Source organism: Ruegeria sp. YTSC199 (assembly GCF_059609725.1).
Genome location: NZ_JBXWMF010000003.1, coordinates 57,672 through 173,014 on the forward strand (window position 1 = coordinate 57,672; position 115,343 = coordinate 173,014).

Genomic DNA, 115,343 nt, shown 5'->3' on the forward strand with positions numbered 1-115,343 from the left:
AATGCGCGGGAACGGCAGCCTGTGTGCCAGGTTTCGGTGCCTTACAGAAAAACAGCAGCGGTATCGTCGCCAAGGCCAGCAAACCAAGATTGTTGAACACGGTCAAATAGGAAATCAGCTCAGCCTGCTGGCTGATCACCTGCCCCAGAATGGCAGCACCTTCGGCGCTTTCGGGCGTTAGGCCGAGCGGCTGCAGATAAGCCTGCGCCGCCGGGTTGTAGGGCGTCACGTTCTGGCTCAGCACAGCCGTGTTAGTCTGCAACCCACGCACCACCCAAGTGCCGACCAGAGAAATCCCGACTGATGAACCCAACTGACGCGTCACATTGAACAAGCCCGAAGCTTCGTCTTGCCGGGACTTCGAGATGCTTTCAAAGGCCAGAATCGACATCGGAACAAAAACCAGCCCCATGCCCAACCCACTGACGGCCCCCGGCCAGGCCAGTTCCCAGAACCCCGCATTCATGTTCAGCGCGCCCATCATGAAATTGCTTACGGCCGTCAACAGCATCCCCAACCCGGCCAGAATGCGCGGATCAAACCGCGACACCAGCACCGCGCCCGTCACAACCATCGATAATCCCGCAGTAATGCCGCGCGGGATGAACAAATGCCCCGAGGCAATGACGGGAAAGTCCAGCAAGTTCTGCACAAAGGTCGGAAGGATCGCAATGCCGCCAAACAGCGAGATGGCAAAACCCGCGATGACCAGATTGCACAGGGCAAAGTTGCGATCTGCGAAAAACCGCAGATCGACAACTGGTCGCTGAGTCGTCAATACGTGGACGATGAAACCCAGCGCGCCCAGAACCGACGCGATCAGCGCCACCTGAATGACCCTTGATGACAGCCAATCCTTGGTCTCTCCCTGATCGAGGATGAACTGCAAACACCCGATGCCAATTGCCAGAAGGGCGAGGCCTGCCCAATCAATCCGAACCTCTTCGGTTTCGTCCTCGGGCAACTCACCCGCCAGCAGCAGCAGCGCCATCGCCGCCACCGGGAGGTTGACGAAAAAGACCATCCGCCACGAGAAATATTCGGTCAGAAGCGCCCCGACTGTCGGCCCCAGCACGGGTGCCACCACGACGCCTAACCCAAAAACAGCCATCGCCTGCCCGCGTTTTTCACGCGGGAAAGCATCAAACAGGATAGACTGAGAAAGCGGAATCAGAAACGCGCCGAACATGCCCTGCGCGAGACGAAAGAAGACGATGGTCTCAAGGCTCCAGGACAAGCCGCACATGATAGACATCGTGGTGAAGCCTGAGATGGCTGTCAGGATCAGCCTACGACGTCCAACCCTGCGCGCGACAAAGCCGGTCAGGGGCATGACAACAACAGCCGAGACGATATAGCTGGTCAGAATCCAGGTCGCCTGATCGGTCGTGGCCCCGAAAGCGGCCTGAATATGGGGCAGCGCGACGTTGACAATAGTGCTGTCCAACACCTCGAGTATGGCGCTGAGCACAACGGCGATAACAATCACCGGATTGACGCGGCTGGCCGCCGGACCGGTCATTTCCCGGGCTGATCCGCTGTGGTGTCCACGGTCACTTTACTGCTGCCGCCCACGCGCAGCGGCACATCGGTCGGATCAAGTTCCACGCGCACCGGGAACCGGCGGGTCACCTTAACCCAGTTGCCGCTGGAGTTTTCGGACGGCAATAGCGAGAACGTGTCCCCCGACCCGCGCCCGATCGAGGCCACTTTGCCCGTCAGGGTGACCCCCGGCAGCATGTCGACCTTGACTGTAACGGGCTGACCTGGACGAATATGGGGCAGCGCGGTTTCTTTGAAATTGGCATCCACCCACCAGTCAGACGATTCAACAATGGAAAACTGCGGCGCGTTGGCCGAAACGGCCGATCCCGGGCGAAGGGTCAGGTTGGCGATCCAGCCATCGGCTGTGGCGTAAACCTTGGTCCAGTTCAGGTCGGCTTGTGCGATTTCAAGCTGCGCTCGTGCAGACAGAACTTCGTCCTGCTTCGCGGCGAGCCCGCTTTGCAGCGCCAACAATTCGGATCGGCTGGTAGTCAGACGGGCCGAGGCCTCGGCAAACGCTGTTGTCGCCTGATCCAGTGAAACCTGCGCCAGATCACCATCCGAAAACAGCGCCTTGGCCCGTTCAAAATTGTTCTTGGCGGTATTGTAGGCCGATTGAGAAGACTGAACCGCAGCCTCAGCCGCGGTGATCTGATTGGAAAAGGATTGGGCCTGTTGAAGCGAACTGTCCAGATCGGCCTGAGCTTGATCCACAGAGGCTTTGAACTGAGTGTCGTCGATCGTAAACAGCAGATCCCCCGCCTTGATCGGCTGGTTATCCGTGATGGGCACCTCGGCGACCCGTCCGGTCACCTGAGCCGCCACGTTAATGATATTCGCGCCCACATAAGCGTCCTTGGTCGAGGGATACCGTTCCTCGTGACGCCAATACAGAAACAGACCGACGGCGATGGCGATCAGCATGGCGGCGACAGCGGCAATTTTGAAGGGTTTCATGCGTCAGGTCTCTTGCAGGTCGTTACATCGGATAGGTGTGCATCCGCACCGCCAGATTGCCCATGATCCAAACGGTTCCAAGGATGATGATCAACAGGACCAGCGTGGAAAACAGGATCAGATCGAGGTCTTCGCGGCTGCTGCGGCGGCGGTCGATATGAAGGAAATAGACCAGTTGCACAATCAGTTGCGCCAGCCCCAGCAATGCGATCGAGAGGTAAACCCCCTTGGCTTCAATGCCGTAAGTGTAGGCGATCAAAAACACCGCCGCCGTCAGCAAAAGCGAACCACCATAGCCGATCACATACCGCCGACGCTCGCGACGGTGCATCTCGCTGCGCTTATCCATAGGTCAGCCCTCCGAAATAAACGATGGTGATGATGCCGATCCAGATCAGGTCGAGAAAGTGCCAGAACAACGCCAACCGAACCACACGTGACATCAGCAGATCAGTCAGACCGAATATCCGTAACTGGATGCCCAGCACGATCAGCCACAAACAGCCTGCCGCTACGTGCAGGCCGTGCAGCGGCACCAATCCGTAGAATGCGGACAGAAACCCGCTGCGCTGGGGGATGCCGCCCTGTTCGGCCATTGCCATGAAGTCGCGGATCTCCAGCACCAGAAAGCTGAGGCCCAACACCAGCGTCACGCAGAACCAGAACACGATCCGCCACCGCGGCAAATTGTATTTCAGCGCCAGCATCGCCAGACCCACCGTCAGACTGCTGGTCAGCAGGATCAGGGTTTGAGCGAAGATGCTGTACAAATCGAATAGTTCGTGCGGGCCCGGCCCACCCGCCTGTGCATCGATCATGGTTATGTATATGGCGAACATCAGGCCGAAATAGACCAGATCGCTCATCAGAAAGACCCAAAACCCAAAGGTAACGACTTCGGTGGCCCTATGGGCGCTTTCATGACGACGCCCAAGGTTCAAACCCGGATAGCTGTGAGTGGGTGCGCGCTTCATGTCACGGCCTCCAGATCGGGGCGGGCAAGGCCACGATTTTCTGGGGCCGTTTCATGGTCGCGATCAACGGCGGTAGCATTGCGCACCAGATCGAGCCAGGCTTCATGCTGTTTGCGCACCTCTTCAGCAGGGATAACCTCTTCAAAGTCGGTATTGAAGGTCCAGGCAATCAAGGCCGCAAGCATCAGCACCGCCATCAAGGCGGCCAGCCACCAGATCCACCAGACCAGCGCGAACATCCAGACACCGCTGAGCACACATAAGGTAAACCCAATCGCGGTATTACGTGGCATCAAGATGTCCTCATAAGCGTCGGGGGTCGGGTAGGCCGCGCCCCGTTCCTTGGCGACGGCAAAGCTGTCGCGGTCGGTGACCTGAGGGATGATGGCAAAGTTATACGATGGCGGCGGCGACGGGATAGACCATTCCAATGTGCGCCCGTCCCATGGATCGCCGATCGGAGCGCGGGATTTCTCGCGGTCCCGGATGCTGACCCAGAGCTGGACCAGAATGGATAGCAGCCCACAGGTGATGATCAGAGCGCCCAAGATCGCAACGATCATATAAGGATGGAAAGAAGGATCGCTATAGCTGAAGGACCGGCGCGGCATCCCCATGAGACCCACGAAATAAAGAGGCATGAAGGTCAGCAGGAATCCGACCGTCCAGCATACAACCGAAACGCGGCCCCAGAATTCGTTCAGGCGGAACCCGAAGGCTTTGGGGAACCAGTAATTGTAGGCCGCCAGCAAGCCAAACAGTACCCCCGGCAGCAGCGCGTTGTGAAAATGCGCAACCAGGAACAAGGTGTTGTGAACCTGATAGTCGACCGTGGGATTGGCGAGGATCACGCCCGACAACCCGCCGATGACAAACAGCATCAGGAAGGCCAGGCCATAAAGCATCGGGACGGAAAACCGGATGCGGCCCCGATACAGAGTAGCCATCCAGTCATAAACCTTCACCCCGGTCGGAATAGCAATCAACATCGTCGCCACGCCAAACACCGCATTGATCAACGCGCTCTGGCCCATGGTGAAGAAATGGTGCAGCCAAACGGTAAAGGACAAAACCGCGATGCACATTGTTGCAATGACCAGCGAGTTATAACCGTAGAGCCTCTTGGCCGAGAACGTAGCAAAAACCTCGGAATAGATACCGTAGGCGGGCAGAACCAGCAGATAGACCTCGGGGTGACCGAACAGCCAGAACAGGTTGGCGTAGTTCATCATGTTGCCGCCAAGGTCATTGGTGAAAAAGTGAAAGTCCAGATATCTGTCCGCCGCCAACATCAGCGCCGCCACCCCAAGCGGCGGCATGGCAAAAATGATCAGGATCGAACTGCTGATGATCGTCCAGCAATACATCGGCAGCCGCATGAACTTCATTCCCGGCGCCCGCAGCTTATAGATCGTGACGGCAAAGTTGATCCCCGTCAGCGTGGTGCCGATGCCCGAGACAACTATTGCCCAGATCCAGTAATCCGGCCCCACCCCAGGATTGAACGCCGCGCCGGTATAGGGCGGATAGGCCGTCCAGCCACCGGTCGAGAACTCTCCCACCAGCAGCGACACCATTAGCATCATGCCCGCCGAGACCGTCAGACCGAGGCTGATCTGATTCATCACCGGAAAGGCCACGTCTCGCGCGCCGATCATTAGCGGCACCAGATAATTCGCTACCCCAAACACAAAGGGCACCGCCACAAAGAACACCATGATCGTGCCATGGGTGCTGAACAATTCGGCGAAATGTTCGGCCTCGAGAAACCCAGGGCCCGGACCGGCCGCTTGCTGGGCCCGCATCACAACGCCTTCCAGCACGCCCCGCGCCAGCATGACAATGGCAAAGACAATGTACATGATCCCGATCTTCTTGTGGTCAGCGCTGGTCAGCCAGTCGCGCCACAGCGGCCCCCACAGGCGGAACCATGTCAGTAATCCGACCACCACAACGACACCGACGACCACGATGCCTGCAGCCGCATTTGCCACGATCTCATTCGTGTTGGGCGTCTGGATCAGACCGGCGATTGGAAACGCGTCCCAGTTCAGGCGGCCAAAGAACCCGGTGTCGGTCATTGCGCGGCCTCCTGTCCGAATTCTACCGTTCCCGGCTGTTGCTCCACCGGCAGAGGTTGCCCGCCGTGATAGCGGTGCAGGATCGAGTGAAACAGATCGCCCTCCTCCAACGTGAAATACAATGCGTTGAGCGGCATGAGGGCAGTTCCCAATGTCGCCTGCACCTCGTCCCGATCCGAGCGCATGGCCAGCGTCCGATACGTGTCCTCAGTCAACGGGATGCCATTGGCGCGGACGGTTTCAACCCAGGCGTTGAAATCTTCAGGTTGCATTGCCTGGGTCAGAAACTTCTGCTTGGTGAAACCACGGCCATTATATTGCGTGTTTTCACCTTGCATCGTCTTTTGCGTGTCCGCCACCAGATGCAGTTTTGTCGTCATCCCGGGCATCGCATAAATCTGACCAGCCAAAGCCGGGATCATGAACGATTGCATGACCGTGTCCGTGGTCAACGTCATCGCCACTTGCTGCTTAACCGGAATCCCCAACTCACCCACGGTGGCAATTCCGAGGTCGGGATAAATGAACAGCCATTTCCAATCGAGACCGACGACTTGCACGTTCAACGCGGGTGTTTCGCCGAAAGTGGACGAATAAGGGTCCAGTCGATGCGTCGCTTTCCACAGGTAGAAGGACAACAGCGCCACGATCACCACGGGTACGCCCCACATGACGAATTCCAGCCTGGCGGAAAAGTCCCATTTCGGCCGATAGGCGGCGGTACCTCCTTTGCGTCGCCGATACCGCAGGGCAATCAACGGCACCAGAACCAGAACCGGAAGCACGGCTACCATGATCAGAACGGTTGCCCGCAACAGATGGGTCTTCTGAATCGCAGCTATCGGGCCCTGAGGGTCCATGAAACTGCCACTCGCCCATGCCGTCTGCGCCGAAGCCACCGTTAGAGCGACCACAACCAGCACTGCACGTTTTGAAGGTCTGAGTACGGCCACGCCTGATTGTCCTCTTGTGCCTTCGTTTCGGCCAACTATCGGCAGAGTCAGGAATTTTCTCAAGGTTTTTTCTGAAACTGCCAATTGTGTCAGGCGTGACCTGGTCAACCAGACCACGACGCGAACCCAATCGACGCGGATACCACTGTTGACTAAGCTTCTGGATCAGGCCAGACCTTTCGTTGATGCGTCGAATATTAATCGCTCTCAGTCTCTGGTGCCTCTCGACGGGTGCATACGCGCAGGATCGCGCTGCGGTCGAACGGCAATTCCAAGCTTGGCTACAAAACACTGTCTGGCCGCAGGCCAAGGCCAAAGGCGTCTCACGCAACACCATGAAGCGGGCCTTTGACGGGGTGACGCTCAACTGGAAGCTGCCGGACCTTGTACCGCCGGGCCAGAAGGCGCAGACCCCGAAACAACAAAAACAGGCCGAGTTCGGATCGCCCGGGCGCTATTTCAACGCAGGATCCGTTCAAGGAGCAACTACCACCGGTCGACAGATGGCGCGCCGCCACGCTGCCGTTCTGGGGCGCGTCGAGGCAGAAACCGGCGTGCCCGGCCGCATCATCCTGGCCATCTGGGGCCGCGAGAGTGGATATGGTCAGGTTCCCATTCGCCATAATGCGTTTCAAGTTCTGAGCACCAAGGGCTTCATGAGCACCCGTGCCCCGTACTTCACCGACGAACTGATCGCCGCTTTGCAAATTGCCGAGGCCGGACGCGCCCCGCCCGGCACATTGAAAAGCAGCTGGGCCGGCGCTTTGGGGCAACCGCAATTCATGCCCTCGAACTTTCTGACCTATGCGAGGGATGGCAACGGTGACGGGCGATCCGATATCTGGGCGTCACCCGAGGATACCATCGCATCAATCGGGAATTTTCTGTCCCAACACGGCTGGATCTCCGGGCGCGACTGGGGGTTCGAAGTGACCGTCCCGCCCTTGGTGTCCTGTGCCCTGGAAGGGCCAGATCAGGGCAGACCCATTCAGGACTGGGCCGCGATGGGCATAACCCGCGTATCAGGCAAACCGTTTCCGAACCATGAACTGCCGGGCGAAGGCTTCCTTATGATGCCCGCAGGGCGCAACGGCCCTGCCTTCATCGTCACACCGAATTTCTACGTTCTGAAGGACTACAACAAAAGCGATCTCTATGCTCTGTTCGTCGGTCACGTCGGCGACCGCATTCAATATGGCGTCGGAGATTTCAGGGCTCGGTGGGGCAAGGTCGGCACTCTGTACCGGTCTGACGTGGCCGCCATACAGAGGGCTCTGGAACGCCAGGGCCATGATGTCGGAGGCGCAGACGGGTTGCCCGGCTTTAAAACCCGCCGCTCGATCGGGCGCTGGCAACAGACCACGGGCCGCCGCCCCACCTGCTTTCCCGAAGCCAGTATGAAAGCTGCCCTGAAACAGTAGCGATTCGCACTGTTCCTGACGTCACCTTGTCAGCGAAACCCCGTCCTTTGGGGCCGGCGCCATTCGCGACCTTCACAAAAGTGTTAAGAACCGCCGAAGTTTCCTTATTATATTTCCGAACCAACCCGGGTTTCATTCACAATCCACCTATGGTTGCCCATTTTTCAGGCAAAGGCTTTATCCTTTTTTGAAATAGTGCCACCTTCGGCGGCAGTGAAAGGCGACTTTCGCAAACTCGTTCCCGACTGCAAACCAAAAGACAGCGACGCGGTGTTCATTGCGAACTGACAAAGCATTCATTGAACCATCGGCAGTCTTTTCGGGTCGGACAAACATAGCGGTCAGCGGCCATCCTGAACGGATGCGGCCGCCGTGCCGCCAAAAATGGGAGTAGAACAAAATGAACAAATACATTCGGACTTCTCTGGCGGGGCTGTTGACCTCGACCATGATTACCGGCGCTGCCTTTGCCGCAGGGACCCATCCTGAAACCGGCGAGGCGCTGGCGGACGACCAGACCTTCATCTATCGCCTCGGCGACGAACACAGCTCGGTCGACCCGCAGGTAGTTGAGGATACATACGGTGCCGAAATCACCCGTGACCTGTTCGAAGGGCTGATGAACCAGGACGAAGACGGTAATCTGGTTCCCGGTGTTGCCACCGGCTATACCACAAACGACACCAAAGACGTTTATACCTTCACCCTTCGTGACAATGCCAAGTGGTCCAACGGCGATCCGGTGACCGCAGGCGATTTTGTTTATGCCTGGAAACGCGCCGTCGATCCTGCCCTGTCCTCGCCTTATGCGTGGTTCATGGAGCTGATGTCGATCGAGAACGCTGCCGAAATTATCGCCGGTGACAAGCCGATTGACGAGCTGGGCGTCAAGGCCATCGACGATCACACGCTAGAAGTCACCCTAAGCGCACCACTGCCGTATTTCCCGCAGATGACCACGCACTCAACCACTTTCCCGGCCCCACAAAAGGTGATCGAGGAACATGGCGACGCTTGGACCCGGCCTGAAAATATCGTCTCGAACGGTGCCTATATCTGGACCGAACATCTGCCTCAGGAACGCTCGGTTCGTGAGCGTAACGAACTTTACTGGGACAATGAAAACACGATCTTGGACAAAGTCGTGACGCTGGTCATCAACGACGAAAACGTCGCTTTGACCCGCTATCTGGCAGGTGAGCTGGACCGCACCGAAGTTCCTGCAGGGCAGTTTCCCCGCCTGAGCCAGGAACACCCGGATCAGGCCATCAGCTTCCCGCGCCTGTGTAACTACTATTACACATTCAACCTGACGGAAGACGGCCCAGAAGCGTTCAAGGATCCCAATGTCCGTCAGGCGCTGTCACTGGCCGTTGATCGCGAGATCATCACCGAAAAAGTCATGGCCGGTGGTCAGCCGCAGGCCTACACCTTCGCACCCGAAGCGACCGCAGGGTTTAATGTACCCGAAGTTGAAATGGCTTCGATGACCCAGCCCGAGCGGGATGAGCTGGCCAAGGAACTACTGGCCGAGGCAGGCTATGGCCCGGACAATCCACTGAGTTTTGAGATGGTCTACAACACCAACGAAGATCACAAGAAGGTTGCCGTGGCACTGAGCCAGATGTGGAAGCAGAAGCTGGGTGTGAATGTCGAGCTGGCCAACATGGAATGGAAAGTATTCCTGGAAGAGCGCGGCAACCAGAACTTTGATCTGGCTCGTGGTGCATGGTGTGGCGACTATAACGAAGCCTCGACCTTCCTGGACCTGCTGCAGTCGCAGTCCGGCTATAACGACGGCAAGTACAGCAATGCGCGCGTTGACGAGTTGCTGGCACAGGCCAAAACGTCTGATGATCCGGCACCGCTGTACACCGAGGTGGAGCGTATCATCGCGCAGGAAACCCCTGTGATCCCGATCTATCACTATGCGGGCGTCTACATGATGGACACCGACGTCGGGAACTGGCCGATCAATAACGTCGAGCAGAACTGGTACTCGAAGAATCTCTACAAGCTCGCTGAATAATCGTCTTTGAACCACGCCCTGTCCCGAGAGCGCTCGGGGCAGGGCCAATAAACATGGGGGCATGAAATGCTTGCCTATAGTCTGCGGCGACTGCTGATCGCCATTCCGACGATCCTTTTGTTGATCGTCGCCTGTTTCTTTTTGATGCACTTTGCGCCCGGCGGGCCCTTCACGTCAGAGCGGCCTTTGCCGCCGGCGGTTCTGGCCAATATCGAGGCGCGTTACGGGCTGGACCAGCCGCTGTGGAAGCAGCTGTGGGACTACCTGTACAATATCGTGGTGCATTTCGACTTCGGCCCGTCCTTCAAGTTCAAGGACCGGGACGTGAATGACATCATCGCGCAGGGTTTCCCGATCTCGCTGACCTATGGCTCGCTGTCCTTCCTTGTTGCGACCGTCATCGGCGTGGGTCTGGGGATCGCCGCCGCAATCAAGCACAACAGCTGGATCGATTATTTCGCCGTCGGTCTCGGGATCGCTGCGCAGGCACTGCCGAACTTCATCATGGGTCCGATCTTGATCCTGACCTTCACGCTTTGGCTAGGATGGCTGCCTGGTGGTGGTTGGAACGGTGGTCAGTGGCAATATCTGATCATGCCCGTGATTGCGCTGGCGACCTCCTACATGGGATCGATCGCGCGTATTACGCGGTCGTCGATGCTTGAGGTCCTGAACTCGAACTTCATCCGCACGGCGCGTGCCAAAGGTCTGCCGACCAGAACCGTAATCTGGCGACATGCGTTGAAGCCCACGCTGCTGCCCGTCGTGTCCTATCTGGGACCGGTCTTTGTGTATGTGCTGACCGGGTCGGTTTTCGTGGACATCTATTTCTCGACCGGCGGTCTGGGGCAGGCTTATGTCGGCTCTGCCCTGTCGCGGGATTACGCGGTGCTGCTGGGGGTCACGATCCTGTACGGCGCGCTGACCGTCATCGTGAACCTGCTGACCGACCTGGCCTATGCCTGGTTCGATCCGAAAATCCGGTACTGAGGGGCTGGCAATGCTTGGAAAATCACAAAAAGCCGCCCAACTGGCTGATGATGTCACCGACTTCACGGTCATTCAGGGGCGTTCTCTGTGGCAGGACGCACGGATTCGGTTCGTCCGCAACAAAGCCGCGATGGCCAGTGTGTTCATACTGGGACTGATCGTTCTGTTCACGATCTTCGGTCCGTATTTCGCCGTTTGGAGCAACGAGGAAATTGACTGGAACGTCATGGGTGACGTGGCTGGCATGGGGATGCCCTCAATTGAAACCGGGCACTTTTTTGGTGTCGACGATCTGGGGCGCGACCTTTACAGCCGCGTCATTCAGGCCACCACTACATCGCTGCTGGTCGGTCTGATCGGGGCGGCAACCGCCCTGATCGTCGGCACCTGCTATGGGATCGCCGCCGGATATATCGGCGGGCGCACCGACAGCGTCATGATGCGTTTCGTCGATATCTTGCTGGCGATTCCTGCCACGTTGATCGTCATCCTGCTGCTCGTCGTGGCGGGGCGGTCGTTCTTCATGTTGTTCATCGCGCTTGGTGCGGTGGGCTGGCTGACCATGGCACGGATCGTTCGGGGCCAGACCCTGACCTTGAAGAACCGGGAATTCATCGAAGCCGCCCGCGCGGCCGGTGTCAGCGAGTTCACCATCATGTACCGTCATATCCTGCCTAACTTGCTGGGTGTGGTGATTGTCTATGCTTCGCTGCTGGTGCCGGAAATGATCCTGATGGAAAGCTTCATCTCGTTTCTGGGGCTGGGCATCTCGGAACCCTACACGTCCCTGGGTCGTCTGATTGCCGAAGGCGCAGGAACGATGGGTTATGGCACGCTGTGGCAGTTGATGTACCCTCTGACAATTTATGTCGCCATCATCATCTCGATGTTCTTCATCGGCGATGGTTTGCGTGACGCTCTGGACCCGAAGGATCGCTGATATGAGCCTGTTCTCTGTTAAGGACCTGAGCGTCCAGTTCAACACTCCTGATGGCGTAGTCGAAGCCGTCAAAGGCATCAGTTTCGACATCACTCCGGGCGAATGCCTTGGCATCGTGGGCGAAAGCGGGTCGGGCAAAAGCCAGACCTTCATGGCTGCGATGGGACTATTGCCGCCTGCCGGGCGGGCCTTGGGGTCTGCTATGCTGAACGGTCAGGAAATCCTGAACCTGCCCATCAACAAGCTGAACAAGATTCGTGGTTCAGACGTCGGCATGATCTTTCAGGACCCGCTGACTGCACTGACCCCACACTTGCGGGTCGGTCAACAAATGCGCGAGGTTCTGCAAGTTCATGAAGGGCTGCAGGGTTCGGCCGCGCGCGCACGATGTCTCGAATGGTTGGAACGCGTTCGCATCCCCGAGGCCAAGCGACGGTTGAACCAATACCCGCACGAATTGTCGGGCGGGATGCGCCAGCGCGTCATGATCGCCATGTCGATGCTGTGCAATCCCAAGCTGTTGATCGCGGATGAACCGACCACGGCGCTGGATGTGACCGTACAAGCCGACATTCTGGACCTGATGGAGCGCCTCCAAAAGGACGAAGGCACAGCGATTGCACTGATCACCCATGACATGGGCGTTGTTGCGCGGATGTGCGACCGCATTCAGGTCATGCGCCTGGGTCAGTTTGTCGAGGCTGGGGACACGCGCGAAATCTTCCGCGCGCCGCAGCACGACTATACCCGGACATTGCTGGAAGCGATGCCGCGTATTGATGCGGGTGATGCGCCCAAGGCGTTGGACAAGATCGATGAGCCGCTGCTCAAGGTCGATGACGTCAAGGTGCACTTCCCGATCCACATCTCCGGCGGGCTATTCGGGCACAAGGTGCCGTTGAAGGCCGTCGATGGCGTCAGCTTTGACATTCGCAAGGGGGAAACGCTGGGCGTAGTGGGTGAGTCCGGCTGCGGCAAGTCCACTCTGGCGCGGGCGGTTCTGCAACTGATCGAACCCAGCGCAGGAAATGTCAGTTGGCTGGGGCATCCGATCGTCGGGCTGAAACGGGCCGAGCTGAACAAGTACCGCAAAGACCTTCAGATCGTGTTTCAGGACCCACTGGCCAGTCTCGATCCCCGGATGACGATCTCGGCCTCGATTGCCGAACCGCTGAAAACCTACCGGCCCGACCTGACGGATCGCGAACGCAAGGAAATGGTCGCGCAGATGATGGAGCGTGTCGGCCTGAAGGCCAACATGATCAACCGTTATCCGCACGAGCTTTCCGGTGGTCAGAACCAGCGGGTCGGGATTGCGCGGGCAATGATCAACAAGCCCAAGCTGATCATCTGCGACGAGGCGGTCTCGGCCTTGGATGTATCCATTCAGGCGCAGATCGTGGAACTGCTGCGTGAGTTGCAGCAAGAATTCGGGCTGTCGATGATTTTCATCAGCCACGATCTGTCGGTGGTGCGGGCAATCTCGAACCGGATCATGGTTCTGTATCTGGGCCGGATTGTCGAACTGGGTGACGGAGAGGTGATCTGTTCCGACCCGATCCACCCTTACACGAGATCCCTGATCTCGGCAGTCCCGATCCCGGACCCGGATGTCGAACGGACCCGCCAACGCCTTAAGCTGCCTGGCGAACTGCCCTCACCCATGGACCCGAAGGCTGCGCTTCGATTTCTGCCCAGCCGGTTGGCTGCAGGGGAAACCGACTATGTCCCGCAGCTTAACGAGGTAAGACCCGATCATTTCGTGGCCGAGCATGACCCGCTGGATGCCATCATGAAAACCGCCTGAGCCCCTGCCCCGAAGCGCTCAACCCAGCTTCGGGGCAAGTTGCGGTAACATGGGCGACCGAACGCTAGATAGCTGCTAAGGAAGCAACCGGCCGGATGCCTCATTTCACCGCGAAGAGCGCAGAAAACCGCGATATTTCCTCATGTGTGACCTCATCGTTTTGACTTCTGCCCCCCCGGGTGGCACCATCTCGCGAATTCAAGGCTTCGCTACCCGTTGGCGTTGAATATTCCGGCCACGGGCCATAAGAGGTCTGCGTAGTAAACACTCTGACATACATTGTTTTAGTAACTTGAGAGGTCAAATGGCACGTAAGGTCACAAAGGCGATCTTCCCCGTCGCGGGACTTGGCACCCGGTTCCTGCCAGCAACAAAGTCGGTCCCGAAAGAGATCATGACTTTGGTTGATCGCCCGCTGGTGCAGTACGCCATCGACGAGGCGCGTGCTGCCGGTATCAAAGAATTCATTTTTGTAACGTCACGAGGCAAGTCCGCTCTGGAAGACTACTTCGACCACAATCTGGTTCTCGAACAGGAATTGAAAGCCAAGGGCAAGGACAAGCTGCTGGAAACGCTGCACGCAACCAATATGGAAAGCGGCGCGATTGCCTATATCCGCCAACACAAGGCCCTTGGTCTGGGTCACGCAGTCTGGTGCGCCCGGCGCCTGATTGGCGATGAACCCTTTGCCGTTATGCTGCCCGACGACGTTATCGCCGGTGACAAGCCCTGCCTGAAGCAGATGGTCGAAGCCTATGAGGAAACAGGCGGCAACATGGTTGCAGCCATGGAAGTTCCAGCTAACAAGACAAGCGCTTACGGCGTCCTGGATGTGGGCGAGAATATCGGCTCGGTCGTCCGCGCACGCGGCATGGTCGAAAAGCCGAAACCCGAAGAAGCGCCGTCGAACCTGGCGGTCATCGGGCGCTACATTCTGGGCCCGTCGGTCCTGTACAACCTGAACCAGATGAAAAAGGGCAGCGGTGGTGAAATTCAGCTGACCGATGCAATTGCTGAAGACATCGGAAACGGTGTTCCGGTCTTTGGCTACAAGTTTGAGGGTCAGCGTTTTGATTGCGGGTCCAAATCCGGCTTCCTGCAGGCCACGGTTGCCTTTGCGCTGGCCCGCGATGACCTGCGCGAAGACCTGAGCCAGTATCTGCACGACATCGTCGCCACGGGACAAGCCGCGCAGTAACAGGCTGCTTTCAAATCAGTTTATAGATTTTGGACCGGGGCGTAAAACGCCCCGGTTTTTTTGTGCCCTCGAAGGTTAGCAAATGGTTTTTCGGGCGTCCGGACCGTTCAGACGGGATTCATGCGCCACGCGGCAATGTGGCGCGCAATACAATTGTCGGACCGACAGCCATAGGAGGACGCCCGTGTCACAGAACTCACCCCGATTGAAACTGCCCTTTCTGCAACCGTCGCAGGCGCAGAAACATGTCACCCATAACGAAGCGCTGCGGCAGCTGGACCTGATCACGCAACTGAGCGTGGCCTCGACAAATGCCACGACCCCGCCCGCCGTGCCAGATCAAGGTGAGGTTCACGCGTTGGGCGCAGCACCAACAGGGGACTGGACCGGGCAGGAGGGGATGTTGGCTGCGTGGCTGGACAATGCATGGCATTTCGTCACGCCCGGCACGGGCTGGCGCGCGTCGGACAACAGCACCGGGCACATCAAAATCTGGGACGGCGGTGCATGGATTGATCCTCCGGTCGCCACGCAAAATCTGGACGGAGTGGGGATTGCCACCGGCTATGACGGCACAAACCGTCTTTCGGTGCGCTCTCCGGCGACACTTCTCAGCCATGACGGCGGCGGGCATCAGCTTAAGATCAACAAGGCCAATGAGAGCGACACCGCCTCATTGTTGTTTCAATCCAACTGGACCGGGCATGCCGAGATGGGCCTGTCAGGCGATACCGGCTTTGCGATCAAAGTCTCGCCTGATGGTGGCACATGGACCGACGCGCTGAATTTCGATCCCGCGACAGGGACCGCCAGCGGCGCTGCGATTCAGGCCAGCGCAGTTGACACCACCTCCGGTCGTCTGATGCGGGCGGATTACGGTTATGGTCCCGGCAACCTGCTGGGTGCCGTGGCACAGAGCGGCGGCACCCCGACCGGGGCCGTCATCGAACGAGGCGCGAACGCAGACGGCGACTACGTGCGCTTTGCTGACGGTAGTCAAATCTGCACAGTCTCGCTGACGGCCACGGGCTGCACGAATACCGAAGGCTCCTTGTTCGCAAGCGATGCAGCGGTCTGGGACTTCCCGGTGGCTTTCGCTGTAGGCTCAACCGTTGCGGTCTCCGGCAGCGGAGGCGCAACCACCCGATTCATGGGGTTCGACGCGCCAACTGAAACTCAGGTGACTTTCAAGGTTCTCGCCATCTCAAGTGATGCGACAGCGCTGGCGCCAACGGCCGTAGCGATTGGCCGCTGGTTCTGATCAACCCAATTGCCCGGGTCCGCGCCCGGGCAATTACTTGGCGCGCAAGTCCGCGTCCGCCTGATCTAGGAACCAGGCATAGGTTTCGCGTATCCCGTCTTCGAGTCCGACCCGCGCTCGCCAACCCATATCGGCCAGACGAGACACGTCCATCAGCTTGCGCATGGTTCCGTCCGGTTTGCTGACATCCTGTGTAATCTTGCCACCGAATCCAGTAGTTTTTGCCACCAGCGCCGCCAGTTCCGCGATCGAAACGTCCTCACCACAGCCCACGTTGATATGGCTCAACATCGGTTGAGTGTTCGTCTCATAAACTTTGCGCGGCAGGTCGAGCACGAACAGTGACGCCTCGGCCATGTCATCCACATGCAGGAACTCGCGGCGAGGTTTGCCTGTGCCCCAGATTACGACTTCATCCAATCCATCGCGCTGCGCCTCATGAAACCGGCGGATCAGAGCGGGCAGTACGTGACTGTTTTCCGGGTGGAAATTGTCGCCCGGTCCATAAAGGTTGGTCGGCATGACCGAGCGGTAGTCGACACCGTGCTGCCGGTTATAGCTTTCACACAGCTTGATCCCGGCGATCTTGGCCACGGCGTAGGGCTCGTTGGTTGGTTCCAGCACGCCTGTCAGCAGCGCATCTTCACGCATCGGTTGCGGTACCGCACGCGGATAGATGCAGGAGCTGCCCAATTGCAGCAGGTGTTTCACCCCGGCTGCAAAAGCCTGATGGATCACGTTGCATTCGATCATCAGGTTGTCATAGATGAAATCCGCAGGGTACGTGTTGTTGGCGTGAATTCCGCCCACCTTGGCCGCGGCCAAGATCACGACGTCCGGACGTTCGGCCTGCATGAAGTCGCGCACGGCAGCCTGATCGGTCAGGTCCAGCTCAGAATGTGTGCGGGTGACCAGTTCAAGCGCTTCGCCTCCGGCCTTCCGATCCTGCAAACGGCGCAGGATTGCACCACCGACCATGCCCCGGTGGCCTGCTATGTAGATCTTGCGCATTGCGACCTCCTCAGCCGTTTTCCAGGCTTACCGGCAATTCATAGCCATGCTCTTTCAACAGCGCATGGCGTTTTGCAGTCTTGAGGTCTTCGACAACCATTTCGGCGCACATTTCCTGAACGGTCAGCTCGGGCTCCCAACCCAGCTTGTTCTTAGCATTCGACGGATCGCCCAGCAGCGTTTCCACCTCGGCCGGGCGGAAGTACTGCGGGTCAATGCGCATGATCACGTCACCGGGCTTCAGGGCCGGCGCATTGTCGCCCTCGATCGCTTTGACCGTTGCAATCTCATCCACACCTTCGCCCGAAAACTCCAGCGTGATGCCAAGCTCGGCGGCAGACCATTCGATGAACTGTCGGACCGAGTACTGCACGCCGGTCGCAATCACGAAATCTTCGGGGTTGTCCTGCTGCAGCATCAGCCACTGCATCCGCACATAGTCTTTCGCATGGCCCCAATCGCGCAGGCTGTCGATGTTGCCCATGTACAGGCAGTTTTCGAGACCTTGGGCGATATTCGCCAGACCGCGCGTGATTTTGCGCGTCACAAAGGTTTCGCCACGACGAGGGCTTTCGTGATTGAACAGGATACCGTTGCAGGCATACATACCGTAGGCTTCGCGGTAGTTTACGGTGATCCAGTAGGAATACAGTTTGGCCACTGCGTAGGGTGAGCGCGGGTGGAACGGTGTCGTCTCGCGCTGGGGGATTTCCTGCACCAAACCATACAGTTCCGAGGTCGAGGCCTGATAGAACCGGGTTTTCTTCTCCAGCCCCAGAAAGCGGATCGCTTCCAACAGGCGCAGCGTGCCGATGGCGTCCACATCAGCAGTGTATTCGGGAGATTCAAAACTGACCGCCACATGGGACTGTGCGCCGAGGTTATAAACCTCGTCCGGCTGCACTTCCTGAATGATTCGCGTCAGGTTCGATGTGTCGCTGAGATCGCCGTAATGCAGATACAGATTTGGGTTGGGAACATGCGGGTCCTGATAGATGTGGTCGATCCGCTGCGTGTTGAACGAGGACGCGCGGCGCTTAATCCCATGAACTTCATAACCTTTTTCCAGCAAAAATTCGGCCAGATAAGACCCGTCCTGTCCGGTAATACCGGTAATCAACGCCTTTTTTGTCATCATTTTTTCCCACGGAATACTGTGTGCATCTTTGACGTCTCAGAAACAGCAAGAATTCGCAGAATGCAACCCAAGGCAAGAAATGGCTTTGAAAACCGGCGGCAGGTTCCTGCCTGCACACCGGTCAAGGAAATCAAACGATAACGGAGGTTTCGCGACAGGCGGCGGTACAGATGAGGCCAGCCCCTAGCGCTGTCAGGTGTAATCAGCTTGCCCCGTACAGCGGAACCGCGTTTTCGGCCCCATCCGCCAGTGCCTTGCTCTGGTCCCGACGCACCTGATCGTAAACGGCCAACGCCTGGTCCGAGAACAGGTGGCTCGGTGGATCGACATGCACAAAATTTGACTGCCCGTCCTGTCCGCGCGCCAACATGGCATAATCACGATCCGCAACCAGCTGCTTTGCATTGGGGTTCAGGTAACGGATTGCCAGACCGATCCTACGATCCCCGGACCGGTTCGGGCCCGAGCCATGAATGGTCAGCCCGTGGTGCAAGGACATCTGCCCTGGCGCCAGTTCGATATGGGTCTTGTCGTTCTCTGCTACATCAACGGCAATCTCCTGTCCGCGCGACAGAAGATTGTTTTCGGAATAGGTATCATTATGCGGCAAGATCGGGTTCTTGTGGCTGCCTTGCACGAAATCCATACAGCCGCTTTCGACCGTCGCAGGCGACAACGCAATCCAGGCGGTGACCTGATCCGGCGTTTCGCCCATGCCCCAATAGGTCAGGTCCTGATGCATACCCACGGTGTGATCGGTATGTGCCTCTTTGATGAAAAATTCGGCCGACCAGACCATGATATCCGGGCCCAGAACGCCCTCGACCACGTCCAAAACCCTGGGATTCAACGCGATTCTGGCCGCCAGCGGGATAACCAGATGTGCGTTCACACGCTTGTAGGTGTTCAGTGGCAGCGGCAAATCCGCCGCTAGCCAGTCCTGTTCAAGCTGTTCCAACTCAGCGCGTATCGCAGCGGTTTCGCTGGGTGAGAAAACTGTCAGCGGGAAAAGAAACCCGTCCTCCCAATATTGCGCGGATTGGGCTGCGGTCAGCGCGGTTTCAGACAAAGGGGCGGTTTGCGGCATGGTGTACCTCTGGGATGTGTTTCACCGCAGGATAGGGCAAAAGCTCATCCGGTCAGCGTGCAACCTCTTGCCCGTAAGGATAAGTTCAGCTTAGCCTGCGCCCATGTCGTCCCGCATCCCCTCTCTCAACTGGTTGCGCGTGTTCGAGGCCGCAGCCCGCACCGAAAGCTTTGCCCGGGCTGCTACCCAGCTGAACATGTCGGCGGCAGCCGTCAGCCAGCAAGTAAAAGCGCTGGAGACACGGCTGGGCACGCCGCTATTTCACCGCCACGCCCATGCGGTGACCCTGACCGAAGCGGGCCGGGCCTATCTACCGTCGGTTCAGCAATCCCTCCTGATGCTCGAAACCGCGACCACCGGTCTGTTTGGCGAAACCCGCGCGCAACGGCTTTATGTGCAATCCATCCTGTTGTTCGCGCATGGGATTCTTGCCGGCGGGCTACCGGAGTTTCAGTCGGAAAACCCGCAGATCAACCTGTCGCTGACCACCGGCAACCTGGTGTCGGATTTCGCCAACCAGTTCACCGATCTGCAGATCGTGTTCGGCAACCCTGCCGTTTATGGCTCCGAAGGGGATCCGTTGCTGCACGAACGTCTGTATCCTGTGGCCCCGCCGGAGATTGCCGCGCAGATCCAACACCCTCAGGACTTGTTCCGATTCTCGCTGATCGAGGTGTCCACCCATCGCGCAAGCTGGCCGCATCTGTTCGAAACCCTGCGCCTGTCGCCCGGTCAGGCACGATACTTCTTTGCCGACAATTCGCTGATGGCGGCCGAGCTTTCGGCCAGCGGCGGCGGCATCGCGCTGGCCCGCGCACCTGCATCAGACCGTATCATGCACGTGTCGGGCCTGGTTCCCTGCCTGACGGACATTCAGGTCGCCGGGCAAGAAGCCTATCATCTGGTCTACCCGTCGCGTGCTGCGCTGCGCCCACCAGCACGGGCCTTTCGCGACTGGCTGTTGGACTACAGCGCTGCAGTCCAGACCCGGTAACGCCCCTGCCCCGTCACCTCGCGGATCAGGCCGCGCCGGGTAAAACGGTCGATATTGCGCTGCACTGCTGCGCGTGATGCCTTGGTCAATTCCTCGGCCAAAGGAGCCGAGACCATGGGCCAAGCAGTCAGAACGTCGATCAACAGGGGTGGAGTACGCCCGCTCAACCCGCTGGTGGACTCGCGCGCGCGCTGTTCCCAGGCACTGACTCTGTCCAGATGCATCAGTGCAGCCAGCGCCGCCTGCCCTGCCCCCCGGACCCAGGCCGACAGTTTTTCATCCACCTCCCCTGCCCCGCGCAACGCGCCCGGGCCGGACAAGGCCAACGGCATGAACATCGCCCCACCCCGCCCCATCGTTGCGGCATGGCGGGCCGCGATGATGGCGGCCTCGGTATCCTGACCAATGCCCTGCGACAGCGCGCGCCAGGCGTGAAACGCCATTGCAGCCTGCGTGACCGGGTGTAACCCTTCGGAATTGCGCATCACTTCGGCCAGATCGGCCACCGTTTCAGGAATGTCTTCGAAGCCTTGCGCCATCCGATCCAGAAAGGCGGTCAGGCCGGTCTCCCACCCGCCCTCAGAGGGGCCGGGTCCTGCTGTGAGCCGCCGCACGGCCCAACCGGCGCGAAACAGCGCCTGAACGTCATCTCCGGTCGCACCGATGCGCAGACCCGTCCACAGCGCCAGTCGATCCACACTGATCCGATCGCCAGTCCACCAGCCCAGATCCGACACATCCATCAGGGCCAGACGGTGGGTCCACCCATCCGGACCAGCGCGCAACCGTTCGTCCAACGCGCCGAAGGTCGCGGCCAGATCGGCCAGATCGTAAGACAGATTGGCCTGAGCCGCCCGCCAATCGCGCGGATCGAACAAAAGACGGCGATCGACCTTGGGACCGGGGATCAGGTAATCCTCGACCGCCTCTTCATCCTCGGGCGGCAGAAACCACAAATCCTCGTCTTCGGGCGGGTCCGCGTCATAGATACTTGGAGGACCAACCGCATCGGCGTCCTCATCCGGATCAGGTTTGACGGGTTTCGCTGTCATACCCGGTATATTTCGGGGAATTGCCGCAGTTCACAAGGCGTTTTTATGCCCAGCACCCTCAGCCCGGGAAACTTGTGGTCAGGACGTCCAACTGTCCGGCCAGATCGGTCTGATCCCTGCTGCCGATCAGCATGTAACCATAACCGTCCTGCGCCCAGGTGGCCGTGGCCAATCCGCTGAGAACCGCCTGTTTCAATTCTCTTTTCGGCGCGCCTTCACCCTGCCGGATCACACAGAAGGCAAAAGGCTGGCCTTGTTCATCGGCAAACACGACCTGAATCAGCGGCTTGCCTTTGAAGGACAGAACTTGCGCGCGTTTCAACTCACCGCCCGGCAGCGCCTCCAGCGCCGCGCGGTTAAGTGATCGCCCCAACTGTTCCTCGGCCTGCGCAAACTGTTCGTCCAGCGCCTGAGGTGAGCTGTCCAGCGACGCAATCGTGTCCGGCGTATAAAGCGACTGATATATCGCCGCTTGCGCAGCCCAGCCCAGAGGTTCCGGACGTGTGGCCCAGTAGGTTGCCGACACGGCCATAACTGCTACCGAGGCCGCAACGGCCAGCAACCGCAACCCACCGCCCGCAGGCCGAACGGGTGCATCAGCCACAGGTTCGGGCAGATCGACCAAAGGCGTTTCAGCGGGGACGTGCTCGAACACCGACTGCACTACGGGTGCAACCGGATCCAGCGCCATCAGGCGCTGTTCTAGCTCGGGGTCAGCTTCAATCGCGGTTTCGATCGCGCTGGCCTCGGCCTCTTCCAAATTGCCTTCCAGATACGCCAGCAGCGTCTCATCGGAAAACTTCATTTGCCACTCCGTCGAACGGCGTCTGCCGCCTCATGCTGCATCACGGTTTTCAATTTTTGCCGGGCGTTGGAAAGCCGGCTCATGATAGTTCCTATCGGCACCTCCAGCAACGCGGCGGCTTCGCGGTAGCTGTAGCCTTCTACAAACACCAGCATGACCGTTTCCCGCTGCGCCTCAGGCAGCTGCATCACTTGTGTAAACACTTCAGCAGCGAAAATATTCGTTTCGATGTCCGGTCCTGTTGCAATTAACTCTGCTTCGGGCGTGACCGACAGCGCCTGTGCCTTGCGCACCGACCGCGACCGCACCTCATTCAGCCAGATCGAGCGGCAGATCGTCATCAACCAGCTGTCCAGCCGGTCGTGCGAGGTGACCTGATGGTGACGCTCCAGCGCGCGCAGACATGTGGATTGCAGCAGATCGTCGGCCACATCCGATGCCCCGGACAGCGCCAACCCAAAACGCCAGACACGTTTCGAATGCGTCTGGATCGCGCCGCGCACGGCCTGTTCCGAGCTAGTTTCACCATCCATCGAATAAATCGCGACCTGTGTGTGTTTGTCATTCACGGACCGGGCCCGTGAGCTCAGGACTGACATAACCCGAGGAGGAATGAAATGAAACTTCTGTTGAAGGCAGTCACGATTGCGTCGGCAATTGTTGCAACCCCGGTGCTTGCCGAAAGCTGGGCATTGGCACCTGAAGGCTCGCATCTGGCCTATGGTACCATCAAGAAAAACACCGTAGGTGAGGTCAATTCCTTCACCAGCCTCAGCGGCCATGTCAGTCCGGATGGCAAGGCCGAAATCGAGATTGATCTGTCTTCTGTCGAAACCAATATCGACATTCGCAACGAACGCATGATCGAGCATGTGTTCCGCAAAGTGGGCACCGCATCCCTGATCGCCCAGTTCGACATGAGCGAGGTTTCGGAATTGGGCGTTGGTGAAACCACCACGGTGGATGCCGAGGCCGTCCTGTCGTTGGCAGGTACAGACGTTTCGTTTGACGCCGAGATGTTCGTGGCCCGTCTGTCCGAAACCTCGGTCATGGTATCGACCAATGACATGGTGTTCCTCAGTACCGAAGACGCAGGGCTGAACGCTGGCGTCGACAAGCTGATGGAGCTGGCCGACCTGCCGGGCATCACCCGGACGGTTCCCGTGACTGCGCGTCTGATTTTCAACATGGACAACAAAAAGGCCGAGGCCGCACCCGCTGCCCCGGTCGCCGTTGCGGCCGCCGCTTTTGAAGGCGACATCAAAGCTGGGAAGAAAGTGTTCCGCAAATGCAGCGCCTGCCACAAACTGGAACGGGATCGCCACGCGGTCGGTCCGTCGCTACATGGTGTCATCGGTGCCACTGCTGGTCAGGCGGACGGGTTCCGGTATTCGGCTTCGCTGCAAAACTCCGGCGTCGTTTGGACCCCGGATACCCTGACTGCCTTCCTGGCCGATCCCAAGGGCGTCGTTCCCGGCAACAAGATGCAGTTCCGCGGCCTGAAAAAGGAAGAAGATATCCTCAATGTCATCGCCTATCTGCAGGTCGAAGCACAGAGCTGATTGACCAATGGTTCAAATTCGCTCAGGCCGCCTCCTTCCCCTTTTCCTCGCAGGCACTGCTGGCTAAGAAGGTCCTCCAGACATTTTCAGGAGGCCCCCTTGGACCGCATTGCCCGCACCATCGCCACCGAGATCAACGCCCGCCCCGAACAGGTGGGCGCAGCGGTGAAACTGCTGGACGAAGGGGCCACCGTCCCCTTTGTCGCCCGCTACCGCAAAGAAGTGACTGGCGGGCTGGACGACACCCAACTGCGCACACTGTCCGACCGCCTGACCTATCTGCGAGAGCTTGAGGCACGACGCGAAACGATCCTTGGCTCGATCAAGGATCAGGGCAAGCTGACCGACGATTTGGCAAAATCCATCGCACGGGCCGACACCAAGGCGCAGTTGGAAGACATCTACCTGCCTTACAAACCCAAGCGTCGCACCAAGGCGATGATCGCTCGCGAAAACGGGCTCGAGCCATTGGCAGATGCCGTTTTGACCGACCGCTCCGCCGATCCCGAAATTCTGGCGCAGGCCTATGTGACCGAGGCGGTTCCAACCACCAAAGACGCCCTGAACGGTGCGCGCGACATCATCACAGAACGGCTGACCGAAAACGCCACCCTCTTGGGCGAGCTGCGCGATTTCATGCAGCGCGAAGCCTTGCTGACCTCGAAGGTGATCGACGGCAAGGAACAGGAAGGCATGAAGTTCAGTGACTATTTCAGCCACACGGAACTTTGGTCCAAAACCCCGTCGCATCGCGCATTGGCGATGCTGCGTGCCTCGAAAGAAGGGATCGTGTCGCTGGATATCGCGCCCGAACCCGAAGCGGGCGCGGCCCGGGCCGAGGCCATTGTCGCCGCCCATCTGAACACACGCGGTGACGGCCCCAGCGATGTCTGGCTGCGTAAGGTGGCAGGATGGACCTGGCGGGTGAAACTGTCCCTGTCGATGATGGTTGAGCTGATGGCGGATCTGCGCGGCCGGGCACAAGACGAGGCCATTCATGTTTTCTCACGAAACCTCAAGGACTTACTGTTTGCCGCCCCGGCCGGAGCCCGGGTGACGCTGGGCCTTGACCCTGGTATCCGAACCGGCGTCAAGGCGGCAGTGGTGGATGCCACGGGCAAGGTGGTTGCTACCGATACGCTATATCCGTTCCAGCCCAAAAACGATCTGCGCGGTGCGCAGGCGACCATCCTGAACCTGGTTGCCACCCACAAGATCGAACTGGTCGCTATTGGCAACGGCACCGCCAGCCGCGAAACCGAGAAGATGGTGGCCGACGCATTGAAGCTGTTGCCCAAAACCGTTAACGCCCCCACCAAGGTGGTTGTGTCCGAAGCCGGCGCGTCCGTCTATTCCGCCTCGGAACTGGCTGCACGCGAGTTTCCCGACCTCGACGTATCCTTGCGCGGTGCCGTGTCCATTGCCCGACGGTTACAGGACCCGCTGGCCGAATTGGTCAAGATCGAACCCAAGTCGATTGGCGTCGGCCAATATCAACACGACGTGGATCAGCATCGGCTGTCACAATCCTTGGCCTCGGTGATCGAGGACGTGGTAAACGCGGTAGGTGTAGATCTAAATACAGCTTCAGCCCCCCTACTCTCTCATGTTTCAGGCCTGGGGCCTGGTCTGGCCGAAGCGATTGTACTTCACCGTGACCTGAATGGCGCGTTTCAATCACGCAAGGAACTGTTGAAAGTGGCGCGTCTCGGTCCACGTGCTTATGAGCAATGTGCGGGCTTTTTGCGCATCCGCGACGGCTCGGAACCGCTGGATGCCTCCTCGGTGCACCCCGAAGCCTATGACGTAGCACGCCGGGTTGTGTCGGCCTGCGGGCGCGATATTCGTCTGATCATGGGCCATGACGGCGCTCTAAAAGGATTGCGGGCCGAGCAATTCGTCGACGACACTTTTGGTCTGCCGACCGTGCGGGACATCTTTACGGAACTTGAAAAACCCGGCCGCGACCCGCGCCCCGGTTTTGTCACCGCCTCGTTCACCGACGGCGTTGAAGACATCACTGATCTGAAGCCGGGGATGGTGTTGGAAGGTACCGTCACCAATGTCGCCGCCTTTGGCGCCTTCGTGGATATCGGCGTGCATCAGGACGGGTTGGTGCATGTCAGCCAACTGGCCGACAGGTTCGTCAAGGACCCGCATGAAGTAGTCAAAACCGGGCAGGTCGTCAAAGTCACAGTGGTCGATGTGGATGTCCCTCGCAAAAGGATCGGACTGACGATGCGGAAGGATGGCGGTGCTTCGGCGCACGAGGATCGGGCTAGCCGTGGCCCGAAAAAGAGCACTGCCCGCACAGAAGTCAAAGGATCGCAGCGCGCAAAATCTGATGGTAATGCACATAACAACGCATTTGCAGATGCACTTAAGTCGGCGATGAAAAACCGTTAATAATCTGAGGGGCTGTGCGCGGCCCCTCTTCCTGACGCTTAAATGAATGCGTCCGGCTCAAGCTCTTCCCAGAAATCGAAGATGGCGTTGGCGTTCAGTCCCGAACGCCAGCCATGGGCGCGAAAATGTTCCCTATCCAGGTCATTATCGAGCCCGGCCAGGAATAGCCGCTTATCCGCGTCCCTCTGTGTCGGGTTTCGCCGCGAAACCAACCCTTCGACAATGGACAATTTGCGCGACCGCTCTGTCCGTTCCGCGGCGCGCGCCGCATAGGCCTGATCCTCCAGCGCCTTCTCGGCCGCGCGCACACGCGCGGCTTCTGCGGCTTCGGGACTGGGTTCAACCGGGGTTTCTTTTTCCGGTGGCTGGTAATCGTCACGCAAAGCCGCAGACAAATACCCCACAGTGGATTTCACATCACCTTGTCCACTGACATAATCCAACTTCTGCTGCACGTAGTCCTCGCCATGTTCAGATATCCATTGACGTGCGAGCCTGTCCGACACACCCCGCTTTCGCAGGGTTTTGTAAACCGGCAGACTCCGGACACCATCACTGTCGTCGATTTCGAACATCGCCTTTTGCGGATTCCCTTTTATCAGAAACCGGATTTCGGTTACCGTCCGCCCCTTTTTTTGAAACTCAGGCTCGATAAGAATGTCCGAGCTTTTGTTCACTTCTGCAACTGCAGGCTTGATGATCTTCGCATTAAGGTGCTTGAAGCTGCTGTAGTAGTCGCTGCCATCCACCCCCATAAGCTTGCGGAAAACATCCAACGCCCACCACCCGGTCGACCCGGTTCTAACGAAACGAAAACAGTTTTCATATAGCGCCAGACCATGGCCCGAGCTAAAGTTCCTTTGGATCTGGACATTGATCAGCGCATAGATTTTTGGGTCGTACAGTTTTTGGGCCAAAGCCGGCGAATATGCATATTCGCATATCCCGTTTTTTAGCTTGGCAAAACTGAGCAGCGAGGACACTCCCCATTCCTGCCGACCCTGTTCGTCCAGCATATCCCACTCGGCAACGGTTTCTGCCAGCGCCCGCAAGCTGGCGCGCAGCGTATCGAAGTCGTTGGAGTTGTAGCCGACCATCATTGCAAGGGTTCGTGCGTCTATCGTGTGCGTCTGGGCGGAGGTCAGAGCGTCATAGGCGTTCAGCAAAAGGACATTGGAAAGTTTACGCTGCAACAACGTAAGTTTGCCGCTGATGTGAATCGCGGCGACGTTTTTCTTGACCGTCTCCCGGCGTAAGGCACCGGCAAGCTGATCCATATCCAATTGTGTTTCCGGCATGATTCTGCCTGGCTGCTCGTTTTGATATTTCTGGCATGAAAAGTACCTGCGGATCAATTCTATTTGGGTACCCATATACAGGAAGAGGGGAATCCTGTATTCGGGTACCTTCTACGGATTTCATCCGAGTTACCCACAAAATGGGTATGTGTAAGTTCTTCAAAAATCTCTGCCGCCGAAAACACAACAACAGAAAGACATGATTTAGGGTCTAAACAACCATTAATTTCAAGGCCCTGCGAATCGGGTCTCTTCTTCACGACAAAAGGTACCTTTTACCCTGTATATGGGTTCCTTTGACACCGGAATCGGGCGCCTTTGGTCCTGTGTTTGGGCACCCAAACCAACTTTACTATTTGTTTTATATAGTTTTTTTCTTCGCAAAGATTCTAAAGCTTCTAAAAATAATAAACTCTTTGTTGGTCTGTTTTCTCCTTTTTTGATTAGTTTCGCGACGAAACCGAGCATTAAGACCGAATTCTGTGGAAAAGCCGCTTTCAGAGGATAGCCTGAGCGATAAATGTTCGCTATGTTGGGAAATATACGCCGATAAGGCGAACATTATCTGAGGCATCGACAGTGAATAAATCTACCCAACCTCCTCTGCCGCCCTATTTGAATCTGGATCCCGAGCTTGCAGCGGAAAAGCTGCCTGATCCTATCGGGACCTCACGATTCGCAAAAGCCGCTACATTTTGTGCCAAAGGGCGCGAAGACTTGGCTCGTCGCGGATACGCCCCGGATGGTGAGAAACGACTGCGCCGGTTCTCGATTTGGGAGATCACCAAATACCTCATCCCGGTGGCGCCGGCCCATTTGCGCCGGGTTCTAAAGGCCAACCCGGATCTGCCCCAAGGGGAGGGCGAAGCCGGTTCGAAATGGTTCACGCTTGAAGAAGTGCTTGCACTCAGAAGGTACTTCGCCGCCGAAGGGGTCAGTACCAAAGAGTACTTGCCTTACCGGCCGGAAGGGTTGCCGGCAAAAGTCGTTGCGGTTGCCAACTTTAAAGGAGGTGTTGGAAAAACGTCGACAGCCGCGCATCTGGCCATGTCTGCCGCGTTGGACGGGTATAAAGTGCTGGTCGTCGATCTGGACAGCCAGGGGTCGATGACCTCCATTCTGGGTGGAAAGATTGCGGATGAATGGCAAACGGTATTTCCCCTGATTGCCAAGGATTATGCGCGGGCCGTGCAGGAAGAGAACCGAATTCGGAATGCCGCAGGCCAGCCCGAAATTCCTCTGGATGAGACCTTGCAGGAAGCGTTGAACACCCTGCCGCGGGACGTAATTCAAAAAACGCACTGGCCCAACATCGATCTTATCGGCGCCCAATTGAACCTTTATTGGGCTGAATTTCAAATTCCAGTGTGGCGTATGGGTCTGCGCAGTTGGCCGCTTTGGGACGGTTTGACCAACTTCCTGCATGACGAAGGCGTCCTGAACGATTACGACATCGTATTTCTGGATACGCCTCCTGCACTTGGGTACCTAACAATTAATGCGCTGGCCGCAGCTGATATACTTTTGGTTCCCTTAGGGGCGTCATTCCTGGAATTTGACTCGACCGGCCGGTTCTTCGACATGCTCTACACGACCTTCGCAAGCATTGAGGATGGCGAAAACGCGGCCCAGCGGGCGGCAGGCCTACCCGAGCTCAAGTTTGAATGGGACGTGGTCAGGGCAATCATCACCCGGTTTGATGCCAGCCAGCAGACAGACATGGCCAACGTTATCCAGGCGTATTTTGGTGATTTCATGAACGCGTACCGGCAGGATTACACAGCATTGGTTGGGCAAGCCGGCGAGCAAGTCAATGGCATTTATGAAGCCGACTACAGGGATTTCAACCGGGACACCTACGTACGGGGTCGAGAGACCTTTGATCGCACTTATGCCGAATTCAAACAGGTTCTGATTGGCTGCTGGTGGCGCGATGCTCAGATGGGAGGAGAAGCAGATGGCTAAACGCAGAAGATTGACCGCTCCGGACACTTCGGAACTGGAGCAGCTTGAGGCCGGTTTCGCGGCGAAACCTTCAATCAGCCCGTTTGAGCCAAAATCATCCACTCCTCCGATTGCTCAGGTTGCGGCTGAGGCCGCGACTTTGAACGGCATGACTGCCGTCACGGATCGCTTGGCACTGGCGCAAGATCAAGGAGACGCAGCCCGTTGGCGAGACGCTCAGGACGCGGGTTTGGTGGCCGAACGGTTGCCGTTGGATCACATTGACGCGGACTTCATTCGCCGAGACCGCATGGTCGAAAACGAAGAGGCCATGGACGAATTGCTGGAGTCGCTGCGCGTTCACGGTTTGCGCACTCCGATTGAGGTGACACGGGATGGGGACGGTTATGGACTGATTTCGGGGTTCCGACGTCTGAACGCCTTTCGACGCCTTTCTGAAACGGATCCGCGATTCAACGACATTCCAGCATTCATCCGTGAGGCAGGTTCTGGTCAGGGCGCCTACGTGTCCATGGTTGAAGAGAATGAGCTCAGGGCAAATCTCAGCCCCTATGAGCGCGGCCGCATCGCAGTACTGGCTTCGGGGCAGGGGGTATTTGCATCCACAGAAGCCGCTGTCGATGTTCTGTTTGCAGCGGCGTCCAAGGCAAAGCGATCCAAGGTTCGCAGTTTTGCGATGGTGCATGAAGCGTTGGGTGACCTGTTGCAACATCCGGTTGCTTTATCTGAAAAGTCTGGCTTGAAGCTGGCCTCGGCGTTGCGGGATGGGGCGCAAACTAAACTGCGTCATGCGTTGGCCGGGGCAGGGGATCTGGACCCAAAATCGGAATTGGCCTTGCTGGAAGCGGCCCTGAAGACATCACCTGCCCAGCCCAAGGACAAGGCACGTGGGGGGCGTCCACAACAGGTACAGCGGCTGTCGCCTGTCGCATTGCCTGGGGGAGGTGATATCTTGGGAGAGGTTTCCGCCGGTGAGTTGCGCATTCGCGTTCGCGGAAAGGATGTCTCAGCCGAAGATGCACAGGTCATCGTGGGGCAGCTTGCTGAATACCTCGGGGGGTTTCGCGACGAAACCTGAGTTTAGATCAAATTGACTGGAGTTTCAGAGAGGAGCCCACTGATGCGCAAAATGTAAAAATTTTGCGCATCAAGCAAACTTCATGCTATATAGGCGGTTTTGGGTTTAGTCGTTTATGAGCCGGTGTGCATACTAGGCGAGGTATATGTTGCAAGCTTTTGGCCATTGCAGTGCGCGCCGCCGACGGGTGGATGACTTTGGGTATTATCAAGTCGAAAGTCAGTTCATGATCTCTTTCGAAGGCGCGCAATATCCTAGGGAAGTGATCCTGTTCTTGGAGTTTTTCTATGTCTGATACGGTGATTCCTATCGAGATCTGGAAGAAATCATGCAAGAGCGCGGCGTATCGGTCGATCACATCACACTGACCCGACGGGTCACGCGGTATTCGGCTGCAATCGCTGAAGCAGCGCGCCGCGGAAAAGGCCATGAGACCGTTCCTGGGGAATGGACGAGACTTGCACAAAGGTGAAAGGCGCGTGGGTCTTTCTCTACCGAGCCGTCGACAAACACGGCAAGACACTTGATGTCATGCTATCCCGGCGCCGCAACAAGCCAGATGCCACGAAGTTCTTCGCCCGAATGTTGGAAGCCGATGGCCTTCCGCGAAAGACCGTCATCGACAAAAGTGGCGCCAATACAGCCGTCATCAAGACAATCAACAAGATGCTCAAGAGCTTTGGCTGCTCGATCTCGATTGAGATGATCAGGCGGAAGTACTTGATCAATACCGTCGAACAGGACCACCGTTTCATTGAGCGGCGAGTTCGACAGATGCTTGGGTTTAAGGCATTCGCGACTGTCGCGGCAGCGCTTGGCGGGATCGAGGTCGCTCACATGATCTGAAAGAGCCTCCTCAAGCCCGGAATCTGTCCTTTCAAACAACTCGCTGAACTGGCTGCCCAACTTCGATTTGATCGCAAGAACAACTTTGCGCTTTCGGAACTTTGCAACATAGCCATCCTATGCTATCGCAGTTCGTGGGCACTCAATGCAGTCAACTTCGTATATTGTAGTATTACTCGTAACCTTAGCCGCCAGCTTTGGTCTTTATTTGGTGTCATACCAATACTTCGTGTCGGAAGAGCTTTCGAAAGCTCAAGGTCGCCTGTCTCTCTACCAAAGTTCGGTGAACGGCGAACTCGAACGATTTTCCCACCTCACATACGTGCTGTCACAGGATTCCTTTGTCGTTAGAACAGCCGAAGGAGACGGCACCGGAGCTTTGAATCGACGGCTCGAGGATTTTGCGGCCCAGGCGGGACTGGATGCAATTTACCTGATGGACGAAGACGGTTTCACCATAGCCGCTTCGAATTTCCGCGATGCCGGGAGCTTCGTTGGCCAGAACTATGCTTTCCGTCCGTATTTCCAAAGTGCCATTTCTGGAAATCAAGGCCGCTTCTACGCCATCGGAGCAACGACTGGTCTGCCGGGATACTTCATTGCTAACGCGGTACTCGACGACCGGGGAGCTTCAACCGGTGTCATAGCAATCAAAATCGATTTTTCAGATCTTCAGGATAGTTGGAAAAACTCAGGCGAACAGGTCCTTTTGGCCAATGAGGACGGTGTTATTCTGCTTTCCTCGAACTCGGATTGGCAATACCGCGTGCTGACGCCATTGACAGAACAGCAGCAAGAACGGATCCGAAAGGCGAGGCAGTTTCCGGGGCAAGACTTAGATCCATTGCAATGGGCTGAGTTGCCGGGCGATCAGGCCAGAATTGCAGGGACAAAACGCCTGCATCTTGCAGCTACGGACTTGCCGCATGGGTGGTCGCTTCACTATTTTGCAAGTGACGACCAAGCCGTAGCGCGTAGTTGGCTTGTAACCGCACTTTTTGTGCTACTGGCAGGACTGGCATTCATCTTTTTCCAGATACAACGCGCAAGACGCGTGAGCGCGGCCTTGGCGCGGTCCGAACAGGAAGAAGCAATGCTCCGCGAAGCCAATGAGCGGCTCGCAATCGAAATTGAAGACCGCAAGACAGCCGAGCGGCGCCTAAAACGCACTCAAGGCGAGTTGGAGCGCGCGAGCCGACTAGCGGCTCTTGGGCAACTTTCTGCGTCTGTCACGCACGAATTGGGACAGCCTATCGCTGCCATGCGCAATCATTTGGTCGCGGCAGAAATCGGTTCTTCAGGTGAAACCAAGCTATCGCAAAAAATTGGAAGCCTGGTTGATAGGATGGAAGGGGTTACGCGCCAATTGCGGTTCTTCGCGCGTTCGGAGAGCGAGGTTTTCGACGACGTAAATCTATGCTCTTCAGTCGACGCCGCTATTGCTCTGGTCGCTCCGAACATTGAGCTGGCTAAGGTAAAAATCTCGTTTGATATGCCGGGCAATCCGGTTTTTGTCCGGGGAAATGCGCTTAGGATCGAACAAGTTATCACTAACCTCGTGCGCAACGCCATCGACGCAACTGACGGAACTAATTCGCCTGAAATTCGTATTACACTAACGGTTTCTGATGATGAGGCTACGCTGGAAATTCAGGACAATGGCCACGGGTTGGGGGGTGCAACGCTGGCTGAGCTGCAAGAACCATTTGTAACGACAAAAGAGAGCGGGCGTGGCATGGGCTTAGGGCTGGCAATTTCAGCCAGTATTGTCAAAGATCACAACGGCAAATTGACGGCACGGAATAGAGACGGAGGCGGAACGGTTTTCCGTGTCGCCTTCCCGATTTCTCTGAAACCCGAAGAAAAGAGAGAATGACCTTGGCGCAACCGTTCAATGTCTTGGTCGTCGACGATGACAAGTCGATGCGACAATCTCTCGTCGAGTTACTCGAAGCTGCCGGTTGGACCGTCAGCGCCGTGCCGCGGGCAACACAGGTAGCGGAGTATCTGACCAACGCCACGCCTGATGCCATCCTTTCGGATGTGCGAATGCCCGGCATGTCGGGTCTTGAACTACTGGCCAGCTTGGACAAACAGGTGGCGCCGCCCGTCGTACTCATCTCTGCGCATGGTGATATTCCAACGGCGGTACAAGCCATCCAGGATGGTGCGTACGGGTTCATCGAAAAGCCATATGAGCCGCGGCGGTTACTCACTGTGCTGACGCACGCGGCCGAGCAAAACCGTATGCGTAAAAGCAATGCGCGGCTGAAGGGCAGGCTGCTAAAACTATCTGGACTGGATCGCATTCTGCTTGGCGAGACTGATGCGATTATAGCTTTGCGACAAGAAATTCTCGACATTGCGGATACCTCTGTCGCGGTCCTTTTGCAGGGAGATACGGGTACCGGAAAGGAACTGGTTGCCCACGCCTTGCACGATCTGGGCGGGTCGCCGGATGCTCCCTTCCTCGCTCTGAACTGTGCCGCGTTGTCCCCCGATACGTTCGAGGCCGAAATGTTTGGGGTCACGGGCGTGTCGGATGGAAGGCTTGTAGCGGCATCGGGCGGAACCTTGTTTCTGGATGAGATCTGCTCTTGCTCACCGGCGGTGCAGGCCAAGCTACTGAGGGTTATCGAAGATCAGCAGGTGCTTCCGGTGGGGGCTGTTTCGCCGGTTCCTGTAAATTTCAGGGTCGTGTCTGCTACCAACGAAGATGTCATATTGGCGGCCGAGGAAGGTCGCCTGCGTCAGGACCTTCTGTTTCGATTGAATACGGTCGTTCTGACCTTGCCTCCGTTACGACAAAGACGGGATGACCTGGTTTTGTTGGCAACGCATTTCCTGAATGAACACGCGCAGGTTTATGAAATCGATGCGCCAGCGCTGGATCGGGACGATCTGGCCGCATTGCTTGCGCACGACTGGCCTGGCAATGTGCGCGAGCTGCGTCATGTCTGCGAGCGGCGTGTTTTGGCGGCCCGACGGGGAGGAGGGTCACTGACGCAGGCTATCCAAAGTGATCAGCATTTCGACGATGTCCCGGATACCTTGCGCGAAGCGGTTGCCGCTTTCGAACGCGAGCTAATCGGCAAAGCCATAAAAGCGCACAAGGGCCGCATGGATGCTGCCGCTGAAGCGCTTGGGATTGGCCGCCGGACACTCAACGAAAAGATCGTCAAACTCGGTCTCGATAAAGAGGCGCTGTTGTAGGCGAAAACACCCTGCGGAAATCCGCAGGGCATCTGGAATTCTGCCCGCATTTTCCTTCATAGTCAGGCCGCCGCTCATTTTGAATACTCCGCCCAAACGAAATGCGTGATCTGGGAGGAGCCACTATGCGCAAACACCTTAACCGGGCGGCCATTGCTGCCTTGTCGCTGACCGTTGCATCCGAAGCACTGGCTGTCGAATGGAACGTGTCTCTGTGGGGCAAGCGTCGCGCCTTCACCGAGCACGTCGAGAAACTTGCCGAATTGGTGAACGAAAAGACTAACGGCGAGTTCATCTTGAACATCAGCTACGGTGGCCTTTCGAAGAACAAGGAAAACCTCGACGGTATTTCGATCGGCGCGTTCGAAATGGCCCAGTTCTGCGCTGGGTATCACCGCGACAAGAACCCCTCGATCACAGTTCTGGAGCTGCCGTTTTTGGGCGTGACTTCGTTGGAGCAAGAAGTCGACCTGTCGATGGCCGTCTATCAACATCCGGCTGTTGTCGAGGATCTGGCCCGCTGGGACGCGACTTTGCTGATGCCGTCACCGTTGCCTCAATACAACCTGGTCGGCGTAGGCAACGCGCCGAAATCTCTATCGGACTTTGAAGGTCTGAGCGTACGGGCAACTGGCGGCATCGGCAAAGCGATGGAGACGGTAGGCGCGGTTCCGACCTCGATGTCCGCGTCCGAAGTGCGTCAGGCAATGGACAGCGGCATCGTCAAAGCCGTCAGCTTTGCACCACACGCGCATATGTCATTCGGCACCATTGAAAACGGCACATGGTGGACGACGAACCTGAACCCCGGCACGGTCAACTGCCCGGTCGTGGTGAACACGATGGCACTGGAAGATCTGTCCGATGAACATCGTGAAGCTCTGCTAGGGTCAGTAGACGAAGCACTGGATCACTACGTTTCCCACTACCAGACCAAAACGATGGAAGCCTGGGGCCCTGAGCTGGATCAACGCGGCATCGAACGAGTCACTTTCAGCGATGAAGAAATCGCAGCCTTCAAAGAAGCCGCTGCCGCACCCGCGGCCGAGGCCTGGATTGCAGAAAACACCAAACGCGGCCTACCGGCACAAGAGCTCTACGACCTTGTGACCGGCAAGATCGCAAACGGCAGCTAATCCACTCACCACCCGGCGTCGGCCAAGCTGGCGTCGGGTGCCCTTTCCCAGATATCGGAGCATACAGATGGCCGGGTCATCCCTGGTGCTGTCCGACGACAGCCGTCTCAGCATTCTCGATCAACGCCTTTACAAATTGGAGAGCGTTTTGGCCCTGGTCAGCGGCCTGGCAGTCTTCTCGCTCATGCTAATGGCGGTCGTCTCAGTCGGTGGTCGTAACATCGCCAACGCGCCGCTGCCCGGTTATGTGGACTGGATCGAGCAGGCTATGCCACTGATCGCCTTTATGGGGATTTCCTATGCGCAGCGTGATGGCGGCCACATTCGAATGGACATGGTCGTGGGCGCGCTAAAAGGGCGGGCACTCTATATCGTCGAATTCGTAACGACCGCCGCCATTCTCGCGCTGATCGTTTTGTTGATCTGGGGAAGCTGGTCGCACTTTTCCCGAAGTTTCGACTTCGGCGCTCCGCTTTGGAGCCGTGACAGTTCCATTGATATTGGTATCCCGCTGTGGCCCGCAAAACTGTTGGTACCTGTCGCCTTCAGTGTCCTTTGCCTAAGGCTTTCTCTGCAGCTTTGGGCCTATGGTCGCGCGATCCGTTATCCCAACAAGTCTCCTATCGCCGTCCCATTAATAGCAGATGCCGCCACGCAGGCTGCAATGGAAGCCGAGCATGTCTCGGGCCACGATAACTGAGGTTTAATCTGATGGAACCCATTGAAATTGGTCTGATTGTCTCGGGCGGTATGCTTGTTCTTGTGGTGTTGGGGATGCGCGTGGCCTTTGCCGCTGCGACCGCTGGCATGGTTGGTTTGATCTGGATCTTCTGGGCCAAGTTTGGGTACGACCCGGCGCGTTTCGGAAAGGCTGTGACCGTGGCCGTCAAAACTGCGGGGCAGGTGCCACATTCCAAGATTTCGAGTCAGGCGCTGAGCCTTATTCCGACCTTCATCCTGATTGGCTATCTCGCCTATTACGCCGGCCTGACCAAAGCACTGTTCGAGGCGGCCAAGCGATGGCTGGCTTGGGTCCCGGGCGGGCTGGCGGTCTCGACCGTTTTTGCAACCGCTGGGTTCGCCGCAGTGTCCGGAGCCTCGGTTGCCACGTCCGCCGTGTTCGCCCGTATCGCCATACCAGAGATGCTGAAGATCGGGTATGATAAGCGCTTTGCTGCGGGTGTTGTCGCTGCAGGCGGCACGCTGGCTTCACTCATCCCGCCCTCGGCCATTCTGGTTATCTACGCGATTATCGTGGAACAAGACGTGGGCAAGCTGCTGTTGGCCGGTTTCATTCCGGGCATGTTTTCTGCAGTGATCTATGGTTTGCTGATCATTGGCATGGCTGTCGTGATCAAAGGTTTCGGTCCCGCAGTTACAGGCTTTACGTGGAAAGAACGTTTCCTGTCTCTACCGCCCGCTTTGCCCATAGTGGTCGTAGTGGTGACCATCATCTTCTTTGTCTATAACCCATTCGGGGGTGATGCCTGGGGCACGCCAACCGAAGGCGGCGCAATTGGAGCCTTCGTGGTGTTCCTGATGGCGCTGTATCAGGGCATGCGCTGGTCGGAGCTTAAAGACGCGCTGTTGGAAACTGCAAAGCTGAGCGTCATGATCTTCACCATTATCTGGGGCGTGTTGGTTTACGTTCGTTTTCTCGGATTTGCCGAGCTTCCCAACGCATTTTCCGACTGGATCACTTCGCTTGAGATGTCACCGATGCTGATCCTGATCTGCATTCTTTTGGCGTATGCCGTTCTGGGCATGTTCATGGATGCGATCGGAATGCTCTTGCTGACGTTGCCGGTTGTTTACCCTGCCGTGATGGCTCTGAACGGTGGCGAGGCCGTTAGCGCAGCCGACAGTACCTTCGGGATGTCCGGCCCTATGTGCGCCATCTGGTTCGGAATTTTGGTCGTAAAAATGGCCGAGTTTTGCCTGATCACTCCGCCTATCGGGCTGAATTGCTTTGTCGTGGCTGGCGTGCGTGAAGACTTAAGCGTTCAGGATGTTTTTAAAGGAGTAACACCCTTCTTTCTGGCGGATGCCGCAACTATCGCGATGCTCGTTGCTTTCCCTGCTATCGTTCTATGGCTTCCCGGACAAGTTTGAACGACATGGGATGATCTTGGAGTGGGGTTTGCCAGTGCAGCTAAGGTCTGGATCTGTCTGTTGCGCTGCAGAAAACATGATACTTGATCAATGCCCGGTTTGGGCTGCTCGCTACCTTTGAGAGTGGGTGCTATCCTGTCACTCGCCGCGCCAGAACTGATAATCCGCTCCCGTATTTTAGCGGCAGAGGAGCATGGTTTCTTTCAGACCGGAGCACATACCCGCAAGGCATCGAGAATTGCGGCGTGCAAGTTTCGGCTTGTAACTGCGTCGCCAATGCGGCCCAGATAGAAGTGGCCGCTCAGATTAGTGTCGGCGAATGGAAACGTCCCGCCGATGATCGCCTTTTGATCAACCTGCCCATTGTTGCGCGAGCCTGGTTTGAGGTCGTGATAGAGTTCGACCATCGGGGACGAACCATGTTCAACGACCACGTAATCAACAAGACGTTCAGTGAGGTCAGCCGTTAACGCATGACGCAAGCTGGCGCGAACTCGACCGCCTTCGCGGGCGAGAGAGGTTAACTCCTGTAGACAGGTAAAGGCGACTCCGTTGTCGGCCAGATTGCGCAATGCGACAGAAGAGGTCGTTGGGCCAAGATCATGCAGAAGGGACCGGTCTGGGGTAACGAGATTGACGCTGCAACCGGTTCCTGCCAACGCATCAGCCGTGACGGCCGCAGGGTGGTCGCCGACCTCGTCAAACAACAGCACCTCGCCCGAGACACGCACCTCACCGGACAACACCTCCCAACTGGATATCGCCAGGTCACCGCCTGGGATGGCTAAAGTTTCGGGCCAGCCGCCTGTCGCTATGATGACGACATCGGGGGCTTCCGATAGAACGTCATCGGCTTCGGCATAGGTGTTCAGACGGATATCGACCCCAAGCACCTTCACTTCGGAAATCAACCAGTCAGCGACGCCCCAGACCTGTCTGCGCGTCATCCCCTTGGCGGCCAGAACCAACTGCCCGCCCAGACGATCCGATGCCTCAAACAGCACTACGTCGTGACCGCGCAGGGCGCAGACCCGCGCGGCCTCCAGCCCTCCAGGCCCGCCGCCGCCGACAACTACTTTCTTTCGGTTGTCGCTGACGGTGATGATATGAGGCAAGGTCTACTCCCTCCCCATGGCGACATTGTGCCCGCACACGGCAGGTTTGCCCTGATTGACCCGATCCACGCAGTAGCCCAAGCCGACACAGGGGCGGATGCGCTCTTCTTCCCTGCGCGCGAGTTTTTCCACCAGATGGGGATCAGCCATCTGTGCGCGGGTCATGCCCACCAGATCGACATGGCCGCCGGAGACCGCGTGGCGGGCCGTGGCAATATCCGCAATCCCTCCGGCGTGCAGTATCGGCAGATCGACGGCATCACGGATGCGCCCAGCCACGGTGATATGTGGAGCCGCCGGCAGGCCCATGGGTCGAACCCATTCAGCCAAACCCAGATCATCGTAAGGCGCGCCGGCAAGGATGTTGAGCAGGTCGACATGACCGGAGGTTTCCAGCATCCGGGCGGCGGCAATGCAATCTTCGGCGTTCAGCCCTCCTTCGGTCAGTTCGTCTCCGGTGATGCGCATCGACAGGATGAAATCGGGGCCGACTTCAGCACGCACCGCGTCAAGCACCTGTAGAGTCAGCTGCATTCGGTTCTCCAACGTCCCGCCATAGTCATCGTCGCGCTTGTTGGTAAGCGGGGACAGAAATTGCCCCAGAAGATGTGAGTGGGACAGAATCTCGATCCCGTCGAACCCGCCCTGCTGACAGCGTCGCGCAGCAGCTGCGAATTCGCCAATCACGCGGTCAATGTCCTCTTGTTCCATTGCTTTGGGAAAGGCGCAGTGAGCGCGCTCGCGGATGCCGGACGGGGCCAGGACTGGCACCAATTCCCATCATCCCAAGCTGTGCGGCGCCCCATATGGGTGATCTGACACATGATGGCGGCACCATGTTCGTGAACGCCATCCGTAAGTTTCCGAAACCATGGAATGATACTGTCATCGCCGGCATAGAGCTGGCCGAACACCGATGGGCTATCAGGGGCGATGTTGGTCGATCCGCCGGGGCGACCCCGCCCTTGGCCTTTTCTTCGTGATACAACCTGTAACGGTCCCTGGGATGGCCATCTTCGACAAAATTCGGTGCATGGGATGTGCTTACAATACGGTTGCGCAAAGCCAGGTGTTTCAGTTGAAACGGATCAAGTAGATTTGCCACTTTCGCATCCTTTCGACCAAGTCTTCTGATTGAAAACCGCCTTGGGTCAGGCCCGCTGGTCAGCATCAATACGTGATGAGGTTTGTTGTCGAATGTACGCTACTTGGGAAGCAACGCTTAAGAATTCGCTGCTTTCGACATAGCTGTATGAAAAGACGACGTGACCAGGAGACTCAAATGTGGAGAATTCGTTGCGCAAGGACGGACCCCAGACTGGTGCCAACTTATTCCACCAAGGTCAGCTAAGGGCCTTGAGCACGTGTATTCCTAAATTGGAGGTGCGTCGCGTGCTGTGAACAACTGTCCGGCCACAACCCTTTCGCGATGTATCATGTACAGCCCTGCACTGATGATGAAGGCAATTCCATACAGGCTACCGGAGGTGCAATACTGAACCTCCCGGTGCTTTGAAACTTGAGTTTACCGAACGACTTTCAACTGCCGTTACAATGCCACGCAATAGTTGCGCGCAATTCTCATTCTGAAACCCACAGTTTTGAGAACAGGTCAGCTGCCGCAGCCAGCGCAAAAAAGTTTTACGCGGCGTCAAATTGTTGAAGCCGATCTAATAACGAAACCGTGAATTCCTATGTGTGCAGTGTTCAGGGAATGGCCAATCTAAACGCTCGTTACTCAGGCCAATGTCCATAATTTGAGGGGAAGCGATAATGAAGAAACTCGTTCTCGTTGCTGTACTTGGCTTAACTGCGTGCACTCAGTACCCGCTGCAAAAACCGCTTGCAGTGGACGGCACAAGAAATGCGAGCTTTGCTTCGGACGAGGCACACTGCACCGCTCTGGCGATAAACTATCAATCCGGCAAAAGGGGAATGGACACGACATTTGGCGCAATCGACGGTGCGCTCACCGGCGCCATGATCGGAGATGGCTATGACGCTCTCGGTGGGGCAGTCGCTGGCGGGATACTTGGCTCCGTCAAGGGTCAATACAATGACGAGTTGATCCAGCGCCAGGTTCTGGTGAATTGCATGCAAGCCCGTGGGCACAGCGTTATTGGATAGGGGGGCAAAATCAGTTTATCGACGCAGACTGTCAGCATCAGGTTATTACTGTAGGCCCTGAAAGCATGTCGCGAACCTTTTGGACAGTTTCCGTGCGACATTCTAAAAATTGAAGCACCCGATCTTCCAACATGTCGTCCTTCGAAACACATTACGGAGTTTCCAAATGAAAAATACTGCTCGAAGATTATTGGCCGGGATCTGCGGCATCTGCGCTGTATCAGCAATGACAGTATCTGCCGATGCTTGCACTCGGTTACTCTACAAAACCGGAGCGGACAGTTTCATCACGGCCAGAAGTATGGACTGGTTCGAGGATGTAGGATCAGATTTCTGGGCATTTCCCAAGGGCATGGAGCGTGACGGAGGTTTGGGCGAAGGTTCGATTGTATGGGTTTCCAAATTTGGATCGATCACCTTGTCGGGCTATGACATCGGCACCGTAGACGGCATGAACGAAGCCGGGCTTGTTGCAAACCTGCTTTATTTGGCCGAAGCCGATTACGGTGAAGCAGAAGGCAGACCAACGCTGTCCGTCGGCGCCTGGGCCCAATATGCGCTCGACAACTACGCGACGGTCGCAGAAGCGGTTGAAGGCTTGTCGGCACAGCCATTCAACATGGTGGCACCGCGCCTTCCCAACGGTCACGAAGCTGGCTTACATCTTTCGCTGTCTGACAAAAGTGGGGATTCTGCGATCTTCGAATACGTCGGTGGCGAACTTATTGTGCATCACGGTGACGAATACCGGGTCATGACAAACTCGCCAACTTATGATGAGCAACTTGCTTTGACGGCCTATTGGGATCAGGTCGGGGGCTTGTCTATGTTGCCGGGCACAAATCGTGCGGCAGATCGATTTACACGTGCAGATTTTTACCTTGATACGGTGCCTGAGTTCGAGGATCCCCGAATGGCAACCGCAGCCGCGTTTTCCATTATTCGTAATGTCTCGGTTCCCCTCGGAATTACTGACCCAAATGCACCAAATCTCGCAACGACAGTTTGGCGCTCGGTCGCAGATCACGAGAGTGGAAGATACTACTTTGAGTCTGCCATTAGCCCCAATGTGTTTTGGGTGGATATCAATAAGCTTGACCTGACAGACGGTAGCGAGCCTCAAAAACTGGAGTTAAAGGGACATCCGATTCTGGCGGGTGACGTGTCCGAAGAATTCGCGCCCGCTGAACCGTTCAAATGGCTTGCACCCTAAGTGTACCCATTATGATGCCAAGGGAGTTTCGTCCGGGGTTGGCTCGATGACCAAGACTGCGAATAAGTCCTGGAAATTGAGCCGCCCGGCGGAACGGAAATGCAGCCGATTAGATGTTGGATCTGAAAGCGGCCATTCGTTCCGTTAGTTTGGACGTCGGCTTTGTCGCACAGAGCAGACGTTCTACTCCTTATTGTGATACTTGAATGTCTACTTCGAGCCCAGAATGACCGATGCCGCGCTATGTACTAAGGTCCGCTTTGTTCGCTCTCAAAGGCGCCGCGTTTCCTTGCGCGCTTGAAAAAGGTGTGCGAAGCCCCGTTGCTGCTTGTTGTCAAATCGTTGGGGCGGGTGCAGAGGTCTCCGGCGATTGCCCGTCCTCAGTGTTTTAGTTCGGCTTGATCTGACGAGCCTCAGATCTTCTTGGTAACACAGCGTTTTCAGACTGGCTGAAAAACATAGCTGCTGGATAACGACGGACACGCACGGATGTTGATTGCGAATAGAGAGCAGGCAAAAAATGGGTTATTCGCAAACGTTGGACTAACGGTTACATTAGAGTTATCATCGTGCAAAAATGTGCAGACGGTAAATTGAGGTCAGGCGGGTGGGTTCAAGCTGCTTAGGTAATAGCGGCGGTGGATTGGCCTGAACAAGGGTTATGGCAAATATCTTCGGTGCATTTCGGACGGATACGACGCTGACCACGGCTCAGGCCCAATTCGGCGGTGTTGGTACCACATTTCAGATCTCCTCATACAGTACGATCACCATCACTGATGGCGTTGACCCGAACATCATCGAAGGAGATGGAGTAACCAATGAGGTTCCCGACGACACCACGCAAACCTATCTGGGGAATGCGATTGCTTGGGACTATAATTACGAAGTCACAGATGGCACCAATACCTATACGATTGGCGTTTTCGACTATGATTCCAGCGGCAACAATGCGTTTGGCGGCGGAGCCGAACAAGGGTTCTTCATCGGCTTCTTAGGAGATGTCCCACCACTCGACACAGTACTTACGATTACGGCGTTGGGTGACGGAGCGTTTGCTAGTCCAATCGTAAATCTGCCTGTTTCCGACTTTGTTCCCTGTTTCGTCGGCGGAACGAATGTTCGCTTAAGAGACGGTCAAAAAGCGGTTGATGATTTGAAAGCCGGCGATCAGGTCGAAGTTTTCGATCCCACGGGTGAGGGACCCGGTTTTGCTACCCTGCTGCGCGTGTTTCGTCGCAGAATTTCTGCCTCGGAACTAGCTGCGAACCCCAAGTTGCGCCCGGTTCGTATCAGTGCTGGAGCCTTGGGTCACGGCTTGCCCCGGCGTGATCTTGTGGTGTCTCGACAGCACCGGATGTTGGTGTCTTCAAAGATTGTCGAGCGTATGTTTAGGATTTCCGAGGTTTTGGTGCCCGCGGTCAATTTAACGGCACTGCCCGGTATTTTCGTTGATCAGGAAGTGGAGAGCGTCGAGTATTTTCACCTTCTTTTTAATCAGCACGAGGTGATCTATGCCGAGGACGCACCGTCGGAAAGCCTGTTTACCGGACCGGAGGTGCTCAAGGCTATCAGTGCGGATGCACGTTCAGAAATCCTGAGCATCTTTCCTGAGCTTGCCGAATTAGAATGCGCCCCGAAACCCGCACTCCCAATCCCATCCGCGAAGCTGCAAAAGCAATTGATTGCACGTCACATCAAGAATGAAAAATCGCTTCTGTCCGGCCACCACGCGCACTAGAAGCAGAGGTTTTTGCAGGATAGATCTGCTTCCAAGGTTCCGCAAAGCCCTTACTCAATGCCTTTCTGAGAGCACTATCGATGCGCGATTCAAATGCAGTATGTTGTCTCGGTTTGCGCTCGCGGCGAAGTCCGGGTTGACGGGCCGCACCGCAGCATTTGCGTTGCCCGCTGAACTGCAGGTATGAGCCGCCCTCTACGTCTCTTTAGGCTGAGTTGTCCTTTGACTCAGCTATGCATCCGCTGTCCGCAAACTACGCAACAGCCGCCGTTTGTTCATAACTACTTTGTGTTCGTGCCAAAGCGGCCGATACTCTAACCTTTGGGAATCTGAAACTCGAAACACTAACTCAAAGGTTTGTGGCATTCAGCACAAAAGTAAGGACATCGGCCATGCTGTGCAAAATAGGTGACGTTGAAGTTTGGCGTATTCTGGAAATCCATGCTCCTTTTCTGGCCACAGAGCAGTTGTTTCCCAATGCCGGACCAGATGTCCGGGCCATTGTCGAAGCGCATGTGCCCGGCGGTGTTTGTACTCAGTCCGGGCGGCTGATCCTGCCGATTCAGGGTTTTCTGTTAAAAACGCCAGCGCATAACATCCTGGTCGACAGCTGCGTCGGCAATGACAAAACCCTGCCGCGGCGACCGGATTGGCACAAGCGATCAAGTCAGCGGTTTATCGCAGGCCTAACGGCGGCAGGACTGGATGTGGGGGATATCGACTATGTTCTGTGCACTCATCTGCACGCCGATCATGTTGGCTGGAACACGCGGCTTGAGGACGGGCGCTGGGTTCCGACTTTTCCGAATGCGCGTTATCTGATGCCTGCGGCGGACGAGGCGTATCAGCGCGAGGACAACAGCGACCTCTATGTTGAAAGCGTTCTGCCCGTCATTGAAGCCGGGCAGGCGGAACTGGTGGAAACAGGGCACATGCTGGGCGATCATGTCACCCTGATTCCCACGCCGGGCCATACCCCCGGCCATGTGTCGGTCGCAATTGCCAGCGGTTACCAGCGCGCCCTTATTACCGGCGATGCGATCCATACAACCGCGCAGTGCTGGCACCCCGAGTGGCATTTCAAGTTCGACTCCGATGCAGAGAAAGCCGTGGCATCCCGCCGGAGACTGTTGGAAAGCGCCTCGGAGACAGGGTGCCTTGTGCTGGGGAACCACTTCGCCTTGCCGTCATTGGGTCGGGTGAAGGCGGACAAGGGCTCGTTTTGCTGGAAAGAGTAGTCAAGGTTGTATTGAGATGCGCGCTGATTTGTTATCGGATGGTAGCTATCACGAAGCTTGAGGCGCCGCGCCGCAAGTTTAGATAAACCTCATAGGATGTTGGCAGTTAGCCCGGAATGGCCAATGCTGCGTGATGCTTCATTTGCCGCAGGCTGTACCAAACCCGCCGTTCGGCTGTACTGAATACCTAGCATATCTGGCCAACCGCTTCCTACACTATGATTGCGCGTCTCCAACGCATCGCTAACGTCCTGTGTATGAAAAAATATCACTGGCAAGTGCCTTTGCGGCGCGGTCACATACAGCGTTGATAGCCGCTCGTCGTCGTTGCTCAATGCCATTGTGAAGAGTGTCGTCGCTTGATTGGGACAGGTCATATGGTGGGTGAATGTTTGTGTTCCAGTGCGGTTGCTGTGAGCGGAAAGCTGAGTGAATACAGTTCTTCTTCCGACGCGGGTTGGGAAGTCTCAAAGGCATTCTGTGTGAATTGCGGCAGTCCAATTAATGGTAGAAACACGCGACTACCTGATCATCTAACGCTGTCGCTTGGTACATTTGACGATGCCAGTGGGCTAGACGTTGAGGTTGTCATCTTTGAGCGTGACAAACCTCATTGGGATCATCTGGGCAAAGATGTCGTCTCTTTTGCGACGCAGCCAGATTGGAAAACTGACAACTAAGTCGAGGCAGTGACAATGGTGTTTGAGCAGGCCAATTTCTTTCTAGCCGAGAAGAGTTAAAATCAGATTTTGGGGCGAACGCAGCATAGCGAACCGTGGGTGAACGGCAGCTCAGGGCCGTCCCTTACGATGATCCTTGGCCAAACATGCTGCGACCGATCCAATGGCGGTAAAGAGCCCAGAGTGGCCATTACCGTGCCAGTTGAATGCTGCGGATGCATTCGGCAGCTACGACCCCAGAGCGGACCCAACAATAATCTGAACATATTCCCGGTAAATGATCTGCACCCTAGTTTCAAAGCCACAAGACAAGTTGGTTTTCTTGATTTCAATCAGTTATATTCGAATGTGATCACTTGGATGCGGGGGGACAGGTGAACAGTTCTATTTCTGATGAGGCGATGGCGAGGCTCCCATTTTGGGTAACACCTCCGGGGGAAACAGACGGTTTTCTGATCGTTGTTGGATTGGTTCTAGTCATAGTGCTGTTGGGTTTTGGTGCACTCTACTTCACCGTGCAAGCCATTCCCGACCGCATGGCCGCCGGTGCTCATAAGGTACAAATGCAGTTGGTCGGCGTGCTTGGGTTGATCTCTCTCTTCACCCTGAACAACGCCTTTTGGATCGCGGCAATTCTGATCGCTGCCGTGCCGTTGCATGAAATCTTTCCACTCGAGTCCGAAGTAGACGTCTCGGAGAGCGACGATGCTTGAGTTAGTCTTCTCTGCGCTGATCACAATCGTACCGGACTATCTGTATCGCCGCTACAAGCAAGGCAAGCGGTGGGGCCAAGAAATAACCCTGTTCAATGTCTGGTATGAATTGCGGTGGGGTTTGACCGCCTGCGCAATACTGGCCGTGACATTGATCACGGTGATCTTCTATTTCCACCCCTCTACGAGGAATGTTTCTGCCGCGTTTCGCACGGTTACCATTCTGTCGGATCGTGCGGGGCGGGTCGCGGAAGTCTACGTTGCCAATAATGAAGACGTTATAGCTGGCGAGGCTATTTTTCGACTAGACACAACGCGGCAGGAGGCAGCAGCGGAAACGGCTCAGCGTCGTATCGAGGAGATTGAGGCGGCTTTGGGTCTAACCGCAACGGAAGTCTCGAGCGCCACCGCTCGGGTTGAGGCGACAGAAGCTGACCTTGCTCAGGCTACGAGCGATTTGGAGCGACGCCTGGAGCTAGCGGAGCGAAACAACACCGTTGTTAGTGAACAGGAACTGGAACGCTTGCAAACAGCAGTATCCGGTGCGGAAAGTCAGCGCTCAGCCGCTGTTGCCTCTCTGGATGGTGCCAAATTGCGCCAAACCACTCTTCTTCCTGCACAGCTTGAAACTGCGCGAGCGGTTCTGAGAGAGGCTGAGAACGAGGTATCGAAATCCACCGTGTTTGCCGAGGTGGATGGGACGGTTACGCAGTTCCTCCTAAAGCCGGGTGATATCGTTAATCCAATTCTACGCCCTGCAGGGATTTTGGTGCCTGAGGTCACGGGACAAGGGCGTTTTATCGCGGCTTTTGGTCAGATTTCTGCAAGTGTGCTTAAGCCGGGTATGCTGGTGGAAATTACCTGTGCGTCTAAACCGTTGACCATAATCCCAATGGTTGTGGGCGACGTGCAAGAGGCGATTGCTGCAGGGCAGTTCCGACCGGGGGATGCGCTGCTGGATCAGCAGGATCGAGCGCGACCCGGTACAATTACAGCATTCCTAGCACCTATTTTCCCACAGCATCTTGATAGCATCCCGCCCGGTAGTGCGTGCGTTGGCGTTGCTTATACGAGCCGAGCAAAGGAAATCGACGCCGGTGAAATCACGGGCCTGTCTGCTTTCATCGCAAGGATTGTGGATGGCATGGGTATAGCGAATGCAATTGTCTTGCGTGCACAGGCCATTCTGCTTCCTGTCAAGACATTGGTATTCAATTAGGCCCCCAACTGGCAGAGAGGTAGTGTTTCGCTATGGGTTGCGACGCTAGCTACATTTGCACGTTTCTATCGGTTTTCCTTTGGGACCTGATCTACCTGTCACCGATACTTGTGTTCTTGTTGGTTTTGGTGTGCATGCTGGGGGTATCAATTGGTCGGATCGAAGGCTGGTCGACCGGACCGAGCCTTTACCATGCCTTCATAAACGCAACTACCGTTGGCTACGGTGACCTTAAGCCGGAGAAACCCTCGAGCCGGGCTTTGGCGGTTATCAACGCATTTGTTGGGCTTATCTTTGCGGGCATTGTCGTAGGTATAGGTGTACATTCAGTCGAGACCTCGATGAATGCCGAATTTTGATTTGTGTAGGTTTAAAGAAACGAGAATGACCGATTTGTCCGCATAGCTGCTGTCCAAGGCTCCAAAACACTGCATCTTTGATTTAAAAGTCCGCTTCCAGTGCATTGCCGCCGTCACTAAGTCCTAGTGCTGCACTAGCAGCGAATGTCTGCTTGTGTGGCCTTAACTCTTGCCTTGCTCAACAGATTGCAGGCGCGGCGAATGTCAGCAAAGTGGCCACATTCAACAAATTTGGCTGAACGAAAGCATCGAGCCCAGAGCCGGCATTTACCAAACTGCATGAGCGAGTTCATTTGGGAAACTAATCCTCCCACGCTAGGTGCCCTGATAAGAATCGCACCAATTTTCCCAAGCGGAGGAGTACTTTTGGATGTTGAAGCACTAGAGTGGACCTAAGGCGCTTAATTAATGCGGCTGTTTTGCCCCTTAGCATCTTCTTGTGCCTCGAGCGCCGCCATAAATTTTTGAAACCGTGGGTGATCACGTAAGTTATCAAGATCCCCATCATGGCGTATCCAATCGAGCATTTGCAATTGATGGCCCGGCATGTTTTCAAGCGTATCAAGGGCTTGATCGACTCTGCCTATTGTCGCAAACATACATGCCGCGTTGTAGACTACAATCCGGTCCCCGGGGTCCAAGTCGATGGCTCTACGTATCATCTCTTCAGCATCGTCAAACCGCCCGATATGTGCCAAGGCATGAGCGCATTGGAAACAGGCTCTACTATTGCCGGGTTCTACCTCCAGTTTACATCTTGCGGTTTCCAAAGTTGCCTGGGCAGCCTTTAGAACATCTTCTTCGCGTCCCAACTTTCCGTAAACTGCCATCAGTAAGAATGGAGCCTGTGGGTCTCTGGGAGAAATCTTCCAAGCCTGTTCAAAATGCCGAGCCGCTTTCTCGAAGTCCGAATTTTCCCAACAGTGGCGAGCCCAGTAGTATTGGGCTTGATAGAGGTTGGAATCGAGCTCCGAAGCCTTGCGGAAAGCTGTGTTTGCCCCATTTTGATCTTTCGACTGAGCCAGAGCCAAACCTTTGGAAGCATAGGCCTCGGCCAAATTTGGGGCGAGTTCTAACGCTCGATCAGCAGCGACCGTTGCAGAGTTCAGGTGTTCCTCTTCTCCGTCGTATTGGCAATAGAGCATCAAATTGCAATCGGCCAAACCGCAATAAGCTTGAGCAAATTGGGGATCGCACTCAATCGCTCTTTCAAACAAGCTGCGCGCTTCAACGAACTTACGCCGTACGTGGGAATGGAAGGCTAGTCGTCCCTGTAGGTACAGGTCATAGGCCTGCAGGTCGGATGTGCGCGATCCGTTCGACCTTCCCATTCCATCTTCGGCCAATGCCAGTTGAAGAGCTTTGACAATTTTTTCGGTGATTTCGTCTTGGACGGCAAAGATATCAGTTAACTCGCGGTCGTATCGGTCGGCCCAGACATGGCCGCCAGACTGAGCATCGATCAACTGCGCAGTGACCCTTGCCCGGTTGCCTGCCTTTCTTACACTGCCTTCTACAATGAATTGCACGTCGAGCTCTCGGGCGATCTGTCGGACGTCCACGGACCTGCCTTTGTAAGAAAAGCTCGAATTTCTAGCAATTACGAATAACTCCCTTATCTTGGATAAATCCGTGATTATGTCCTCAGAGATGCCGTCTGAAAAATAAATCTGATCCGGATCATCCGACATGTTGTCAAAAGGAAGAACGGCGATCGAGTTTTTACTGGTTTGAGGAGCATTTCTAGGCAGTTCGACGTAATCAAGATCACTGGCAAGTTCGTACACGCGCACAGGTCGCGGGAGGTTCTTGAGTTGTTGTTTCCCAAGGTCCCTAAAAGTGAGATCAAGACGGCCTGAAATTTCGTCTCGCACCCGGCCTGAAATTGCGACGCATCCCGGGCCAGCTAGCTTTTCAAGCCGTGCCGCAGTATTCACCCCATCGCCAAGAATGTCTTCTCCATCGGAAACCACATCGCCCATGTGGATACCCATGCGGAAAACCAGTTTTGGTTCATTTTGTGTCTCGCGATTTCTGTCAGCGCAGTACTTTTGCAATTCATCAGCACAAGATACCGAGTTCACAACTGATTGGAATTCCGCGAGAAACCCGTCTCCCATAGTTTTTACGATCCGGCCGTTGTGTTTCTCTAAACGCGATCTGAGGGCTTCCAGCGTGTCTTTCAACGCGTGGAGTGTAGCCGTTTCATTTTGGCTTACCAGACCGCTATAGCCGACAACATCAGCAGCAAGAATGGCCGCCAGCCTGCGTTCCATTTGTGACTCCCTATGGGGAATACTACCATTCGTGACCTTTTATATCCATCTTCCAGCAAACACAGTCCCATCAAGTCGATGGCGCGTTTTTAGCCCAGTCTAATACAATGCCCTGCCTTGGAAATACTCGTGAATTGCTCAGGTTGATTTGGCGTTGAATAATCAGTTTTCTGCAAAAGTGATGTTCAGCGACTGCTGGAGTTCGGCACTGCAGCGAACGGAAATTATGTCCGCGATGCAGTCACTCACCAATGCCAGTATTTCGCGTCTGCAGCGGATGTCCGGAAAACGGGATGCGACCGCAGCACCGCAACCCGTGGGCAGCGACTTGCACAAGCATGATGCCTTAGAGAATGCAGACAACAGGCTTGGTGATGGAACGCGTGTCGTGCGGAGTATGTGAACCATGAATCACGGTTCCGAACGGCGTTCCACTGAAAACCAGGCGCTGCAACTGACAGCCTTGTTCGTGCTCATTGCCTAAGTATTTGCCCGGTAGGTCAGAAGCTTCAGACCAAAGCCGATGAAAGCCGCACCTGTTATGTAGTGAAGCCATCGACGCAAACTTGGATTCTCACTTGCCCATCTGATTTTTGCGGTGAACACTACGACCAAGCCGAACCAAATCGTCGCGATCAAAATATGCAGAAAGATGAGTACATACGCAGATTGGACTGACCCGGCAGCGACCGGAATGAACTGGGGAAAGGCTGCCAGATAGAACACGGACACTTTTGGATCCAGCGCGTTTGTCAGAAACCCTGTCCAGAAATTTTGTGAAAACCGGCGTTCTACAGGTGCCGGGGTGGCTGGCAGTGCGATCTCACGCGACCTCCGTGCTTTCAGAAGTACCTTGATTCCAATCCAGCACAGATAAATGGCACCCAGAGTTTTCACGATTGTGAACACTCATGCAGACTGAGTCAGCAGCACAGAGAGGCCCAGAACCGATAAGGTGCCATGCATCAGAAAAGCAGCCGCAAAACCGGCAATGCTGATGACGCTCGTGAAATCTCCCGGGCCAAAGATACTCGGATCCGATCATGTGTCGTCCTCCATCCGCTTCTCAATTGAAGCGCGGTTTGCCTTCCAATTTCTCGAACCGAACCGGCTTCAGTGTCTTGCTCTGCAACACTGAGGCCCGTTCCTTGATTTGACCGGATGCTATGAAGTCGACGACTTTCATCTTAACCAAGTCACAACCGCGCAGTTTGCTGTCTATTGCCATATTGAACAGCGCAGGATCGCGATGGTTCTCCGCAAGTTCAAGCCGGACGCGTATGGCCCAAACATGATTAGGCTACAAAGGTCGTTTTTGGCCGACGATGCGCCCCTTGTTCCAAGCTGGGCGCAGCGCGCGAATGGCGGGTAAGTTTGGTGTTTCCGTGATTGATCCTCCGATCCGCCATGCCCGCCCAAAACGACAACCAGACGTTGACAGCGCAAAAAATCACAGGATGCCGCGCCGTGTCCGAGGTCGGTAGTGAGCCCTGAAGTGCGGAATGTTGCGACGTGATCCGTTGTCGACATAACGCGGATTGCGGGCTTTGCAAGTTCGCCGCGGACTGTACAGCTAACTACTAAAACTGAGTCCGCAGTCTAGCTAAACGACTGCAACAGCGCGCGCGCCTCGCAGAGATCTTTTGTCTCAAATCCTTCAGTAAACTTGCTCTGGATCATCGCAAGCTTATCAGCGGCCTGGCGGCGTTCTCCCTGCAGATCGAGTAGCTGTGACAGATCCAGAACGGCTCGTAACTCAAGGGCAAGCGCTTCCTGTTGCTTTGCGATTTCGATTGCGCGGTGTAAGTCCGTTTCTGCTAAGGCTCGGGCACTTGCATCAGCGGCAAGGTTGATTTGAGCGCGGGTTCGGTGCAACTCGGCGGCGGCAGAGACGTCTTCGCTTTGTGCCATAGCCTCAAAGGCCAGTGTCATTGCGTTCGCCGCGGCAGCGTGTTCACCAACCTTCGCATATGCCTCGGCCGCCAGAGACCGGTGCATCGGGTCAAACCGGGCCGACCCGATGCGACCTGCTTCTTCGAAGCCAGCTTCGATATCCGCGAGGCCTGAACCTTTGCCTTGTCGATGCAGTGCCGCACCCAAATGGATCAGGGCCCACGCATGCCACAGAGCGAGCGACATCTCTTCCGACACCCGCAACGCTTCCCTTGCGGCTTGTTCGGCCTCGTCGTTACGACCAAGCCAGAGATTGACCAGCGTGGCCCCCATGCAGAGAGCAAGACCCGTTGTGTTGGGGTGCCGTACCTCACGTGCCCAGCTCAACGTATTCTCAAGTTCTTCCGACGCCTGATCGGCGAAGCCAAGATGCCAAAGGCACCACGCGCGGTAGTTGCCCCCAGCGACGCGCGGATCGTGCCCAAATCGGAATTTGAGTTCGTTGTGCGCGTCGGGCTCGTAAAGAGCCAGAGATTGCTCTGCCAATGTCAGACTTTCTCGAAAACGTCCGGCGTGAAACCGTTCCAACGACAAGGCGCGCAGACTGATCAAACGCGGACCCGTATCTGGCCCGGAATGTGCAACGGTTGAAAAACGCTCGGCCAATTCAGGCGAACCGCCAACAGCGATGTACCGCGCCGCCCAAAGACCGTAGATTGCCGGTAGCTGCAGAGTAGCATCGCCAGTTTCGTCCGCCAATTCCATCGCTCGGGAGAATGCAGCCACGGTCGCCAGACCCTGATAGCCATCGCTGGCCATCAATGCCTGACCGAGCTCGAGCTGGATTGCCTGTTCGCGGCGGCGCCAGCGCGGATCGCTTCCAAGTTCACCACAAAGTCGGACTGCCGCATTGAAATCGGCAATGGCTTCGCGAAAAGCTGGGCGCGTGACGGCTACGCGCCCGGCTTCCTCCCAGGCATCCAGCGCGTCTTCCCGACGGCCTGCGGCTTCCGCGTGTTGTGCGCGAACCTCAGGTTCTGCGTCTCCACGCGCAACCAAGACGTCGTAGAGCAGGTGATGCAGCGCCACACGGCGACTTCTCAGAAGGCTTTCATAGGCTGCGTCACGTACTAACGCATGTTTGAAGAGATATGTTGCGTCCTTGCCGGATCTGCGGCGAAAAACTAGCTCGGCGGCGACAAGCCTGTCGAGTGCTCCCTGCAGGGTTGCGTCGTCCTGCTCGGATATTGCTGCCAGTGTCTGATAGTCAAACGCGCGACCGATAACTGCCGCAGTCTGGGCGACTTCTTTCACGCCATGAAGTCTGTCAAGCCGTGCCATCAGCGAGTCATGCAGCGTTGCCGGGACAGCGACAGTATCCAGCGACATGCCACCTTCGCCGCTGTTCTCTGTCGTTCCAAGCATGCCCGTTTCCACGATGGCTTTGGTCAATTCCTCAACAAATAGCGGAACACCATCTGTGCGTGCCGCGATCTCGTCGACCAGGTTTTTTGGCATGCTGCGCCCCTCAATGACGCGTTCGATAATTGATCGCGTGGCCGCACGAGCCAGCCTGTTGAGTGCGAGCCGGGTCATGTTGGGGTGACTAGCAAGGGGTGCTGAAAATGTTGGTCGTGCCGTGACAACGAGCAGGACCCGCAAATCAGCGAGGCAATCAAGCGCCAGTTCGATAAGTTCGAGCGTTGTTGGGTCTATCCAGTGCACATCTTCGACCAACCAAAGCACCGGTTGCTGCTGAGCAAGACCCCGCAATTGTTCAACCATTGCCGCAAGCGTTCGATTTCGGCGTTGCTGAGGCGAAAGAGTTGATACGCCATAGCGTTTGGTCCCGTCGAGATTTATCATCTCGGCGAAGAGTTGCGCCGTGTCATCAAGGCCGGCGGCCTTGTCGTTGGCGCGTGAAAGAAGGGCTTCCAATCGGTCTAGACGCTGATCGAGACTATCTTCAGCCTCAAATCCGGCAGCCTGCGTGATCTGTTGAATAGCAGGGTGCAGCGCGCTGTCAGCGTGATAGGGCGAGCACTGATACCGCAGAAGTGTGTGCGGAACCTCTTTAATGGACGCGACCAGCGCCTCTGCGATCCGGGACTTGCCAATCCCCGCTTCTCCCGTGACCAGGATCGCCTGACCTTCTCCCGATTCAGCCTGGCGCCAACGCTCTATGAGCAAAGCAAGTTCCTGATCACGCCCGACAATCGGTGACATCTCTCCATGTTGGCGGGCCGCGAACCGACTGGCCAGCGTCCGCTCGCCCTGCACGGCAAAGACCGGAGTCGGCCCCGCAATACCTTTGAGTACCTGAGAGGGTAGGGCCTCGAGAACAAAGATGTCTCCAATCAGCCGTCGTGTGGCCTCGGCAACAACCACTTGCCCAGCCTCCGCGACGGATTGTAGTCGCGCTGCCAGATTGGGCGTGTCTCCTATCACGGCTTCCTCTTGGGCCGCACCCTCGCCTATGAGATCGCCAACGACTACGAGCCCAGTGGCCACGCCGATACGGCAGGCCAACGGTTTTTCATCGCCAGTAAGGCGCGAAACCGTTGCAATGATAGACAACGCCGCTCGTACAGCGCGTTCCGGCTCATCTTCGTGGGCGCGGGGCCAGCCAAAGTAGGCGAGTATTCCGTCTCCCATGAACTTGGCGACATGGCCCTCAACGCGGGCTATCTCACCTGCGACTGCATTCTGATAAGCGCGTATCACAGCGCTCATATCCTCGGGATCAAGTCGCGTGGAAAGCTCGGTGGAGCCTACGAGATCCACGAACACAACCGTAAGCTGTCGGCGTTCAGCGTCAGAGGTTACAGCCTTTCCCAATTCGGCGTCTGTAGGTTCAGACGCTAACTGCGTGCCCTCCTTCTTGCCGATGTCATCTATTGCATTGAGCAACTTTCGACGATGTCCAATCGAAGACACTCCAAGTTCACGCAAATCGTCAGATGTGCGTCTTGTGACAACCTCCAAATCAATGTCGTTTTCGCGAAACGCGGCCTCATAGCGCGACAGCCCAATGGCGGCGAGCCAGTTGCCAACATCCCACATGCCAACGTCTCCTCTGTCTTTCCTGACGGATCACTCGGAAGCTTACATGTTGAAGTATAGGCTGTCTCGGATAGCGTGCGGATCGCTGCAAGCTCTGGCTAAAGGTTTCAAGCGGCCACCAGAGCGTGCGATTTTAACTCCCGTCGCGAGCCCATGGTTACCCGCCATAGGCACAGTTAGATCCATCGGTAGAAAAGTCCCGCGGTGCCGTCATCGTCGAGACTAAAATGTTGCACGATGCATAGACGGCAGCTTTGGCGAACCGCGGTTCAGCATTTAACCCGCCGACAAAAGGCAGGAATGGGCCGTCCTCGAGTCAAGCGAACGTTTGTGCAAATTGCTAGAAGTTATAGCGGCTATGGGCAATCCGTGATGCGGACTAACGGCTATGCTCGATCACTCTTTTGCAAACACCTATTATATTCCTGTAACGTGATAGGAAAATGGGATCGGTAAATCTTCTATTTGTATTGTCAGTTCTGTGGATTCTTCTCGGATTTTAGTGCTTAAGGAACTCGTACAGACTAATTGCAGTCTGTGATAGGCTGACGTTTTGCTTCCGGCAAAGATAGTAAGCACTTCCTGGCCTCAGGCTTAAATCACCGATCCTGACGAGGGTTCCGGCGGCAAGTTCTTCTTCCATCATGTACGCGTTCACAAGCGCAATTCCGGCACCATCCAGCGCTTTGCCAACGGATTGCACGTAGCTGTTGCACTGGCGCTTTGGCCATTTGTCGATCTTCGACAGACCAAGTCGTTTTGACCAAGTTTGCCAGTTGATCCAATCCGGCGCCAGGTTAGTGAATTCCAGTATCGGCGGTGCATTCTCGAGATGTGGGTGGTGCGAAAACAGCTTCGAAAGCTCTGCCTGCCTCGCTATCTCCGGGGCGGCCACAGGGATCATCTCGACGTCAAGGATTTTGAAGCAATCCCAGCTCGGAATACTCCCATCACAACAGACGATGGCTAAGTGCTGTACATCAGAAAGCAGTTCGGAAATGGCTTCGGTCGTCCGAATGTTTACGTCACACGCCTGATCACTGAACGAAAAGGCCTTAAGGCGTTTGTGTAGCCAGAACATCGACAAAGCAGTATTGGCAGCAATCTGCACGGCAGGTTGTTCAGGGGCCTTAATTTTGTGAATGGCCCGGTCAAGAAACTCCAGCGCCATTTCGACATCCGAGGCCAGTTCCCGGCCGGTTTCGGTCAGCTCAAGGTTCCGGCCGTCACGCGAAAACAATGAAATACCCAACCAGTCCTCAAGTCTTTGAATCCGTTTGCTGACAGCGGCTTGCGTCACAAACAGGTCGTCAGCGGCCCGCGTAAGGCTTTTGTTGCTTGCCGCGGCTTGGAAGAAAAGAAGATTGTCCAGCGGCGGTAGTGATTTGCGGTAGTTTTTCATTCCTTGAGGTTATGAGTTTGCAGGACATTTTCCAACGTTACTTCCACGCCAATTGTTGAATAAATATTGAAGTCTCTGACCCCTGTATCCCCTGCCTTGTGATGCGCAGGACTTGCATTGAGACTCATATGGACCTTACAAGTTATATAAACGACGCGCGCCGCAGCCTGATTGAATTACCGCAGGTGGACGAGGCGAAAATGCGGATCGAGCGGCTGACCCGGCTGCAGGAGCAGCTTGTCGAGAACGATCTGGGAGGCATCCTGCTCTATGATCCGATCAACATTCGTTATGCGACTGATTGCCGGAACATGCAGGTCTGGACCATGCATAATGCTGCCAGATATTGCCTCGTTCCTGCCGAAGGCAAGGCCATCATGTTCGATTTTGTCAATTGTGGCCACCTGTCGAAAGGGCTGGACACAATCGCGGAATCGCGTCCCGGCACGCTTTGGTATCACCACACGGCGGGCGACAAACGGCCGGAATTGATCGAAGCCTGGGCCGATGAACTTGCTGATGTCATTGCAGAACGTTGCGGCAGCACCCGCATCGCCATCGACAAGCTGGAACCGGGCGGTCGCACCGCGTTGACCGAGCGGCAGATTACCACCTTCTTTGGTCAGGACATTATCGAACGGGCTCGCTGCATCAAAACGCCGGAAGAGCTTAAGGCCCAGAAGCATTCAGCGCTGGTTTGCATGACCGCGCTACAGGCCATGCGCGACATGACTGTGCCCGGCGCGACCGAGAACGACCTCTGGGCGGTTCTGGCATCGATGAACTCCAACCTGGGGGGAGACTATATTGAAACCAAGCTGGTCGTGGCCGGCGGCAATACCAACCCGTGGTATACCGAAGCCAGCGACAAGGCGCTAAAACCCGGCGAGTTCCTGGCTATCGACACCGATATGATCGGGCCGTTTGGATACAACACCGATATCTCGCGGACCTGGTTGTGCCAGCCTGCCAAGCCGACACCCGAGCAAAAGACGCTGTATCAGACCTCCTACGATCAAGTTCATACCAATATGGGGTTGATCAAGGCGGGGGTTTCTTTGCGGGAATTTGCAGAGAAGGCATGGAAGATGCCTGTGAAATATCAGGATCTCGATTGCCGCGTTCTGGTCCATGGCACGGGCATGTGTAACGAATACCCACAAGTCCCGCCGCTCGCATTCTGGGAGCGTACCGGCTACGACGGCGTGTTCGAAGAAAACATGACCCTTTCCATTGAAAGCTACATCGGCGAGGCCGGGCGATCCCACGGCGTGAAGCTTGAGCAGATGGTGCGCGTTACCGCGACAGGCTGCGAAATCATCGCCGATTTTCCTTTTGAAGATGAGCTTTTGAACTGACGTATAAGCTCAGCGAGCTGACCTGAATTCCAAGTTCCAATGTTTCTATGATCGAGGTCTCGGACGTGAAAGACCATGTTGGCAGCACTGTATTAAATGACGATGAAGCCTCCGCAAGAACCGATTACTCGGTGTCAGCCGGGTTTGCACAACGGCTTTCGCGCCTTGGGTGTTCGCTTGCGTTTTCTTCTTACCAGTCAGGGGTGCTCTATTTCGTGGGCGTCAAGCCGGGTGGTGGCATTAATATCCACCAAATGGCTTTGCCACGGCCAATGGGTATTCATCGGCATGGGGATCATGGTCTGTCAGTCGCCGCAGATGACCAGATATTGCACATGCAGAATGTGCTCGACCCGCAAGAGCGCGTGAATGATTTGTTCGACGCGGCGTTCATGCCGCGCCAAAGCGAGTTCACCGGATCGCTTGATCTGCACGATCTTGGCATTGATGCGGATGGCAGGACCATTTTTGTCAACACTCGGTTCAATTGTCTGGCGACCCCCGACACCCGCCACAGCTTTCGCGAGGTCTGGCGCCCGCCGTTTATCTCAGGTCTGGTTGATGAGGATCGCTGCCATTTGAACGGTCTGGCGATGCAGGACGGGCGTCCGAAATTCGTCACCGCCGTCAGCCGTTCAGACACGATTGACGGTTGGCGCGACCGGCGTGCTGATGGTGGGATCGTCGTCGATGTCGAGACCGGAGACATCGTCTGTGATGGCCTGTCGATGCCGCATTCGCCGCGTTTGCAGGAGGGTCGGCTGTGGCTGTTGAACTCGGGCCGGGGCGAGTTGGGCACGGTTGAGTTTGATGGGACCGGCAAGGGCCGTTTCGTGCCGCATGTCTTCTGCCCGGGCTTTGCACGAGGTCTGGCGCTCTGTGGTCGTTATGCGTTCGTTGGCCTGTCTAAGCCCCGCTACAAACGGTTCGAAGGTCTGGAGCTGGACGCTCGACTGGCCAAAACCGACAGCGCACCCTGGTGCGGCATTCAGGTCATCGACCTGGACGCAATGACCTGCGTCGATTGGCTGCGGATCGATGGGGCCGTGGCCGAGCTGTACGATCTGGAACTTCTACCCGGCCACCTTTGCCCAATGGCCGCTGCGCCGGGCACGTCTGATGCGGCATCTTTGGTCACGCTGCCAAAGCCTCTGTGAAGGCAACACATTAAAAAACAACAAAAAAAATGAAGTCTGTACGGATATCATGAACGAACGCACACAGCGCAAAACCCCACGGAGAAATCCGACCTTCCAGTTGCGGGGTGGTCGGATGACAAAGGTTAAGGGACAAGTGGCAAGCTATGCTCCGACCCTTGGCCGGGTTCTATTCGTCGCCCTTGGGACAACCATTGCAGCCGCCGGTGGCCCCGCCGCTGCAGGCAGTTGTACCTCGCCGACCCCTGGCAATCTAGTTTGCTCGGGCCCTGCTGATCCGTCCGCCGATGTGGGTGTGGACGTGATCCTGAGTGCTCCGGTCACGGTCAACACCACTCCCGGCTTTGGCCTTGACGCCAATGTTGGCGGTAACGCTTTTGATCTGTTCAGCCAAACCGGAATTGTTTTCACGGACACCTACGGCTCCTCAATTACGTCTGGCACCAATGACGCTTTGCGTACCGTTGTATATTATGGCGGCGATTTATCAATTACTACAACCGGCACCCTCAACGGTGCCAACTTTGGCATCTACGCGCGGCACTATGGTCGTTTAGGTGAGGGGGCCATTTCAATCACTGCCGCTGATGTCAGCGGAGCGGGTTCAGACGGGATATTCGCCCGCAATGACAACAGCGCAGGTCTGAATATTACAACATCCGGAACCGTTACCGGCGCACGACGCGGCATTCGCGCTTATAACACCGGACGCGGTGCGCTGACCATTTCCACGGCGGATGTCACAGGCACGACGTCACAGGGGGTGCTGGGCAGAAACTATGGTTCGGACCTGTCGATTGACACCAGAGGAGGCACGGTGACGGGCGCAGATGCGGGTATTGTCGCGCTCAACTATGGCACTGGTGTCTTGACGGTAACGGCGGCCGATGTCGGCGGCGGCGGCAATCAGGGTATTGTCGCTAACAATTTCACCGGCACCGACCTAACCGTGACTTCCAGCGGGACAGTCACCGGGCTTGTGAACGGAATATATGCACGCAACGAAGGCAGCGGAGCCCTAACCGTAAATGCCGCCGACGCGTCCGGGGCGATCGGCAACGGGGTTTATGCACGCAACGCCAGAGGAACCGATCTGTCGATCACAACCACCGGTAATACCAGCGGCGGGAGCCGAGGTATCTATGCACGGCAATACGGCTCCGGAGCGCTGATGATCTCGGCAACCGATGTCAGCGGGGGCGCGTATCAGGGGATTTACGCGCTGAACACTGGCACTGATCTGTCGATCACCACGACCGGTGTTGTTTCAGGCGATGTCTCGGGTATCGAGGCGGAAAACATGGGCAGCGGGGCATTAAATGTTTCTGTCGCCGAGGTTTCCGGCACGACCAGCCGCGGCATTTCGGTCCAAAACAGTGGCACCGATCTGACCGTCATCGCGACCGGCCCTGTTACCGGAAACCGCGACGCCATCTTTGCCAGCAATCGCGGAACGGGAAGTCTGACCATCAGTGTTGCCGATGCAATCAGTGCAAATGATGGATATGGCATCAACGCACGGAACTATGGCGCGGGCGCGCTGGTGATTTCTGCGGACAATGCCACAGGAACCAGAAACAATTCGGGCATTTTGGGAATCAATTCCGGCACAGATCTTTCGATCACAACCAGCGGGCTGGTGACCAGCGACTGGCGCGGAATATCTGCCAACAACCGCGGCTCTGGCGCGCTGAGCATTGTGGCTGCGGATGTCACAGCGACCCGGCTCAACGGGATCAATGCCACCAACCGGGGAACAGACCTGTCGATTACATCTACAGGTGCGATCAGCGGTGTGACGCAGGGGATTGATGCGCGTAACTATGGCAATGGCGCTTTGACAATTGCCGTGGCCGACGTTGCAGGGGCGACAGATGACGGCATCTATGCCCGCAACGGTTCCACGGCGACTGGCCTGTCAATATCAACCACGGGTGCAATAACCGGGGGACAGTCGGGAATTCATGTCCGAAATGACGGCAGCGGCGCGTCTGTGATTGATGTCTCGGGTCGGGTCGTCGGTGGAGGTGTCGCCGGGATCAACACCCTCACAGGGGCGACGGGGTTGAGTGTCATCACCCTACAGCAGGGCGCGACGGTCAGTGCGTCCTCGGGCGACGCAATCCTGAATGATGATGGAAACAGCCGGGTGACTCTGGCAGCGGGCTCAGCTGTCGCCGGGGCCGTGCGGCTGAATGGCGGGGAGGACGCGCTAACAATCGATGGCGCCGCGGATATTCGTACGGCATCCCTGTTTGATGGTGGCGCGGGTGTGCTGGATGCGTTGACGTTTTCAAGTTTTACTGGCGACGTCGACGGAACACTGTTCAAAAACTGGGAAAGACTGACCGCCGATAACGGCAGTGCTCTGACCCTTGATGATGCGGCGGCTGGATTTGACCTGGTCACGGTGCAAAACCGTTCAAGTGTTGGGACGGCAGGCCTGGATTTTGCCCTGGCGGGGTCGCTAAGAACCGGGCCAACCGGTCGCTTTCTGGCAGCTCATACCGGGGTAGGAAATATCACCATCGGTGGGGACGTCCGCAATGACGGAGCAATTCGTCTGACCGACGGCGAAAGCGGGGACCGCTTCAATATCGGTGGAGATCTTTCGGGCACCGGGGTCGTTGATCTGGACGTAGATTTCGCGACCGGAACAAGTGACCAGATAACTGTTCTGGGGGGCACCGCGGGCGCTCAACAGGGGCTGCGGATCGGAAAACTTGGCGCTGCCGAGGCCAATCTGCAGGACATCACACTGGCGTCGGTTTCCGGCACAAACACAACGTCAGACTTTCAGTTGGTGGGAGGGGATTTCATCACTAAAAGTGGACAGGGCGCGGTGATCTCAGGTGCCTACACGTTTTTGCTGGATCATGACTTTGCGACGGGTGCCTTCGTATTATCTCCATTCGGTGCAAACGGTGATGTAAACCGCAATCCGGACCGTGCGTTTCTGGCCGCGGGGGTTCAGCAGTTCAGCGACCACTTGTCTTTGAACGGGTCTTTGCGGCGGATTTCCTGTCGCACCAGTGCGGCGAGCGGGGAAACCGTCAGCCGCTCTCTGTTTGATTTAAGTACGGCGGATCAGCCACTGATCTGGTTCAACGCCGAGGGGGGGCGTGACAGCTATACGGTCGATGATCGCACAAATGACACCTTAAGTGGCGGCTTGCGCGTCGGGGCGAGCCTGCCGTTGGCCGAGTTCGCAAACGGGTCCGTGATCGGTGGGCTCGAATTTGGGGCGGCGACGCTTTCCACCACCAGTGAAACCGCATTGGCGGACGGCAAGGTCGACACCGACGCTTACGACATCACGCTGAGCGCTTTGTGGCTGGCAGGCAGCCAACTCTATCTTGATGGGCAACTGCGCTACGCCTATTTCGACAGCGCCACCCGGCTGGCTGGTGGGCAAGACATAGATACTTACGGCAATGGATATGCGACATCCATCGAAGTCGGCAAGATCTTTGCCCTGAACAACGGATTGAATCTGATTCCACAGGCGCAGGTTATCTACAGCGATGTCGATGCCGACGACCTCAGCGACGTGGCTGGCGGAGCCACGGGCACGGTTTCGGATGGCGACAGGCTGAGCATTCGCCTTGGGATGCGGGCCGATCACGCGTTGGACGGTATTGGCCTTCTGTACGGCCAACTCGATTACTTCCACGCCTTCGATAATGAAACCGGCGTCTCTTTTGGCAATGATACGGTTCTGACGCAGCGCAGCAGGAACAATCTGGCGCTGGCAATCGGTGGCTATGTCTCGGTTTCTGAACGCACCAGGCTGTTTGGGGAAATCTCGGCCCAGAACGGGTTTGACGGTGACACGGATGATTATGGCTATGCCGGGCAAATCGGCTTTGAGATCCATTTCTGATGATAAGAACAATGAACAGCAAGGCACGCCGGTCGGGGGCTGCCTCATGTGGGCCACCGTGCCGCCACTCAACAACCCATGCCGGTGGCCCACAGGAATTTTCTCAAACAGAAGGATCAACTCAATGAAACGAACTCAAATCGCGATCTTCGTTGCAGCTATGATGGTGTCGGCAGCGGCAAATGCCGAGGATCTGGAATTCCTGCTTTACAATGACAGCAGCGCCGATCTGGTGGAATTCAACATATCCCCCGCGTCTTCCGACGATTGGGAAGGCGATCTTCTCGACGGCGGACATCTGGCGCCGGGGTATCAAATCGGCGTGGATATCGCAGACGGCCTGACCACCTGCATCTATGACATTCGGGGGATATTCTCTGACGGTTCCAGCGCAGAAGATTTTGGTCTTAACCTGTGCGATCTGGGAGAGTACGCATTCACCGACTGACACAGTGCGAAAGCTCCGTTGCAGCGGGGCTTTTGTGTTTCTGATGGGAAAGTGGTTCGCTTTGAACCGACAACAGCAAGGTAGAGGTTTTAGCTATGAAGGTTTCCGCCAGTTCATTTTTGCTTATCAATATCCTGCTGACAGGCGCGCTCTACGTTTTCAGTTTCATCGCGCTTGGTAGCGGCGTTCCAAGTATTACTTCAACCGGGGCAGAAGTCGTCGCGTGGTTCACTGAAAATGGAGCGAACGCACGCACCTACGCCTGGGCTTCGACGTTCGTATCGCTGGGTCTGATGATATTTGCAGGTCAGATATCGGCGCTGCTTCCTACGCCTCATCGCTACGTGTTTTTTGCTGGCGTCCTTGGGTGTGCCCTGACCGCGCAGGTACAGGCGTGGATCTGGGCGGGGTTGGCGTTTCGCCCCGCCGTTTTGTCTGACGCGCTGGCGCAGGTGATCTTTGCCATCGCCGCATTCTGGGGTCCGGTTTTAAATGCTTCCACAACGGCAATGGCCGCTGCTGTCGCCGTTTTGGGGTTTGGTGACCACAAGATCATCCCCTCGTGGCTGGCGTGGCTCAGCGTCGTGTTCGCCGGTGAGCAGGCTATCGAAACGATCACTGTGTTCGGTAGCTCTGGTTTTATCGCGCCGGGCGGTCCGATGAACGTGTATCTCGGAGGTATTCTTGGCTTCTTGTGGGTCGGAGGGGTGGTGCACTGGTCGATGCAGAAACTAGCGAAAGCGTAGCGAAGAATGTCATGTTGCGCGTTGTTTTCAAACCTGCGGCAGTGCTGGCAATCGATTGCGTATTTTGACTGAAGCTGAACGACGGCTTTGGAGAGTTCCATCTTGGCGAAGAGGGGCATTTCAAATGGCCGCTAAAGGCCTTGAGCGCGTGTAGTTTTATATTGGAGGTGCAGCGCGTGTCGTGACCAACTGTCTGGCCACAACCCTTTCGCGATGTATCATGTACAGCCCTGCACTGATGATGATGGCAATACCAAGCAGGCTAAGCGTGTTGGGGAAGTCACTGAAGACAAGATAGCCGAACAGGGTCGCTACCGGCAGCTCAAAGTATTGCAGAGGGGCCAACGTGGCCGAAGGGGCAAATGAAAGTGCATAAGTCATCATCAAGTGGCTCACTGTCGCAAAAACACCAGTCCCCAGAAGCCACAACAACGCGATGTCTGTCGGCCAAACGGGATCGAAAAGCTCGGAACCAGAACCTTGCGCAATTATTAAGATTGGAATGCAAAACAGGCTGGCAATCAGGCCAGTGTGGAATTGCAGAGCCACGGGGTGCATCCGACGCGACAACCCCCGCGTCACAAGAATGTAGAAAGCGAAGGCAACGGCCGTGCCAAGCGGAATTATTGCAACCACACCAAAGGCTGCGAAACTGGGTTGGATCACGAACAATACACCAACAAACCCCACAAGAGCTGCCCCGACTCGACGAGGGCCGACGTCTTCGCCAAGATAATACTTGCCGACCAACAGGACGATGAACGGGGCCACAAACACGATTGCCAACGCATCAGCAAGTGGCATCACACGGATAGCCGCAATGAAGCAAAAAGTTGCGAACAGTAAAAGTAAAGAGCGGAAAACGAGAACCATCAATTGACCGCGCGCCACTCGCAACGACAGCCCCATTATCCAGATAAACGGGGCCATCAACGCGCATTGAACTACAAACCGAGCAGCCGTTATCTGCCCAACTGGAACACTGGCTGATGCGAGTTTCGCAGCTACATCCAGCAAAGGAGCAGTCAGGCAAAATCCAAGCATCAGCGAAACGCCTGCAAGGATGCGATCCGTAGATTGAGGTGTGGAATCAGCGGAGGTCATTCCACCATGTAAAAACGTTGCCAAATGCGTGTCTGTTCTCAATGCGACGCCAAGCAAAAGTCCCGAAATTCGCGAGTTCGGGTTGCGTTTTGACTTGCGCCCGCAGCGCAAGGCAGGTTCGTTGCGCCGCGCTGCGGCGAGAGAAACTTGGTTCAAGGTCCGCTACGGGCTGCTCAAGACGGCCGGATTTAGTGCGATCAGGGCGACGCCGCAATGCAAAGTCTTTTTCTTTAAAGATCATTTCATTGCTAGGTTTCGTCCGAGGGGAGAAGCAAGAAGGACGGTAGGGCACAATTCTTCCGAAAGTACCTTCTCACCAGCCGAGACAGCTTCAAGTTGACACGCACCGACGCTCTGGCCGAGTGGCGCGAACTTGGCGGTTCACGAAGGACAGCTCTAATGGCCTAACTGAAACTGGTTCGAATTTGTCTGACAGCACCTTTGGACCAATAATTTACCTTTGTAGCGATTTGGGGCGAATTCGAGTATACTAAGCTATTGGTATACGGAGATTCATATTTTGAAATATGCCAAGTTTATAGCGTTTTGTTCTGGCCTGGCACCAATTCTATTTGTTGCGACAATCTTGGGTGCTCAGAACGCTGCAGGCCCTTGCAGCGATCTTAGGCCTGTATCCAATGCGCTCGGTTATAAAGTTCGAGACGCCAATACGCGCTGTGAAGGGCTATATGAATCTACCGTACGTGCAATCGGCCTCGAGCTCGTAGGTGTGATGTTAAATCGGTCCTTTGATTTTTCAACCGATGCAGTACAGATCGTTGGACCGGAAGCGGCGAGCTTACCGCCCCACATGAATAGGCAGATAAGGGTTCGCGCCGTCGCGCTTCCACTCAAGACCTATTACCAGATGGATGGGGTCCTTGATGGCAGCTCGCGACTGCACTGGCCTATCGGGGACGTAGTAAAGCCGGCGGGTTTGAAACCAAAAAACCTCGGGCTTTACGGATGGATCGAAACAGGGGGGGGGAAAACCTTCGTTCCTGTTCAGGTCGTTGCCAGCGATTCGCATAACCCGACGTCCGACGTGATCACGCTCATGTTTCGTGTGTCAATGAATGCAGAGGCAATCTACTGGCGTAGGAACGAAGATGGCGTTGAGACGGAGTGGCTTAGCGTCATCGATAGTCCCGTCAGTGCTGGCAAAACAGTCTTTGTTAGCTTGCCCAACGAGCCACCGTCCGAAATTCGCATAGATGTCGCGGCAAAGAGAGAAAACAGCGACAAATGGGAAAGAATTAAGTTCAATGTTCTGCGGGTCGCCCAATGAAAGCCTCGGAACGACGCCGGATCGTCGAACAACGGGAAACCGAGTTAAGCGTAGCTACAGCCGCTGTTTTGTCAAACCCAGACGCGAATGTCGCGGCCGAGCTGAGACGAATACGCGAATATGATCGATTGTTGGCTGCTGACACAGAAGGACCCGGACGCGAGCGTTTATTAGCCGTCGCGATTGGCATTGTTTGCGTTACTATCGTCGGTCTTGGGCAAGTTATTCGAATGCCTGTTAGTAGCCTCAAACTGTTTGTGGAAAGTGAAAGCACCAAATTCGAGGTCTCAAGTGACTGGGCATGGAACGCCTCGATCGATGAAATCGAGCGTCTGCACTTGGTTGGGTTCGAAAGCGTCGAGCTTCCGACCGCAATTCCTGCAGAGGACTTGGAAGAGCAACCAGAGAACATTGGACTGAAAGGTGGGCAGCTAACGTTTGAGACGCTCGTGGTTGGTGAGGGCGGTCGCGTTACAATCGACACTGACACTGTCTCAACCGATCTATTCGCAGAGGCTGCTGCTGTGAGCGGGCAACTGACTATAAACAGCGCGACAATTGTGGACGTTGGTTCAAACTATGTTGAGGCAGACCCTCAGTCGGACGGGCCAATTTCCAGCATTCCTGACATCCCTGAGATTGTTACGTTTGCCGCTGAACCAAGTTTGGCGGTGCCTGTTCACATTCGCATTGAAGGTGGAAACAAAAGCGGAATTGATAACGTTCATATTTCGGAACTGTCTTTTGCGCGGAGAATTTCGTCTAGCCCTGGAAATTTCGAGTTTGAGTCCACGATAGTCTCTGGTCATCTATCGTTTCCACAAGCGCGAAAGGAAGTCGTCCTCCACCGAGGTGATCACATTGAAATACGCGAGGCCACCGAAGCACGACTGGTCAGCATCTCGTTGGACGAGCGATTGATGATCACCTTCGAGGGCAAGGCAAAAGTCATCAGGATGGTTCAGGCTGGAGAGCCTATCGACCTCCGGCCGACCGTATTGGAGTATATCTTTTACAATAACAGAATGACGTTTTTGTGGAGCGCCCTTGGGATCGTTTGGGGCTTTGCCTGGAGTATCCGCAGAACCGTTTTCGGATGAGGAGGGGAAGATGATGCTTAGACCTGTTCTGTCATTGTTGGTCAGTGCTTTTTGCGCGTTTGTTTTTGTCTTTGGTGAGAACGAGGCGAAAGCGCAGCAATTCTCTGGTGAATCTTTCGCGCGTGACTTCAGAAGTCTCGTGGTGAAAGTCAAAACCACATGGGAGTCCGGTCTGCAACAAGACGGGTTTGGCTTTGTCGTGGGTCACAATTCAACAGGCGCGTACATCGTCACGGCCAACCACGTTGTTAGAGGTAGGGGACCAGGCGAAGTCGCGAAATCGGTCGAGATCACCTGGTTTCACCGTCGGGGTGAGCAATTCCCCGCAACGCTGATCGGGACGGCTGACGCAAAACGCGACATTGCGGTGCTGCGGACAGAACTACCAGTAGGTGTGACCATTTCGCCGGACTTACTGATCAGCCCGGCCGCGCCGATTCAGCGAGGAGCAAAGGTCTGGTTCATTGGCAGGGCGGGAGAATGGTACGTTCCGTTCCAGTCAGGGATTGTAAACAGTGTCGATCTGGACGATCAGATCCTGATCGACGGGCTAAATGTTCAGGTAGGTACATCTGGTGCGCCGCTCACGACGGCTGAGGGTGTGGCGGGCATCATAATTGAGGATGCCGGTGGTGTTACTAGGGCAACGTCAATCGGGTTCATCGCCCGCGCATTTCGGGCCTGGGCCCATCCCTGGGATATCAAAACAGTCACCCGCACTGACGATACCCCTCCGACGCCAGAGCCTGAACCTGAGCCTGCACCTGTAGGCGCGCGCTCGGAATGGTTTGTTTTTCTCGGCTCGTTCCCTCACAGCAGTCTGACCGATGCGCGACAGCTCAAAAGCCGGGCAGAGCAGTATTTTCCCGGCGAGGCTATCATCATTGATACGGATTTGTACTCGAACCTGACCAACGGTCTTTATTCGGTCGTAATCGGCGCAGGCAGCCGTGGTGAAGCTCAAGAGATTAGAAAGCAAGCTCAACGTCTGGTGAGTGATGCGTATTTTAAGCAGGCTGGAGCCTATAGCGGTCAGTAAAGCTGGGACCGAAAGAGATCGCCTGATGAACTAAGGGAATGGAGGAAACAACATTGCATTCTCCGCGTCGTAATTTCTGCGTAACGGTTTTGCTCTCTTGTGTTGCTTTCCTGTCTGCGCAAGTTGCCAAAGCTCTTGAGATCGTGTCCAGGTCTGACTGGCGTGCGAAGGACCCCGCTGGTCAGATGAAGCGCCACGATCCAAAGCGAATTACCATTCATCATAGTGCGACAAAGCGGCGGCCAAGTGTCCCGCTCGATCAGAAACTGAGGTCTTTGCAGGCGTTCTCGCAAAGCGATGGTTTGTTGGCAGATGGAAGGCGAAAAAAACTTTGGGCCGATGTGCCTTACCATTTTTACATCGATGCGAATGGCGTCGTCGCTGAGGGTCGGCCGGTTGCCTTTGCCGGGGATACAAACACCAACTACGACCCAACGGGCCATATCGGAATTGCCGTGGAAGGAAACTTCGAGAACGAAGTGCCATCGACATCTCAGTTAAACGCTCTTGTCGAACTAATTCAACTACTTCTCGATGAATACGAATTGGAACCCGACACCATTGATCATCACGGTTCATTTGCAGCTACTGCATGTCCTGGCCGCAATCTTGCGACCTATTTACCAGAATTAGTATCGCGTGTGTCGGGTTATAGTGGAAAATCCAGACGCGGATCAAAACTTCCGAGACCCGAGAAAAGACCGACCTCACAAGATAGTCGGTAGCCGTGATGGTTTTGTCAGGGTGCTGTCAATGGAATGATATCCAGCCGTCCATCTTAGCTCTCCCATCGGACGAGCGCGGGCAGTAAACTGATCTGTGAAGAAAAAGGGTATTGCCAACTTATTTGCGCTCTGAACCGGTAACCGCTCACGCATGTTCGTCAATTGGGCCTCATAGTTTGCGACATATCCTATATAATCGTGTCTACCCTGATATCAGAATCTGGATGGCCAAGCCGCCAAGGATTGCGGATGTATCCAGCGTCAGCTTGCTGCCGTAGGCGTTCAACAAGTCAACTGATATGGCCAAACCCAAACCGGTACCACTGACAGAAGTGTCTAACCGACCTCCCGAACGAAGTACCCCTTCACGTGCACTTTCAGGAATTCCAGGCCAGTCATCATCAATGCAAATCTGAATGCCGCCCTCAACACGTTTTGCGGCGATGTGTGTTGTTGTTCGACACCACTTGAGGGCGTTGTCGACGCCGACGAAGAGGAAGTTAAGTCGCTGCTGGGCTTGTAACGAAAGACCACAGCACCTTCGCGTCAATCAACCATCAGTGCTGACCACTCACCGAAGCACTGAAAGCTGAGCCAGCCAAATGCGTCAAAGGATGGGTAGCGGCTGGCCCACATTTTTGTACATCAAAGGCTACGCACTTTTTCCCGAGGGCGAACAAAAAAGAATCCCTGACCCAAAAATAGGGCCGGGATTCAGTTTTTAATTCCAATATCTAGGACGAATACCGGGAATTGCTTGGGTCTTCTAAACTACCTTCAGAAGTTGTTATGTGCCTCAAAAAGCCGCTTGTTATTAACGATCTCTGTCAGTGCGTTTTCAAGAGGAGGGAAGCGAGCACTGCTCGATTTGGTCGTGGTTGACAAACGTTCCACGGCCAGTTTGCCGGACGTTTGCATCACAGATGTTGTGCTGGATTCTTCAGTCACAAAGGCAGACTTGATCAAGCTTTACCCTTTGTCAGCGATCAAATGGCCCACCAACCCGATTGATCCAACATCACCACTATGCCTCAGCTTGTTTGAACACTCAGAGAATACTTTGTTCACGTTCGGTCAATGTTGTTCGCGAAATAAAGGCAAAAGAATTTGTGGACGAAGAACATCCTGTCTTGGTGCTTAATTTGGGTTAAGCGATGACAACCGCATCTCATGGTTCCAGATCGTGGGTTACCTACGCCTCGGCACGGATTGATATTAATCAAGCCGACACTGGATTGAGCGTTTAGGTTGCTTGCGACACGGCACTTATTCTAATTCCTGAGGGTAACATTGAAGTCTTCCTTTCCACCCTGGGTTCGCTCAATAGCGATAGCGGCTGCACTGTTCGGTCTCCTGACCATTTATTCGGGAGGAATGGCTCTATTCGGGGGTGCCGCAGCCAAAGCAGCTGTGGGAGATGCGGTACCTTTTGTGCTTTGGTTCAATTTTCTGGCAGGATTCGTCTATTTGCTTGGTGCCTTCGCAATCTATAAATCCACAGCCTCGGCAAAACGAATTGCCTGGTTGATAGGCGTATGTACACTATTGGTGTTTGCAGTTTTGATAATAGTAGTTCTTGGTGGAACGCCGTTCGAATGGCGAACCATCGGTGCAATGACCATACGCAGTGGATTTTGGCTAGCCACAGCTTTTGTGCTTTCCAGAACAGTATGAGTCGGCCAAATCGACGTCACGCCTTTACCCACATTGCTTCGCGAGGCCGGCACCTTTGATTGAAATCAAAGGCCGTGGCGAAGAGTTTCGGCATAGTAAGTTCGCTTTTTATCCGGTATGCGGGAGTGTCATAATGGCAGTACTTATTGCCTACGGAACAATTGAAGGTCAGACCGCCAAGATCGCGCGCTTCATTAGCAAAGTCACAGAAGAAGCCGGATACGAAACAAGGCTGATTGATATCGGTCAAATGGCATCCCCAATGCCTTTAGAAGACGTGGATCACGTCATCCTGGCGGCTCCCGTCCATGAACGCCGGCACCCCAAGCCATTCGAGACGTTTTTGGAACACCACAATGACGCATTATCCGCGCGAAGGTCGCTTGTGCTTTCCGTCAGTCTAAAAGCAGCTTTTCAGAAAGGTCAGGAGGACGCGCGGGACTATCTCACCGAAATGCTGATGCGAACGAATTTCGAACCAGACGCGACCGCCTTGGTCGCTGGTGCCGTGCGGCCTGATAACTACGGGTATTTTGAAAGAGAGATCGTTCAACACGTTGTCTTGCTAGGCCGGAAGTTTAATCCTCGAGATTGTGCAAGAGAATTCACTGATTGGGACGCTTTGAAAACAACCGTAACAGCATTTCTGGACGAGTAATGCGGCCGATATTCTGAAGCAAATTAAGCAGAAAACAGCAAGTTCTGACTGCGGGCATTAGTGATCTTTGCGCGCGTGGTCACAAGTTTAGAGCTATTATTCCGGCTACCAGTCTACGGTTTTCTTTGGGGTATAATGTTCTTCATCCTCTCCCATGTGCCACTTGCCACAGAATCCAGTGTAATTGCCCGCCTTTGAAAGGAAAGATTCCGGGCGTGAGCTGGCCCTTTCAAACAACTCGTTGAACGGGCTGCCCAACTTCGATGCGATCGCATGAACAACTTTGCGCGATCAGAACTTTGCAACTAAGCCCGATGCCTCCGCGTTTCCAAGGATGATCTCTAGGTGATCTGTGAACCCTTGAAAAAACGCAGCCAAGATTTCCAGCCAACTTTGGGTTCCTGTCTGACTTCAAACTAGTCTGATAGATGCATGCGCGTCATCGCGGTCGAACCCGAGCGAAATCTCAATTTCAGACTATAGCTGCATCAAAAATGTTGCATTTGAGCAATATTGGTTACGAAAACGTTAACGGGAGAACTTTTAGAACTGATCTCCTTAAGCTTGCGAATACCCTGTGCGAAATTGTGATGGGTTTTATCGGGCAGATTGCTGTTCTTCGGGATTGCGCGATTGCCATGTGTTCTGGGTGGAACCGGTACGAGGTTCGAGGGTGACAATGAGATCAATTCTGCTGTTCGCGATTTCACTTTTCATGGTGATTTCAACACCGTTGCTTGCCGCGCCTACATCTGACTCGAAAGTCGGTGATACAGTTACCAACCCAGTGACCGGCTTGGATACCACCGTAAGTGCGTTGATCGTGGACCCGGCATCGACGCCAACAGCGGGGACAACCGCCTTTGTCGAAACGGCGGACGGTTACGTGTTTCTGGTTAAGGGTGCGGGCGATACGATCTACAATACCGACAATCCCCCGCTGGCTTTTAATATTGTTTCCATTGCAGGGACAACGGCGCAAATCAGCAATTCTGGCGCGTCCGGCACCGCCAGTTTGTCGACGCAACTGACCCTTTCGCAGTACAACAGCAACTTCAACAGTTCCGGTACCCCGGGCACAGTGACCCCGCCCGAGGATGTCTCGGGGCCCAACGGTGTGAACCAGGTTGTTTACGGGCAGAATGGCAGTAATGGACGTGATGGCGCATTGGTTGTGCCGCCAAGCTCGGGCGGTAATGGATCCAATGGTCCAACTCAGACTAAGACACTGACAAGCGACGTCAATGCCACCAGCAACATCGGCTGGCAAGTTGGCAGTGTCGGTGGGAACGGGGGTAGTGGCGGAGATTCGTACCTGAGTTTCTGGAGCGGTCGCGATGGTGGTGATGGCGGCAAGGGCGGAACGGTCAACGCAACTCAGGCCACCAGTAGTACGATTCAAACATCTGGCGATGGCAATGACGGCATCTTCGCATTCAGCCGCAGCGGTAAGGCAGGTAACGGCGGCAGCGGATTTGCGGCGCCGGGCGGGGGCACCGGCGGGCATTCGGCCGACGGCGGCAATGTGACGGTCACCCAGCGGGGTACGATTTCGACAAGCGGAGATTCTGCAGACGGAATCTATGCGCTGAGTGTTTCCAACAATGGCGGCAATGGCGGATCGCAATGGGGATTAGTCGGGTCTTCCGGTGATGGTGGCTATGGTGGAAGTGGTGGCAGGGTGACGGTCAACACGGCGTCAACTGGCAGCATCCTGACGACCGGAGACTTCGCAAATGGTATCTACGCCCAGTCCATTGGCGGTTCGGGTGGATCTGCGGGGACCAGCGGCAACCTTCTGGTCTCATTGATCGGCGGCGCGGACAATGGCGGCAATGGCGGTCAGGTTTCGGTTTCGCATCGCGGTGCAATTGAAACGCAGGGAGACTTTGCACGCGGGATCGTCGCGCAGTCCATCGGCGGTGGCGGCGGTTCGGGCGGAACAGCGGGCGGTCTGGTGTCTCTGTCTTTGGGCGGTGTAGGCTCGAATGGTGGTAGCGGCAATACTGTCAGCGTTACGGTACAGGGCAGCGGCAGCGTTTTGACCTCAGGTACAGGTGCCGACGGTGTCATGGCGCAATCCATTGGCGGTAGTGGCGGTACGGGGGCGAACTCTTTCGGTCTGGTCGCCATCGGCGGCACCGGGTCCAGAGGCGGCACGGGTGCGGCGGTCAGCGTCAGCAACTACGGGCGTATCGTGACTGGCGGAGACGGCGCCCGCGGCGTTATCGCGCAGTCCATCGGCGGCGGCGGTGGTGATGGCGGCTCGTCCGGAGGCATGGTGTCTGTCGGCGGCAACGGCAGCGGCGGCGGCAGCGGTTCGACTGTGACCATTGTAAATGACGGCATAATCACCACGTCCGGTGACGATGCGATGGGCATTCTGGCCCAGTCCATCGGTGGTGGCGGTGGTAATGGCGGCTCGTCCGGTTCGGTTGGGGCATTTGTCGGCGTGGCCATTGGCGGTAAGGGTGGTGCTGGCGGAACCGGCGGAAATGTCAACGTCACCTTGTCCAACACCGACGGCAGCCAGCCTTCGGCGATTCAAACCTCGGGCGATCGTTCGGCAGGTGTGTTCGCGCAATCTGTTGGTGGCGGCGGCGGCAATGGCGGCGGTGCCGTGTCAGTCGCTGTAGGGGCCTTTGGTGCGGCTTCGGTTTCGGTTGGCGGTTCGGCAGGTAACGGCGGAGATGGCGGAACGGTCACGCTTAGTGGCAGCGGCGCGGCTTCGGTGCAGACCGGGGGGGACGATTCCATCGGTGTCATGCTGCAATCGGTCGGCGGTGGCGGCGGCAACGGCGGCTACGCCGTGTCGGTTGCCGTGTCCGGTGGGCCGGTGTCCGGCTCATTGGCCGTTGGTGTAGGCGGCGACGGCAGTTCAGGTGGCAAGGGCGGGTCGGTTACGGTCGGCCAGTTCAACAGCAGTGGTATTGCGACGGCGGCTGGGTTTGAGGGCACAGTGGTCACCACTGGCAACCGCTCGACCGGTATGTTGTTCCAGTCCGTTGGCGGCGGGGGCGGTAATGGCGGTCTGGCCGTTGCTGCGACCGGAGGAGCCTCGGCTCTGTTCTCGGGCAATGTCTCGGTCGGGATCGGTGGTCAGGCGGGTAGTGCCGGGAATGGTGGTCTTGTGCAGGTTTATACCAAGGCGGATGTCACCACGACGGGTACGAATTCCAGTGGGATAATCGCGCAATCGGTCGGCGGCGGCGGCGGCAACGGCGGCGGCAGCATCGCGGCCGGGATCAGCGCAAGCGGCGGTGCGGCCGTTGGAATCAACGTTGGTGTTGGCGGTGACGGTGGCGGTGCCGGAACCGGGGGCAACGTTACTCTGATCGCGGGCGGCAATTCGATCGAGACCAGTGGTGCGTTTTCCAGCGGAGTTGTAGCGCAGTCTGTCGGCGGCGGCGGCGGCAATGGCGGCTATGCCGTCGGAGCCAGCGCCGACATCGGCGGCGCGGCGGCCGGATCGGTGAGCGTCGGTCTTGGCGGCAAAGCTGGCGGCGGCGGGGCCGGGGGAACCGTTACCGCGCAGGTCGATGCGGATGTCACCACGCGCGGAGATGATTCCGGAGCGGTCGTCGTGCAGTCCATTGGCGGCGGCGGCGGCAACGGTGGCTTTAGTGTCGCGGCAGGTCTCGCGGCAGGTGGCGCGGGTGCGGGGACTGTGGATGTGGGCCTTGGTGGCGACGGCGGCAGCGGCGGCATTGGTGGAACCGTCACGGGCGTGCGCGTCAACGGCGATGTCCGGACCGAGGGCGCGCGTTCGACCGGTGTTGTGATCCAATCCATTGGCGGTGGCGGCGGCAATGGCGGCTTCAACGTCACCGCAGGTGTCGCGGCAGCGGGGGCCGGAGCGGGGTCCATCGGTGTCGGACTTGGCGGTAACGGGGCTACAGGCGGCGATGGCGGCGTGGTCGAAGGTCAGGTCGCGGGCAATGTCACAACGCTGTCCGACAGTTCAAGCGGCGTGGTGTTCCAGTCCATCGGTGGTGGCGGCGGCAACGGAGGCTTCAACGTCACGGCCGGGATCGCAGGGGCCGGTGCGGGTGGCGGAGCTGTCACAGTGGGCCTTGGCGGTGACGCTTCAGGCGGCGGCATCGGGAAATCCGTTACCGGTCGCGTGACCGGAACCGTCAGCACGGGTGGAGCGGATTCCACCGCCGTTCTTGCGCAATCCGTTGGCGGCGGCGGTGGTAATGGCGGTTTCAACGTCAGCGCGTCATTGGCTGGCGCAGGCGTCGCCAGTGGTGCAGTATCTGTCGGCCTTGGTGGCGACGGCGGTACCGGCGCGACGGGCGGATCTGTCAATCTGACCACAACGAATTCCATTGTTACGGCCGGAGACCGTTCCTCGGGCGTGGTTGCTCAATCCATTGGTGGTGGCGGCGGCAATGGCGGCTTTAACGTTTCGGGCACCGGGGCAGGTGCGGGAACGGCCAGCGGTGCGGTAAGCGTCGGGCTAGGCGGCACTGGTGCGGGTGGCGGGAATGGTGGCGCGGTCAATTTGACCTCGGGCGGAACCATCCTGACTCAAGGCGACTCGGCCACGGCCTTCTTGGCGCAATCCATCGGGGGCGGTGGCGGCAACGGCGGTTTCAACGTCAGCGCGTCAGTGCAGGGATCGGGCACAGCCGGGGGCGGCGTGTCGGTTGGTCTGGGTGGCGCGGGCGCGGGTGGAGGTGACGGCAGCACCGTCATCGCCACGTCGAATAACGCTGTTGAAACCCGGGGCGACCAATCGTCGGGTGTCGTGGCGCAGTCCATTGGCGGCGGCGGCGGCAACGGTGGCTTCAACGTGGCCCCGGTTCTGTCGGGCGCAGGCACGGCCAGCGGTGCCGTCAGCGTCGGGTTGGGCGGATCGGGCGGCACGGGCGGCAATGGCGGTAATGTCACGCTGACTTCGAACGGAACCATCCTGACCGATGGTTTCGCGTCTAGTGGTTTTGTCGCGCAGTCCCTCGGTGGTGGCGGTGGCAACGGCGGGTTCAACGTCTCGCCGACTGTATCTGGCGCGGGAACCGGCGCGGGGTCGGTGTCTGTCGGGCTGGGAGGTTCGGGTGATGGCGGTGGTAACGGCGGTCTGGTCACGGCTAGCACCACGGCGAATGTCGTGACCAAGGGCGATGCTTCGGTGGGCATTTTGGCGCAGTCCGTTGGCGGCGGTGGTGGTAACGGCGGCTTTAACGTCTCGCCTGCACTTGCCGGGGCTGGCACGGGATCGGGCGCAATCAGTGTTGGTTTGGGTGGATCCGGCGGCGGTGGCGGCACGGGCGGTGTTGTCGATCTGACCGTTGCCAACAGCGTGCAAACCGAAGGCGCACAATCCAATGCAGTCGTCGCTCAATCCATCGGTGGCGGCGGCGGCAACGGTGGTTTCAATGTATCGGCCTCAGTCGGCGGCGCGGGTACGGGATCCGGAGCGGCTGCCGTGGGTCTGGGGGGTCGCGGAACCGGTGGTGGCGATGCTTCGGCAGTCACCGCAGATGTCACCGGCAACCTTGTGACGCTGGGCGAAACCTCGACCGGCTTGCTGGCGCAGTCTGTCGGAGGTGGCGGTGGTAACGGTGGTATGAATATCTCGGTCGCAGTCGCTGCAGCGGGCACTGGCTCTGGCGGTGCGTCGGTGGGTCTGGGTGGTGCATCCGGCACTGGCGGCAACGGCGGCGCGGCTGAAGCCACCCTGAACGGCAATGTCTCGACGCAGGGCGACGAGTCCGGTGGCGTCATCGTGCAGAGCCTTGGTGGCGGTGGCGGCAATGGTGGCATGAACGTCTCGGCCACGGTAACGGTTGCCGGTAAAGGCAGTGGCGGAGCATCCGTCGGGCTTGGCGGCAGCGGCGGCAACGGAGGTAACGCGAATACAGCGACCGGTACGGTTGTGGGCAATGTCGTCACTGCAGGCGACAACTCTGGCGGCGTTCTGGTGCAATCCGCTGCGGGCGGTGGCGGCAACGGAGGATTGAATGTCTCGGCCGCCGTGAACATCTCGGGTACGGGCGGCGGCGCAATTGGCGTTGGTATCGGCGGGTCCGGTGGCGACGGTGGCAACGCGAGCGCGGCAACGGGCTCGGTCACCGGAGACGTCACCACGAGCGGCGACAACGCAACCGGTGTTCTAGTGCAGTCCGTCGGTGGCGGTGGCGGCAATGGTGGCGTCAATATTTCGGGCGCGCTGAGCATTGCGCGCACCGGGTCGGGCGCGGCGGGCATCGGTGTGGGCGGCTTTGGTGGCGATGGCGGTACCAGTGGCGTGATCGACAGTACTTTCGACGGCAACGTCAGCACCACTGGCACACGTTCGGCCGGGATCGTCGCGCAGAGCCTCGGCGGCGGTGGCGGCAATGGTGCTACGAATATCTCCGGTGCGATTTCGGTGGCCAGCAACTATTCGGGTGGTCTGGGGATCGGTGTTGGCGGTTTCGGCGGTGATGGCGGCGCGGCCGAAAACGTCACGCAGCAGGTCACGGGCAATGTCACGACGACCGGCGACGACTCGGTCGGCATTCTGACCCAGAGTCTTGGGGGCGGAGGTGGCAATGGTGGCACCAACATTTCGGCGGCCTTGTCCCTGTCCCGGTCGGCCAACGCGGCTGTGGCTATCGGGGTTGGTGGATTCGGCGGCGGCGGTGCAGATGCCGGGGCGCTGGTGCAATCGACCGTCACGGGCGGTGTCTCCACCGGCGGCGATCGAAGCACGGCCATTCTGACGCAGAGCCTTGGTGGCGGTGGCGGCAATGGCGGCACGAATATCTCGGCCTCGTTGGGCATCAGCCAGGAAAATGGTGGCTCGGTCAGCCTGGGCGTTGGTGGTTTCGGCGGCGGCGCGGGCAATGCGGGTGATGTGATCAGCACTTTGCGGTCTGCCACAGATAGCAGCGGCACAACCTCGGTGGTTACGACAGGCGCGGACAGTATCGGTGTCATGGCGCAATCCGTTGGCGGTGGCGGCGGCAATGGCGGCCTGAACGTTTCGGGTGCGGTGAATCTGACGGGCAAATCCGGCGCGGCGGTTGCTTTGGGTCTTGGCGGCTTTGGCGGCGGCGGCGGCAATGCCGGGGCGGTGACACTGGATGTTCAAAGCGACGTTGTGACCGCGGGTGACGGGTCGCATGGCTTGCTGGCACAGAGCCTTGGTGGCGGCGGTGGCACCGGTGGCGTGAACATCTCGGGTTCGTTGGCGCTGACCAAGCCATCCGGTTCGGACACGATCTTCTCGGTAGCGGCGGGTGTTGGTGGCTTTGGCGGGTCGGGCGGTAATGCCAGCGACGTTGACCTGGACTACACCGGCAATCTGCAGGCGGTGCCAATGGTGAAGCAACCCGACGGCTCGTTTGCCGTGGATGAAAGCAAAGGCGCCAGCGGGATTATCGCGCAGTCGCTGGGTGGCGGCGGCGGCAATGGGGGCACAAACGTGTCCGGCGGCATCGCGATCAGCGGCAAACCCGGGGCAGGTCAGACAGACAGCAGCAAGTCTTATGCCGTTGTCGTGGGTGTCGGTGGCTTTGGTGGCGGTGGCGGTGATGCCGGGAATGTCGATGTGAATATCGGCGCAGGCAGCACGATCATGGCGCATGGCACCGGGCAATCCGGCCTGCTGGCGCAATCGCTTGGCGGCGGCGGCGGCAATGGCGGCCTGAACGTTTCCGGCGGGATCGTGTCCGACAGCTCTCTGATCGTCGGTGTTGGAGGGTTCGCGGGCGATGGCGGCAAGGCGGGCAACGTCACCGTGACATCGCAGGCGGATATCACCGTGACGACGAACCCGGATGATATCTCGATCCCCAATACCACCACCTTTGAAGACAAGCTGCGCGACTTCCTGGGCGACACGATTGTGGATGAGACCGAAGAACTTGCCTCAAGCTTCGGGTTGGAGCGACTGTTCATCGACATGGGTGTCTTCAACGAAGACAAACCCGATACTGATGGCTCGGCTGGTCTGATGGCGCAGTCCATCGGCGGCGGTGGCGGCAATGGCGGCTTGAACGTGTCGGGCGGTATCGCGTTGAGCAAGGACGGCAAGATCCCCTCGGTCACCTTCGGTGTCGGCGGTTTCGGTGGTGACGGTAACGTCTCGGGCGATGTAACCGTTAACCATGCCGGCACTGTTTCGGTCGCCGGTAACTGGAAGCACGGCGTTCTGGCCCAATCCATCGCGGGCGGCGGCGGCAACGGCGCGCTGAACGTAACCGGGCAGTTGAACTACGGGGACTCCAATAATTCTGACGGCAAGACCGACCTGAGCATTGTCGGTGGTCTTGGTGGTCATGGTGGCACCGGGGCGCATGCAGGGAACGTATCGGTCACGCAAACCGGTAGTATTGCGACCAACGGTTACCACGCCCGCGGTATCTTTGCCCAAAGCATCGGCGGCGGTGGTGGCACCGGCGGGATCAATGCGACGTTTGTCGGCACCAAGGACAGCTCGCCCATTGCCATGGGCATCGGCGGCTTTGGCGGCGGCGGCGGAGATGCGGGCGATGTGACCGTCGCGCGCGGTACTGCCGCTATTGCGGCGGGCACCATCGTGACCGATGGCGTCGGCTCGCACGGGATCGAGGCGTCCAGCATCGGCGGCGGCGGCGGCGACGCCGGCATTAACGCGGTTGTGGGCATCAGCAAGACCACCGGCGGCCAAAGTAATGGCGGCACCGGTGATTCAACCGATCGCAAGACACCGACCAATTCCGGCGTCGATGACTCGGTTATCGCCAATTACAACAAGGTGCTGGACGAGTTGGAAGGCAAAACCAACCCGGCAGATTCTTCTGGCAACAAAACCGGCGTTTCGGCTGTGGTTGCCATCGGTGGCGATGCCGGAACCGCCGGCGATGGCGGCACGGTGGATATCGACCACTACGGCGATATCCTCACCAAGCAGGACGGCAGCCACGGCGTCTTTGGTCAGTCTATCGGCGGTGGTGGCGGCAACGCGGCCCTGAATCTCGGCATGACCTATGAGCTGGCTTCGGATGCGACCAACAAGGGTTTTGGTCTGGCTATTGGTGGCGGTACGGGTGAGGGCGGAATCGGCGGTTCGGTCGACGTTCGAAATACCGGCGATATTTCCACACTCGGAGCGGATTCCCATGGCCTGTTCGCCCAATCCGTTGGCGGTGGCGGCGGTAATGCGGGTTACAATTCGGCCTCGACCTCGGTGGATGGCGGAAACGTCAACATTCAGATCGGCCGGACCGGCGGCACTGGCGGCAGCGGTGGTGATGTATATGCCAGCTCGAACGGGATCATCAGCACCGCGGGCAACCGGTCCTATGGGTTCTTCGCGCAGTCCATTGGCAATGGCGGAGGCAACTCGTCTTCGACCTCGGTCAGCATCGGCACGCCAAAAACCGGAGATAGCAAGGGCAACAAAGCCAGCCTGTCGGTGGGTCTTGAAGGCGGCACCGGCGGCGCAGCCGGCGATGTGACCTCGGTGGTTGCGGGTACAGTGGTCACGCAAGGTACGGATGCACATGGTGTGTTTGCGCAATCCGTTGGTGGCGGTGGCGGAACGGGTGGCAAGGCCAGCAACTCGGCCGGTAAGGGCATCTCGGTTGCGCTTTCAATCGGTGGCACTGGTGGCAGCGGCGGCGTGGGTGGCAAGGTCGATGTGACCAACACGGCGCGAATAGCCACGTTCGGAGAACGCTCGGTCGGCTTGATGGCGCAATCCATCGGCGGTGCAGGTGGCACCGGTGGTATGGTGCAGGCCGGTCAGTCGAACCTCGACACGATCAAGGCCGTGGTCAATCCGTCAACGGTGGGCACAACCGCGTCGATCAATATTGGCGGCACCGGAGGTGACGGCATGACCTCGGACACCGTGACCGTGGTCAGTGACGGGATCATCACCACCGAAGGCACCATGTCGCACGGAATCTACGCCCAGTCCGTTGGTGGCGGCGGCGGCATGGGTGGTGTGGTAGAAAACCGCATCATCAGCCTGCGCAAGGAGATCGGCAACACGGCGACCCTGTCCATCGGCGGCAATGGTGGTACGGGCGCGACGTCGGCGGCAGTTTCCGTAACCAACCGTGACCTGATCCAGACCACGGGCGACAAATCGATTGGTATCTATGCGCAGTCGGTTGGCGGCGGCGGTGGTGACGCGCAACAGGTGCGCAACATCATTCTGGGTCGGTCTTCGGACGGGGCAACAACGAATGCCATTTTGATCGGTGGCACTGGTGGAACCGGCGGGGCTGGCAGCACTGTGACCGTTGTCAACGAAACCGATGGCACGATCCTGACCACCGGTACCGAAAGCCACGGCATCTTTGCACAATCGATCGGTGGCGGGGGCGGCAATGGCGGCTCGACGATTTCGGTGGATGGCCGCTATGGCGGGGCCGAGGCCAGCACACGGCGGGCATTGCAATTCGGTCTGGGCGGTTCGGGCGGTACCGGCGGAATTGGTGGCGCCGTGTCGGTGACCAATGCCGGGACAATCGTGACCACAGGAGCCGGAGCTCACGGCATCTTTGCGCAATCCATTGGTGGTGGCGGCGGTAACGGCGGCAGCTCGATCACGGGCACGGTGCGGCTCAAGACCGGGGACAGCAGCTCTCCGACCGCGCAGCTGAACATCGGCGGTTCGGGCGGCAGTGGCAATGTTGCGGGCAACGTGGTGGTCACGAACAGCGGCGATATCCGGGTGGATGGCGCCGGAGCCTATGGCATCATGGCGCAATCCGTTGGTGGCGGCGGTGGCAATGGCGGTCTGGCCGTTGCCATGGATGTGAATGACCTCAAGAACACCATGACCGGCAAGTCCTATTCCAAGATCGCCATTGGCGGGTCCGGAGGAGATGGTGCAGATGGCGGAGACGTCACGGTCAACCACACAGGCGCCATAGTCGTCAATGCCACAAACGGGTTCGGTATCTATGCGCAATCCGTTGGCGGCGGCGGTGGCAATGCCGGGTATTCGGTATCTTCCCCGCTGGTCTCGGCGCTGGACTACACGATTTCGCAGGCCCTTGGCGCGCGCGAAGGGTCCACCGGTTCGGTGGGCACCGTGACGGTCAATTCGACTGGCGACATCCTTGTAAACGGTGAAGGCAGCCAAGCGGTGTTTGCCCAGTCCGTGAACGGCGGCGGTGGTAATGTCGATACAACTGTCGATTTCACCACCACGACGAGTGGCGCGACCGGCTCTGTCGTCAACAGCGATATCGCCCTGGGTGGTGATGACGTTTCGGGTATGGCGGGCAGTCAGGTTGCGCAGTCGCATACCGGCAACATCGCCACGACCAGCGACAGATCAACAGCCCTGATGCTGCAGAGTGTTGGCGGCGGCGGCGGCACCGCGGCGACCAATGTCGATGTGCAGGATGGCGACGGCATCGACATCACTGCGCGTCTGGGTGCGATTGACACCGATGACGCCGGCGGCGGAGATGTGAATGGCAGCCGCACGGGCGATGTGGGTACCGATGGTGCGTTCTCGTCTGCAGGCTCGGCGCAATCCATTGGCGGGGGCGGCGGCAAGCTGGTGCTGAACAGTACCGGAGCGGTCGATACGAACAAGGCCGCGTCGGTGATCCTGGGATCTGACCCCAGCTTTAGCAATGATGGCGGCGGTATCACCCTGACGCTGGACGGCAACGTGTTCACCAGCGGAAATCGCTCCTTTGGCCAGAGCATCCAGAGCATCGGAGCGGGTGGCGGAGAGGTCGTCATCTCGGGCCTGGGGCAGGCTGACGTGACGCTGGGTGCGCAGGACGGTTCGACCGGCGACGGCGGCGATGTTGATTTCGCCAATACCGGTGACGTGACCACCAGCGGCAACGGATCGCACGGGTTTGTCATTCAGAGCATCGGCGGCGGTGGTGGCCTTGTCTCGACCGACATGGAGGCTAGCCGGGTTACCGTGGACCTTTCGGCCAACAATGGCGGTGACGGCGGCGATATCGGGTTTACCCAGGCCGGAAACATCGTGACGACCGGAGAGAACGCGATTGGCGTTGTCGCGCAGTCGCTGGGCGGCGGTGGCGGCATGGTGGACTCGGTCTTCCGCGGGTCCGCGGGCGGTGCTGGGATCGGCGGTGCCATCGACATGGCACTGACTGGCAACATCCTGTCGGTCGGCGAAGGCGGCATCGGCGTTCTGGCGCAATCCGAAGGGCGCAACGGGGCGGGTGCCATTACGCTGGGGCTCGATGGTGTCGTCATGGGCGGCACAGGGCAGGCGGACGCCGTTGCCTCGATCATTGTGGACGGTGGTGCAAACAATGCGCTGACTCTGTCGGAGAACACGGTTCTGCTCGCTGGTAACAACCAGTTGATGAATGGCGGTGACGGAAACGAACAGGTCTCGCTTGCGGGCGCAGCGCTTGGCAACCTAAACCTTGGCGCGGGCATCAACAGCCTGACTGTCGAGGACGGAGGCGCTTTCTATGCGCTGGATACGATCAACCTGGGCGCCGCCGGGGTGATGCAGGTGAACGGCGACTTTGTTCTGGGCGCGAACTGGGGCTTGAACACGGACTTTACGTCGAGTGTTCAGGCGGGCGACTTTGTCTTTGCCGGTAACGTCAGTCAAACCACGAACCTGACCGGGAGCCTCGCCTTCGGCGCAACGGCAAGCTCGGTCTTTGACGTATATTTCCTAACCTCGGGGGCTTCGGGGGGCGACAGCGATCTGGTCAATGTCACCGGCGATGCCACAATGGGCGGCACTCTGTTGCCACAGTTGAACACGCTGGAACGGGCCTTGCCGCTGGTCATCGTCAACCCGGATGGCACGGCGGCGGATGCGGGCACGACAATTCAGGACACCGTGGTGCTGGATTACTCGATTGGCCTGAACGGTTCGACTTCGGACGGAAGCTCGATTGATCTGGTGATCACGCCGGACTACTCGACCACCAACATGAACGCGAACCAAACGGCTGTTGGGAATTACATCAATCAGGTCCTGAACGGGCAGGGGTCGGCCGCGCAAGGCGAGTTGTTTGCGCTGATTGGCAACATGATGTCCGAGGCTGATGTCATCGCCGCGATCGACGGACTGACCGTGGGGGATTACGCCTCGGATGCGGTGGACGCCTATTACGGTACCCGGGTGTTTGCGGATACCCTGCACAATTGCGAGCGATTTACCGACTATCAGGCCGGTGACGATCCGCGCAATTGTGTCTGGTTCTCCGGAGGAAGGTCTTTCTACGACCGGGATCAAACGGGCATTTACGATGAGCTGGACATTAATAACACCAACCTATCCGCCGGTGTCCGTCTGCCAGTCGGGGATGAACTCTATGCCGGGTTTGCAGTGGGCTATGACCGGATCAGCCTGCGCAACGGATCGCAGTACAATGCAACCGGTGACCGGTTCAATCTGGGTGCGTCGCTGACCAAATACACCGGTGCATGGGAGTTTGCCGCCATGCTGTCCGCCGGTTGGTCGGACTATGATACGCTCAGGGCCGGTGGGATCAGTGGCGTGCTGCCGAACGGGAACGTTGTAGACACCGTTGGCGTTAGCTCGACCAAGCACAAGATGAACCACCAGAATCTGCGGCTGAGCTTTGCTTATGACCACAGGTTTGCCGGTGGCAGCTCTTACTTGCGACCCGAGATCGCAGTAGATGCTACGCGCCTGGCAACCGAAAGCAACGGCGACGCAACCCTGTCGGGGATTGTCCTGCAAGACAACAGCGAGATGATCTATTCGCTGACGCCATCGCTGGAGATCGGCACCGAACAGGTCCTGAGCGCCTCGCAGAAACTGCGCGCAAGTTTGCGGGCCGGTGCCATCATTTCATCGGACGACACCGTTTCGGTCAGTGCCGGGTTCGCGGGCGCCAGCGCCGCCGATGGCGGGTTCTCGAATACCAGCTATATCGGCGATACACACGGGCTGGTTTCAGCCCGGCTGGGACTGTTCGCACTGGACGACAGCAGCTTTATCAACCTGAGCCTCGACCATATGTTCGGAGACTCGACCGAGGCCTTGCAGGTCGGCCTTGGTCTTGGGGTACAATTCTAATCAATGAGGGACAGCAGTATGAGAACTTGGATTTGCGCTTTGGGGGCCTCATTGGGATTGGCGGTTCCGCTTGCCGCACAGGAGAACGACGCGCCATTGTGGTCGGTCAATTGCAGCAATCTGGTCAACGGCACCGAGCTGATCTGCGAAATGACCCAAAGCATCGTTTTGACGGAGAACAACCAGAGGCTTACCTCTATTGCGTTTGTGAAACCCGCAGGCAAGGACGAGACCGAGACCGTGCTGACCCTGCCGTTTGGCCTGCTGTTTTCCGAAGGGCTGGTCGCCAAGGTCGATGGCGCCGAAGTTGCGCGTCTGGACTTCCTGACCTGCGAAGCGCAGGGCTGTTTTGCCCGTTCCCCCGTCTCACCGGACTGGATGTCAGCGATGCGGGCTGGCGATCAGTTGACGGTCGAAGGCAAAAACAGGGTCGGAGACCCGATCTCATTTGGGTTCGACCTGGCAGGTTTCAGCAAAGTGTCCGATCTCTTGCCATGACAGGCTGGGCATTTGAGAAAACGCTAGCGCCTCGGCTATCACGTTTTTCTGTCTGGATATTGTCGATGTAACGATAGCGGGTACCCAACTTGCTAAACTCGTGGTTGGTTTCCGACGGAAGGATGTTGGGTTAAGAAACCTTGATTATCTCGCGCTATTGCCGCGCTTTGATAGAACTGGGGCAGGGGATCGAGGCGTTTCGCGTCACAGCGCATTCCGGCTAACGACTACACATGATCCCATACAGGTGTGGTCGTTATCGTTCTGACAGCATCCGGCGTTTCTCAGCCATCGCTTCGCGGCGATTGCGTTCGATCCCCAGTCTGAACGACTCTTCGACGAAGTCGATATGATCGACTGCGGCTTTTGCCGCGCGCGCCTCATCGCCGTCGATTACTGCTTTGCCCAATTCCAGATGCTGGGCCAGCAATTGCTCGCCGGTGCCGTCGATCGTCTTCAGGAAATCGCGATTGTAGAACACACCCTTGCGTGTGAGTTCATAGATCGAGGCCATCATGTGGATCAGGGTTGCATTCTGACTGGCATCCACGATTGCCGTATGCAGCGCAAAATCGGCTTCTTGCGCGGCTTTGGTGTCATTCTCCTGCCAGGCCCGTTCATTTTCGGCCAGAATTTCTGCGATCCGCTCTTTATCCGCCTTGGTCGCCCGCTGCGCAGCAAGGCGGGCGGCAAAGCTCTCTTGCTCGCGCCGATATTCCAGATAATCGAAAAAGGCGGGTTCGTGCCGTTCGTACAGCGCCAGCAGAGCGGGCATCATCGCCTGACCGGTCAGGGCGGCGACAAAAGTACCCTCGCCATGTTGTGTGGTGACCAGTCCGCGTTCTTCCAAAGCCGCCAAAGCCTCGCGCAGTTTGGGGCGTGACACGCGCAGCATTTCGGCAAGATCACGTTCCGAGGGCAGTTTGCGACCCTGCTTCAGGATGCCGGATGCGATCAGATCCTCGATCTGGGCGACGACGGCCTCGGCCAGCGATTCGTGTCCGACCGGTTCAAAAATCGCTGTGGGGCTCATGGTTCCGCGCCTCCGCTTGGTGACAGAATTAGGGGTGTTGGTAAATAAATATAACCATATTCGGCAAAAAAAACAAGCAAACCACGTCTGTTCTGACAGCGAACGTAGTAGGATGAAAAAGAACAAAAATACAGACGGTTTCGACCCTTAGTAGCTGAAGAATGGTAATTGCTAACATCGATCCTGATGCACGATCTCTCCTGCTGGAAAAAGCCAGTGGTAAACAAAATTGTTGACTGGTTGAGACTGGTAAAGTTAGTTTACCACCGGAGAGGCGCTGGAAGAGCCTGCGCCGCTGATTGGGGTGGAAGCCCTGACCAAACTGGAGGAGAATTCATGAAGAAGACCCTGACGAGCCTCGCCGTGGCCGCCAGCCTGCTGGCCGCACCCGCGGTCGCCGCTGACAAGCTACTGCTGAAAACCCCGATCGCATTCTCGACGGAACTGCCGGGCCTTGGCTCGCCGATCCCGCGCGTGGCCGAGCAGCTGGACCTGATGTCGGGCGGGACGCTGAAGATGAAAGTGTACGAGCCAGGCAAACTTGTTCCGCCGTTCGAAATCCTTGACGCCGTTTCCACCGGCAAGATCAATTCGGGCTACACCACTGCTGGTTACTGGGCAGGTAAAATTCCGTCCGCGCCGCTGTTCTCGGCCGTTCCGTTCGGCCCCGAGGCTGGCGAATACATGGCGTGGATGTACTATGGTAACGGTCTGAAACTGTACCAAGAGATGTACGATCAGGCAGGTTACAACGTTCACGTTCTGCCTTGCGCCATCATTGCCCCGGAAACCTCGGGTTGGTTCGCAACCGAGATCAACTCACCCGAAGACCTGAATGGTCTGAAGATGCGTTTCTTTGGTCTTGGCGGTAAAGTGATGCAGAAACTGGGCGTTGCAACCTCGCTGCTGCCGGGTGGTGAAATCTTCCCCGCGCTGGAAAAAGGCGCCATCGACGCGACCGAGTTCTCGATGCCTGCCATCGACGCGCGTCTGGGCTTCCACAAGCTGGTGAAATTCAACTACTTCCCCGGCTGGCACCAGCAAGCGACCGTGTTTGAACTGCTGATCAACAAGGACGTCTGGAATGAATCCAGCGATCAGCACAAAGCGATCATCGAAAACGCTTGTAAGGCATCAATGGCGGATAGCTTTGCCGAAGGCGAAGCCATTCAGCACGCGGCTCTGATCGACAACGTTGAAAACAACGGCGTCACCATCAAGCAATGGTCGCCCGAGATGCTGGATACGTTCCGTGCAACCTGGGAAGAGGTTGCTGCTGAAGAAGCTGCCAATGACGCCTTCTTTGCACAGGTTCTGGCCGATATGGACGAGTTCCGTGACGGCTATGACCTCTGGAAAACGAACGCTTTCCTCCCTCGTCAGTAACCTCCCTCACTGACGATGCCGGGGCGGTCGAAACCGCCGCTCCGGCCCATTTCCTTCTTATTCGGAATTTCTAACCAATCACTGCCCGCACGTCGGGCTGCTGAGCGAGGAATGACCATGGACAGCCAAAAGAACCTCAACGATCCGGTCGAAGCCTATGAAGGCATCCTGGAGCACCCCGAGACAGACCGCCAGAAGATTGCTGTCGCCATCGACACTGGCGTCAAGGCGGTAGGCCATGTGGTCATGTGGGCAAATGTGCTCCTGATAGGAGCGATTTTCTCTCAGGTCTCGCTGCGCTACCTGTTCAGCCAGAACTATCCCAAGCTGGATGAGATCCAGTGGCATTTCTACGGCATCGTCACGATGATCGGTATTTCCTATGCCTTGATCACGGACAGCCATGTGCGCGTTGACGTGCTGCATATGCAACTGTCGCGCCGCGCGCAGCGGGTGATAGAGGTGATCGGCATCCTGACCCTGTTGACCCCGTTCATCTATCTGATGATCGATCAGGGGTATGATTATTTCTACGAGAGCTTACGTGTCAACGAACGGTCGGACAGCCCCACGGGTCTGCCGGCACGCTGGGCATTCAAGGCGGTAATTCCCATCAGTTTTGTTCTTCTGGCTCTGGCCGCGTTGGCACGGCTGATCCATGACGGGCACGCGTTGCTGTATGGACCGGAGACCGAGCGCGAAGGTGCATCGCTGCGCCGTATCCTGCTGGTGCTGGCGGTCTTTGCCGCTGTCTGCGTCGGCCTGACTTTCCTGGTCGAAACGACCGAGGAAAAACTGGTCATCGCGATGTTCCTGACCTTTATCGCGCTGTTGTTCACCGGCTACCCGGTGGCTTGGGTTCTGGCCGGTGTGGGTGTCGCCTATTGCGGTCTGGCCTATCTGTTCGACAACGATCTGATGCTGTGGACAGGTCTGGAAGGAACCCTTACCGGGCTGGATTACCTGACCCTCGGCGCGGTCGTGAACCGGGTCTATGCGACCATGTCCAACGCGGTTCTGGTCGCGCTGCCAATGTTCATCTTCATGGGCCTTATGCTGGACGAATCCGGTGTGGCCGAGCGTCTGATGTCTTCAATGCAGCGTCTCTTCGGCACTGTTCGCGGTGGTCTGGCGATCACGGTGACCCTGATCGGTATCATTCTGGCGGCCTCCACGGGCATCATCGGTGCATCCGTGGTGCTGCTGGGCGTGCTGTCGCTGCCCTCGATGATGCAGCAGAAATATCAACCGACACTGGCGGCTGGCGTGGTTTCGGCATCCGGTACGCTGGGCATTCTGATCCCACCGTCGATCATGTTGGTGATCATGGCCGACCAGATGGCCTTGTCGGTTGGTGACCTGTTCATGGCCGCTGTTTTCCCCGGTGTGATCATCGGCGGCCTGTACCTGACCTATATCTTCATCCTTGCGCTGGTAAAGCGTGATGCGGCGCCCGTGCCGGAGGGTGCGAAAGCCCCCGACTGGGCTGCCGTCAAGGACGTGATGATCGCCGTCATCCCGACCCTGATGTTGATCCTGGCCGTGTTGGGTTCGATCTTTGCCGGTTTGACCACGCCGACCGAAGCCTCGGGCATTGGTGCCTTGGGTGCGACGCTGCTGGCACTGGGTTATCGCAAGCTGACCTTCACCAAGCTGTGGAATGTGTTGGTGTCGACCTTCAATACCACCGCGTACATCTTTGCGATTTTCCTGGGTGCGACCGTGTTTTCGTATGTCCTGCGTGAACTGGGTGGCGACGAACTGATCGAACACGTGGTTCAGTCTACCGGCTTTGGGGCCAATGGTACTGTCCTCTTCATCCTGTTCATCGTCTTCCTGCTGGGGTTCGTGCTGGACTGGATCGAGATCACGCTGATCGTGCTGCCCCTGATGCGCCCCATCGTGAACGGGCTGGGCATCGACATCCCCGGCTTTGGCGTACTGGATGAACCGGCGCTGGTCTGGTTCGTGATCCTGGTCGCGGTGACGCTGCAAACCAGCTTCCTGACACCTCCGGTCGGCTTCGCTCTGTTCTATCTGAAAGGCGTCTGCCCGCCCGAGATCAAGCTGACGCATATCTACAAGGGTATCATCCCCTTCGTGCTGCTGCAGCTGACCGGTCTGGCGCTGGTCTTCCTATGGCCGACCCTTGCCACCTGGCTGCCTTCGGTCGCCTATTAAGGAGCTGTTCCGATGCGTCTGAACCAATGCCATAACTTCCACGACTTCCGGCGGCTGGCCAAGCAACGGCTGCCGGGGCCGATCTTCAACTACATCGACGGGGGTGCTGATGATGAGGTGACGTATCGGGAAAACACCAATGCGTTTGACCGCTGCGACCTGCTGCCCTCGGTTCTGCGTGGTGTGTCTTACGTGGATATGTCCGTCACGGTAATGGGGCAGAAACTGGACATGCCGGTCTACTGCTCGCCCACCGCTTTGCAACGTCTGTTTCACCATCAGGGTGAACGCGCCGTCGCGGCAGCGGCCGAAAAATTTGGCACCATGTTCGGCGTGTCCTCGTTGGGCACCGTGTCTTTGGAAGAGCTGCGTAAAAAACACAAAAACCCGCAGGTCTATCAGTTCTATTTCCACAAGGATCGCGGTCTGAACACGGCAATGATGCAGCGCGCCAAAGAGGCGGGTGTCGAGGTGATGATGTTGACCGTCGACAGCATCACCGGCGGCAATCGGGAACGTGATTTGCGCACCGGTTTTTCGATCCCGTTCCGGTTGACGCTGGGCGGAATGATCCAATTCGCGATCAAGCCGATGTGGGGCATCAACTATGTCACCCACGAGAAGTTCCGCCTGCCGCAGCTGGAGGAACATGTGGATATGGGCGGCGGTGCCAGCTCGATCGGAGGCTACTTCACCGACATGCTGGACCCGTCGATGAACTGGGACGACGTGGCGCAGATGGTGCGCGACTGGAACGGTCAGTTTTGCCTCAAGGGCATAATGACCGTCGATGATGCCAAGCGGGCCGCCGAGATCGGCTGCACTGGCATCATCCTGTCGAACCACGGTGGCCGCCAACTGGACGGCTCGCGCACGCCTTTCGACCAATTGTCCGAAATTGTGGACGCGGTTGGCGACAAGCTTGACGTTATGATGGACAGCGGTATTCAGCGTGGCACGCATGTTCTGAAAGCGCTGTCGCTGGGCGCCAAGGCGGTCGGTGTCGGTCGGCATTACCTGTATCCGCTGGCCGCAGCAGGGCAGGCGGGTGTTGAACGTGCTCTGGGCCTGATGCGGGCCGAGATTGAGCGCGACATGAAACTGATGGGCGTCACTAGCATCGACCAACTGAACCGCGAGAATATACGTTTCCGCACCACCTAAACCGGAAAGAAGGCTGCCATGATTAATGATGAACTGATCCGGCATTTTCGTTCCATCGTTGGGTCGCGCCACGTCCTGACCGGAGAACGCGCTACTGAACGGTTCCGTCGCGGTTTCCGCTCGGGCGAGGGCGAGGCGTTGTGCGTCATTCAGCCCGGCAGCCTGCTGGAACAATGGAAAGTGCTGCAGGCCTGCGTGGCCGCTGACAAGATCGTCATCATGCAGGCCGCCAATACTGGCCTGACCGAGGGCTCGACTCCTTCGGGTAGCTATGACCGCGAAGTGGTGCTGATCAACACCCGCCGCATGGATGCTCTGGTGCCGCTGAACAATGGCGAGCAGATCGTCAGCTTTCCCGGTGCCACGCTTTTTGCATTGGAGAAAATGCTTGCCCCGCTGGGGCGAGAGCCGCATTCGGTGATCGGGTCGTCTTGTATCGGCGCGTCGATTGTTGGTGGCGTGTGCAACAACTCGGGCGGATCGTTGGTTGAGCGCGGGCCGGTCTATACCGAGCTTTCGGTTTACGCGCAGATCACTGAAGCAGGCGAGTTGGAGCTGGTGAACCATCTGGGCATCGAGCTCGGCAACACACCCGAAGAAATTTTGACCAGCCTGGATGCCGGTAAGTTCGACCGCAACCCGGGGGCAACGAACAAACGCGCCTCGGCCAGTGATTATGCGCAGATCGTACGGGACGTGGATGCCGAAACTCCGGCGCGGTTCAATGCGGACAAGGCCAAGCTGTTCGAATCCGCCGGATCGGCTGGCAAGATGGCAGTCTTTGCCGTGCGCCTCGACACCTTCCCCAAGAACGAAGCCGAAAAGGTCTTTTACATCGGCAGTAACAGTCCGGACGATCTGGCCGCGTTACGTCGGCATATCCTGTCCGAGTTCAACTCGCTGCCGGTTTCCGCCGAATACATGCAGCGCGAGGTATTCGACATCACCGCGGGTTATGGCAAGGACACGGTTGTCATGATCGACAAGCTGGGCACTGACCGGCTGCCAATGTTTTTTGCCTTGAAGGGTGCGGTCGATGCGCGGCTGCGCCGCATCCCGTTCTTACGCAACTTCACGGACCGGTTCATGCAGGCGGCTGTCTCAATCTGGCCGCGGGTTCTGCCGAAACGGATGGTCGAGTTCCGCGAACGCTATGAGCATCACCTGATCCTGAAAATGAAGGATGACGGCATCGCCGAGGCCAGAGATTGGCTGCCCGTACTCCTAAAGGGCCGGGATGCAAATTTCTTCGAATGCACCGCGCTTGAGGCCAAGATCGCAGGTCTGCACCGCTTTGCCGCGGCTGGTGCCGCCGTGCGCTATATGGCGATCCACGCGAATGAGGTCGAAGACATTATCGCTCTGGACGTCGCGCTGCGCCGCAACGATCAGGATTGGCTGGAGAAATTACCGCCCGAGATTGAAAGCCAACTGGTTCACAAGCTGTATTACGGCCATTTCATGTGCCATGTGATGCATCAGGACTACGTGGTCAAAAAGGGTGCCGATCCAAAGGCGCTGAAGGCAGCGATGCTGGAACTCTTCGATCAGCGCGGCGCGGAATACCCGGCTGAGCACAATGTTGGGCACCTCTACAAAGCCAAGCCTGATCTGGCGGCGCACTACAAGTGCTGCGATCCGAGCAACTCGTTCAACCCAGGCATCGGCAAGATGTCCAAGGCCCGGAACTACGGCGAAGACAGTGCCTCCTAGCTGGTTTTGCGAGAAATGGCCGATTGCCGTTCGATCAATCGCGCCTCAAGCTGTTCCGACCCCGGCCTTTTCTGTTCCGATATCCAGTTTGCCAGAGCGACTGCCGCGCGTTCGCCCATTTGGGTCACGGGCAGATGCACCGTTGTGATGGAGGGTACTGCTGCGGCGGAGCTAGGCAAATCGTCAATCCCGACCAGTGAAACATCGCCGGGCACGGAAAGGCCTTCGGACTGAAGCCCAAACAGGACACCAAGCGCGACGACGTCCGACAGGCTTAGAATGGCGTCCGGCTTCTGAGGCAGGGCGCAAATCTGTCTGGCGATCTCAGCCCCTCCCCGGTGGCTGATACCTGTCTCGAATGTTGTCAACTCACCGGCCATGGGCAAGGCGCGCAAACCGGATAGGCGTGCCCGGGTCCGGTCATTGTCATGTGTGGGGCCATGCACAACCGCGATGTGTTGGTGACCCAGATTGATCAGATGCTGCAAGGCAAGTTGCGCTGCGCCCGCGTTGTCATATCCGATGGTCGGCAGCGGGTTTTCTGCATCGTAGAAAGAGGTGATGATGGTCGGCAGCATTGTCCGCTCGATCAGATCATGAAACGCAGCGCTGTGGGTGGCACCGGTGATGATCAGACCTTCGGCCCCGATATCCACCAGGCTTTTCGCTTTTTCGGCCTCGATATCCGGGTCCGAGTCGGTTGTGGCCACAACAAGGGACAGCTGGTGTTCAGACAAGGTGCGTTCGAGTGCTGCAAGGAAGCGGGCAAAGATCGCATTGTCCAGAGTGGGCACCAACGCTCCGACAAACCGGGTCCGTCCGGAATTGATCGCCCGCGCGGCGGCGCTGGGAACGAATTTAAGCTGGGCAATCGCGGCCTGAACCTTTTCCAGCGTGTCTTTCTTTACCACGCCGGGCTCATTCATGACCCGAGACACCGTGGCGACCGATACGCCCGCGACTTTTGCTACATCTCTGAGATTTGCTCGTTTTTTAGGCTCAGGGGCTTTTTGCGTCACCGGTTTTCGCATCCGTGTTGCTGATCTTTCAGGAAAGAGTTGACATATGTAACTAGTTTCAGCAAGTTCTGTAACTAGTTACATAGCAAGAATCTGAAACCACCATGCAGGAATCTTCGGTCTTACATGCGTTCACGAATACCGGGCTGGACAGTCCCGGCCGCCGGTTTCCGGGGTTCCCAAAGGCCTCGGGCACGCGGACGCACAAGCTGGCCCCGCGAGAGACGGTTCGGCTGACAATGATGCCTGGGGACTTGCTGTCGCTTGAAGGCCTCGGCTCGGGTCAACCGCTGGAACTGGCAGTGTTCACCGAGGACGGGCAAGCCATGCATGAAGCTTTGGGTTTGGCGGCAAACACACAGATCAATTGCGCTGATTTCGACAGCGCCGGTTTTACCGGCTGGATCGAGGCGCAGAGCGGGGGGCTACCCGTTACCGGTCACCAACTGCGTCAGACCGCCGAACCGTTGATCCTGCGAGCGGATCAGAAGGTAACCGTCTGGGCCATCCGGCCCGTGGCGGTTGCGGCTTTGATCAAGGGCGCAAATTCCGATTGCGTCACCGTCCGACATAAACCTACAGCTTCGGGCGGTCCGCATTTGCCCCCTCTGCTGGGAGACACGCGGGATGAATTCACCGTGCCGCGGGGCAGTGCGATCGCCTATGAGCTTAAGGCAGGGGAATTCGTCCAGATCATCGATGTCGAGGGGCAGCAATGCTCTGACTTCATGGCGCTGCGGTCCGATGGTTTGGACCGGGGAGACGAGTGGATGATCGACTCGACCGCTACCCGGTCGATGGTGCGACGCGCCTACCCCGGCCCCGGTTTGCTGGATAAGTTTTTCGACCGTGAGATGCGGCCCTTGCTGAACGTCTTACAGGATACTTGCGGGCGGCATGACACATTTGGTCTGGCCTGCACCGCGCGCGGTTACGAGGAGCGGGGCTTCCCCGGTCATCTGAATTGTTCTGACAACATGTCGAACGCATTGGCGCCTTATGGCGTAGCGCGGCGCTCGGCGTGGCCTGCGATCAACTTCTTCTGGAACACATGGATCGACCCGGCAACGCATCACATTCTGACCGAGGAATCCTACTCGCGGCCCGGAGACTATGTGACCATGCGCGCGCTTGAGGATCTGGTCTGCGTCTCAACCGCCTGTCCCGATGATATCGATCCGATCAACGGTTGGAACCCGACCGATGTGCATGTGCGCATCTACCGCGCCAAAACACCGATCCGCCGCGCGGTTGCCTATCGTGAAAAGGAAGATGCCCCCATGTCGATCAGTCAGGAGTCCGCCTTTCACGACCGTCTTGCCCCGCTGACTCAGCATTTCGCCCCAGCGCGCGATCTGTGGGCACCCGTCAGCTACCCTGCTCATGGTACTTTGGGCGAATACTGGGCCTGCCGTGAAGCTGTGACGGTGCAGGATATGAGCGGTCTGCGCAAGTTCGACATTGTCGGCCCGGATGCCGAGGCGCTGATGCAACTGGCCACGACTCGCAACGTGGCGAAACTGCCGGTCTGGCGCGGGTCTTATACTTTGATGTGCGATGATAGTGGCTCGGTCATCGATGATGGCACCCTGTTCCGCCTTGCGCCAGAGATTTTCCGCTGGTGTTGCGGGACCGAAGAAAGTGGGCGGGCGCTGCAGGAACTGGCCGATGCGCACGGCCTGCAAGTGCGTGTCCATGCGTTGCGTGGCGCGATGCCAAACTTGGCTATCCAAGGGCCGAAATCGCGCGAATTGCTGCGCAAAATCGCCTTTACGCAGCCGCACGTGCCATCGCTGGACCATCTGAAATGGTTTGGTGTCACCGTCGCGCGACTGAACGACCGCGAGGGCGCGCCTTTCATGTTGTCGCGCTCGGGCTATACCGGGGAATTGGGGTACGAGATATTCTGCTCCAAATCCGACGCGGTTGCGATCTGGGACGCGGTGATGGCCGCCGGTGAGGAATTCGGGATCACCCCGATGGGCTTGGCCGCGCTGGACATCATCCGGATCGAGGCCGGTTTGGCCGCGGCAAACGCTGAATTCGCACCGGGCGTGGATGCGTTTGAGGCCGGGTTGGGCTTTGCCGTTGACCTGACTAAATCCGACTTCACCGGAAAGGCCGCCTTGGAACGCAATGCGCGCGAGCCGCGCCGGGTGCTCAAAGGGCTGTTGATTGGCTGCGATGATCTGCCCCGACATGGTGCCCCGGTCTTTGCGGGTGAGCGGCAGGTGGGTGTGGTCACCTCGGCCACTCGCTCACCGATGCTCGAACACGCGATTGCAATGGCAAGGCTGTCGGTCGAACACGCGGATAACGGCACCCAACTGGAGATCGGCCAGCTCGACGGACGGATGAAACGCCTGAAAGCCACCGTCTCTGACATTCCATTCATAGACCCGCAACGCAAGCGGGCGCGCGCCTGATGCGCATGTAACTCAACGCTATGGGAGAAGACCTATGAAGAAACTCACATTGACCGCAACCTTGGCCCTGACTTTGGGCGCAACAACGGCGATGGCACAAGAAAAGGTCATGGTGGGTGAGCCCAGCTGGCCCGGCGCCAAGATCATGAGCCGGGTGATCGGTCAGGTTATCGAAACCCGTCTGGGCGGTGAGGTCGGTTATGCCCCCGGCGCCAATGCGGTGATCTTTGCCGCCATGGACGGCGGGCGCGGGGACATTGACGTGCACCCGGATGTCTGGCTGCCGAACCAGTCCTCGTTCACGGATGAATATGTCGATCAGAAAGCTACCGTGGCACTGTCCTCTGGCAGTTATGAGGGCCGTGCCGGGATTTGCGTGCCGAACTACATGGTCGATGATCACAACATCAAATCCATCTACGATCTGGCCACGCCAATGGCGCAAGAGCTGTTCGACTCGGATGGTGACGGCCTGGGAGAAGTGTGGGTTGGTGCATCCGGCTGGGCATCGACCAACACGTTCAAGGTACGGGTGCGGGACTACGGGATAGAGACCTTTCTGACGCCGACCACCGAAGATGAAACCGTGTTCTACTCTCGGCTGAAGGATCAGATCGACCAGCAGAAAGGCGCGGCCTTCTACTGCTATGCGCCGCATTACGTCCATGCGTTATATGACGTGACTATTCTGGAAGAGCCCGAGCATGACGCGGCTACCTACAAAATGGTGCAGCCGGATCAGGACGCGGACTGGTACAATAAATCTCATGTCAGCACTGGCGAGCCGGTCAAAACCGTGACGGTTGCGCATTCGAAATCGCTGGAGCAGCGCAACCCGGCGGCGGCTTCGTTCTTAGCCAATATCGACATGGATGCGGGTGAGCTGAGCGGTTTGACCTACGAGGTTGTGGTCAAGGGCCGTGACACCGATGAGGTCGTGGCCGAATGGATCGCCGCCAATGGCGACACGATCGACGGCTGGCTGGGCTTGACCACCAACTAAAGCCGATTTGCCCCCGGGTTTCCGGGGGCACCACTCAACACAATCAACAGCGGTGGGGCCAATATGACAGCGGAAATCGCAATCGATGCAAAAGGCGTTTGGAAAGTGTTCGGCGCACGCTCGCAAGAGGCTTTGAACGCAATCCACAGTGAAGGACTGAGCAAGGCCGAGGTGCTGGATCGCTTCAACTGCGTTGTTGGCGTGGCCGATGCAAGTTTCGAGATCGAACGGGGTGAGCTGTTCTGTGTCATGGGCCTGTCAGGCTCGGGCAAATCAACGCTGGTGCGCCATGTGAACCGTCTGCTGGAGCCGACCGATGGTCATATCTATCTGGACGGTGATGATGTGATGGGCCTGAACGATGAGGGCCTACGCGACCTGCGTAACCGCCGTGTCGCCATGGTGTTCCAAAACTTCGGCCTGATGCCCCACCGTACTGTGCGTGACAACGTAGCGATGCCACTGGAAATCCGTGGCACAGGCAAAGCCCGTCGTTGGGAAGAAGCCGACCGGGTGTTGGAACTGGTCGAGCTAAACGGCTGGGAGGACAAATACGCCCATGAACTGTCGGGCGGGATGCAGCAGCGCGTGGGTTTGGCCCGGGCCATCGCTGCTGACCCGGAGATTTTGCTGATGGATGAGCCGTTCTCGGCGCTCGACCCACTGATCCGCAAGCAGTTGCAGGATCAGTTCATGGATCTGAGCCACAAGCTGAACAAGACCACAATGTTCATTACCCATGACCTCGACGAAGCGATCCGCATCGGCCATCGCATTGCGATCATGAAGGACGGGCGCATCGTGCAGATCGGCACACCGGAAGAGATCATCCTCAATCCCGCCGACGATTATGTGGCGGATTTCGTAGCGGGAATCTCCAAGCTCAACATGATCTTCGCTCATGCGGTGATGAAACCGGTCGACGAGTTCGAAGCGCATCACGGCGAAGTGCCCGACGACGCGAAAGAGGCCCATCCGGATATGGATCTGTCAGATTTGATGAACCTTTGTGTGGACGGCCACGGTGTCGTTGCGGTTACACAGGACGGCAAGACCGTGGGTGTAATCAACCGTGCGGGCCTGATCCGTGCGATTCAAGACAGCCAGGCATAAGGGGACCGCTATGAAACATGTTGATTTGCAACAGATCCAACCGGAAACCGCCGACCACCTGAATGGCTTGATCGGAGATTTCGTCGGGCAGGGACAGTCCTACTACCAGAAGACCTTTGCCTATATGATGCAGGCGCCAGGTTATCGCTTTACGCTGAACAAGGCGGCAGCGCTTCTGGGGCCAATCTGGTTTGGGGCCAGGGGGCTCTGGTCGTGGTTTCTGGGGTTCCTGCTGCTGGAAACGCTGGCCTATATCCAGATCGGACTTGGCCTGTTTGGCGATCTGGGACGGGAGTTCCGCGAACGGGCAGAGCAGATTGAGCAGACACTAGAGTTGCGGCGTCAACAAATCGCGGCGGCAGAACAATCCGGGGCGGCGTCGCTGGAGTCCCTGAAACGTGCGGCAGAGTCGCTGGAGGGTGCCTTGGCCGGGGCGCAGGACGCAGCCAAAAGCGCGGACTCAACCGGCCTGACCTATCTCGCAATCGGGATCGCCCTGCTGCTTGCAGTCAAGTTTCTGGCGGCCTCGCTGGCCAACTGGACGCTCGAGGGGCAGTTCGCACGCTGGCGCTCGGACCCGAGCGTTGCGCATGGATGGTCGTTGCCCCGACTGATCGTTGCCTCGGCCTTGACCGGAGTGGTCGTGATCCTGTCGATGATCAAGTTTGCGCAACCTGATGCCCTGGCAGTGCTGAAGACCTTTCCGACAAACCGCGACTGGCGTCTAAACGTAGGCGACGGCGTGCAGGCAGTGTTCGAATGGACCAAAACTGCCGGTCGCGGCTTTTTCGACGGGCTGACTTATGGAATGCGCACCCTTCTGGATTGGATCGAGGTGGTTCTTGTCGATACCCCCTGGCCAGTCGTGGCGCTGGTGATCATCATGCTGGCCTACCTGTCTGCCGGAGCGCGCGTGGCGATCTTCACCGGGGCGGCGCTGGCCTATCTGGGATTGCTGGATTTCTGGGAAAAGGCGATGACCACGATTGCGCTGCTGGGGGCGGCGGCGCTGATCTCGATTACGTTAGGCATTCCGCTGGGTATCTATTGTGCCCGTCGTCCGCGTGCCTTTGCCATCGTGCGGCCCATTCTGGACTTCATGCAGTCGATGCCGTCCTTCGTCTATCTGATTCCGGTGGTGGCATTCATCGGGTCGGGCAAACCGGCGGGCGTGGTTGCCACCATGATTTTCGGCAGCCCTCCGGTAATCCGTTTCACCGTTCTGGGCCTGCAACAGGTGCCCGAAACCGTGCGCGAGGCTGCGATGGCATTCGGCGCTACACCACGATACCTGTTGTGGCGCGTGGATCTGCCGCTGGCGCACAAGACCATCATGGCGGGTGTGAACCAGACCATTCTGATGTCGCTGGCCATGGTCGTCGTTGCCTCGCTGATCGGAGCCAAGGGGCTGGGCGAAGATGTGTTGGAGGCGTTGCAATATGCGGCGGCGGGGCAAGGCATTCTGGCTGGTTTGGCGATCCTGTTTTGCGCGCTCATTCTTGATCGGATCGTAGCCGGTAAGAGATAGTGCTTAACGGGGTGCGGAATCAACAACGGGATTTCAGCACATCCACGGCCTCGTCAAAGGTCTGCACATTCTCTTCGGCGCGGGCGGACAGGTGCGCCCCTTCCAGCAGCGCTAGCGCCGCGCGAGCTTCCGAGGCCGGATGTGCAACGCCTGAGATCGACTTGTCTGTAACTCCGAGTGCAAAGATCGCCTCGATCCGCCCCGCCATCATAGCTCGGAAGGCTTTGATCTTTTCGATGACCTCGTCCGACAGACTTTCGCGACTGCTGATCAGCGACACACACAGGCACAGGGTTTTGCCGTCGTTCAGGGCACCCCGGTATAGCCGGATCAGCGCTCGCAAGCGTTCGGACCCGGTGTCGTGAGTGGCTTCGATTTCCCGGCACTCTGCCTCAAGCTTCGCATGGTATCTGTTTATCAGCGCGGCGGTCAGCGTGGCCTTGGTGGAAAAATGATAGTGGACCGACGCTTTGCGGATGCCGATGGCCTCGGCCAGATCAGCATAGCTGAACCCGTCAAACCCGCGCGCGCGGGCCGCGCGTTCTGCAACATCCAGCAAAGCGGTTTTGGTGTCGGTGACCATGCTGCTTCATGCCTTTTCCGTTTCGATGCGGGCCTTTTAGTCCGTCAGACAGCAGCCCCGGTTTTTTATGCCCCGAACAAGCGAATCCAATCACCTAGACCTGCGGTGCGCGGGCATAAGGTAGGTGCCCGGTTTTCATCCAGACCTTCGCTCCATCTGGGCCAGCTATGGCCGACAGAGCTTGGTCTTGGGGCAGACGTAACCAACCATTCTTTTTCAGTAGGTCGCCTTCGGTGGTGATCGACCCGTCGATAACCAGCAATTCAATTCCACCAGGTGCGTTGGAAGTCAGGGCCGCGCCCGCGTCCAGGTGGCTATAGGTGACCTCTTCGCGAGTGTCCTTGTGCAGGATCGCAGTGGCTACGCCATTCACCGGGGCGGCCAACTCATCCTCCATTGTTTTGTGAAACTGGGTGCGGTCATCCATGTCGAACTGCCAGAGTTTGACGAAGATGGTGCAGCCGGGTTCTGAACCCGGCGTATGATGGCTGGTCGGCGGGTTGCGCACATAGGTCCCGGCAGGGAAATCGCCGTGTTCGTCCTGAAATACGCCGTCCAGCACGATGAACTCCTCACCCCCCGCATGAGTGTGGGCCGAGAACTGACTGCCCGGTGCAAAGCGCACGATGGTGGTGGCGCGGGCGACCTCGCCCCCGATCCGGTCCAACATGCGCCGATCCACGCCCGTCATGGGCGAGGCTTGCCACTCGAGCTGATCCGAGTGAACAACGACGCGGGAAGAGAAGTCCGAGTTGAGTTCCATGGAAACGATCCTTTCAGCTGAGAAGGGCAGAGGTCAAAACTCTTGGACAGAAACACTGATTGTGTTACCTATCTACTGATAGGTAGGTAATTTGGCAACCATAGCAAATGTATTGTTCATGTGCCTCACGGGGATTTTAGATAAGCGAGCTTCAAGCCCCTCGTATCTCAGTTGCCAAAAAATCGATCAACGCCCGTATCCGAGCGGTCAGATGGCGGTTTTGCGGATAGGCGGCATAGAGGCCGACGGAAACAGCTTCCTGGGTTTCGAAGATCAGTTGCAGTTTTCCAGCGTTCAAAAACGGCCGTGCAGTGTACAGGGGAATGCGTCCGATCCCCAGCCCATCGGCAGCCATATGGGCCACGGCGCGTGGCGAGTTTGCGCGGAAACTGCCGGAAACCGGAACCGAATATTCCCCGTCCGCGCCCTTAAAGGTCCAATGGACGATGTTGCTGCCGGTGGTCTGCAACAGGCAATTGTGAGAGGCCAGCGCTGCGGGGTCTTTCGGGGTTCCGAATTCCGCCAGATAATCCGGCGACACACAGCACACGACCCGCATGTCCATGAGCTTGCGCGCCACGAGGTTTGAATCTTTCAGGACACCAAACCGAATAGCCAGATCATAGCCTTCCTCGACCATCGGGACATGGTGATCCGACAGGTGCAGTTCGATCGAAACTTTGGGATGCAGGATCTGGAACGGTTTCAACAGATGGATCAGTTCCGCGGACCCGAACCCGGTTGGTGCGGTGATCCGGATAGGGCCAGCGAGTTCGGATTGGCGCTGCTGGACAAGGCCTTCCAGTTCATCAAACTGCTCCAACAGGGGCAAGCAGCGTTCGTAATAGGCGCGCCCGGTATCGGTCAGGGTAACGCTGCGGGTGGTGCGGTTGAATAGTTGCGCGTTCAGGCGGTCCTCCAACTGGCCGACATACTTGCTGGCCAGCTTGGTGCTGATGCCAATCTGCCGCGCGCCTTCGGTAAAGGAAGAATGCGCTGCCACGGCCGCAAAGGCTCTCATGCCCTGGATGGTGTCCATTGTCTACACTGCGTTCATAGTAATTCATCAGATAGGTATATTATCGCCTTGATGAAATCAATTTATGTCTGGTGCTCAGATGCTGATCCTCAGCCGAACCCCTTCAGTCAGAGAAAGAGCTACCAGATGTCCAATACCATCCGAATTCACAGTTTCCCGCTATCCGGCCATGCCCACCGCGCAGTTCTGTTCGCCAGCCTTGCCGGCATCAAGCACGATGTCATCGATGTTGATCTGGTCGGTGGTGAACATAAAGGCGACGCGTTTCTGGCGTTGAACCCCGCGGGGCAGGTGCCGGTACTGGAAGACGGTGACGTGGTTGTCAGCGACAGCAATGCCATCCTGGTCTATCTGGCCCGGAAATATGCACCATCTTACCTGCCAACAGATCCGGTGCTTGAAGCCGAGGTACAAAAATTCCTGACCCTCGCGGCAGGCGAGATCGCCTTCGGCCCTGCCGCCGCGCGGCTGATCACCGTTTTCAATGCGCCGCTGGACGTGGATTTCACACATGCCACCGCCGCCAAGGTTCTGGGCAAGCTGGACGCGCATCTGGAAGGGCGGGACTGGTTGGTCGGCGACGCGCCTACCATCGCGGATGTCGCGATCTACAGCTACACCGCGCACGCGCCCGAGGGCGGCGTGTCGCTGGAACCCTATGCAAATGTTCGTCGCATGCTGACCAATGTCGAGGCGCTGGACGGCTTTGTCCCGATGCCTCGCACGGCGGCTGGTCTCAACGCCGCCTGACCCCAAACTTGTCCGGTTGCGCCTCGGCGCAACCGGTCCCTGTTCGAGACAAGTGAGGTCCGCCATGAATGTTTCTACCACCGTTGATAGATCGCCCTTTCATGCAGGTGAGCGAGCCATGCAGTCGCGCGTGGGGAAACGGGAAAAGATCGAAAAAACGGGTCGGGGCTTTATCCGTCCCTATATGCCAGATCAGCATCGGGAATTCTTTGGTCAGCTCCCATTCATCGTTCTGGGCAGCGTCAATTCCGATGGTTGGCCTTGGGCGTCGATGGTCTCGGGCAGACCAGGGTTTGTCGGCTCGCCGCATGAACGGCAGCTTGACGTCAAGGTCCGACCGTTGGGTGACGATCCGCTGGATGCTGCATTGCAAACCGGCGCGTCGATCGGTGTGGTGGGATTGGAGCTGTCCACGCGGCGGCGCAACCGCATGAATGCCACAGTGCGTCTTGCCGATGAGGGCGGCTTTTCACTGGACGTGGTGCAGTCTTTTGGGAACTGCCCACAGTATATTCAAACCCACGATGTGACGTTTGTTCGAGAGCCCGAGGTCGATATCGTCCGTCCCGCCAGCGATCGGTTTTCAGCGCTGGATGCGCAGGCTCGGCATATGATCTCTACCGCCAATTCGTTCTATGTGGCAAGTTCCGCCGATACGCCCGAACACTCAGGCGTGGACGTGTCGCACAGGGGCGGGCGCCCGGGTTTCGTCAAGGTCGAAGGCAACAGCCTGCTGGTGCCAGACTTTGCCGGTAACAACTTCTTTAACACGCTGGGCAATTTCCTTGTAAACCCACGGGCAGGTCTGCTGTTTCCCGATTATCGGACCGGCGATCTGCTGATGCTGACTGGAACCGTTGAGGTTCTGGGTGAAGACCATCCCGAAATCGCAACGTTCAACGGTGCAAGCCGAGGCTGGTGGTTTCATCTGCACCACGGGCTACGCATCCACGATGCGTTGCCGTTCCGGGCCGAGTTTTCGGAGTTTTCGCCCAACAGCCTGATGGCCGATGACTGGAAGTCCGCCGAATCCCGGCGAAAAGCTGAAATGCAGCGTCACCAGTGGCGATCTCTGCAAGTCTCCTCGGTGCGCGATGAAAGCGAGGCGATCCGGTCCTTTACGCTTGTGCCTAAGGACGGTTTGCCCCTGTTGCCTTTTGAGGCGGGGCACTTCTTGACGGTCCGCGTGCGGCCTGATGGCAAGACGCCAGTGACCCGCACCTACACAGTGTCCTCTGCTCCGGGCGATTCCAGTTACAGGATTTCGGTCAAGCGCGAGCCCGGCGGCGCCGTGTCGAACCACTTGCACGACATGCTTTCAGTCGGAGCCCTTGTAGAGGTCCAAGCCCCCAAGGGTCAGTTCTATCTCAACGCGGCCGAGCCCCGCCCCGCCGTTCTGTTTGCCGGAGGGGTCGGTATCACGCCGATAATGTCAATGATGCGCCACGTCCTGAACGAAGGTGTACGGACCCGCCACACCCGCAGGCTAACCGTATTCCACGCAGCGCAGACCGTGGCTCAGCGGGCCTTTCATACGGACTTGCGCCGGGCCGAGGCGAGTAGCGACGGCAAGATCCGCTATGTGTCGGTCATCTCGCGGCCCGAACAGGGCAAGCAGGCAGGGGTGGATTTTGATGCCGCAGGCTACATCACACCCGCGCTGATCCGCGACACGCTGCCCTTGGATGACTACGATTTCTTTCTCTGCGGCCCGCCGTCCTTCATGCAAGCCGTCTACGATATGCTTTGCGAACTGGGCGCAAGGGATGATCGGATATTCGCCGAAAGCTTCGGCCCGGCGGCGTTGAAACGGCGTTCGGATGATGGTGCCATACCCAAACCGCAGCCCGAGGCCGAGGCGGCCCAGGTTACCTTCAAAGCCAGCGGGCACAAGGCGTATTGGGTGAAAGACGGGCCGACGCTGTTGGAAACGGCTGAGGCACAGGGGCTGGAGCCATCTTTCTCATGCCGCTCGGGCTCTTGCGGCAGCTGTCTGACGCGCAAAATCGCAGGAAAAATCGCCTATCGCACCGAGCCGACGGCGGATCACGCCGAAGACGAGGTGCTGATCTGTTGTGCTGTACCTGCTGAAGGAACAGACGAGGTGATATTGGATCTTTAGCCCGAGCTTGCAGAAAGGGTACGGGACATTGACCCGGACGCAGGTTAGAAAGATGGGATTGCACCTGTGACCATATGAGGATTTCCGATGACCGACTCAAAGCTCAGAACCACCTCGGGCAACGGCCGTATTTATGACAGCGTGCTCGACACGATCGGCAATACGCCCACGATCCGCATTAACAATCTGGGGCCCGAAGGCGTCAATCTGTTCGTGAAGTTCGAGGCCTTCAACCCGGCCGGCTCGGTCAAGGATCGCCTTGCGGTGAACATCATCGAAGCTGCCGAGCGCAGTGGGGCCCTGAAACCCGGGCAAACCGTGGTTGAGGCGACCAGCGGCAATACCGGTATCGGTCTGGCCATGGTGTGCGCGCAGAAGGGATATCCTTTGGTGGTGACGATGGCCGAGAGCTTTTCCACTGAACGCCGTCAGTTGATGCGGATGATGGGAGCCAAGGTCGTCCTGACCCCAAAAGAGGAAAAAGGCTTTGGCATGTACCGCAAGGCTGCCGAGTTGGCCGAAAAGCACGGCTGGTTTCTGGCGCGGCAGTTTGAAACACAGGCCAATGCCGAAATCCACGCCGCAACGACTGCGCGGGAAATCCTGGGTGATTTCAATGGCGAACCGCTGGATTACTTCGTGACCGGCTATGGAACCGGCGGCACGGTCACGGGTGTCTCGCGCGTTCTGCGCGCCGAGTGGCCCGATACGAAAATCATCCTGTCTGAGCCTGCCAACGCGCAGCTGGTAGGCAGCGGCATTGCGACCGAGCGGGGCAAGGACAATGATCCTGTTTCCAGCCACCCGGCGTTCGAACCGCATGTGATTCAGGGCTGGACGCCGGACTTCATACCGTCGGTCCTGCAGGAATCCATCGACAACAATTACTTCGACCAACTGATCCCGGTGCCCGGGCCAAAGGGTGTCGAATGGGCGCAGAAATTGGCCAGCCAAGAGGGGATTCTGACCGGTATTTCCGGCGGCGCGACCTTCGCCGTGGCCATGGAAATCGCCGAACAAGCCAATCCCGGCGCGTCTGTACTGTGTATGCTGCCTGACACGGGCGAGCGGTACCTGAGCACACCATTGTTCAGCGACATCTCGGTGGGCATGACCGATGAGGAAGCCGAAATCGCGCAATCAACACCGGGCTATAACATCGGCTGACGCCAAGTCGTGTAGGTCCGCCCGGTCGCGTTTCTTGCCTAAAGCCCCCCGTAACTGCAATGATATTGGCAGGTTACGGGGGATGATGCCCGAAGTCGGGCAGGGGAGGTACGCAGATGCACAAAGTTCGACTGTTGTTGCAGACTACGCTCCTGTTGTGCCTGCTTTGCGCTATCCCGTTTGCGGCTCGGGCGCAGAACCAGACATGGGCCGAGGTGAAATCGATCATGGATCGCCGCTGTGTCGTTTGCCACAGTTGCTATGACGCGCCATGTCAGTTGAAACTGACGTCACCGGCGGGGGTTTTGCGCGGGGCCAGCAAAGAGGCCGTATATCACACCGAGCGTTTGGAGGATGCCCAACCCACCCGACTGGGGATCGACGCACAAACTGTTCCGGAATGGAGGGCGCTGGGGTTTCATACTGTCCTTCGCGGGCAGAATCCGGGTTTGCTTGAGCGGTATCTGGAGTTGGGTCGCCAGAACCCCCTGCCGGCTGACGCCACCCTTCCTACGCAACTTGGTCTGGCAATCGACCGCCCTCTGGTCTGCCCCACCTCGGATGAGTTTGACGCGTTCAGCGGGAACCACCCGCTTGCGGGTATGCCCTATGGAACAGCACCGCTAGCAGAAGCCGAGTTTCAGACGCTCATGGGTTGGGCGCGTGGCGGCGCGGCCTTGCCACGCTCCCAACCCGCCATTCCCGACGCGATTCAGGCTCAGATCGCCGATTGGGAAGTGTTCTTGAACAAAAGCGAGCTGCGCAATCAATTGATGAGCCGGTATCTGTATGAGCATCTGTTTCTCGCCCGGCTCCATTTCCAGAGCGATGATCCGCGGCGGTTCTTCCAACTGGTACGCTCGACCACGCCGGCGGGCGATGAGATCGACGTAATAGCAACACGAAGACCGTTCGATGATCCGGGTGCGGCGCCGTTTTACTATCGGTTGCAGCAGGTCACGGAAACGATCGTACACAAGGAACATCTGGTCTATACGCTTGGGCCGGAGCGCATGGCGCGTTTTCGACAGCTGTTTCTCGACACAGATTGGACGTTGGCAGAATTGCCCCCGTTTGGGGACGCAGAGGGCGGCAGCCCGTTCAGCACTTTCATGGAGATGCCAGCGCGCAGCCGTTATCAGTTCTTGCTGGATGACGCGCTGTTCTTTGTCCGCAGCTTCATTCGCGGCCCCGTCTGCCATGGCGAAACCGCCGTTGACGTGATCGAGGACAGGTTCTGGGTCAGCTTCCTTGACCCGGATGCGGATTTGTCGGTCACCGACCCGAGCTATCTGCAGGAAGGCGCCGCCTTTTTGGAATTGCCCGTGTCCGAGGCCGATGCCGGAGTGCTGGGCACATTGCAGGGGTTCTCGCACAAAAATCAGGTCGAGTATCTTGAGTTCCGGGATGCGCGGTACCAGGCCGCTCCGGTTTATCCGACAGGTTTTGACTATGACTCGATCTGGGATGGTGATGGAACCAATCCCAACGCGCTGATCACGGTGTTTCGGCATTTCGATAACGCTTCGGCCATGACCGGGTTTCACGGCGGCATCCCCGAAACCGCTTGGGTCATCGACTTTCCGATCTTTGAGCGCATCTATTATGAGCTCGTGGCGGGATACGATGTGTTCGGGCGAGTTGAACATCAGCTGTCCACGCGGCTTTACATGGATGAATTGCGGATGGAGAGCGAGGATACCTTTCTCGCCTTCATGCCAAGGCGCGTCCGACCTCAGATGCACGAAATTTGGTACCAGGGCGTTCTGGCCGAATTACACACCTACTGGCACCGGCGCCGGGTCGATGACAGTTTTCCAACCGGCGTTTTTTATGAGACAAGTCAGCCGAAACAGGAATTCCTTCTGACTTTGTTGGCGCGCGGCAACGGGTTGTGGCCGGTCATGGACCCGATCAACAGATGCGTTGCAGAAGAGTGCCAACCGGGTCAGCCAGTCGGCGCACTGCGCGATCTGGCCAATCAACCCGGCGATTGGGTGAAATACCTGCCGGACCTGTCGGTTCTGGTGATCGAACAAAGCGACGGAGAGACCGCGCTGTTCAGTCTTGTGCACGACAAGGCGCACTACAACGTGGCCTTTCTGTTCGACGAAAAAGCGCGCCGTGACCCCGAGGCGGATGTTCTGACGATCCTTCCGGGCCTGATCGGAAGCTATCCGAATTTCTACTTTCGCGTCCGACAGGATCAGTTGTCGCGCTTCATCGCCGCGCTAGAGGCCGTGCGGTCGCAAAGCGACTACTTGGCTGTTGTGGCGGAATACGGTGTGCGTCGGACCAGTCCAGATTTTTGGGTGATAAGTGACCATATTCACGATCTTTTCCTGCAAGGAAAACCAATTCAGGCGGGTGTATTCGATCTGAACAGGTACAAGGACCCGAAGCCGGGGGAGGACCCCACTTAGGTGCGGGTTTTCCGAAGGGTAGACACAACACCTTGATCAGCCGCGAGGGACGTTAACTTGTCCGAAATCCCTTGGGCGCTTAAGTTAAATCTATGTGGTCATTTGCAGATATCCGTCCAGCCTATAGCCGCGCCGAGCGTGTGAGCGACGGAGTTGTGCACGTTTTGGGTGTCACTTCGGCGCTTGTTGCAGTTCCACTGCTGATCACGATCACCACTTTTCACCGGTCGGAACCCGAGGCCATTCTGGGGGTCTCGGTCTATGGTGTGACGCTGCTGCTGATGCTGACGTTTTCGGCGCTCTACAATATGATCGAAAGCGACAGGTGGAGCGAACTGCTGCGCCGCCTGGATCACTCGGGCATCTATGTGAAGATCGCCGGGACCTATACACCCTTCCTATTGCTTTCCGGCGGGCAGGGGCCGGGGCTTTTGATTGGCCTGTGGTCGTCGGCAACGCTGGGTTCGGTGCTGAAGTTGATTGACCCGGTTCGGTTTCGCTGGTTCGGGCTTGTCCTTTATCTGATGATGGGCTGGGCTGTAGTCTGGGCCGGGTCTGACCTGTTGAACGAACTGCCATCGGTCGTTGTCTGGCTGATGATATCAGGTGGCGTGGTCTATACCGTCGGCGTTGCCTTTTACCTGCTGGACCAACTTCCTTTTCACAACACCATTTGGCATGTGTTTGTTCTGACCGGCACGGTTTTGTTTTTCATCGCAATCTCGGTCCGAATTCTTCTGGGGCCACATCCTGTTGCCTGATTGGATTTCGGGCTGAGAACCCTTCTGGCACTGATGCTATGGTGAAAACTCGCGGGTGCAGGCAGAAACCCGAACCGCATTGCGATTGAGGCATATCACGGGCCACTCTGCCTCTGCAGCGGGTGTTTTCCACTGTATCAAGCTGCAGGTTTTTCTCCTGCACGCAGGTTATAAATTGAACAATTGGGGGGTAACTCGCCTTGGTGGTAAGTGGCTAAAAAGTCAGGATAAAACCCCGATGTAAAGAGGCGGATAGAACAAGGACGCCCTAAGCTCAAACTTACGCTCAAACTCACTTCGTCGCTTGTTGCTGCGGTTCTGGTCGGCGGTGCTGCTATGGCCGAACAGGCCTATGGCCCGTTTCCGGTCACCGTAAAAGGCTATGAAGGCGACAAGACCAATTCGGTTTCGTATTCCGGTCAGGCCGCGCGCCACGTGCTGCATAACAGCCTGAAAAAAGCGGCAGGCAAAGGCGATGGCGGCAACAATGCGGCCGAGGTCGAGGCGTTGATGAAGGCCAATTTCGAAGGGTCCGAAGAGGATCTGGAAATCATCGCGCCTGCGTCGAAAGACGGCTTTCTGATCAAGCAGTCAACTGTGAACGAAATCTCCAAAGGCAAAAACATCTCGGGCAAGCTCTACAATGGCGCAATGCCCCCATGGCCGGGCAACCTATCGGGCGTCGACGTTGCGTTGCAGATGATCAAGATGGCGGCGGCGTCCGAGCAGGTCTATGACCCGGTAAACGGAATGGGCTGGAGTCAGCTGATCCCAAATTCACACTGGGCGCCATGGTGTGTAATCAGGCGGTCGACAATTATCTGGACGAGAAGCTGGACGCCAACAACAAGCCTTACAAACAAGGCGCGCATTTCACTGGCAAAGAGCATGTCTGGGATTAGGCGCTCGGTTACTTCGGCACGGTTGCGCTTTCGTCGACACTCTCGCTTGAGCAGAACTATGCCGATATTATCGAAACCAACTGGGAGCAAACGCGTCGGCAGAAAACGACTAAAGATTATCTGACCCCTCCCGGCGGTCCTTGGGTCGCCGGGTTTTCAGCAGAAAGACACCCCTTGGAAATTCTCGATCAAATAGGCGCGGTCATTGCTGATTTTTTCAACCCCAAGAAGCGCATCTTCGTTGGGTATCTGTTTCTTACAGTCTTGATCGCATTGTATGGCTAGGGGCGGTGCGCCGGCCTTCGATCCGGGCAGCCCAAAGCGAGGTGTTCGACCGCAAGATCCTGTTCTCGCCGTTGGCCAAGGCGGATTACTAGATATTTGTGATCAACCGCGTCTCCACCTTGTTTACTTCGCCATTGCTGGTGTCATAGCTGGCGATTGCGACAGTGCTGTACTACGCGCTGCATGACGTGAATTTCCTGCAACGTGGACTGTTTGCCGACGCGCCAAAGGGTGTGATCGTGGCGCTTTTCATCGTGACGGTTTTTTGTTGTCGACGACTTTACAAAATTCCTTCTTCATCGCTGGCCGGTGTTGTGGGCCATCCACAAGGTGCACCATTCAGCCGGAACGATGACGCCGATAACGGTCTACCGCACGCGCCCGCTGGAAGGTATCCTGTACGGGATGCGCGGCGCGGCTGCGCAGGGCACCGTTATGGTGACGTTTTTGTTCTTCTTCGGCAACGCGGTCGATCTGTACACGGTGCTGGGCGTTGACGTGATGTCTTTTATATTCCACGTCACCGGTTCGAACCTGCCGCATTCGCCTATCTCGATCCGGTATTGGCTGTTCGGGTCGCTGCTTTTGCCCGAGCGGGATGGCGCGCTGACCTTCGGGCTGAAACCGTCCGAGGCGCATGCCTCTGATCTGATCGATATCTACTTCCGCCCCTCTCGGGATCTCGCAAGTGTATTGCGGCGGAGGGTTGGGAAAATGCGGGCCGGAATGGAAAGCAGGGCGGAACAAGAGCGCGAACCCATAGCCTAAACTTCCTGCAACAACTTTTGTCGCCGGGCGGTTCCGTGCTGACCGGGCAGTTAGCAGTTGAATTTTTCACGTTTATCGATATTAGACAAGGCAGGCATGGAGTTTTGGATAGATTATCGATAAAATGGAAAACACCTCTCCCACATGGACCCGCGAGGCGGCGCAGGCCGTATATGATCTTCCTCTGATGGACCTGCTCTTTCGCGCGCAGACCGTGCATCGCGAGAATTTCGACCCCAACAAAATCCAGACTTCCAAGCTTCTGTCGATCAAGACGGGCGGCTGTGCCGAGGATTGTTCCTATTGTTCGCAATCTGCCCGGAACGGTTCGAAACTGTCGGCTTCGAAGCTGATCGAGGTTCAGCGCGTCCTGTCGGAGGCCCGCAAGGCGAAAGATGGCGGCGCGACCCGGTTCTGCATGGGCGCGGCGTGGCGCGAGCCGAAAGACCGCGACATGGACGCGCTGGTGGCCATGGTCGAAGGGGTCCGCGAGATGGGCATGGAGACCTGCATGACGCTGGGCATGCTGGACGACAATCAGGTGTTTCGCCTGCGCGACGCAGGGCTGGACTATTACAATCACAACATCGACACGTCCGAACGCTATTACCCCGAGGTCATCACCACCCGTACATTTGCTGACCGGATCGACACGATGAATCGCGTGCAGGACGCCGGGATCAAAGTGTGCTCGGGCGGTATTCTGGGAATGGGCGAAGAGATCGGCGACCGCGTCGACATGCTGGTTACCCTGGCCAATATGGGTCCTGCGCCCGAATCCGTTCCGATCAACATGCTTATGCCGCAGGAAGACACTCCGCTGGCTGATGCCAAGCCGATCGACCCGATCGATTTCGTGCGCGTGATCGCTACTGCCCGCATCATGATGCCGAAATCCTATGTGCGCCTGTCCGCTGGCCGCAGCGACATGAGCGACGAGCTGCAGGCCATGTGTTTCCTTGCCGGTGCAAACTCGATCTTTGTCGGGGAAACACTGCTAACCGCAGAAAACCCCGAAGAAGATACTGACGCGGTTCTCTTTGCCAAGCTGGGGCTGCAGGCTGAAACCGTGGCCGGGCAAAGCTGTGCGGAAGCGGCTGAATGAAAGCACTGAGTCGCCTGAACTCGATGCTTGAAACGCTGGACGCCCGACATCGCCGCCGGGCGCTAACACCGAGGCATGGGTTGGACTTCGCCTCGAACGACTACTTGGGTCTGGCGGATTCTCCGCTGTTGCACCGCGCCGCGGAAAAGGCGCTGAAGCGGGGGGTGCCGCTTGGATCAGGTGGGTCGCGGCTGTTGCGCGGCAATCACCCGGAACATGAGGCGCTCGAGGAAGAGGCCGCAGCTTTTTTTGGGGCCGAGGCGGCCTTGTTCATGAGCGGCGGGTTTCAGGCCAACCAGGCGATATTCTCGACCCTGCCTGCGGCAGGGGACCTGGTTCTGTATGACGACCTGGTCCATGCCAGTGCACATGAAGGAATGCGCATGGGTCGGGCCGAAACGCGGTCCTTTGCCCATAATAACGTGGCGGATGCCCGGCGTGTTCTGGCAGGCTGGCTGGCCGCGGGGGGAACGGGGCAGGTCTGGATCGCGGTGGAAAGCGTCTATTCAATGGAAGGCGACGTCGCGCCGCTGCCCGCATTGTCCGATCTGGCTGTCGAACAGGGGGCTGTTCTGGTGGTGGACGAAGCCCATGCCACCGGCGTGTTCGGCTCGAATGGCAAAGGTCTGGCCCATCGTCTGACAGCTGAGGTTCTGACGCTGCATACTTGCGGTAAGGGTCTGGGTGTCGCAGGCGGTCTGATTTGCGGACCGCGCGTGATGATCGACGCGCTGATCAATCGTGCGCGGCCGTTCATCTTTGCGACCGCTCCGTCGCCGTTCAACGCAGCCCTCGTGCGGGCAGTGCTGGATCATCTGGAATCCGACGCCAGCCTGACCTCAGCTGCAACCGCCCGAATGCACCACGCTCATGCCGAGGCGCGTCGCACTGGAGTGCCGCAGGGCGTGCTGAACAGCCAGATCATTCCGGTCATTCTGGGTGATGAGGCGGCAACGATGGAAATGGCGGCAACCCTGCAAGCGCAGGGGTTCGACGTCCGGGGTATCCGCCCGCCGACGGTTCCGCGTGGCACATCGCGGCTTCGGGTCTCGGTCACCGGCAATGTGACAGACACCGACATCAGTGCCCTGTTTGAAACGCTGGCACAGTACCAAAGCGAGGCCGCATGAGTACCGTTATTGTTGTGGGCACAGATACCGGCATCGGCAAAACCGTCTTCGCCGCGGGTCTGACCGCCGCACTTGGCGCGCGCTACTGGAAGCCTGTGCAATCGGGATTGGAAGAGGCAACGGACTCGGAAATCGTCGCTGAGTTGACGGGGACCGAGGTGCTACCCGAGGCCTATCGTCTGAACATGCCCGCCTCGCCGCATTTGTCGGCCGAGGACATGGGTATACAGATTGAACCGGCCTGCCTGACCCTGCCGAATGTGTCCGGCCCACTGGTTGTCGAAGGCGCAGGTGGGCTGATGGTGCCGCTGAACCGTACGGTGTTTTTCCTCGACGTGATCGCGCAATGGCAGGCTCCGGTCGTACTGGTGGCGCGCACCGCTCTGGGTACGATCAACCACACGACGCTT

Annotated in this window: 85 protein-coding genes and 4 pseudogenes (3 of these 89 running past the window's edge); 61 read left to right on the plus strand and 28 right to left on the minus strand. The window is 57.4% G+C overall.

The window, feature by feature from the left end:
• Window positions 1-2, plus strand: partial view of a fluoride efflux transporter CrcB gene (gene crcB, locus AC2FEE_RS03515; RefSeq protein ID WP_496863080.1) — a 2-nt sliver only. Its footprint begins 361 nt before the window's first position; just 2 of its 363 coding nucleotides fall inside the window; its start codon lies off the left edge, out of view; only part of the stop codon is in view: it crosses the left edge, with 2 bases visible at window positions 1-2.
• Here the strand turns inward: crcB and AC2FEE_RS03520 are convergent.
• The 6 genes in view from AC2FEE_RS03520 to AC2FEE_RS03545 are tightly spaced (at most 22 nt apart) and all read right to left on the minus strand, a layout consistent with a single transcriptional unit that may run on beyond the window.
• Window positions 1-1,522, minus strand: the 5' portion of a protein-coding gene (locus AC2FEE_RS03520) for a DHA2 family efflux MFS transporter permease subunit (RefSeq protein ID WP_496863081.1). Its footprint begins 2 nt before the window's first position; the window shows 1,522 of its 1,524 coding nt (coding positions 1-1,522); its start codon is at window positions 1,520-1,522; the stop codon is cut by the window's left edge — 1 of its three bases falls inside, at window position 1. The genes crcB and AC2FEE_RS03520 overlap by 4 nt on opposite strands.
• Window positions 1,519-2,502, minus strand: a complete 984-nt coding sequence (locus AC2FEE_RS03525; protein ID WP_496863082.1) for an HlyD family secretion protein — start codon at window positions 2,500-2,502, stop codon at window positions 1,519-1,521. The genes AC2FEE_RS03520 and AC2FEE_RS03525 overlap by 4 nt, the downstream gene beginning before the upstream one ends.
• 22 nt (window positions 2,503-2,524) lie before the next feature.
• Complete coding sequence (locus tag AC2FEE_RS03530) at window positions 2,525-2,851, minus strand: cytochrome o ubiquinol oxidase subunit IV (protein ID WP_496863084.1); 327 nt, start codon at window positions 2,849-2,851, stop codon at window positions 2,525-2,527.
• Window positions 2,844-3,476, minus strand: coding sequence for a cytochrome c oxidase subunit 3 (locus AC2FEE_RS03535; RefSeq protein WP_496863085.1), 633 nt, complete (start codon window positions 3,474-3,476; stop codon window positions 2,844-2,846). The genes AC2FEE_RS03530 and AC2FEE_RS03535 overlap by 8 nt, the downstream gene beginning before the upstream one ends.
• The gene (locus AC2FEE_RS03540) at window positions 3,473-5,557 is read right to left on the minus strand and encodes a cbb3-type cytochrome c oxidase subunit I (protein ID WP_496863087.1); all 2,085 of its coding nucleotides are present in this window, start codon (window positions 5,555-5,557) and stop codon (window positions 3,473-3,475) included. The genes AC2FEE_RS03535 and AC2FEE_RS03540 overlap by 4 nt, the downstream gene beginning before the upstream one ends.
• Window positions 5,554-6,510 carry a cytochrome ubiquinol oxidase subunit II gene (locus AC2FEE_RS03545; protein WP_496863088.1) on the minus strand — a complete coding sequence of 319 codons (957 nt, stop codon included), beginning with the start codon at window positions 6,508-6,510 and terminating at the stop codon, window positions 5,554-5,556. Before AC2FEE_RS03545 ends, AC2FEE_RS03540 begins: the two co-directional genes overlap by 4 nt.
• A gap of 185 nt (window positions 6,511-6,695) precedes the next feature.
• Between AC2FEE_RS03545 and AC2FEE_RS03550 the strand changes: the two genes are divergently transcribed.
• The 7 genes from AC2FEE_RS03550 to AC2FEE_RS03580 all read left to right on the plus strand — a co-directional run bounded on the left by AC2FEE_RS03550 (window position 6,696) and on the right by AC2FEE_RS03580 (window position 16,156).
• The gene (locus AC2FEE_RS03550) at window positions 6,696-7,931 is read left to right on the plus strand and encodes a lytic murein transglycosylase (RefSeq protein ID WP_496863090.1); all 1,236 of its coding nucleotides are present in this window, start codon (window positions 6,696-6,698) and stop codon (window positions 7,929-7,931) included.
• A 400-nt stretch (window positions 7,932-8,331) separates the two neighbouring features.
• Entirely contained in the window at window positions 8,332-9,960 is a 1,629-nt protein-coding gene (locus AC2FEE_RS03555; RefSeq protein WP_496863091.1) for a peptide ABC transporter substrate-binding protein, read from the plus strand.
• Window positions 9,961-10,026: 66 nt separating this feature from the next.
• Window positions 10,027-10,950 (plus strand): oligopeptide ABC transporter permease OppB, encoded by a 924-nt coding sequence (gene oppB / locus AC2FEE_RS03560; RefSeq protein ID WP_496863093.1) that lies wholly within the window; start codon window positions 10,027-10,029, stop codon window positions 10,948-10,950.
• A gap of 10 nt (window positions 10,951-10,960) precedes the next feature.
• Window positions 10,961-11,890 (plus strand): ABC transporter permease subunit, encoded by a 930-nt coding sequence (locus AC2FEE_RS03565; protein ID WP_496863095.1) that lies wholly within the window; start codon window positions 10,961-10,963, stop codon window positions 11,888-11,890.
• Window position 11,891: 1 nt separating this feature from the next.
• Window positions 11,892-13,697, plus strand: a complete 1,806-nt coding sequence (locus AC2FEE_RS03570; RefSeq protein ID WP_496863096.1) for an ABC transporter ATP-binding protein — start codon at window positions 11,892-11,894, stop codon at window positions 13,695-13,697.
• 304 nt (window positions 13,698-14,001) lie between these two features.
• Window positions 14,002-14,895, plus strand: coding sequence for a UTP--glucose-1-phosphate uridylyltransferase GalU (gene galU, locus AC2FEE_RS03575; protein ID WP_496863097.1), 894 nt, complete (start codon window positions 14,002-14,004; stop codon window positions 14,893-14,895).
• A 184-nt stretch (window positions 14,896-15,079) separates the two neighbouring features.
• Window positions 15,080-16,156, plus strand: coding sequence for a DUF2793 domain-containing protein (locus tag AC2FEE_RS03580; protein WP_496863098.1), 1,077 nt, complete (start codon window positions 15,080-15,082; stop codon window positions 16,154-16,156).
• A 33-nt stretch (window positions 16,157-16,189) separates the two neighbouring features.
• Here the strand turns inward: AC2FEE_RS03580 and fcl are convergent, their stop codons facing one another.
• The 3 genes from fcl to AC2FEE_RS03595 all read right to left on the minus strand — a co-directional run bounded on the left by fcl (window position 16,190) and on the right by AC2FEE_RS03595 (window position 19,392).
• A complete protein-coding gene (gene fcl / locus AC2FEE_RS03585) occupies window positions 16,190-17,167 on the minus strand; it encodes a GDP-L-fucose synthase (RefSeq protein ID WP_496863100.1) in 978 nt (325 codons plus the stop codon).
• 10 nt (window positions 17,168-17,177) lie between these two features.
• Window positions 17,178-18,302: a GDP-mannose 4,6-dehydratase gene (gmd, locus tag AC2FEE_RS03590; protein WP_496863102.1), complete on the minus strand. Its 1,125-nt coding sequence runs from the start codon at window positions 18,300-18,302 to the stop codon at window positions 17,178-17,180.
• Window positions 18,303-18,507: 205 nt separating this feature from the next.
• Complete coding sequence (locus AC2FEE_RS03595; protein WP_496863103.1) at window positions 18,508-19,392, minus strand: phytanoyl-CoA dioxygenase family protein; 885 nt, start codon at window positions 19,390-19,392, stop codon at window positions 18,508-18,510.
• Window positions 19,393-19,495: 103 nt separating this feature from the next.
• Between AC2FEE_RS03595 and AC2FEE_RS03600 the strand changes: the two genes are divergently transcribed.
• Window positions 19,496-20,386: a LysR family transcriptional regulator gene (locus AC2FEE_RS03600; protein WP_496863105.1), complete on the plus strand. Its 891-nt coding sequence runs from the start codon at window positions 19,496-19,498 to the stop codon at window positions 20,384-20,386.
• Here the strand turns inward: AC2FEE_RS03600 and AC2FEE_RS03605 are convergent.
• Genes AC2FEE_RS03605 through AC2FEE_RS03615 form a run of 3 tightly spaced genes read right to left on the minus strand, consistent with a single transcriptional unit; the run spans window position 20,359 to window position 22,812 of the window.
• Window positions 20,359-21,438, minus strand: coding sequence for a helix-turn-helix domain-containing protein (locus AC2FEE_RS03605; RefSeq protein WP_496863106.1), 1,080 nt, complete (start codon window positions 21,436-21,438; stop codon window positions 20,359-20,361). The two genes, AC2FEE_RS03600 and AC2FEE_RS03605, sit on opposite strands and share 28 nt — an antisense overlap.
• A 58-nt stretch (window positions 21,439-21,496) precedes the next feature.
• Complete coding sequence (locus AC2FEE_RS03610; RefSeq protein ID WP_496863108.1) at window positions 21,497-22,243, minus strand: anti-sigma factor; 747 nt, start codon at window positions 22,241-22,243, stop codon at window positions 21,497-21,499.
• Window positions 22,240-22,812: an RNA polymerase sigma factor gene (locus AC2FEE_RS03615; protein WP_496863109.1), complete on the minus strand. Its 573-nt coding sequence runs from the start codon at window positions 22,810-22,812 to the stop codon at window positions 22,240-22,242. Before AC2FEE_RS03615 ends, AC2FEE_RS03610 begins: the two co-directional genes overlap by 4 nt.
• A 48-nt stretch (window positions 22,813-22,860) precedes the next feature.
• Between AC2FEE_RS03615 and AC2FEE_RS03620 the strand changes: the two genes are divergently transcribed.
• Window positions 22,861-23,805: a c-type cytochrome gene (locus AC2FEE_RS03620; RefSeq protein ID WP_496863111.1), complete on the plus strand. Its 945-nt coding sequence runs from the start codon at window positions 22,861-22,863 to the stop codon at window positions 23,803-23,805.
• A gap of 99 nt (window positions 23,806-23,904) precedes the next feature.
• The gene (locus tag AC2FEE_RS03625) at window positions 23,905-26,211 is read left to right on the plus strand and encodes a Tex family protein (protein ID WP_496863112.1); all 2,307 of its coding nucleotides are present in this window, start codon (window positions 23,905-23,907) and stop codon (window positions 26,209-26,211) included.
• A 38-nt stretch (window positions 26,212-26,249) separates the two neighbouring features.
• On the opposite strand, the gene AC2FEE_RS03630 is transcribed toward AC2FEE_RS03625, so the two are convergent.
• A complete protein-coding gene (locus tag AC2FEE_RS03630; RefSeq protein WP_496863113.1) occupies window positions 26,250-27,509 on the minus strand; it encodes a replication initiation protein in 1,260 nt (419 codons plus the stop codon).
• Between the two features lie 579 nt (window positions 27,510-28,088).
• On the opposite strand from AC2FEE_RS03630, the gene AC2FEE_RS03635 reads away from it, so the two are divergent.
• The 8 genes and pseudogenes from AC2FEE_RS03635 to AC2FEE_RS03670 all read left to right on the plus strand — a co-directional run bounded on the left by AC2FEE_RS03635 (window position 28,089) and on the right by AC2FEE_RS03670 (window position 37,859).
• Complete coding sequence (locus AC2FEE_RS03635; protein WP_496863114.1) at window positions 28,089-29,474, plus strand: AAA family ATPase; 1,386 nt, start codon at window positions 28,089-28,091, stop codon at window positions 29,472-29,474.
• On the plus strand, window positions 29,467-30,552 hold the full coding sequence (locus AC2FEE_RS03640; protein WP_496863116.1) for a ParB/RepB/Spo0J family partition protein: 1,086 nt from the start codon (window positions 29,467-29,469) through the stop codon (window positions 30,550-30,552). Before AC2FEE_RS03635 ends, AC2FEE_RS03640 begins: the two co-directional genes overlap by 8 nt.
• A 226-nt stretch (window positions 30,553-30,778) precedes the next feature.
• Window positions 30,779-31,398: pseudogene (locus AC2FEE_RS03645) on the plus strand (IS6 family transposase).
• A gap of 145 nt (window positions 31,399-31,543) precedes the next feature.
• Window positions 31,544-33,274 (plus strand): sensor histidine kinase, encoded by a 1,731-nt coding sequence (locus AC2FEE_RS03650; RefSeq protein ID WP_496863117.1) that lies wholly within the window; start codon window positions 31,544-31,546, stop codon window positions 33,272-33,274.
• On the plus strand, window positions 33,271-34,611 hold the full coding sequence (locus AC2FEE_RS03655) for a sigma-54-dependent transcriptional regulator (RefSeq protein ID WP_496863118.1): 1,341 nt from the start codon (window positions 33,271-33,273) through the stop codon (window positions 34,609-34,611). Before AC2FEE_RS03650 ends, AC2FEE_RS03655 begins: the two co-directional genes overlap by 4 nt.
• 125 nt (window positions 34,612-34,736) lie before the next feature.
• A complete protein-coding gene (gene dctP / locus AC2FEE_RS03660) occupies window positions 34,737-35,747 on the plus strand; it encodes a TRAP transporter substrate-binding protein DctP (protein WP_496863119.1) in 1,011 nt (336 codons plus the stop codon).
• A gap of 67 nt (window positions 35,748-35,814) precedes the next feature.
• Entirely contained in the window at window positions 35,815-36,447 is a 633-nt protein-coding gene (locus tag AC2FEE_RS03665) for a TRAP transporter small permease (RefSeq protein WP_496863120.1), read from the plus strand.
• 11 nt (window positions 36,448-36,458) lie between these two features.
• Complete coding sequence (locus AC2FEE_RS03670; protein ID WP_496863121.1) at window positions 36,459-37,859, plus strand: TRAP transporter large permease; 1,401 nt, start codon at window positions 36,459-36,461, stop codon at window positions 37,857-37,859.
• 203 nt (window positions 37,860-38,062) lie between these two features.
• On the opposite strand, the gene AC2FEE_RS03675 is transcribed toward AC2FEE_RS03670, so the two are convergent.
• Together AC2FEE_RS03675 and AC2FEE_RS03680 are read right to left on the minus strand one after the other, a co-directional pair.
• On the minus strand, window positions 38,063-38,974 hold the full coding sequence (locus AC2FEE_RS03675) for an FAD-dependent oxidoreductase (protein ID WP_496863123.1): 912 nt from the start codon (window positions 38,972-38,974) through the stop codon (window positions 38,063-38,065).
• 3 nt (window positions 38,975-38,977) lie between these two features.
• Entirely contained in the window at window positions 38,978-39,745 is a 768-nt protein-coding gene (locus tag AC2FEE_RS03680) for an oxidoreductase (RefSeq protein ID WP_496863125.1), read from the minus strand.
• Between the two features lie 35 nt (window positions 39,746-39,780).
• Between AC2FEE_RS03680 and AC2FEE_RS03685 the strand changes: the two genes are divergently transcribed.
• From AC2FEE_RS03685 to AC2FEE_RS03725, 9 genes and pseudogenes are all read left to right on the plus strand, one after another.
• Window positions 39,781-39,957: a hypothetical protein gene (locus AC2FEE_RS03685; protein WP_496863127.1), complete on the plus strand. Its 177-nt coding sequence runs from the start codon at window positions 39,781-39,783 to the stop codon at window positions 39,955-39,957.
• A 790-nt stretch (window positions 39,958-40,747) separates the two neighbouring features.
• Complete coding sequence (locus AC2FEE_RS03690) at window positions 40,748-41,101, plus strand: hypothetical protein (protein ID WP_496863128.1); 354 nt, start codon at window positions 40,748-40,750, stop codon at window positions 41,099-41,101.
• A gap of 109 nt (window positions 41,102-41,210) precedes the next feature.
• Window positions 41,211-42,314 carry a linear amide C-N hydrolase gene (locus AC2FEE_RS03695; protein WP_496863130.1) on the plus strand — a complete coding sequence of 368 codons (1,104 nt, stop codon included), beginning with the start codon at window positions 41,211-41,213 and terminating at the stop codon, window positions 42,312-42,314.
• A 661-nt stretch (window positions 42,315-42,975) separates the two neighbouring features.
• A complete protein-coding gene (locus AC2FEE_RS03700; RefSeq protein WP_496863131.1) occupies window positions 42,976-44,055 on the plus strand; it encodes a Hint domain-containing protein in 1,080 nt (359 codons plus the stop codon).
• A gap of 392 nt (window positions 44,056-44,447) precedes the next feature.
• A complete protein-coding gene (locus AC2FEE_RS03705) occupies window positions 44,448-45,293 on the plus strand; it encodes an MBL fold metallo-hydrolase (protein ID WP_496863133.1) in 846 nt (281 codons plus the stop codon).
• A gap of 335 nt (window positions 45,294-45,628) precedes the next feature.
• Window positions 45,629-45,973, plus strand: a pseudogene (locus tag AC2FEE_RS03710) (GFA family protein); the annotation flags it as partial.
• Window positions 45,974-46,347: 374 nt separating this feature from the next.
• On the plus strand, window positions 46,348-46,686 hold the full coding sequence (locus tag AC2FEE_RS03715) for a hypothetical protein (protein WP_496863135.1): 339 nt from the start codon (window positions 46,348-46,350) through the stop codon (window positions 46,684-46,686).
• Window positions 46,679-47,905 carry an HlyD family secretion protein gene (locus tag AC2FEE_RS03720; protein ID WP_496863136.1) on the plus strand — a complete coding sequence of 409 codons (1,227 nt, stop codon included), beginning with the start codon at window positions 46,679-46,681 and terminating at the stop codon, window positions 47,903-47,905. Before AC2FEE_RS03715 ends, AC2FEE_RS03720 begins: the two co-directional genes overlap by 8 nt.
• A gap of 32 nt (window positions 47,906-47,937) precedes the next feature.
• Entirely contained in the window at window positions 47,938-48,264 is a 327-nt protein-coding gene (locus AC2FEE_RS03725; protein WP_496863138.1) for an ion channel, read from the plus strand.
• Between the two features lie 401 nt (window positions 48,265-48,665).
• Here the strand turns inward: AC2FEE_RS03725 and AC2FEE_RS03730 are convergent, their stop codons facing one another.
• A complete protein-coding gene (locus AC2FEE_RS03730; RefSeq protein WP_496863139.1) occupies window positions 48,666-50,540 on the minus strand; it encodes a TPR end-of-group domain-containing protein in 1,875 nt (624 codons plus the stop codon).
• Between the two features lie 154 nt (window positions 50,541-50,694).
• Between AC2FEE_RS03730 and AC2FEE_RS03735 the strand changes: the two genes are divergently transcribed.
• A complete protein-coding gene (locus tag AC2FEE_RS03735; protein WP_496863140.1) occupies window positions 50,695-50,943 on the plus strand; it encodes a hypothetical protein in 249 nt (82 codons plus the stop codon).
• A 77-nt stretch (window positions 50,944-51,020) separates the two neighbouring features.
• Here the strand turns inward: AC2FEE_RS03735 and AC2FEE_RS03740 are convergent, their stop codons facing one another.
• The 4 genes and pseudogenes from AC2FEE_RS03740 to AC2FEE_RS03755 all read right to left on the minus strand — a co-directional run bounded on the left by AC2FEE_RS03740 (window position 51,021) and on the right by AC2FEE_RS03755 (window position 56,898).
• Window positions 51,021-51,437 carry a LysE family translocator gene (locus tag AC2FEE_RS03740; protein ID WP_496863141.1) on the minus strand — a complete coding sequence of 139 codons (417 nt, stop codon included), beginning with the start codon at window positions 51,435-51,437 and terminating at the stop codon, window positions 51,021-51,023.
• A 103-nt stretch (window positions 51,438-51,540) separates the two neighbouring features.
• Window positions 51,541-51,822 (minus strand): annotated as a pseudogene (locus AC2FEE_RS03745) (site-specific integrase); the annotation flags it as partial.
• Between the two features lie 317 nt (window positions 51,823-52,139).
• Window positions 52,140-55,496, minus strand: coding sequence for an AAA family ATPase (locus AC2FEE_RS03750; protein ID WP_496863142.1), 3,357 nt, complete (start codon window positions 55,494-55,496; stop codon window positions 52,140-52,142).
• Window positions 55,497-55,995: 499 nt separating this feature from the next.
• The gene (locus tag AC2FEE_RS03755; RefSeq protein ID WP_496863144.1) at window positions 55,996-56,898 is read right to left on the minus strand and encodes a LysR family transcriptional regulator; all 903 of its coding nucleotides are present in this window, start codon (window positions 56,896-56,898) and stop codon (window positions 55,996-55,998) included.
• Between the two features lie 128 nt (window positions 56,899-57,026).
• Here AC2FEE_RS03755 and AC2FEE_RS03760 point away from each other — a divergent pair, with 128 nt between their 5' ends.
• The 5 genes from AC2FEE_RS03760 to AC2FEE_RS03780 all read left to right on the plus strand — a co-directional run bounded on the left by AC2FEE_RS03760 (window position 57,027) and on the right by AC2FEE_RS03780 (window position 64,490).
• Window positions 57,027-58,256: a M24 family metallopeptidase gene (locus AC2FEE_RS03760; protein WP_496863145.1), complete on the plus strand. Its 1,230-nt coding sequence runs from the start codon at window positions 57,027-57,029 to the stop codon at window positions 58,254-58,256.
• A 47-nt stretch (window positions 58,257-58,303) separates the two neighbouring features.
• Complete coding sequence (locus AC2FEE_RS03765) at window positions 58,304-59,413, plus strand: TIGR03032 family protein (RefSeq protein WP_496863147.1); 1,110 nt, start codon at window positions 58,304-58,306, stop codon at window positions 59,411-59,413.
• 115 nt (window positions 59,414-59,528) lie between these two features.
• Window positions 59,529-63,296, plus strand: a complete 3,768-nt coding sequence (locus AC2FEE_RS03770; protein ID WP_496863149.1) for an autotransporter outer membrane beta-barrel domain-containing protein — start codon at window positions 59,529-59,531, stop codon at window positions 63,294-63,296.
• Between the two features lie 124 nt (window positions 63,297-63,420).
• Window positions 63,421-63,744 (plus strand): hypothetical protein, encoded by a 324-nt coding sequence (locus AC2FEE_RS03775; RefSeq protein WP_496863150.1) that lies wholly within the window; start codon window positions 63,421-63,423, stop codon window positions 63,742-63,744.
• A 95-nt stretch (window positions 63,745-63,839) separates the two neighbouring features.
• On the plus strand, window positions 63,840-64,490 hold the full coding sequence (locus AC2FEE_RS03780) for a hypothetical protein (protein ID WP_496863151.1): 651 nt from the start codon (window positions 63,840-63,842) through the stop codon (window positions 64,488-64,490).
• A 156-nt stretch (window positions 64,491-64,646) separates the two neighbouring features.
• On the opposite strand, the gene AC2FEE_RS03785 is transcribed toward AC2FEE_RS03780, so the two are convergent.
• On the minus strand, window positions 64,647-65,594 hold the full coding sequence (locus AC2FEE_RS03785; protein ID WP_496863331.1) for a DMT family transporter: 948 nt from the start codon (window positions 65,592-65,594) through the stop codon (window positions 64,647-64,649).
• 28 nt (window positions 65,595-65,622) lie between these two features.
• On the opposite strand from AC2FEE_RS03785, the gene AC2FEE_RS03790 reads away from it, so the two are divergent.
• From AC2FEE_RS03790 to AC2FEE_RS03810, 5 genes are all read left to right on the plus strand, one after another.
• Entirely contained in the window at window positions 65,623-65,934 is a 312-nt protein-coding gene (locus tag AC2FEE_RS03790; RefSeq protein ID WP_496863153.1) for a hypothetical protein, read from the plus strand.
• A gap of 180 nt (window positions 65,935-66,114) precedes the next feature.
• Complete coding sequence (locus AC2FEE_RS03795) at window positions 66,115-66,882, plus strand: hypothetical protein (RefSeq protein ID WP_496863154.1); 768 nt, start codon at window positions 66,115-66,117, stop codon at window positions 66,880-66,882.
• Window positions 66,879-67,982, plus strand: coding sequence for a hypothetical protein (locus AC2FEE_RS03800; RefSeq protein WP_496863156.1), 1,104 nt, complete (start codon window positions 66,879-66,881; stop codon window positions 67,980-67,982). Before AC2FEE_RS03795 ends, AC2FEE_RS03800 begins: the two co-directional genes overlap by 4 nt.
• 10 nt (window positions 67,983-67,992) lie before the next feature.
• Complete coding sequence (locus AC2FEE_RS03805) at window positions 67,993-69,021, plus strand: S1 family peptidase (protein ID WP_496863158.1); 1,029 nt, start codon at window positions 67,993-67,995, stop codon at window positions 69,019-69,021.
• Between the two features lie 38 nt (window positions 69,022-69,059).
• Window positions 69,060-69,746 (plus strand): peptidoglycan recognition protein family protein, encoded by a 687-nt coding sequence (locus AC2FEE_RS03810; protein WP_496863159.1) that lies wholly within the window; start codon window positions 69,060-69,062, stop codon window positions 69,744-69,746.
• Between the two features lie 202 nt (window positions 69,747-69,948).
• Here the strand turns inward: AC2FEE_RS03810 and AC2FEE_RS03815 are convergent, their stop codons facing one another.
• Both AC2FEE_RS03815 and AC2FEE_RS03820 read right to left on the minus strand, forming a co-directional pair.
• The gene (locus AC2FEE_RS03815; protein WP_496863161.1) at window positions 69,949-70,296 is read right to left on the minus strand and encodes an ATP-binding protein; all 348 of its coding nucleotides are present in this window, start codon (window positions 70,294-70,296) and stop codon (window positions 69,949-69,951) included.
• Window positions 70,297-70,523: 227 nt separating this feature from the next.
• Window positions 70,524-70,712 carry a hypothetical protein gene (locus AC2FEE_RS03820; RefSeq protein WP_496863162.1) on the minus strand — a complete coding sequence of 63 codons (189 nt, stop codon included), beginning with the start codon at window positions 70,710-70,712 and terminating at the stop codon, window positions 70,524-70,526.
• Window positions 70,713-71,120: 408 nt separating this feature from the next.
• Here AC2FEE_RS03820 and AC2FEE_RS03825 point away from each other — a divergent pair, with 408 nt between their 5' ends.
• From AC2FEE_RS03825 to AC2FEE_RS03840, 4 genes are all read left to right on the plus strand, one after another.
• A complete protein-coding gene (locus AC2FEE_RS03825; RefSeq protein ID WP_496863164.1) occupies window positions 71,121-71,420 on the plus strand; it encodes a hypothetical protein in 300 nt (99 codons plus the stop codon).
• Between the two features lie 133 nt (window positions 71,421-71,553).
• Window positions 71,554-72,078 carry a flavodoxin domain-containing protein gene (locus AC2FEE_RS03830; protein WP_496863165.1) on the plus strand — a complete coding sequence of 175 codons (525 nt, stop codon included), beginning with the start codon at window positions 71,554-71,556 and terminating at the stop codon, window positions 72,076-72,078.
• 679 nt (window positions 72,079-72,757) lie between these two features.
• Window positions 72,758-86,071 (plus strand): hypothetical protein, encoded by a 13,314-nt coding sequence (locus AC2FEE_RS03835; protein ID WP_496863166.1) that lies wholly within the window; start codon window positions 72,758-72,760, stop codon window positions 86,069-86,071.
• Window positions 86,072-86,089: 18 nt separating this feature from the next.
• Window positions 86,090-86,569: an invasion associated locus B family protein gene (locus AC2FEE_RS03840; protein WP_496863167.1), complete on the plus strand. Its 480-nt coding sequence runs from the start codon at window positions 86,090-86,092 to the stop codon at window positions 86,567-86,569.
• Between the two features lie 256 nt (window positions 86,570-86,825).
• Here the strand turns inward: AC2FEE_RS03840 and AC2FEE_RS03845 are convergent, their stop codons facing one another.
• Entirely contained in the window at window positions 86,826-87,602 is a 777-nt protein-coding gene (locus AC2FEE_RS03845; RefSeq protein WP_496863168.1) for a FadR/GntR family transcriptional regulator, read from the minus strand.
• A gap of 336 nt (window positions 87,603-87,938) precedes the next feature.
• Between AC2FEE_RS03845 and AC2FEE_RS03850 the strand changes: the two genes are divergently transcribed.
• The 4 genes from AC2FEE_RS03850 to dld all read left to right on the plus strand — a co-directional run bounded on the left by AC2FEE_RS03850 (window position 87,939) and on the right by dld (window position 94,046).
• A complete protein-coding gene (locus tag AC2FEE_RS03850; protein ID WP_496863169.1) occupies window positions 87,939-88,988 on the plus strand; it encodes a TRAP transporter substrate-binding protein in 1,050 nt (349 codons plus the stop codon).
• A 111-nt stretch (window positions 88,989-89,099) separates the two neighbouring features.
• A complete protein-coding gene (locus tag AC2FEE_RS03855) occupies window positions 89,100-91,169 on the plus strand; it encodes a TRAP transporter large permease subunit (RefSeq protein WP_496863170.1) in 2,070 nt (689 codons plus the stop codon).
• A gap of 12 nt (window positions 91,170-91,181) precedes the next feature.
• The gene (locus AC2FEE_RS03860; protein WP_496863171.1) at window positions 91,182-92,333 is read left to right on the plus strand and encodes an alpha-hydroxy acid oxidase; all 1,152 of its coding nucleotides are present in this window, start codon (window positions 91,182-91,184) and stop codon (window positions 92,331-92,333) included.
• Window positions 92,334-92,351: 18 nt separating this feature from the next.
• Window positions 92,352-94,046 (plus strand): D-lactate dehydrogenase, encoded by a 1,695-nt coding sequence (dld, locus tag AC2FEE_RS03865; protein ID WP_496863172.1) that lies wholly within the window; start codon window positions 92,352-92,354, stop codon window positions 94,044-94,046.
• On the opposite strand, the gene AC2FEE_RS03870 is transcribed toward dld, so the two are convergent.
• A complete protein-coding gene (locus tag AC2FEE_RS03870; RefSeq protein WP_496863173.1) occupies window positions 94,043-95,077 on the minus strand; it encodes a LacI family DNA-binding transcriptional regulator in 1,035 nt (344 codons plus the stop codon). The two genes, dld and AC2FEE_RS03870, sit on opposite strands and share 4 nt — an antisense overlap.
• A gap of 92 nt (window positions 95,078-95,169) precedes the next feature.
• On the opposite strand from AC2FEE_RS03870, the gene AC2FEE_RS03875 reads away from it, so the two are divergent.
• The 4 genes from AC2FEE_RS03875 to AC2FEE_RS03890 all read left to right on the plus strand — a co-directional run bounded on the left by AC2FEE_RS03875 (window position 95,170) and on the right by AC2FEE_RS03890 (window position 101,135).
• On the plus strand, window positions 95,170-97,491 hold the full coding sequence (locus tag AC2FEE_RS03875; RefSeq protein WP_496863174.1) for a DUF1989 domain-containing protein: 2,322 nt from the start codon (window positions 95,170-95,172) through the stop codon (window positions 97,489-97,491).
• 34 nt (window positions 97,492-97,525) lie between these two features.
• Window positions 97,526-98,494: an ABC transporter substrate-binding protein gene (locus AC2FEE_RS03880; RefSeq protein ID WP_496863176.1), complete on the plus strand. Its 969-nt coding sequence runs from the start codon at window positions 97,526-97,528 to the stop codon at window positions 98,492-98,494.
• 63 nt (window positions 98,495-98,557) lie between these two features.
• Window positions 98,558-99,607, plus strand: coding sequence for a quaternary amine ABC transporter ATP-binding protein (locus tag AC2FEE_RS03885; protein ID WP_480591571.1), 1,050 nt, complete (start codon window positions 98,558-98,560; stop codon window positions 99,605-99,607).
• A 10-nt stretch (window positions 99,608-99,617) separates the two neighbouring features.
• Window positions 99,618-101,135 carry an ABC transporter permease gene (locus AC2FEE_RS03890; RefSeq protein ID WP_496863177.1) on the plus strand — a complete coding sequence of 506 codons (1,518 nt, stop codon included), beginning with the start codon at window positions 99,618-99,620 and terminating at the stop codon, window positions 101,133-101,135.
• 19 nt (window positions 101,136-101,154) lie between these two features.
• Here AC2FEE_RS03890 and AC2FEE_RS03895 read toward each other — a convergent pair whose 3' ends face one another.
• The 3 genes from AC2FEE_RS03895 to AC2FEE_RS03905 all read right to left on the minus strand — a co-directional run bounded on the left by AC2FEE_RS03895 (window position 101,155) and on the right by AC2FEE_RS03905 (window position 103,520).
• Window positions 101,155-101,718, minus strand: coding sequence for a TetR/AcrR family transcriptional regulator (locus tag AC2FEE_RS03895; RefSeq protein WP_496863178.1), 564 nt, complete (start codon window positions 101,716-101,718; stop codon window positions 101,155-101,157).
• A gap of 94 nt (window positions 101,719-101,812) precedes the next feature.
• Window positions 101,813-102,481, minus strand: a complete 669-nt coding sequence (locus AC2FEE_RS03900) for a cupin domain-containing protein (RefSeq protein ID WP_496863180.1) — start codon at window positions 102,479-102,481, stop codon at window positions 101,813-101,815.
• Window positions 102,482-102,632: 151 nt separating this feature from the next.
• Complete coding sequence (locus tag AC2FEE_RS03905; RefSeq protein ID WP_496863181.1) at window positions 102,633-103,520, minus strand: LysR family transcriptional regulator; 888 nt, start codon at window positions 103,518-103,520, stop codon at window positions 102,633-102,635.
• Window positions 103,521-103,646: 126 nt separating this feature from the next.
• On the opposite strand from AC2FEE_RS03905, the gene AC2FEE_RS03910 reads away from it, so the two are divergent.
• The 10 genes and pseudogenes from AC2FEE_RS03910 to bioD all read left to right on the plus strand — a co-directional run.
• Complete coding sequence (locus tag AC2FEE_RS03910; protein WP_496863182.1) at window positions 103,647-104,270, plus strand: glutathione S-transferase family protein; 624 nt, start codon at window positions 103,647-103,649, stop codon at window positions 104,268-104,270.
• A 118-nt stretch (window positions 104,271-104,388) separates the two neighbouring features.
• Window positions 104,389-106,392: an FAD-binding oxidoreductase gene (locus AC2FEE_RS03915; protein ID WP_496863184.1), complete on the plus strand. Its 2,004-nt coding sequence runs from the start codon at window positions 104,389-104,391 to the stop codon at window positions 106,390-106,392.
• Between the two features lie 87 nt (window positions 106,393-106,479).
• Entirely contained in the window at window positions 106,480-107,559 is a 1,080-nt protein-coding gene (locus AC2FEE_RS03920; RefSeq protein ID WP_496863185.1) for a PLP-dependent cysteine synthase family protein, read from the plus strand.
• Window positions 107,560-107,675: 116 nt separating this feature from the next.
• Window positions 107,676-109,982: a fatty acid cis/trans isomerase gene (locus AC2FEE_RS03925; RefSeq protein WP_496863186.1), complete on the plus strand. Its 2,307-nt coding sequence runs from the start codon at window positions 107,676-107,678 to the stop codon at window positions 109,980-109,982.
• 92 nt (window positions 109,983-110,074) lie between these two features.
• The gene (gene trhA / locus AC2FEE_RS03930) at window positions 110,075-110,743 is read left to right on the plus strand and encodes a PAQR family membrane homeostasis protein TrhA (protein ID WP_496863188.1); all 669 of its coding nucleotides are present in this window, start codon (window positions 110,075-110,077) and stop codon (window positions 110,741-110,743) included.
• A gap of 336 nt (window positions 110,744-111,079) precedes the next feature.
• The gene (locus AC2FEE_RS03935) at window positions 111,080-111,769 is read left to right on the plus strand and encodes a hypothetical protein (RefSeq protein WP_496863189.1); all 690 of its coding nucleotides are present in this window, start codon (window positions 111,080-111,082) and stop codon (window positions 111,767-111,769) included.
• A 440-nt stretch (window positions 111,770-112,209) separates the two neighbouring features.
• A pseudogene (locus AC2FEE_RS03940) lies at window positions 112,210-112,698 on the plus strand (sterol desaturase family protein); the annotation flags it as partial.
• Between the two features lie 124 nt (window positions 112,699-112,822).
• A complete protein-coding gene (gene bioB, locus AC2FEE_RS03945; protein ID WP_496863191.1) occupies window positions 112,823-113,803 on the plus strand; it encodes a biotin synthase BioB in 981 nt (326 codons plus the stop codon).
• The gene (locus AC2FEE_RS03950; protein ID WP_496863193.1) at window positions 113,800-114,933 is read left to right on the plus strand and encodes an 8-amino-7-oxononanoate synthase; all 1,134 of its coding nucleotides are present in this window, start codon (window positions 113,800-113,802) and stop codon (window positions 114,931-114,933) included. Before bioB ends, AC2FEE_RS03950 begins: the two co-directional genes overlap by 4 nt.
• A protein-coding gene (gene bioD / locus AC2FEE_RS03955) for a dethiobiotin synthase (protein WP_496863194.1) crosses the window boundary here: on the plus strand, window positions 114,930-115,343 show its 5' portion. 207 nt of this gene lie beyond the right edge of the window; the window shows 414 of its 621 coding nt (coding positions 1-414); it begins with the start codon at window positions 114,930-114,932; its stop codon lies beyond the right edge, outside the window. Before AC2FEE_RS03950 ends, bioD begins: the two co-directional genes overlap by 4 nt.

Excerpts from the sequence above, each read along its gene's own strand:
- AC2FEE_RS03780 (WP_496863151.1), top strand. The coding sequence starts at position 63,840 with ATGAAGGTTTCCGCCAGTTCATTTTTGCTTATCAATATCCTGCTGACA.
- AC2FEE_RS03720 (WP_496863136.1), top strand. The coding sequence starts at position 46,679 with ATGCTTGAGTTAGTCTTCTCTGCGCTGATCACAATCGTACCGGACTAT.
- AC2FEE_RS03905 (WP_496863181.1), bottom strand. The coding sequence starts at position 103,520 with ATGGACACCATCCAGGGCATGAGAGCCTTTGCGGCCGTGGCAGCGCAT.
- AC2FEE_RS03900 (WP_496863180.1), bottom strand. The coding sequence starts at position 102,481 with ATGGAACTCAACTCGGACTTCTCTTCCCGCGTCGTTGTTCACTCGGAT.
- AC2FEE_RS03890 (WP_496863177.1), top strand. The coding sequence starts at position 99,618 with ATGAAACATGTTGATTTGCAACAGATCCAACCGGAAACCGCCGACCAC.
- AC2FEE_RS03845 (WP_496863168.1), bottom strand. The coding sequence starts at position 87,602 with ATGAGCCCCACAGCGATTTTTGAACCGGTCGGACACGAATCGCTGGCC.
- AC2FEE_RS03530 (WP_496863084.1), bottom strand. The coding sequence starts at position 2,851 with ATGGATAAGCGCAGCGAGATGCACCGTCGCGAGCGTCGGCGGTATGTG.
- AC2FEE_RS03705 (WP_496863133.1), top strand. The coding sequence starts at position 44,448 with ATGCTGTGCAAAATAGGTGACGTTGAAGTTTGGCGTATTCTGGAAATC.
- AC2FEE_RS03840 (WP_496863167.1), top strand. The coding sequence starts at position 86,090 with ATGAGAACTTGGATTTGCGCTTTGGGGGCCTCATTGGGATTGGCGGTT.
- AC2FEE_RS03860 (WP_496863171.1), top strand. The coding sequence starts at position 91,182 with ATGCGTCTGAACCAATGCCATAACTTCCACGACTTCCGGCGGCTGGCC.
- AC2FEE_RS03605 (WP_496863106.1), bottom strand. The coding sequence starts at position 21,438 with ATGACAGCGAAACCCGTCAAACCTGATCCGGATGAGGACGCCGATGCG.
- trhA (WP_496863188.1), top strand. The coding sequence starts at position 110,075 with ATGTGGTCATTTGCAGATATCCGTCCAGCCTATAGCCGCGCCGAGCGT.
- AC2FEE_RS03850 (WP_496863169.1), top strand. The coding sequence starts at position 87,939 with ATGAAGAAGACCCTGACGAGCCTCGCCGTGGCCGCCAGCCTGCTGGCC.
- AC2FEE_RS03880 (WP_496863176.1), top strand. The coding sequence starts at position 97,526 with ATGAAGAAACTCACATTGACCGCAACCTTGGCCCTGACTTTGGGCGCA.
- AC2FEE_RS03870 (WP_496863173.1), bottom strand. The coding sequence starts at position 95,077 with ATGCGAAAACCGGTGACGCAAAAAGCCCCTGAGCCTAAAAAACGAGCA.
- AC2FEE_RS03765 (WP_496863147.1), top strand. The coding sequence starts at position 58,304 with ATGATCGAGGTCTCGGACGTGAAAGACCATGTTGGCAGCACTGTATTA.
- AC2FEE_RS03935 (WP_496863189.1), top strand. The coding sequence starts at position 111,080 with ATGGCCGAACAGGCCTATGGCCCGTTTCCGGTCACCGTAAAAGGCTAT.
- AC2FEE_RS03610 (WP_496863108.1), bottom strand. The coding sequence starts at position 22,243 with ATGAAGTTTTCCGATGAGACGCTGCTGGCGTATCTGGAAGGCAATTTG.
- AC2FEE_RS03555 (WP_496863091.1), top strand. The coding sequence starts at position 8,332 with ATGAACAAATACATTCGGACTTCTCTGGCGGGGCTGTTGACCTCGACC.
- AC2FEE_RS03825 (WP_496863164.1), top strand. The coding sequence starts at position 71,121 with ATGGCTCTATTCGGGGGTGCCGCAGCCAAAGCAGCTGTGGGAGATGCG.
- AC2FEE_RS03535 (WP_496863085.1), bottom strand. The coding sequence starts at position 3,476 with ATGAAGCGCGCACCCACTCACAGCTATCCGGGTTTGAACCTTGGGCGT.
- AC2FEE_RS03760 (WP_496863145.1), top strand. The coding sequence starts at position 57,027 with ATGGACCTTACAAGTTATATAAACGACGCGCGCCGCAGCCTGATTGAA.
- dld (WP_496863172.1), top strand. The coding sequence starts at position 92,352 with ATGATTAATGATGAACTGATCCGGCATTTTCGTTCCATCGTTGGGTCG.
- AC2FEE_RS03950 (WP_496863193.1), top strand. The coding sequence starts at position 113,800 with ATGAAAGCACTGAGTCGCCTGAACTCGATGCTTGAAACGCTGGACGCC.
- gmd (WP_496863102.1), bottom strand. The coding sequence starts at position 18,302 with ATGACAAAAAAGGCGTTGATTACCGGTATTACCGGACAGGACGGGTCT.
- AC2FEE_RS03655 (WP_496863118.1), top strand. The coding sequence starts at position 33,271 with ATGACCTTGGCGCAACCGTTCAATGTCTTGGTCGTCGACGATGACAAG.
- AC2FEE_RS03665 (WP_496863120.1), top strand. The coding sequence starts at position 35,815 with ATGGCCGGGTCATCCCTGGTGCTGTCCGACGACAGCCGTCTCAGCATT.
- AC2FEE_RS03810 (WP_496863159.1), top strand. The coding sequence starts at position 69,060 with ATGGAGGAAACAACATTGCATTCTCCGCGTCGTAATTTCTGCGTAACG.
- oppB (WP_496863093.1), top strand. The coding sequence starts at position 10,027 with ATGCTTGCCTATAGTCTGCGGCGACTGCTGATCGCCATTCCGACGATC.
- AC2FEE_RS03855 (WP_496863170.1), top strand. The coding sequence starts at position 89,100 with ATGACCATGGACAGCCAAAAGAACCTCAACGATCCGGTCGAAGCCTAT.
- fcl (WP_496863100.1), bottom strand. The coding sequence starts at position 17,167 with ATGCGCAAGATCTACATAGCAGGCCACCGGGGCATGGTCGGTGGTGCA.
- AC2FEE_RS03565 (WP_496863095.1), top strand. The coding sequence starts at position 10,961 with ATGCTTGGAAAATCACAAAAAGCCGCCCAACTGGCTGATGATGTCACC.
- AC2FEE_RS03805 (WP_496863158.1), top strand. The coding sequence starts at position 67,993 with ATGATGCTTAGACCTGTTCTGTCATTGTTGGTCAGTGCTTTTTGCGCG.
- AC2FEE_RS03730 (WP_496863139.1), bottom strand. The coding sequence starts at position 50,540 with ATGGAACGCAGGCTGGCGGCCATTCTTGCTGCTGATGTTGTCGGCTAT.
- AC2FEE_RS03915 (WP_496863184.1), top strand. The coding sequence starts at position 104,389 with ATGCAGTCGCGCGTGGGGAAACGGGAAAAGATCGAAAAAACGGGTCGG.
- AC2FEE_RS03700 (WP_496863131.1), top strand. The coding sequence starts at position 42,976 with ATGGCAAATATCTTCGGTGCATTTCGGACGGATACGACGCTGACCACG.
- AC2FEE_RS03875 (WP_496863174.1), top strand. The coding sequence starts at position 95,170 with ATGCAGGAATCTTCGGTCTTACATGCGTTCACGAATACCGGGCTGGAC.
- AC2FEE_RS03785 (WP_496863331.1), bottom strand. The coding sequence starts at position 65,594 with ATGACCTCCGCTGATTCCACACCTCAATCTACGGATCGCATCCTTGCA.
- AC2FEE_RS03835 (WP_496863166.1), top strand. The coding sequence starts at position 72,758 with ATGAGATCAATTCTGCTGTTCGCGATTTCACTTTTCATGGTGATTTCA.
- AC2FEE_RS03885 (WP_480591571.1), top strand. The coding sequence starts at position 98,558 with ATGACAGCGGAAATCGCAATCGATGCAAAAGGCGTTTGGAAAGTGTTC.
- AC2FEE_RS03640 (WP_496863116.1), top strand. The coding sequence starts at position 29,467 with ATGGCTAAACGCAGAAGATTGACCGCTCCGGACACTTCGGAACTGGAG.
- AC2FEE_RS03925 (WP_496863186.1), top strand. The coding sequence starts at position 107,676 with ATGCACAAAGTTCGACTGTTGTTGCAGACTACGCTCCTGTTGTGCCTG.
- AC2FEE_RS03620 (WP_496863111.1), top strand. The coding sequence starts at position 22,861 with ATGAAACTTCTGTTGAAGGCAGTCACGATTGCGTCGGCAATTGTTGCA.
- AC2FEE_RS03685 (WP_496863127.1), top strand. The coding sequence starts at position 39,781 with ATGGGTGATCTGACACATGATGGCGGCACCATGTTCGTGAACGCCATC.
- bioB (WP_496863191.1), top strand. The coding sequence starts at position 112,823 with ATGGAAAACACCTCTCCCACATGGACCCGCGAGGCGGCGCAGGCCGTA.
- AC2FEE_RS03895 (WP_496863178.1), bottom strand. The coding sequence starts at position 101,718 with ATGGTCACCGACACCAAAACCGCTTTGCTGGATGTTGCAGAACGCGCG.
- AC2FEE_RS03670 (WP_496863121.1), top strand. The coding sequence starts at position 36,459 with ATGGAACCCATTGAAATTGGTCTGATTGTCTCGGGCGGTATGCTTGTT.
- AC2FEE_RS03525 (WP_496863082.1), bottom strand. The coding sequence starts at position 2,502 with ATGAAACCCTTCAAAATTGCCGCTGTCGCCGCCATGCTGATCGCCATC.
- dctP (WP_496863119.1), top strand. The coding sequence starts at position 34,737 with ATGCGCAAACACCTTAACCGGGCGGCCATTGCTGCCTTGTCGCTGACC.
- AC2FEE_RS03540 (WP_496863087.1), bottom strand. The coding sequence starts at position 5,557 with ATGACCGACACCGGGTTCTTTGGCCGCCTGAACTGGGACGCGTTTCCA.
- AC2FEE_RS03550 (WP_496863090.1), top strand. The coding sequence starts at position 6,696 with ATGCGTCGAATATTAATCGCTCTCAGTCTCTGGTGCCTCTCGACGGGT.
- AC2FEE_RS03770 (WP_496863149.1), top strand. The coding sequence starts at position 59,529 with ATGACAAAGGTTAAGGGACAAGTGGCAAGCTATGCTCCGACCCTTGGC.
- AC2FEE_RS03830 (WP_496863165.1), top strand. The coding sequence starts at position 71,554 with ATGGCAGTACTTATTGCCTACGGAACAATTGAAGGTCAGACCGCCAAG.
- AC2FEE_RS03750 (WP_496863142.1), bottom strand. The coding sequence starts at position 55,496 with ATGTGGGATGTTGGCAACTGGCTCGCCGCCATTGGGCTGTCGCGCTAT.
- AC2FEE_RS03600 (WP_496863105.1), top strand. The coding sequence starts at position 19,496 with ATGTCGTCCCGCATCCCCTCTCTCAACTGGTTGCGCGTGTTCGAGGCC.
- AC2FEE_RS03570 (WP_496863096.1), top strand. The coding sequence starts at position 11,892 with ATGAGCCTGTTCTCTGTTAAGGACCTGAGCGTCCAGTTCAACACTCCT.
- AC2FEE_RS03920 (WP_496863185.1), top strand. The coding sequence starts at position 106,480 with ATGACCGACTCAAAGCTCAGAACCACCTCGGGCAACGGCCGTATTTAT.
- AC2FEE_RS03800 (WP_496863156.1), top strand. The coding sequence starts at position 66,879 with ATGAAAGCCTCGGAACGACGCCGGATCGTCGAACAACGGGAAACCGAG.
- AC2FEE_RS03595 (WP_496863103.1), bottom strand. The coding sequence starts at position 19,392 with ATGCCGCAAACCGCCCCTTTGTCTGAAACCGCGCTGACCGCAGCCCAA.
- AC2FEE_RS03755 (WP_496863144.1), bottom strand. The coding sequence starts at position 56,898 with ATGAAAAACTACCGCAAATCACTACCGCCGCTGGACAATCTTCTTTTC.
- AC2FEE_RS03910 (WP_496863182.1), top strand. The coding sequence starts at position 103,647 with ATGTCCAATACCATCCGAATTCACAGTTTCCCGCTATCCGGCCATGCC.
- AC2FEE_RS03775 (WP_496863150.1), top strand. The coding sequence starts at position 63,421 with ATGAAACGAACTCAAATCGCGATCTTCGTTGCAGCTATGATGGTGTCG.
- AC2FEE_RS03725 (WP_496863138.1), top strand. The coding sequence starts at position 47,938 with ATGGGTTGCGACGCTAGCTACATTTGCACGTTTCTATCGGTTTTCCTT.
- galU (WP_496863097.1), top strand. The coding sequence starts at position 14,002 with ATGGCACGTAAGGTCACAAAGGCGATCTTCCCCGTCGCGGGACTTGGC.
- AC2FEE_RS03650 (WP_496863117.1), top strand. The coding sequence starts at position 31,544 with ATGCAGTCAACTTCGTATATTGTAGTATTACTCGTAACCTTAGCCGCC.
- AC2FEE_RS03690 (WP_496863128.1), top strand. The coding sequence starts at position 40,748 with ATGAAGAAACTCGTTCTCGTTGCTGTACTTGGCTTAACTGCGTGCACT.
- AC2FEE_RS03630 (WP_496863113.1), bottom strand. The coding sequence starts at position 27,509 with ATGCCGGAAACACAATTGGATATGGATCAGCTTGCCGGTGCCTTACGC.